Source organism: Ralstonia sp. A12 (assembly GCF_000801955.1).
Taxonomy (GTDB): domain Bacteria; phylum Pseudomonadota; class Gammaproteobacteria; order Burkholderiales; family Burkholderiaceae; genus Ralstonia.
Genome location: NZ_JSZO01000014.1, coordinates 166,507 through 280,911, shown reverse-complemented (window position 1 = coordinate 280,911; position 114,405 = coordinate 166,507). Strand labels below are relative to the sequence as shown.

General features: G+C 64.5%; 108 protein-coding genes and 1 other RNA gene (2 of these 109 cut by a window edge). 43 read left to right on the top strand and 66 right to left on the bottom strand.

The window, feature by feature from the left end; all coding sequences use genetic code 11:
* Positions 1-409, top strand: the 3' portion of a protein-coding gene (gene murU / locus PI87_RS18305; RefSeq protein WP_039599140.1) for an N-acetylmuramate alpha-1-phosphate uridylyltransferase MurU. 290 nt of this gene lie to the left of the window's left edge; 409 of the gene's 699 nt are visible here — the last part of the coding sequence; its start codon lies off the left edge, out of view; it ends in the stop codon at positions 407-409.
* Between the two features lies 1 nt (position 410).
* Here the strand turns inward: murU and PI87_RS18300 are convergent, their stop codons facing one another.
* The gene (locus tag PI87_RS18300) at positions 411-2,480 is read right to left on the bottom strand and encodes a putative bifunctional diguanylate cyclase/phosphodiesterase (RefSeq protein WP_039599139.1); all 2,070 of its coding nucleotides are present in this window, start codon (positions 2,478-2,480) and stop codon (positions 411-413) included.
* A 230-nt stretch (positions 2,481-2,710) separates the two neighbouring features.
* On the opposite strand from PI87_RS18300, the gene PI87_RS18295 reads away from it, so the two are divergent.
* The 11 genes from PI87_RS18295 (at position 2,711) to PI87_RS18245 (ending at position 14,075) form a co-directional block, all read left to right on the top strand.
* A complete protein-coding gene (locus PI87_RS18295; protein WP_039599138.1) occupies positions 2,711-4,087 on the top strand; it encodes an aminopeptidase P N-terminal domain-containing protein in 1,377 nt (458 codons plus the stop codon).
* Positions 4,084-5,310 carry a UbiH/UbiF/VisC/COQ6 family ubiquinone biosynthesis hydroxylase gene (locus PI87_RS18290; RefSeq protein ID WP_039599137.1) on the top strand — a complete coding sequence of 409 codons (1,227 nt, stop codon included), beginning with the start codon at positions 4,084-4,086 and terminating at the stop codon, positions 5,308-5,310. The genes PI87_RS18295 and PI87_RS18290 overlap by 4 nt, the downstream gene beginning before the upstream one ends.
* Before the next feature lie 3 nt (positions 5,311-5,313).
* Positions 5,314-6,552 carry an NAD(P)/FAD-dependent oxidoreductase gene (locus PI87_RS18285; RefSeq protein WP_039599136.1) on the top strand — a complete coding sequence of 413 codons (1,239 nt, stop codon included), beginning with the start codon at positions 5,314-5,316 and terminating at the stop codon, positions 6,550-6,552.
* A gap of 196 nt (positions 6,553-6,748) precedes the next feature.
* Complete coding sequence (gene dusB, locus PI87_RS18280; RefSeq protein ID WP_039599135.1) at positions 6,749-7,816, top strand: tRNA dihydrouridine synthase DusB; 1,068 nt, start codon at positions 6,749-6,751, stop codon at positions 7,814-7,816.
* Entirely contained in the window at positions 7,813-8,046 is a 234-nt protein-coding gene (locus PI87_RS18275) for a Fis family transcriptional regulator (RefSeq protein ID WP_021196530.1), read from the top strand. The genes dusB and PI87_RS18275 overlap by 4 nt, the downstream gene beginning before the upstream one ends.
* A 105-nt stretch (positions 8,047-8,151) precedes the next feature.
* Positions 8,152-9,726: a bifunctional phosphoribosylaminoimidazolecarboxamide formyltransferase/IMP cyclohydrolase gene (gene purH / locus PI87_RS18270; RefSeq protein WP_039599134.1), complete on the top strand. Its 1,575-nt coding sequence runs from the start codon at positions 8,152-8,154 to the stop codon at positions 9,724-9,726.
* An 82-nt stretch (positions 9,727-9,808) separates the two neighbouring features.
* A complete protein-coding gene (ruvC, locus tag PI87_RS18265; protein WP_039599133.1) occupies positions 9,809-10,354 on the top strand; it encodes a crossover junction endodeoxyribonuclease RuvC in 546 nt (181 codons plus the stop codon).
* A gap of 79 nt (positions 10,355-10,433) precedes the next feature.
* Complete coding sequence (locus tag PI87_RS18260; protein WP_039599132.1) at positions 10,434-11,582, top strand: glycerophosphodiester phosphodiesterase; 1,149 nt, start codon at positions 10,434-10,436, stop codon at positions 11,580-11,582.
* Between the two features lie 58 nt (positions 11,583-11,640).
* On the top strand, positions 11,641-12,222 hold the full coding sequence (ruvA, locus tag PI87_RS18255) for a Holliday junction branch migration protein RuvA (RefSeq protein ID WP_039599131.1): 582 nt from the start codon (positions 11,641-11,643) through the stop codon (positions 12,220-12,222).
* Positions 12,223-12,286: 64 nt separating this feature from the next.
* On the top strand, positions 12,287-13,348 hold the full coding sequence (ruvB, locus tag PI87_RS18250) for a Holliday junction branch migration DNA helicase RuvB (RefSeq protein WP_039599130.1): 1,062 nt from the start codon (positions 12,287-12,289) through the stop codon (positions 13,346-13,348).
* Positions 13,349-13,364: 16 nt separating this feature from the next.
* A complete protein-coding gene (locus PI87_RS18245; RefSeq protein ID WP_039599129.1) occupies positions 13,365-14,075 on the top strand; it encodes a queuosine precursor transporter in 711 nt (236 codons plus the stop codon).
* 16 nt (positions 14,076-14,091) lie between these two features.
* Here the strand turns inward: PI87_RS18245 and PI87_RS18240 are convergent, their stop codons facing one another.
* From PI87_RS18240 to tyrS, 3 genes are read right to left on the bottom strand one after another with little or no spacing between them, the layout of a single operon-like run.
* The gene (locus PI87_RS18240) at positions 14,092-14,772 is read right to left on the bottom strand and encodes a histidine phosphatase family protein (protein ID WP_039599128.1); all 681 of its coding nucleotides are present in this window, start codon (positions 14,770-14,772) and stop codon (positions 14,092-14,094) included.
* A 21-nt stretch (positions 14,773-14,793) separates the two neighbouring features.
* Entirely contained in the window at positions 14,794-15,306 is a 513-nt protein-coding gene (dtd, locus tag PI87_RS18235; protein ID WP_039599127.1) for a D-aminoacyl-tRNA deacylase, read from the bottom strand.
* Positions 15,303-16,574 carry a tyrosine--tRNA ligase gene (gene tyrS / locus PI87_RS18230; RefSeq protein WP_039599196.1) on the bottom strand — a complete coding sequence of 424 codons (1,272 nt, stop codon included), beginning with the start codon at positions 16,572-16,574 and terminating at the stop codon, positions 15,303-15,305. The genes dtd and tyrS overlap by 4 nt, the downstream gene beginning before the upstream one ends.
* Positions 16,575-16,749: 175 nt before the next feature.
* On the opposite strand from tyrS, the gene PI87_RS18225 reads away from it, so the two are divergent.
* A complete protein-coding gene (locus PI87_RS18225) occupies positions 16,750-17,916 on the top strand; it encodes an anhydro-N-acetylmuramic acid kinase (protein WP_039599126.1) in 1,167 nt (388 codons plus the stop codon).
* 64 nt (positions 17,917-17,980) lie between these two features.
* Here PI87_RS18225 and erpA read toward each other — a convergent pair whose 3' ends face one another.
* The 5 genes from erpA to rplM all read right to left on the bottom strand — a co-directional run bounded on the left by erpA (position 17,981) and on the right by rplM (position 20,768).
* The gene (erpA, locus tag PI87_RS18220) at positions 17,981-18,355 is read right to left on the bottom strand and encodes an iron-sulfur cluster insertion protein ErpA (RefSeq protein WP_039599125.1); all 375 of its coding nucleotides are present in this window, start codon (positions 18,353-18,355) and stop codon (positions 17,981-17,983) included.
* Between the two features lie 126 nt (positions 18,356-18,481).
* Positions 18,482-18,886 (bottom strand): bactofilin family protein, encoded by a 405-nt coding sequence (locus PI87_RS18215; protein WP_039599124.1) that lies wholly within the window; start codon positions 18,884-18,886, stop codon positions 18,482-18,484.
* 41 nt (positions 18,887-18,927) lie between these two features.
* The gene (locus PI87_RS18210) at positions 18,928-19,704 is read right to left on the bottom strand and encodes a DUF6776 family protein (RefSeq protein WP_039599123.1); all 777 of its coding nucleotides are present in this window, start codon (positions 19,702-19,704) and stop codon (positions 18,928-18,930) included.
* Positions 19,705-19,934: 230 nt separating this feature from the next.
* Complete coding sequence (rpsI, locus tag PI87_RS18205) at positions 19,935-20,327, bottom strand: 30S ribosomal protein S9 (RefSeq protein WP_004633190.1); 393 nt, start codon at positions 20,325-20,327, stop codon at positions 19,935-19,937.
* A gap of 12 nt (positions 20,328-20,339) precedes the next feature.
* Positions 20,340-20,768: a 50S ribosomal protein L13 gene (gene rplM / locus PI87_RS18200; RefSeq protein ID WP_039599122.1), complete on the bottom strand. Its 429-nt coding sequence runs from the start codon at positions 20,766-20,768 to the stop codon at positions 20,340-20,342.
* 712 nt (positions 20,769-21,480) lie between these two features.
* Between rplM and PI87_RS18195 the strand changes: the two genes are divergently transcribed.
* Positions 21,481-21,906, top strand: a complete 426-nt coding sequence (locus PI87_RS18195) for an OsmC family protein (RefSeq protein ID WP_039599121.1) — start codon at positions 21,481-21,483, stop codon at positions 21,904-21,906.
* 26 nt (positions 21,907-21,932) lie between these two features.
* On the opposite strand, the gene rnpB is transcribed toward PI87_RS18195, so the two are convergent.
* The 4 genes from rnpB to PI87_RS18180 form a co-directional block, all read right to left on the bottom strand.
* An RNA gene (gene rnpB, locus PI87_RS28125) (RNase P RNA component class A) lies at positions 21,933-22,275 on the bottom strand.
* Between the two features lie 19 nt (positions 22,276-22,294).
* Positions 22,295-23,089: a DUF3025 domain-containing protein gene (locus tag PI87_RS18190; RefSeq protein ID WP_442965497.1), complete on the bottom strand. Its 795-nt coding sequence runs from the start codon at positions 23,087-23,089 to the stop codon at positions 22,295-22,297.
* A 16-nt stretch (positions 23,090-23,105) separates the two neighbouring features.
* Positions 23,106-24,140 carry a dihydroorotase gene (gene pyrC / locus PI87_RS18185; RefSeq protein WP_021196513.1) on the bottom strand — a complete coding sequence of 345 codons (1,035 nt, stop codon included), beginning with the start codon at positions 24,138-24,140 and terminating at the stop codon, positions 23,106-23,108.
* Positions 24,141-24,203: 63 nt separating this feature from the next.
* Entirely contained in the window at positions 24,204-25,295 is a 1,092-nt protein-coding gene (locus PI87_RS18180) for a tartrate dehydrogenase (protein ID WP_039599119.1), read from the bottom strand.
* A gap of 181 nt (positions 25,296-25,476) precedes the next feature.
* Between PI87_RS18180 and PI87_RS18175 the strand changes: the two genes are divergently transcribed.
* Positions 25,477-26,307 carry a class II glutamine amidotransferase gene (locus PI87_RS18175; RefSeq protein WP_039599195.1) on the top strand — a complete coding sequence of 277 codons (831 nt, stop codon included), beginning with the start codon at positions 25,477-25,479 and terminating at the stop codon, positions 26,305-26,307.
* A gap of 68 nt (positions 26,308-26,375) precedes the next feature.
* Here PI87_RS18175 and PI87_RS18170 read toward each other — a convergent pair whose 3' ends face one another.
* From PI87_RS18170 to PI87_RS18140, 7 genes are all read right to left on the bottom strand, one after another.
* The gene (locus tag PI87_RS18170; RefSeq protein ID WP_039599118.1) at positions 26,376-27,110 is read right to left on the bottom strand and encodes an amino acid ABC transporter ATP-binding protein; all 735 of its coding nucleotides are present in this window, start codon (positions 27,108-27,110) and stop codon (positions 26,376-26,378) included.
* Positions 27,107-27,790, bottom strand: coding sequence for a glutamate/aspartate ABC transporter permease GltK (gltK, locus tag PI87_RS18165; RefSeq protein WP_039599117.1), 684 nt, complete (start codon positions 27,788-27,790; stop codon positions 27,107-27,109). The genes PI87_RS18170 and gltK overlap by 4 nt, the downstream gene beginning before the upstream one ends.
* A gap of 18 nt (positions 27,791-27,808) precedes the next feature.
* Entirely contained in the window at positions 27,809-28,537 is a 729-nt protein-coding gene (locus PI87_RS18160; RefSeq protein WP_039599116.1) for an amino acid ABC transporter permease, read from the bottom strand.
* Positions 28,538-28,636: 99 nt separating this feature from the next.
* Positions 28,637-29,545, bottom strand: coding sequence for a glutamate/aspartate ABC transporter substrate-binding protein (locus PI87_RS18155; RefSeq protein WP_039599115.1), 909 nt, complete (start codon positions 29,543-29,545; stop codon positions 28,637-28,639).
* Between the two features lie 519 nt (positions 29,546-30,064).
* Positions 30,065-31,366 carry a Glu/Leu/Phe/Val family dehydrogenase gene (locus tag PI87_RS18150; protein ID WP_039599114.1) on the bottom strand — a complete coding sequence of 434 codons (1,302 nt, stop codon included), beginning with the start codon at positions 31,364-31,366 and terminating at the stop codon, positions 30,065-30,067.
* 164 nt (positions 31,367-31,530) lie between these two features.
* A complete protein-coding gene (locus PI87_RS18145; RefSeq protein ID WP_039599113.1) occupies positions 31,531-32,475 on the bottom strand; it encodes a LysR substrate-binding domain-containing protein in 945 nt (314 codons plus the stop codon).
* 24 nt (positions 32,476-32,499) lie between these two features.
* Positions 32,500-34,338, bottom strand: coding sequence for an ABCB family ABC transporter ATP-binding protein/permease (locus PI87_RS18140; protein WP_039599112.1), 1,839 nt, complete (start codon positions 34,336-34,338; stop codon positions 32,500-32,502).
* An 81-nt stretch (positions 34,339-34,419) separates the two neighbouring features.
* Here PI87_RS18140 and PI87_RS18135 point away from each other — a divergent pair, with 81 nt between their 5' ends.
* Positions 34,420-34,857, top strand: coding sequence for an acyl-CoA thioesterase (locus tag PI87_RS18135; RefSeq protein ID WP_039599111.1), 438 nt, complete (start codon positions 34,420-34,422; stop codon positions 34,855-34,857).
* A 61-nt stretch (positions 34,858-34,918) separates the two neighbouring features.
* Here PI87_RS18135 and PI87_RS18130 read toward each other — a convergent pair whose 3' ends face one another.
* The 27 genes from PI87_RS18130 to PI87_RS18000 all read right to left on the bottom strand — a co-directional run bounded on the left by PI87_RS18130 (position 34,919) and on the right by PI87_RS18000 (position 68,909).
* Positions 34,919-35,683, bottom strand: a complete 765-nt coding sequence (locus PI87_RS18130) for an enoyl-CoA hydratase (protein WP_039599110.1) — start codon at positions 35,681-35,683, stop codon at positions 34,919-34,921.
* Between the two features lie 27 nt (positions 35,684-35,710).
* Positions 35,711-36,664: a DegV family protein gene (locus tag PI87_RS18125; RefSeq protein WP_039599109.1), complete on the bottom strand. Its 954-nt coding sequence runs from the start codon at positions 36,662-36,664 to the stop codon at positions 35,711-35,713.
* Positions 36,665-36,882: 218 nt separating this feature from the next.
* Positions 36,883-38,082, bottom strand: coding sequence for an acetyl-CoA C-acyltransferase (locus PI87_RS18120; RefSeq protein ID WP_039599108.1), 1,200 nt, complete (start codon positions 38,080-38,082; stop codon positions 36,883-36,885).
* 39 nt (positions 38,083-38,121) lie between these two features.
* On the bottom strand, positions 38,122-40,599 hold the full coding sequence (locus tag PI87_RS18115; RefSeq protein WP_052321587.1) for a 3-hydroxyacyl-CoA dehydrogenase/enoyl-CoA hydratase family protein: 2,478 nt from the start codon (positions 40,597-40,599) through the stop codon (positions 38,122-38,124).
* Positions 40,600-40,789: 190 nt separating this feature from the next.
* Positions 40,790-42,577, bottom strand: a complete 1,788-nt coding sequence (locus tag PI87_RS18110) for an acyl-CoA dehydrogenase C-terminal domain-containing protein (protein WP_039599107.1) — start codon at positions 42,575-42,577, stop codon at positions 40,790-40,792.
* A 52-nt stretch (positions 42,578-42,629) separates the two neighbouring features.
* Entirely contained in the window at positions 42,630-43,220 is a 591-nt protein-coding gene (locus tag PI87_RS18105) for a TetR/AcrR family transcriptional regulator (RefSeq protein WP_039599106.1), read from the bottom strand.
* Positions 43,221-43,624: 404 nt separating this feature from the next.
* Entirely contained in the window at positions 43,625-45,289 is a 1,665-nt protein-coding gene (locus tag PI87_RS18100; RefSeq protein ID WP_039599105.1) for an acyl CoA:acetate/3-ketoacid CoA transferase, read from the bottom strand.
* Positions 45,290-45,340: 51 nt separating this feature from the next.
* Complete coding sequence (gene clsB / locus PI87_RS18095) at positions 45,341-46,609, bottom strand: cardiolipin synthase ClsB (RefSeq protein ID WP_039599104.1); 1,269 nt, start codon at positions 46,607-46,609, stop codon at positions 45,341-45,343.
* Positions 46,606-47,352, bottom strand: coding sequence for an endonuclease/exonuclease/phosphatase family protein (locus PI87_RS18090; RefSeq protein WP_039599103.1), 747 nt, complete (start codon positions 47,350-47,352; stop codon positions 46,606-46,608). The genes clsB and PI87_RS18090 overlap by 4 nt, the downstream gene beginning before the upstream one ends.
* A gap of 1 nt (position 47,353) precedes the next feature.
* Positions 47,354-47,839: a dihydroneopterin triphosphate diphosphatase gene (nudB, locus tag PI87_RS18085; protein ID WP_039599102.1), complete on the bottom strand. Its 486-nt coding sequence runs from the start codon at positions 47,837-47,839 to the stop codon at positions 47,354-47,356.
* A gap of 123 nt (positions 47,840-47,962) precedes the next feature.
* Positions 47,963-48,838 (bottom strand): hypothetical protein, encoded by an 876-nt coding sequence (locus PI87_RS18080; protein WP_039599101.1) that lies wholly within the window; start codon positions 48,836-48,838, stop codon positions 47,963-47,965.
* Positions 48,839-48,986: 148 nt separating this feature from the next.
* Positions 48,987-50,813 (bottom strand): aspartate--tRNA ligase, encoded by a 1,827-nt coding sequence (gene aspS, locus PI87_RS18075; RefSeq protein ID WP_052321595.1) that lies wholly within the window; start codon positions 50,811-50,813, stop codon positions 48,987-48,989.
* Between the two features lie 99 nt (positions 50,814-50,912).
* Positions 50,913-51,662 carry a DUF502 domain-containing protein gene (locus tag PI87_RS18070; RefSeq protein WP_039599099.1) on the bottom strand — a complete coding sequence of 250 codons (750 nt, stop codon included), beginning with the start codon at positions 51,660-51,662 and terminating at the stop codon, positions 50,913-50,915.
* 31 nt (positions 51,663-51,693) lie between these two features.
* Entirely contained in the window at positions 51,694-52,035 is a 342-nt protein-coding gene (locus PI87_RS18065; protein ID WP_039599193.1) for an FmdB family zinc ribbon protein, read from the bottom strand.
* A 280-nt stretch (positions 52,036-52,315) separates the two neighbouring features.
* Positions 52,316-53,755: a sodium:solute symporter family protein gene (locus tag PI87_RS18060; protein ID WP_039599098.1), complete on the bottom strand. Its 1,440-nt coding sequence runs from the start codon at positions 53,753-53,755 to the stop codon at positions 52,316-52,318.
* A gap of 231 nt (positions 53,756-53,986) precedes the next feature.
* Positions 53,987-54,613, bottom strand: coding sequence for an SAM-dependent methyltransferase (locus PI87_RS18055; RefSeq protein WP_039599097.1), 627 nt, complete (start codon positions 54,611-54,613; stop codon positions 53,987-53,989).
* A 31-nt stretch (positions 54,614-54,644) separates the two neighbouring features.
* Positions 54,645-56,222: a ubiquinone biosynthesis regulatory protein kinase UbiB gene (gene ubiB / locus PI87_RS18050; RefSeq protein WP_039599096.1), complete on the bottom strand. Its 1,578-nt coding sequence runs from the start codon at positions 56,220-56,222 to the stop codon at positions 54,645-54,647.
* Positions 56,219-56,887, bottom strand: a complete 669-nt coding sequence (locus PI87_RS18045) for a ubiquinone biosynthesis accessory factor UbiJ (protein ID WP_039599095.1) — start codon at positions 56,885-56,887, stop codon at positions 56,219-56,221. Before PI87_RS18045 ends, ubiB begins: the two co-directional genes overlap by 4 nt.
* A gap of 125 nt (positions 56,888-57,012) precedes the next feature.
* Positions 57,013-58,053 carry a Tim44 domain-containing protein gene (locus PI87_RS18040; protein ID WP_198139578.1) on the bottom strand — a complete coding sequence of 347 codons (1,041 nt, stop codon included), beginning with the start codon at positions 58,051-58,053 and terminating at the stop codon, positions 57,013-57,015.
* A 129-nt stretch (positions 58,054-58,182) separates the two neighbouring features.
* Positions 58,183-58,914 (bottom strand): bifunctional demethylmenaquinone methyltransferase/2-methoxy-6-polyprenyl-1,4-benzoquinol methylase UbiE, encoded by a 732-nt coding sequence (gene ubiE / locus PI87_RS18035; RefSeq protein ID WP_039599093.1) that lies wholly within the window; start codon positions 58,912-58,914, stop codon positions 58,183-58,185.
* Between the two features lie 61 nt (positions 58,915-58,975).
* Entirely contained in the window at positions 58,976-59,392 is a 417-nt protein-coding gene (locus PI87_RS18030) for a gamma-butyrobetaine hydroxylase-like domain-containing protein (RefSeq protein ID WP_039599092.1), read from the bottom strand.
* A 24-nt stretch (positions 59,393-59,416) separates the two neighbouring features.
* Positions 59,417-61,261 (bottom strand): ABC transporter ATP-binding protein/permease, encoded by a 1,845-nt coding sequence (locus PI87_RS18025; RefSeq protein WP_039599091.1) that lies wholly within the window; start codon positions 61,259-61,261, stop codon positions 59,417-59,419.
* A 107-nt stretch (positions 61,262-61,368) separates the two neighbouring features.
* Complete coding sequence (locus tag PI87_RS18020) at positions 61,369-61,821, bottom strand: HIT family protein (RefSeq protein WP_039599090.1); 453 nt, start codon at positions 61,819-61,821, stop codon at positions 61,369-61,371.
* Positions 61,818-65,843, bottom strand: a complete 4,026-nt coding sequence (locus PI87_RS18015; RefSeq protein WP_039599089.1) for a DUF3683 domain-containing protein — start codon at positions 65,841-65,843, stop codon at positions 61,818-61,820. Before PI87_RS18015 ends, PI87_RS18020 begins: the two co-directional genes overlap by 4 nt.
* A gap of 200 nt (positions 65,844-66,043) precedes the next feature.
* Positions 66,044-66,625, bottom strand: coding sequence for a YqaA family protein (locus PI87_RS18010; protein ID WP_039599088.1), 582 nt, complete (start codon positions 66,623-66,625; stop codon positions 66,044-66,046).
* A gap of 57 nt (positions 66,626-66,682) precedes the next feature.
* Entirely contained in the window at positions 66,683-67,930 is a 1,248-nt protein-coding gene (locus tag PI87_RS18005; protein ID WP_039599087.1) for a nucleoside recognition domain-containing protein, read from the bottom strand.
* A 43-nt stretch (positions 67,931-67,973) separates the two neighbouring features.
* Positions 67,974-68,909 carry an ion channel gene (locus PI87_RS18000; RefSeq protein ID WP_039599086.1) on the bottom strand — a complete coding sequence of 312 codons (936 nt, stop codon included), beginning with the start codon at positions 68,907-68,909 and terminating at the stop codon, positions 67,974-67,976.
* Positions 68,910-69,037: 128 nt separating this feature from the next.
* Here PI87_RS18000 and ilvA point away from each other — a divergent pair, with 128 nt between their 5' ends.
* The 3 genes from ilvA (at position 69,038) to PI87_RS17985 (ending at position 72,972) form a co-directional block, all read left to right on the top strand.
* Positions 69,038-70,558, top strand: coding sequence for a threonine ammonia-lyase, biosynthetic (gene ilvA, locus PI87_RS17995; protein WP_039599085.1), 1,521 nt, complete (start codon positions 69,038-69,040; stop codon positions 70,556-70,558).
* A 20-nt stretch (positions 70,559-70,578) separates the two neighbouring features.
* Positions 70,579-71,415, top strand: a complete 837-nt coding sequence (queF, locus tag PI87_RS17990) for an NADPH-dependent 7-cyano-7-deazaguanine reductase QueF (protein ID WP_039599084.1) — start codon at positions 70,579-70,581, stop codon at positions 71,413-71,415.
* A 234-nt stretch (positions 71,416-71,649) separates the two neighbouring features.
* Entirely contained in the window at positions 71,650-72,972 is a 1,323-nt protein-coding gene (locus tag PI87_RS17985; RefSeq protein WP_039599083.1) for an acetate kinase, read from the top strand.
* Positions 72,973-72,994: 22 nt separating this feature from the next.
* Here PI87_RS17985 and PI87_RS17980 read toward each other — a convergent pair whose 3' ends face one another.
* The 5 genes from PI87_RS17980 to PI87_RS17960 form a co-directional block, all read right to left on the bottom strand.
* Positions 72,995-73,555, bottom strand: a complete 561-nt coding sequence (locus tag PI87_RS17980; RefSeq protein ID WP_039599082.1) for a hypothetical protein — start codon at positions 73,553-73,555, stop codon at positions 72,995-72,997.
* Between the two features lie 22 nt (positions 73,556-73,577).
* Positions 73,578-74,273 (bottom strand): C39 family peptidase, encoded by a 696-nt coding sequence (locus PI87_RS17975; protein WP_442965499.1) that lies wholly within the window; start codon positions 74,271-74,273, stop codon positions 73,578-73,580.
* 13 nt (positions 74,274-74,286) lie between these two features.
* Positions 74,287-74,730: a hypothetical protein gene (locus PI87_RS17970; RefSeq protein WP_039599080.1), complete on the bottom strand. Its 444-nt coding sequence runs from the start codon at positions 74,728-74,730 to the stop codon at positions 74,287-74,289.
* Between the two features lie 134 nt (positions 74,731-74,864).
* Positions 74,865-76,178: a hypothetical protein gene (locus PI87_RS17965; RefSeq protein ID WP_039599079.1), complete on the bottom strand. Its 1,314-nt coding sequence runs from the start codon at positions 76,176-76,178 to the stop codon at positions 74,865-74,867.
* A 702-nt stretch (positions 76,179-76,880) separates the two neighbouring features.
* Complete coding sequence (locus tag PI87_RS17960) at positions 76,881-78,596, bottom strand: AMP-binding protein (protein WP_039599078.1); 1,716 nt, start codon at positions 78,594-78,596, stop codon at positions 76,881-76,883.
* Positions 78,597-78,838: 242 nt separating this feature from the next.
* Between PI87_RS17960 and PI87_RS17955 the strand changes: the two genes are divergently transcribed.
* On the top strand, positions 78,839-79,357 hold the full coding sequence (locus tag PI87_RS17955) for a gluconokinase (protein ID WP_039599077.1): 519 nt from the start codon (positions 78,839-78,841) through the stop codon (positions 79,355-79,357).
* A gap of 12 nt (positions 79,358-79,369) precedes the next feature.
* Here PI87_RS17955 and PI87_RS17950 read toward each other — a convergent pair whose 3' ends face one another.
* The 3 genes from PI87_RS17950 to PI87_RS17940 form a co-directional block, all read right to left on the bottom strand.
* Positions 79,370-80,173 (bottom strand): hypothetical protein, encoded by an 804-nt coding sequence (locus PI87_RS17950; protein ID WP_039599076.1) that lies wholly within the window; start codon positions 80,171-80,173, stop codon positions 79,370-79,372.
* Between the two features lie 55 nt (positions 80,174-80,228).
* The gene (locus tag PI87_RS17945; protein ID WP_039599075.1) at positions 80,229-81,194 is read right to left on the bottom strand and encodes an alpha/beta hydrolase; all 966 of its coding nucleotides are present in this window, start codon (positions 81,192-81,194) and stop codon (positions 80,229-80,231) included.
* Between the two features lie 90 nt (positions 81,195-81,284).
* Positions 81,285-81,977, bottom strand: a complete 693-nt coding sequence (locus PI87_RS17940; RefSeq protein WP_039599074.1) for a TetR/AcrR family transcriptional regulator — start codon at positions 81,975-81,977, stop codon at positions 81,285-81,287.
* Positions 81,978-82,010: 33 nt separating this feature from the next.
* Between PI87_RS17940 and PI87_RS17935 the strand changes: the two genes are divergently transcribed.
* The 4 genes from PI87_RS17935 to PI87_RS17920 all read left to right on the top strand — a co-directional run bounded on the left by PI87_RS17935 (position 82,011) and on the right by PI87_RS17920 (position 85,139).
* Complete coding sequence (locus tag PI87_RS17935; protein ID WP_039599073.1) at positions 82,011-83,120, top strand: DUF2855 family protein; 1,110 nt, start codon at positions 82,011-82,013, stop codon at positions 83,118-83,120.
* Positions 83,121-83,420: 300 nt separating this feature from the next.
* Positions 83,421-83,855 (top strand): YeeE/YedE family protein, encoded by a 435-nt coding sequence (locus PI87_RS17930; RefSeq protein ID WP_039599072.1) that lies wholly within the window; start codon positions 83,421-83,423, stop codon positions 83,853-83,855.
* 1 nt (position 83,856) lies between these two features.
* Entirely contained in the window at positions 83,857-84,270 is a 414-nt protein-coding gene (locus PI87_RS17925) for a DUF6691 family protein (RefSeq protein ID WP_039599071.1), read from the top strand.
* A gap of 59 nt (positions 84,271-84,329) precedes the next feature.
* Positions 84,330-85,139 carry a c-type cytochrome gene (locus tag PI87_RS17920; protein WP_039599070.1) on the top strand — a complete coding sequence of 270 codons (810 nt, stop codon included), beginning with the start codon at positions 84,330-84,332 and terminating at the stop codon, positions 85,137-85,139.
* Between the two features lie 109 nt (positions 85,140-85,248).
* On the opposite strand, the gene PI87_RS17915 is transcribed toward PI87_RS17920, so the two are convergent.
* Positions 85,249-86,082, bottom strand: coding sequence for a hypothetical protein (locus tag PI87_RS17915; RefSeq protein WP_039599069.1), 834 nt, complete (start codon positions 86,080-86,082; stop codon positions 85,249-85,251).
* A gap of 138 nt (positions 86,083-86,220) precedes the next feature.
* Positions 86,221-86,802, bottom strand: coding sequence for a tetratricopeptide repeat protein (locus PI87_RS17910; protein WP_039599068.1), 582 nt, complete (start codon positions 86,800-86,802; stop codon positions 86,221-86,223).
* A gap of 294 nt (positions 86,803-87,096) precedes the next feature.
* Here PI87_RS17910 and PI87_RS17905 point away from each other — a divergent pair, with 294 nt between their 5' ends.
* Positions 87,097-87,678: a TetR/AcrR family transcriptional regulator gene (locus tag PI87_RS17905; RefSeq protein ID WP_039599067.1), complete on the top strand. Its 582-nt coding sequence runs from the start codon at positions 87,097-87,099 to the stop codon at positions 87,676-87,678.
* 13 nt (positions 87,679-87,691) lie between these two features.
* On the opposite strand, the gene PI87_RS17900 is transcribed toward PI87_RS17905, so the two are convergent.
* A complete protein-coding gene (locus tag PI87_RS17900; RefSeq protein ID WP_039599192.1) occupies positions 87,692-88,462 on the bottom strand; it encodes a glycosyltransferase family 2 protein in 771 nt (256 codons plus the stop codon).
* Between the two features lie 43 nt (positions 88,463-88,505).
* Positions 88,506-88,766, bottom strand: coding sequence for a phosphopantetheine-binding protein (locus PI87_RS17895; protein WP_039599066.1), 261 nt, complete (start codon positions 88,764-88,766; stop codon positions 88,506-88,508).
* Between the two features lie 528 nt (positions 88,767-89,294).
* On the opposite strand from PI87_RS17895, the gene PI87_RS17890 reads away from it, so the two are divergent.
* The 10 genes from PI87_RS17890 (at position 89,295) to PI87_RS17845 (ending at position 99,572) form a co-directional block, all read left to right on the top strand.
* Positions 89,295-89,927 (top strand): membrane protein, encoded by a 633-nt coding sequence (locus PI87_RS17890; protein WP_039599065.1) that lies wholly within the window; start codon positions 89,295-89,297, stop codon positions 89,925-89,927.
* 33 nt (positions 89,928-89,960) lie between these two features.
* Positions 89,961-91,664 carry an AMP-binding protein gene (locus PI87_RS17885; protein ID WP_039599064.1) on the top strand — a complete coding sequence of 568 codons (1,704 nt, stop codon included), beginning with the start codon at positions 89,961-89,963 and terminating at the stop codon, positions 91,662-91,664.
* Positions 91,661-92,632 (top strand): LpxL/LpxP family acyltransferase, encoded by a 972-nt coding sequence (locus tag PI87_RS17880; protein WP_039599063.1) that lies wholly within the window; start codon positions 91,661-91,663, stop codon positions 92,630-92,632. The genes PI87_RS17885 and PI87_RS17880 overlap by 4 nt, the downstream gene beginning before the upstream one ends.
* Before the next feature lie 32 nt (positions 92,633-92,664).
* Positions 92,665-93,222 (top strand): LolA-related protein, encoded by a 558-nt coding sequence (locus PI87_RS17875; RefSeq protein WP_232314027.1) that lies wholly within the window; start codon positions 92,665-92,667, stop codon positions 93,220-93,222.
* Between the two features lie 11 nt (positions 93,223-93,233).
* The gene (locus PI87_RS17870; RefSeq protein ID WP_232314022.1) at positions 93,234-95,651 is read left to right on the top strand and encodes an MMPL family transporter; all 2,418 of its coding nucleotides are present in this window, start codon (positions 93,234-93,236) and stop codon (positions 95,649-95,651) included.
* Entirely contained in the window at positions 95,648-96,511 is an 864-nt protein-coding gene (locus tag PI87_RS17865; RefSeq protein WP_039599060.1) for a polysaccharide deacetylase family protein, read from the top strand. Before PI87_RS17870 ends, PI87_RS17865 begins: the two co-directional genes overlap by 4 nt.
* 81 nt (positions 96,512-96,592) lie before the next feature.
* Entirely contained in the window at positions 96,593-97,813 is a 1,221-nt protein-coding gene (locus tag PI87_RS17860) for a beta-ketoacyl-[acyl-carrier-protein] synthase family protein (protein WP_039599059.1), read from the top strand.
* Between the two features lie 174 nt (positions 97,814-97,987).
* Complete coding sequence (locus PI87_RS17855) at positions 97,988-98,818, top strand: beta-ketoacyl synthase chain length factor (protein ID WP_039599058.1); 831 nt, start codon at positions 97,988-97,990, stop codon at positions 98,816-98,818.
* Complete coding sequence (locus PI87_RS17850) at positions 98,815-99,288, top strand: hotdog family protein (RefSeq protein ID WP_039599057.1); 474 nt, start codon at positions 98,815-98,817, stop codon at positions 99,286-99,288. The genes PI87_RS17855 and PI87_RS17850 overlap by 4 nt, the downstream gene beginning before the upstream one ends.
* A gap of 23 nt (positions 99,289-99,311) precedes the next feature.
* Positions 99,312-99,572, top strand: a complete 261-nt coding sequence (locus PI87_RS17845; RefSeq protein WP_039599056.1) for a hypothetical protein — start codon at positions 99,312-99,314, stop codon at positions 99,570-99,572.
* Between the two features lie 121 nt (positions 99,573-99,693).
* On the opposite strand, the gene PI87_RS29460 is transcribed toward PI87_RS17845, so the two are convergent.
* The 3 genes from PI87_RS29460 to PI87_RS17835 all read right to left on the bottom strand — a co-directional run bounded on the left by PI87_RS29460 (position 99,694) and on the right by PI87_RS17835 (position 101,806).
* Positions 99,694-99,849 (bottom strand): hypothetical protein, encoded by a 156-nt coding sequence (locus PI87_RS29460; RefSeq protein ID WP_198139577.1) that lies wholly within the window; start codon positions 99,847-99,849, stop codon positions 99,694-99,696.
* Between the two features lie 189 nt (positions 99,850-100,038).
* The gene (gene ssb / locus PI87_RS17840) at positions 100,039-100,596 is read right to left on the bottom strand and encodes a single-stranded DNA-binding protein (protein ID WP_039599055.1); all 558 of its coding nucleotides are present in this window, start codon (positions 100,594-100,596) and stop codon (positions 100,039-100,041) included.
* Between the two features lie 46 nt (positions 100,597-100,642).
* Positions 100,643-101,806, bottom strand: a complete 1,164-nt coding sequence (locus PI87_RS17835) for an MFS transporter (RefSeq protein ID WP_039599054.1) — start codon at positions 101,804-101,806, stop codon at positions 100,643-100,645.
* Between the two features lie 224 nt (positions 101,807-102,030).
* Here PI87_RS17835 and uvrA point away from each other — a divergent pair, with 224 nt between their 5' ends.
* Together uvrA and PI87_RS17825 are read left to right on the top strand one after the other, a co-directional pair.
* Positions 102,031-104,895 (top strand): excinuclease ABC subunit UvrA, encoded by a 2,865-nt coding sequence (uvrA, locus tag PI87_RS17830; RefSeq protein WP_039599053.1) that lies wholly within the window; start codon positions 102,031-102,033, stop codon positions 104,893-104,895.
* Between the two features lie 87 nt (positions 104,896-104,982).
* The gene (locus tag PI87_RS17825) at positions 104,983-105,468 is read left to right on the top strand and encodes an adenosine-specific kinase (RefSeq protein WP_039599052.1); all 486 of its coding nucleotides are present in this window, start codon (positions 104,983-104,985) and stop codon (positions 105,466-105,468) included.
* 3 nt (positions 105,469-105,471) lie between these two features.
* Here the strand turns inward: PI87_RS17825 and PI87_RS17820 are convergent, their stop codons facing one another.
* From PI87_RS17820 to PI87_RS17810, 3 genes are all read right to left on the bottom strand, one after another.
* Positions 105,472-107,136, bottom strand: coding sequence for a Na/Pi cotransporter family protein (locus PI87_RS17820; RefSeq protein ID WP_039599051.1), 1,665 nt, complete (start codon positions 107,134-107,136; stop codon positions 105,472-105,474).
* A gap of 17 nt (positions 107,137-107,153) precedes the next feature.
* On the bottom strand, positions 107,154-107,774 hold the full coding sequence (locus PI87_RS17815) for a LysE family translocator (RefSeq protein WP_039599050.1): 621 nt from the start codon (positions 107,772-107,774) through the stop codon (positions 107,154-107,156).
* 126 nt (positions 107,775-107,900) lie between these two features.
* Entirely contained in the window at positions 107,901-108,509 is a 609-nt protein-coding gene (locus PI87_RS17810; protein WP_052321586.1) for an adenine phosphoribosyltransferase, read from the bottom strand.
* A 108-nt stretch (positions 108,510-108,617) separates the two neighbouring features.
* On the opposite strand from PI87_RS17810, the gene PI87_RS17805 reads away from it, so the two are divergent.
* Both PI87_RS17805 and PI87_RS17800 read left to right on the top strand, forming a co-directional pair.
* Positions 108,618-109,196 carry a DJ-1/PfpI family protein gene (locus tag PI87_RS17805; RefSeq protein WP_039599049.1) on the top strand — a complete coding sequence of 193 codons (579 nt, stop codon included), beginning with the start codon at positions 108,618-108,620 and terminating at the stop codon, positions 109,194-109,196.
* A gap of 42 nt (positions 109,197-109,238) precedes the next feature.
* Entirely contained in the window at positions 109,239-109,643 is a 405-nt protein-coding gene (locus PI87_RS17800) for a ribbon-helix-helix domain-containing protein (RefSeq protein ID WP_039599048.1), read from the top strand.
* Between the two features lie 11 nt (positions 109,644-109,654).
* Here the strand turns inward: PI87_RS17800 and PI87_RS17795 are convergent, their stop codons facing one another.
* Positions 109,655-111,634, bottom strand: coding sequence for a monovalent cation:proton antiporter family protein (locus PI87_RS17795; protein WP_039599047.1), 1,980 nt, complete (start codon positions 111,632-111,634; stop codon positions 109,655-109,657).
* 345 nt (positions 111,635-111,979) lie between these two features.
* On the opposite strand from PI87_RS17795, the gene PI87_RS17790 reads away from it, so the two are divergent.
* The 4 genes from PI87_RS17790 to lptA form a co-directional block, all read left to right on the top strand.
* The gene (locus PI87_RS17790; RefSeq protein WP_039599046.1) at positions 111,980-112,963 is read left to right on the top strand and encodes a KpsF/GutQ family sugar-phosphate isomerase; all 984 of its coding nucleotides are present in this window, start codon (positions 111,980-111,982) and stop codon (positions 112,961-112,963) included.
* 10 nt (positions 112,964-112,973) lie between these two features.
* Complete coding sequence (locus PI87_RS17785; RefSeq protein WP_039599045.1) at positions 112,974-113,561, top strand: KdsC family phosphatase; 588 nt, start codon at positions 112,974-112,976, stop codon at positions 113,559-113,561.
* Between the two features lie 4 nt (positions 113,562-113,565).
* Positions 113,566-114,198, top strand: a complete 633-nt coding sequence (lptC, locus tag PI87_RS17780) for an LPS export ABC transporter periplasmic protein LptC (protein ID WP_039599044.1) — start codon at positions 113,566-113,568, stop codon at positions 114,196-114,198.
* Between the two features lie 63 nt (positions 114,199-114,261).
* A protein-coding gene (lptA, locus tag PI87_RS17775; protein WP_039599043.1) for a lipopolysaccharide transport periplasmic protein LptA crosses the window boundary here: on the top strand, positions 114,262-114,405 show its beginning. It continues 438 nt past the right edge of the window; 144 of the gene's 582 nt are visible here — the first part of the coding sequence; its start codon is at positions 114,262-114,264; the stop codon falls past the right edge of the window.

Genomic DNA, 114,405 nt, shown 5'->3' with positions numbered 1-114,405 from the left:
CGGCCACAGCGTGTTCATCGCCATCAGCGGTGATGTGTTCTGCGATTACGACTACGCCACGCTGCGTGACCGCGCGCCCGCCATGGCTGCGCAATCCGCGCCGGGCATGCACCTCGTGATGGTGCCCAACCCACCCTATCACGCTCGCGGCGACTTTGCCCTGACCGACGACGGCGCCCTCCATGCCGACGGCGCGCAACGTCTCACGTTCGGCAACATCGGCCTGTACGACACGCGCCTGTTTGCCGGCATCGCGCCCGGCACGCGCCTGGCGATGACGCCGCTGTATCACCAGGCCATCGCCGAGCGCCGCGCTACCGGCGAGCGGTTCGATGGCCGCTGGGAAAACGTCGGTACCCCGGCCCAGCTGGCCGCATTGGATGCCGAGCTGGGGTCGCAGCCGGCCTGAGTCAGGGCAACGGCGACGTCGTTGTGGCGCTCAACAGTTCAGCCGTCATCGGACGGCCCAGCAGGTAGCCCTGCAGTGAATCGCACCCGAGCCGGGTGAGGAACGCCTGCTGCTCGGCCGTCTCCACGCCCTCGGCAACGATGCGCAGGTTCAGCGTCTGGCCCAGCGCCACGATGGCCGAGACGATGGCCGCATCCTCGGTGTCATGCGCCAGGTCGCGCACGAAGCCGCGGTCGATCTTCAGCTCGCTGGCTGGCAGGCGCTTGAGATACAGCAGACTGGAATAGCCGGTACCGAAATCGTCGATGGAGATGCGCACGCCCATGGCGTCGAGCTGCTGCAGGATGTGCAGGCTGGCATCGGCATCGCGCATGGCGGTCGACTCGGTAATCTCCAGCATCAGGCAATGTGCGTCGAGCGCATGGCGCGCCAGCGCGTCACGCACCGTGTCGATGAGCGCCGCGTGGGCAAACTGCAGCGCGGACAGATTCACGGCGACGCTCCACGTGGTGTGCCCCTCGCTGTGCCACTGCGCCATCTGGCGGCAGGCTTCGTTCAGCACCCACGCACCCAGCGGCACAATCAGGCCGGTCTTCTCGGCCAGCGGGATGAACTCGTCCGCCGAGACCAGCCCGCGCACCGGATGCTGCCAGCGCACGAGCGCCTCTACGCCGAGGATCGGGCCATTGGGCGCGTGAAACTTCGGCTGATAGTGCAGCACGAGTTCATTCCGATCGATCGCCAGGCGCAGGTCCTGCACAAGCTGCAATTGCTTGTGCACGTTGGCGTTCATCGACGGCTCGAAGAAGCAGTAGGCGTTCCGGCCCAGGCCCTTGGCGTGGTACATGGCCGCATCGGCATTGGTGAGCAGGTCGTGCTGGTTGCCGCCGTCGCCGGGGTACATGGAGATGCCGATGCTGGTCGACACACGCAGTTCGTGCCCACCCGCCATGAACGGCTCGCGCACCACCTCCAGCAGCGCATCGGCCAGCGTACCGGCGTCTTGCGGATCGTCCACGTAGGCGAGCACGACAAATTCGTCGCCGCCTACGCGGGCCACCGTGTCTTGCTGCCGCACGCGCGCGACGATGCGTTGCGCCACGTCAATCAACAGCAGGTCGCCCACATGGTGGCCGTAGACGTCGTTGATCGCCTTGAAGCCATCCAGGTCCATGAACATCAGCGCGAAGTGGCGCTTCTCGCGGTCGGCCGTGCGGATCGCCTGGTTCAGGCGGTCTTCCAACAGCAGGCGATTGGACAGCTTGGTCAGGTTGTCGTGCAGCGCCAGGTAAGCCAGCTCCTGGTTGGCTTCCGCCAGCGAGTGCGCCAGCACAGCGGTGCGCGCCTCCATGCGCAGGTCGAGCACGGAGATGATGAGCGCAATCGCCAGCACCGCCAGCGTGACGATGATGATGACCAGCGCCAGCCATTCCGCACTCGCGCCGGTATGCGCCGCGCCGCACACACTGCCGAACGGGAATGCAGCAGCAGCCATGCCCGTGTAATGCATGCCGACAATCGCCACGCCCATCACCACGGCCGATCCGGCCCGCAGCGCACGCACGCGCTGCGACTGTTGCCGCAGCCGGAAGGCAATCCACAGCGCCACGCCCGAAGCCAGCACCGCCACCCCCACCGACAGCGCGAAGATCGCGGGGTCGTACTGAATGCCCGGCGTCATGCGCAGCGCGGCCATGCCGGCGTAGTGCATGCCGGCCACGCCCGAGCCCATCAGCAGCGCGCCACCCACCAGCCGCAGCCATGGCAGTTCGCGCCGGCTCACCAGCCACAGTGCAAATGCCGATGAAGCAATGGCAATGGCGAGCGAGCCAAGTGTGATGGATACGTCATAGCCAAGCGGAATCGGCAGGCTGAAGGCCAGCATGCCGACAAAGTGCATCGACCAGATGCCCAGCCCCATGGCGGATGCGCCGCCGATCAGCCACCAGAACGCGGCGCGGCCCTGCGCAGTGACGACCCGGCCCGCCATATCCAGCGCCGTATACGACGCCAGGATGGCCACAAAGAGGGAAAGAAGGACAAGAAGGGGGTTGTAGCTGCTGGCAAGCATCGGTTCTCCAGGACAGGCCGATCCAATGCGGCGTGCCACACGCGGGCGTGCGTCGCAAACGAGGGATTCGTGACAATCCGGATTTATCGACCAAGTCCGCCCGAGACTTTAGGAGAGACGACACCCACGCCACAAGTCTCCTTTTGGGTGTGACCCCCACCCCGCGCAAAGTGCCGCGAATGGGGCGGCGTTACAATCGGCGCATCTATCTGCCGCCCGGAATCCACGCCATGTCCGCCACTGAACTCGCCTTCCTCCAGACCTATCGCCAGCGCCGCGAGCGCGTCGCGCAGTGGCTGCGCGCGGCAGGTGGCGGTGTGGCCATCGTGCCGACCGCGCCGGAAGCCATGCGCAACCGCGACAGCGATTACCCCTACCGGCACGACAGCTATTTCTATTACCTGACGGGCTTTACCGAACCCGAAGCGGTGCTCGCGATCGTAGTGCCAGCCGGCGGCGAACCCGCACGCAGCGTACTGTTCTGCCGCCCCAAGCATGAAGAGCGCGAAATCTGGGACGGCTTCCGCTTCGGCCCCGAAGCCGCAAAGGAAGCCTTCGGCCTGGAGGAAGCACATTCCGTGGAAGACATCGACGCGACCTTGCCGGGGTTGCTCGCCAACGCGGCGGCCGTGGCCTATCCGCTGGCCGAGAGCGGCACGTTCGACCGCCGCATGCGCCGCTGGCTCGACGCCGTGCGCATGCAGGGCCGCGCGGGCGTGTCGTCGCCGCATCAGGCGCTCGACGTGCGCGCCATCCTCGACGAGCTGCGCCTGTTCAAGGACGCGGGCGAACTCGACATCATGCGCCGCGCCGGGCGCATCTCCGCCGGGGCGCACGTGCGCGCCATGCAGGCCTCGCGTGCCGGTCTGCGCGAATACCACCTCGAAGCCGAACTGCTGTACGAATTCCGCCGCCACGGGGCGCAGAGCGTCGCCTACAACTCCATCGTCGCCACCGGCCCGAACGCGTGCGTACTGCACTACCGCGCCGGCAACGCCGAACTGCGCGACGGCGACCTCTGCCTGATCGACGCCGGCTGCGAGTTGGACGGCTACGCGTCGGACATCACGCGCACCTTCCCAGTCAACGGCCGCTTCACCGGGCCGCAGCGCGAGCTGTACGAACTCGTGGTGGCCGCGCAGGAAGCGGCCATTGCCGAGACCCGCCCCGGCGTGCCTTACAACGTGCCGCACGACGCCGCCACGCGCGTGCTGGCCCAGGGCATGCTCGACACCGGCCTGCTCGATGCCAACCAGGTCGGCACGCTCGACGACGTGCTCGCCGGCGGCCAGTACCGCCAGTTCTACATGCACCGCACCGGGCACTGGCTCGGCATGGATGTGCACGACGTAGGCGAATACCGCACGCCCGGCGCCGCGCCTGCGCAGGGCGAACGCCCGTGGCGCCCGCTCGAAGCCGGCATGGTGCTGACCGTCGAGCCGGGCATCTACGTGCGCCCCGCGGCAGGCGTGCCCGAGCAGTACTGGCACATCGGCATCCGCATCGAAGACGACGCCATCGTCACGCCCAACGGCTGCGAAATCATCACGCGCGATGTGCCGGTGGCCGCTGACGAAATCGAAGCGGTGATGCGAGGCCAGCAATGACGGACACGATCGCCACAGCCCCGGACTTCGACGTCGCCATCGTCGGCGCAGGGCCCGTGGGGTTGGCGCTGGCCAACTGGCTGCTGCGCGATACCGACTGGCACATCGCCTTGTTCGATGCGCGCGATGCGGAAGCCGCCGCACGCGACCCGCGCGCGCTGGCGCTGTCGCACGGCTCACGCGTGCTGCTGCAGGAAATTGGCGGCTGGCCGGCGCGCGCCACGCCCATCACGCACATCCACGTCTCGCAGCGCGGCCACTTTGGCCAAGCGCATATCCGCCGCGAAGACTACGACGTCCCTGCGCTCGGCCATGTCGTGCAATACGGCGACCTGAGCGCCGCGCTCAATACCGCGCTCGCCGCACAGATGCAGCGCTACCCGAATCGCCTGACGCGTTACGACCACACGCCGGTCGAGCGCGTCGAGCAACTGCCGCGCGCCGATGGCACCGTCGCCCCGGCACGCGTGCGGGCATTACGCGAAGGTCGGCATCCGCTCGCCATCGAAACCGAAATCGTCGTGCAAGCCGAAGGCGGTTTGTTCGACGATGCACGCAAGCAGGCCGGTGGCCTCTCGCATGCACGCCGCCGTGACTACGGCCAGACCGCCATCGTCGCGCACGTACGTTGCTCGGCGCCACTGGAAGGCTGGGCGTGGGAGCGCTTCACCAATGAAGGCCCGCTCGCGCTGCTGCCGCAAGACGACGCGCAAGGCCCCGGCTACGCGCTCGTCTGGTGCTGCTCACCCGATGAGGCACGCCGCCGCGCAGGCTTGCCGGAAGACACCTTCCTCACGGAACTGAGCACCGCCTTTGGCGACCGCATGGGCCACTTCACGCAGGTCGGCCCGCGCCACACCTTCGCGCTCGGGCTGCATGCGCAGCGCATCCCGGTGGATCGCCGTGTCGCTGCCATCGGCAACGCCGCGCAGACCATTCACCCCGTCGCCGGCCAAGGCTTCAACCTGGGCCTGCGCGATGCGTTCGAGATGGCACGTGCGCTGCGCGATGCGGCAACGCCCGCCGCACTGGCACGCTTCGCCCGCGAACGCGCATTCGACCGCGCTGTCACCATCGGCCTGACCGATCTGCTGCCGCGCGCGTTTGCCATCCCGGGCCGGCCGTTCGGCCACCTGCGCGGCGCGGCGCTCACGCTGCTGGAATGCCTGCCGCCGCTCAAGCACGGGCTGGCACGGCAGATGATGTTCGGGCAGCGGGGCTAGCGCGTGCAGATCACCGTGGTGGGTGCCGGCATTGTCGGCACCGCGTGCGCACTGCAACTGCAACGCGATGGACACCAGGTCACCCTGCTGGATCAGGCTGGCGTTGGCGAAGGCTGCTCGTTTGGCAACGCCGGCTGCCTGAGCGTGGCCTCCGTGGTGCCGATGGCACTGCCCGGCATGCTGATGCAGGTACCGAAATGGCTGGCCGATCCGATGGGCCCGCTGACGGTGCGCTGGCCCTATCTGCCGCGAGCGCTGCCCTGGCTGTTGCGATGGGTGCGCGCCGGCAACGAGGCGCAAGCCCGCGCCACCGCACAGCCGCTGGCGAATCTCTTTGGCGCGACCTTCCCCGGTTATCGCAGCCTGCTCGATGCCGCGCAATATGACGGGCTGATCCGCCAGACGGGCCACCTGTATGTGTGGCGCACGCTGGCGCGCTCGTCGGGCGATCTGCTGGCGCAGTCGATTCGCGACGCGACGGGCGTGCGCTCCCAATCGCTAAGCGCAGGCGAAACGCGCGAACTCGAGCCCACGCTCGCCCCCGACATCCAATCAGGTCTACTGCTGCCCGACAACGGCTTCACGTGCAATCCGGAACGGCTGGTAAAAACGCTGGCGGCCAACTTCGTGGCCGTAGGCGGCACGGTCCTGCGGCGCAAGGTGCTCGACTTCGCATTCGACGCGCAAGGCCCGACGCGGCTCTATACAGACTGCGGCACGCTGCCCGCCTCCACCCTCGTCCTCTGTGCGGGTGCATGGTCGATGCGGCTGGGCGCCACACTCACAGGCATCCGCATCCCGCTCGATACTGAACGCGGCTATCACACCATGCTGCGCGCGCCCACCGTGCAGCCCTCGCGGCCGATCATGGATTGCGAACGCAAGTTCATCGCCACGCCCATGGAAGGCGGCCTGCGCATTGCCGGCACGGTGGAAATCGGCGGGCTGGACGCCCCGCCCGATTACCGGCGCGCTAACGTCCTGCAGAGACAGGGCCAGCAGCTCTTCCCCGGCCTCACGTTTGCCGACGACAGCGCCTGGATGGGCCACCGGCCATCCCTGCCGGACAGCCTGCCCGTGATCGATCGCTCGGAGCGCTATCGCAACGTCTTCTTTGCCTTCGGCCACGGCCACCTCGGCATGACCGGCGCCCCCGGCACGGCCCGACTGATCGCCGATCTGGTGGCCGGACGCGCGCCGTTCATCGACGCCGGCCCCTACAGTCTGCAACGGTTCCAATAACGACTGCCTCGACAGCGACGCCCTCGCCGACCGCACTGCGGCATAGTTTGTGCACAACATTTAGGCAATTCGGCCGTTTGGCGGTAAAATCCCGTCCTCGCATTTTTTACCCCCGTCGCTCCGCCCAATGTGTCAACCGACCCGGGCGGAAGGGGTTGTTTTTCGTTTCTCCATCGCTAGCCACGCATCACGCACCGTGCAGATCGGACCGCATACCCTCCGCAACAACCTGTTCGTCGCCCCCATGGCGGGCGTGACGGACCGCCCGTTCCGCCAGCTCTGCAAGCGGCTGGGCGCGGGCTATGCGGTGTCCGAGATGGTCGCGTCCAATGCGCAGCTCTGGAAAAGCGAGAAAACCATGCGGCGTGCCAATCACGAAGGCGAAGTCGAGCCGATCTCTGTGCAGATTGCCGGCGCCGAGCCGATGATGATGGCCGAGGCCGCGCGCTACAACGTCGATCGCGGCGCGCAGATCATCGACATCAACATGGGCTGCCCGGCCAAAAAGGTGTGCAACGTGGCGGCGGGCTCTGCCCTGCTGCAGAATGAGCCGCTGGTCCAACGCATCGTCGAGGCGGTGGTCGGTGCCGTGGGCGACCGCGTGCCGGTCACGCTCAAGATCCGCACCGGTTGGGACCGCGAGCACCGCAACGCGCTCAAGGTCGCGCACATCGCGCAGGACGCTGGCATCAGCATGCTGACCGTGCACGGCCGTACACGTGCCGACCTGTACCACGGCGATGCCGAGTACGACACCATCGCCGCGGTCAAGGCGTCGGTACGCATTCCAGTGGTGGCCAATGGCGACATCACCACACCGGCCAAGGCCAAGCATGTGCTGGCCGTGACTGGCGCAGACGCCATCATGATCGGTCGCGCGGCGCAGGGGCGCCCGTGGCTGTTCCGCGAAATCGATCATTTCCTGCAAACCGGCACGCTGCTGCCGGCGCCGGAGGTGGAAGAGATCCGCGGCATCATGAACACGCACCTGGAAGAGCACTACGCGTTCTACGGCGAATACACGGGCGTGCGCACCGCACGCAAGCACATCGCCTGGTACACGCGCGGGTTGGCGGGGGCCAACCTGTTCCGCCACCGCATGAACACGATCGAAGACACCGCAGCCCAGTTGGCGGCGGTCAACGCATTCTTCGACGAACAGCGCGCGCTGTCTGATCGACTGGTCTATGAAGACCAAGCCACCGACAGCGAGCGCCCCACGACGGGCAACAACAACGACAACAAGGAACTGCTTGCCGCATGAGCCGCAACCCGATCGAACGCTGCATCCGCGACAGCCTGGATACGTACTACCGCGACCTGGATGGCGAGAACCCGTCCAACGTCTACGACATGGTGCTGCAGGCCATTGAACGGCCGCTGTTGGAAACCGTCATGGAATGGGCCTCCAACAACCAGTCGCAGGCCGCCGATTACCTCGGCATCAACCGCAATACGTTACGCAAAAAGTTGCAACAGCACGGGCTGCTCTGACGTAACTGAGATAGCGTTCCGGCTTCGAACCGATTTCCTTTCCGACGGCGCCAGGGGTACAAACCCAGTGCCACATCCGCTCACCGGCCTACCGGTATTTTCACCATGATCCAGCAAGCCCTGCTTTCCGTTTCCGACAAGACCGGCATCGTCGACTTTGCCCGTGCCCTGCACGCGCGCGGCGTCAAGCTCCTCTCCACCGGCGGCACCGCCAAGCTGCTCGCTGAGTCCGGCCTGCCCGTGACGGAAGTGGCGGACTACACGGGCTTTCCGGAAATGCTCGACGGCCGCGTCAAGACGCTGCACCCGAAGGTGCACGGCGGCATCCTGGCCCGCCGCGACCTGCCCGAGCACATGGCCGCGCTGGCTGAGCACAGCATCCCGACCATCGACCTGCTGGTGGTGAACCTGTACCCGTTCCAGCAGACCGTGGCCAAGGACGAATGCTCGCTGGCCGACGCCATCGAGAACATCGACATTGGCGGCCCGACCATGCTGCGTTCGGCGGCCAAGAACCACCGCGACGTGACGGTCATCGTTGACCCGGCGGACTACGCCACCGTGCTGGCCGAAATGCAGGCCAACAACAACACCGTCGGCTATGAAACGAACTTCATGCTGGCCAAGAAAGTGTTCGCACACACTGCGCAGTACGACGGCGCCATCACCAACTACCTGACGAGCCTGGGCGCCGACAAGTCGCACAGCACGCGCAGCGCTTACCCGCAAACGCTGAACCTCGCCTTCGACAAGGTGCAGGAAATGCGCTACGGCGAGAACCCGCACCAGTCCGCCGCCTTCTACCGCGAGCTCAAAGCCACAGACGGCGCACTGGCTGCCTACAAGCAACTGCAGGGCAAGGAACTGTCGTACAACAACATCGCCGACGCCGATGCTGCGTGGGAATGCGTGAAGTCGTTCGACCCGGCCAAGGGTGCTGCATGCGTGATCATCAAGCACGCCAACCCGTGCGGCGTGGCCATCGGCGGCACCGCGCAGGAAGCGTACGAAAAGGCCTTCAAGACCGATTCGACCTCGGCCTTCGGCGGCATCATCGCCTTCAACGTGCCGCTGGATGAAGCGGCCGCACACATCGTCGCCAAGCAGTTCGTGGAAGTGCTGATCGCCCCGGGCTTCACGGAAGGCGCGCGCGCCGTGTTCGCGGCCAAGCAGAACGTCCGCGTGCTGGAAATTCCGCTGGGCAAGGGCGTGAACGCGTATGACTTCAAGCGCGTTGGCGGCGGTCTGCTGGTGCAGAGCCCGGATGCCAAGAACGTGCAGCCGAGCGAGCTGCGCGTGGTCACCAAGCGCCACCCGACCCCGAAGGAAATGGATGACCTGATGTTCGCCTGGCGCGTCGCCAAGTTCGTCAAGTCGAACGCCATCGTGTTCTGCGGCGGCGGCATGACGCTGGGCGTGGGTGCCGGCCAGATGAGCCGCGTGGACTCGGCCCGCATCGCCAGCATCAAGGCGCAGAACGCCGGCCTGACGCTCGCCGGTTCGGCCGTGGCGTCGGATGCGTTCTTCCCGTTCCGCGATGGCCTGGACGTGGTGGTCGACGCCGGCGCCTCGTGCGTGATCCAGCCGGGCGGCTCGGTTCGTGACGATGAGGTGATCGCCGCCGCCGACGAGCGCAACGTGGCGATGATCTTCACGGGCACGCGTCACTTCCGCCACTAAGCAACACGGCGGCTCTCCCGATCAGCGGGGCAAGGCGTAAACTGGCGCCTTGCCCCGTTTTTCTTTTCTCAGCTCATCTTTCATGCGCATTCTTGGTATTGACCCCGGCCTCCGCACCACGGGTTTCGGCGTGCTCGAACGGCACGGCCACAAGCTCGTCTATGTGGCCTCGGGCACGATCAAGAGCAACGGCAATGCCGACCTGCCCAGCCGCCTGAAGACGCTGTACGACGGCGTTGCCGAACTGGTTAGCACGTACCGACCCGACTGCGCCTCCATCGAAAAAGTGTTCGTCAACGTCAACCCGCAATCGACCTTGCTGCTGGGCCAGGCGCGCGGCGCGGTGATCTGCGGGCTGATGAGCGGCCACCTGCCGGTGTTCGAATACACCGCGCTGCAATTGAAGCAGGCCGTGGTCGGCTACGGCCGCGCCAACAAAGATCAGGTGCAGGAGATGGTCGTGCGCCTGCTCAACCTCGAAGGCAAACCCGGCTCGGATGCCTCCGACGCGCTGGGCGTGGCGATCTGTCATGCACACGGCGGTGAGACGCTCGCCGCCATGGCCGGGCTGGCACCGCAGCTTGCGCAAAAGGGCCTGCGCGTACGGCGCGGGCGCCTGGTCGGCTGACAGGATTCTCAAAGCCTGCGGGTAGCCCCCTCACGACACCGCGACTACCATGCGGGGAGTCCGTTTCCGGGAGCCCCCGATGTCGCACCGTCTTGCCCAGTTGAGCCCGCTTGTCCTGACTGCAATCGTTGCGCTGTCCGCCTGCAGGACGGAATACAACCACGGCGGCAACAATGGCGGCGGCGGTGGCGGCACCACGCCCATCACCACCATCCAGGTGATCGGCCACCGGGGCGCCTCGGCACTGCGACCCGAACACACGCTGGCGTCCTATCAGAAGGCCATCGACGACGGCGCCGACGTGATCGAGCCGGACCTCGTCTCCACCAAGGACGGCGTGCTGGTGGCGCGGCACGAGAACGAGATTTCCGGCACCACCAACGTGGCCGACATGTCCGCCTTCGCCGGTCGCAAGACCACCAAGACGATCGACGGCCAGAGCGTCACCGGCTGGTTCACAGAGGACTTCACCCTCGTTGAACTCAAGACGCTGCGTGCACGCGAGCGCATCCCGAACATCCGCCCCAACAACGTCGTCTACAACGACCAGTTCCAGATCCCCACGCTCGACGAGATCGTTGCGCTGGCGCGGGACCAATCCGCCAGGCTCGGCCGCAACATCGCCATCTATCCGGAAACCAAGCACCCGACGTACTTCCAGTCGATCGGCCTGCCGCTGGAAGACAGGCTGATCGACGGCCTGCGCCGCGACGCCTTCACGGCCAGCCGGACCACGGTGTACATCCAGTCGTTCGAAGTGGCGAACCTCAAGGCCATCCGCAACAGGATCGGCGGCAGTCAGCCCAACTGGCGGCTCGTGCAACTGATGGGGACGTCCGGCAGGCAACCGTACGACTTCGTGGTCGCCAAAGACAGCCGCACCTACGGCGACATGATGACCAGCCGCGGCATGCGTGACATCGCCGCGTATGCCAACGGCGTCGGCCCGGACAAGAGCAGCATCATGGGGCTCGATGCCAACGGCAAGCTCACCGACCCGACCGACCTCATCCGCAACGCGCACAGCGCCGGGCTGGTCGTCCACCCATACACCTTCCGCCCCGAGAACACGTTCCTGCCGCCGTCACTGCGCAGCGGGGCGGACAACACGCGCAACGTGAGCGGCTCGATCACGGAGATCCAGGCCTTCCTGCGTGCAGGCGTGGACGGCTTCTTTACCGACGACCCCGCCATCGGGCGGCAGGCTGTGTCGACCTTCAAGCGCTGAGGCATTGGCGCAGCCCGGCATCGGCTACACTGCGTCCCGTTTTGGAGGAACTCAACTCATGATCGGACGCATCGCCGGGACGCTGATCGAAAAGAACCCGCCGCACCTGCTGGTCGATTGCCACGGCGTCGGCTACGAGATCGACGTGCCGATGAGCACGTTCTACAACCTGCCCGCCACCGGCCATCCCGTTATCCTGCTCACACAGCAGATCGTGCGCGAGGATGCGCACCTGCTCTACGGTTTCGGCACCGCCGCCGAGCGCGAGACCTTCCGCCAGCTCATCAAGATTTCTGGCATTGGCGCGCGGATTGCGCTGGCGGTACTGTCGGGCATGTCAGTGGCCGAACTGGCGCAGGCCGTCACGCTGCAGGAAGCCGGGCGGCTCACGCGCATCCCTGGCATCGGCAAGAAAACCGCCGAACGCCTGCTGCTCGAACTCAAGGGCAAGCTCGGCGCGGACCTGGGCGCAGTGCCCGGTGGCCCCGCCGTGTCCGACGACGCCGCGGACGTGCTCAACGCCCTGCTGGCGCTGGGGTATTCCGACAAGGAAGCCGCGCTCGCCATCAAGCAGGTGCCGGCCGGCACGGGTGTCTCCGAAGGCATCAAGCTGGCGCTCAAGGCGCTCTCCAAAGGCTGACGCCAGCACGGCGTGCAGACGGTAAAATGGCCTGTTCGCGGCCATCCCGTGCCGTCTGCCCGTCATGATCGAAACCGACAAGCTCGCCGCCAAGGCTGCCTCTGCTGAACGCCTGATTTCAGCCTCCCCCGCCTCCCCCAACGAGGAGGCCTTCGAGCGCGCGCTGCGCCCCAAGCTGCTCGACGAATACGTCGGCCAGGAAAAGGTGCGCGGCCAGCTCGACATCTTCATGACGGCGGCCAAGAAGCGCAGCGAAGCGCTGGACCACGTGCTGCTGTTCGGCCCGCCGGGCCTGGGCAAGACAACGCTGGCGCACATCATCGCGCGCGAGATGGGCGTCAACCTGCGCCAGACCTCCGGCCCCGTGCTGGAGCGTCCGGGCGACCTGGCCGCGCTGCTCACCAACCTCGAAGCCAACGACGTCCTCTTCATCGACGAGATTCACCGGCTCTCGCCCGTGGTGGAGGAAATCCTGTACCCGGCGCTGGAGGACTACCAGATCGACATCATGATCGGCGAGGGCCCGGCGGCGCGCTCGGTCAAGCTCGATCTGCAGCCGTTCACGCTGGTGGGTGCGACCACGCGCGCCGGCATGCTGACCAACCCGCTGCGTGACCGCTTCGGCATCGTGGCGCGGCTGGAGTTCTATACGCCGAGTGAGTTGGCGAAGATCGTCACGCGCTCGGCTGGCCTGCTCAACGCCAAGATCGCCGAAGACGGCGCGCTGGAAATCGCCAAGCGCTCGCGCGGCACGCCGCGTATCGCCAACCGCCTGCTGCGCCGCGTGCGCGACTACGCCGAGGTGAAAGCCGATGGCGTCATCACCCGCAAGGTGGCCGATGCCGCGCTGGCGATGCTGGATGTGGATGCGGTCGGCTTCGACCTGATGGACCGCAAGCTGCTCGAAGCGATCCTGCACAAGTTCAACGGCGGGCCGGTCGGCATCGACAACCTGGCCGCCGCCATCGGCGAAGAGCGCGACACGATTGAAGACGTGCTCGAGCCCTACCTGATCCAGCAGGGCTACCTGCAGCGCACCCCGCGCGGGCGCATCGCCACAGCCTCGGCGTACCAGCATTTCGGGCTGGGCGCACCCAAGGGCGATCTCTGGGACGCCAACAATTAACGCCTCACCCGCCGCCATGACTACGCAAAGTCCTCAGCGCAACTTCCGCTACTACGACTTCGTCATGGCTGCCTTCGTGACGGTGTTGCTGTGCTCGAACCTCATCGGCGCGGCCAAGGCGGCGCAAATGACGCTGCCGATCATCGGGCCGGTCACGTTTGGCGCGGGCGTGCTGTTCTTCCCGATCTCGTACATCTTCGGCGACATCCTCACCGAGGTATACGGCTATGGCCGCGACCGGCGCGTGGTGTGGGCCGGCTTTGCCGCGCTGATCTTCGCGTCGTTCATGGCGCTGGTGGTACTGGCGCTGCCGGTGGCGCCGTTCATGGCCGATTACCAGAAGAGCCTGAACGACGTGTTCGGCAACACACCGCGCATCGTCGCCGGGTCGCTCATCGCGTTCTGGTGCGGCAGCTTCGCCAACAGCTACACGCTGGCGAAGATGAAAATCTGGACGGAAGGGAAATGGCTGTGGACGCGCATCGTCGGGTCCACGGTGGTGGGCGAGGCGGTGGATTCGTCGCTGTTCTACGTGATCGCCTTCTACGGCATCTGGCCGCACGAACAGGTGCTGCGTGTGGCCATCGCCCAATACATCCTCAAGACCGGCTGGGAGATCGTGGCCACGCCGCTCACCTACCGCGTCGTCGCCTTCCTCAAGCGCGCCGAGAACGAGGATTACTACGACCGCGACACGAACTTCACGCCGTTCCGGCTGAAGGTGTAGCGCGTGCCTTAGCGCGTTAAGGAACGCGCCGATCTACCTCGTCGAGCACCAGCAAATCCAGGTGCGCGACATCGCCCCACTGCAGCACGGTCAGTTGATGCCCATCGGATGAGAGCCGGTTGATGCTTGCGTTGCGCAGCTCGTGTTGGCGCGGCGCGGTGAGCGCCATGGCGTTGGCGTGGCGGTACAGGCAATCGAGCACGCCGCCGTGGCTGACCAGCGCGATGCGCTCGCCTGGGTGGCGGCGGATCAGGCGCAGGGCGGTTTCCACCGCACGCTCGTGGAATTCGGTGAGCGTCTCGCCGCCGGGCGGGGCGAACTCGGGTACGCGGTTCTGCCACGCATCGAATTCGGCCGGATGCTGCTCGGCGACCTCGGCATAGGTCAGGCCCTCGAACTGGCCATAGTGGCGCTCGCGCAGGCCGGCGTCATCGCGCACGGTCACGCCGACTTCGTCCGCCAGCGCCTGCGCCGTCTGCTTGGCACGCGACAAGTCGCTCGCATACACCGCATCGAAGCGTTCACGGGCGAGCGCCTTGCCCAGTTGCGTGGCCTGCTCCAGCCCCTGCGTATTCAGCGGCACGTCGAGCTGGCCTTGCAGGCGGCGTTCACGGTTCCAGTCGGTCTCGCCGTGGCGGACAAGCACGATGTGGGTGATTTGCGGCATCGGCATGGGGATGGCGGCGGCGCGTGGCATCACTGGGCTCTCAAAAACGGGTCAGACAGATTTGGCAGTGTCTCTAGCAACTTCCTGCGCAGTGGCACGCGCAACTTGCGGCGCGACCTGCAGCCAGAACGTGACCGGGCCATCGTTGACGAGCGACACCTTCATGTCAGCGCCGAACTCGCCGGTGGCGACGATGGGGTGCTGCGCACGGGCCCGCGCCACGAAGTGCTCATACAAGCGACGGCCGTCTTCCGGCGCCGCAGCCGGCGTGAAGCTCGGCCGCGTGCCGGATTTGGTATCCGCCGCCAGCGTGAACTGCGACACGACAAGCAAACCGCCTGCCAGCCCGTTGCCGTCGATGTTGCGCACGGGCAGATTCATCTTGCCCTGCGCATCGGAGAACACGCGGTAGTTCAGCAGCTTCTCCAGCAGGCGATCGGCCTCGGCGGGGGTGTCGCCACGTTCAGCGCACACGAGCGCGAGCAGGCCTGGGCCGATCTCGCCGACCACGCGGCCGTCGACACGGACCGCCGCTCCGGACACACGCTGGATCAGTCCAATCACTTCAGCACCACACGGGCGAAGCGACGCTTGCCGACCTGCATCACGAACGTGCCGGCGTCGACCTTCAGGGCCTTGTCGCTGATGACGGTGCCGTCGATCTTCACGCCGCCCTGCTCGATGTTGCGGTTGGCGTCTGACGTGGACGGGCACAGACCCGCCTGCTTGAGCAGTTGCGCGATGCCCAGCGGCGCGCCCGACAGCTCGATCTGCGGAATGTCGTCCGGCACACCGCCACGTGCGCGGTGGTTGAAGTCTTCCAGCGCGCGCTCGGCATCGGCCTGACTGTGGAAGCGCGCGATGATTTCCTGCGCCAGCATCACCTTGCAATCGCGCGGGTTGCGGCCCAGCGCAATCTCCTGCTTCATCAGGTCGATCTCGGCCAGCGGGCGGAACGACAGCAGCGTGTAGTACGTCCACATCAGGTCGTCGGAGATGCTCATCAGCTTGCCGAACATCTCGTTGGGCGCCTCGGAAATACCGACGTAGTTGCCCTTGGACTTCGACATCTTCTCCACGCCGTCCAGCCCGACCAGCAGCGGCATCGTCAAAATGCACTGCGGCTCCTGGCCGTATTCCTTCTGCAGTTCGCGGCCGACCAGCAAGTTGAACTTCTGGTCCGTACCACCGAGTTCCAGATCGGACTTGAGCGCGACCGAGTCGTAGCCCTGCATCAGCGGGTAGAGGAATTCGTGCACCGAGATCGGCACGCCGGCCTTGTAGCGCTTGGTGAAATCGTCACGCTCCATCATGCGGGCGACGGTGTACTTGGCGGCGAGCTGAATCATGCCGCGCGCGCCCAACGGATCGCTCCACTCGCTGTTGTAACGGATCTCGGTCTTGCTCGGGTCCAGCACCATGCTGGCCTGACGGTAGTAGGTCTGCGCGTTGGCCTCGATCTGCTCGCGCGTGAGCGGCGGGCGCGTAGCGTTGCGGCCAGACGGGTCGCCAATCGTCGACGTGAAATCGCCGATCAGGAAGATCACCTGATGCCCCAGATCCTGCAACTGGCGCATCTTGTTGAGCACCACGGTGTGGCCGATATGGATGTCGGGCGCGGTCGGGTCCAGGCCCAGCTTGATGCGCAGCGGCACGCCGGTGGCGGCGCTCTTGGCCAGCTTCTGCTCCCAGTCGGCAGCCACCAGCAGCTCGTCGACGCCGCGCAGCGAGACTTCCATCGCGTGCGCCACCTCCGGCGTGACCGGATACTTGGGTTTGCCCGGCGTGGCGTTGTCGGATGCGGGTGCGTTGGAAGCGTCAGATGCGGTCATGGCAAAAAGAAAGGTCACCGCGCCGCACATGGAAAACGGCGCGAACGGATCAACAATCGGGAAAACAGTGCGTGCACGATGGCCGACATCGATGAAAACCTATCGGCCGCGCAATCCTGGGATTTTACCGTGATGTGCCCGTCCGGCCCGCCATTGCGCTGGTAAGCTGTCGCGCATGAGCCATCTCAACGACACCTCTGCCCGCAGCGACCGCGGCGGTGACCACTATATCGGCCTGATGTCCGGCACCAGTCTGGACGGCGTCGATGGCGTGTTGGCGGACTTTTCCGGCGAGCACCCGGCCGTGCTGGCCGACGCGTACGTGCCCTTCCCGCCCGAGCTGCGCCAGCGCTTTCTGGACCTGCAGCACGCCGGCCACGACGAGATCCACCGCGAAGCGCTGGCCGCCAACGCGCTGGCTTCCGTCTATGCGGAATGCGTTGCCAAACTGCTCACCGCCACCGGCCTGACCCCGCGTGACGTGCGGGCCATCGGCGCGCATGGGCAGACGATCCGTCATCAGCCCGGCGCGCACGATGGTCTCGGCTATACGCGCCAGACGCAGCACGCCGCCGTGCTGGCGGAGCGCACCGGCATCGACGTCATCGCCGATTTCCGCAGCCGCGATATCGCTGCCGGCGGCCAGGGTGCACCGCTCGTGCCTGCGCTGCATCGCGCGTTGTTCGGCCTGCCCGATGCATGGCGCGTGGTCTGCAACATCGGCGGCATCGCCAACCTGACCGTGCTGCCACCACAAGCGGCCGATGCGCGCGACGCCGTGCTCGGCTTCGATTGCGGCCCCGGCAATGCGCTGATGGACTACTGGGTCCACAAGCATCAGGGCACCCGCTACGACGCCGACGGCGCCTGGGCTCGCACCGGGCACGTCGACGCAGCGCTGCTCGCGCGACTGAAGGCCGAGCCGTTCTTCGCTACGCAGCCGCCCAAGAGCACCGGCCGCGATCTATTCAATCCAGCGTGGCTGCAACAAACCCTCGGCGATACGCTGAACACGGCGCGCCCCGAAGACGTACAAGCTACGCTGCTCGCGCTCACCGCTGACACCATCACCAATGCTGTGTGCGCGCATGCGCCGCAGGCGACGTCGCTGCTGGTTTGCGGCGGTGGTGCGCACAACGGTGCGCTGATGGCGCGCATCGCGCAGCAGCTGCCCGGCGTACCGATCGCCCCGACGGACGACTTCGGCGTGCCAGCACATCAGGTGGAAGCACTGGCCTTTGCGTGGCTGGCGCGCCAATGCGTGCATCGCGCGCACGGCAATCTGCATACCGCGACCGGTGCATCAGGCGGCCGCATCCTCGGCGCGATCTATCCGGCGTAATCGCCCAATCCGCAGGCGATAAAAAAGCGCACCGAAGTGCGCTTTTTCTTTGGCGAAGCGAGCGTCAGACCGAGAACGACGAGCCGCAACCACACGTGGTCGAAGCATTCGGGTTCTTGATGACGAATTGCGCACCGTTGATGTCTTCCTTGTAATCGATCTCGGCGCCCACCAGATACTGGTAGCTCATCGAGTCGATCAACAGTGACACGCCATTCTTGGTCATGGTCGTGTCGTCTTCATTGGTGTCTTCGTCAAAGGTGAAGCCGTACTGGAAGCCCGAGCATCCGCCGCCCTGCACAAATACGCGCAGCTTCAACGCCGGGTTGCCTTCTTCTTCAATCAGTTGCTTGACCTTGTCCGCAGCGCTGTCGGTAAAGACCAGCGGAGCCGGAACCTCGTTCACATCGGGCGTGGCTGCCTGCGCGACTGCGTTCATGAAAATCTCCTGTGGGAACGTCTAAAACTTGCCTGTATTTTAAGCGCAAGCTGCAAATCGTGCCGAAGCCCCGGGTTTCAAGAGGATATTGTGCGGTGCGCCAGCAACGGCTGGCCCACCATGTGATCAGTCCTGATTGGACGCGAGCTTGAGGTTGGGCAAGAGCTTCACTTCACCGGGCGCCGAGTGCGCCAGCGTACCCATGACGACCGCACCCTGATGCATTTCGAGTGCTGCGTATTGCACGTTGCCTTCGATGCGCGCCTTGGGCTGCAGCTCCAGCAGCTCCGCCACATGCACCGGGCCGACCACCGTGCCGTTCAGGATCAGGTGGCCGACGTGCACCTCGCCCTCGATGCGCGCGGTATCGGTGATGACCAGCATGCTGGGCTTTTCCGGATCACCATAGACGTTGCCCTTGATCTGGCCATCAATCCGCAGGCCGCCCGAAAAGCGCAGATCCCCCTCCAGCTTGGTGTGGGCGCCCAGCAGCGTTTCGATCGCCAGCCCCTTCTTCTTGCCAAACAGCATCGTCGACTCCTCTTTGTACGGATCCGACAGGCCCCCGCCCGTCAGATGGAAAAACTCTGGCTCGCCTTGATCTTGCCGTTCTGCAACACCTTCACCATCACCGATTTCACCGTGGTGCCGGGTGGGACATCCACCCAACCTTCCAGGCGCTGGTAGTGCGTGAGCTTGACGCGTGTGGCCGCCGCTGTAGCCGCCGGCGCCGAAGCGCCCGCGCCACCGGCCGCGGCACCGGGGAAATCGATCGTAGCAGGTTTGCCTGCCTGCACCACATTCAGCGTGAGCGCCAGTTGCCCCTCGAACTCCGAGACCGGCGCGAAGGCCTTGCCGCCGCCCTGCATCAGCAGAACGCGGAAGTGCATGCGCGTCGGCTGCGCTTCGTCCGGCGCAATCCGGAAGCTGCGCACATAGATGCCAGCGGCACTCGTCTGCGCGGGCAACAGGCTGTCGAAGAAGGCCAGGTCCTCCTTCAACTGCGCGTTCTCGGCTTCCAGCGCCTTGAGCTGCTCGGCCATCTGCGTTTGCGCGCCTTCCGCCATGCCGACACGCGATTCTGCAGTGCCGGCGGCAGCGACAAGCTTGTCGCGCTCAGCCTGGACCGTGGCGAGCTTCGTGGTCAGTTCGCGATTCATGGTGCGCAAGTCACTGTCGTGCGGGCCCGTCAGGCGGCGGCCTTCTTCAAAGGCCCACAGCGCCGCGGCAGCGGCCAGGCCGATCACCACGGCAATCAGCAACACCGTGACCGGCCACGGCAGGCGCGAGCGCACCGTAACATTCGGGGCAAGCACGGAAGCGCGACGCAACAAGCGACGCGCCTTCATGCGGCCACCCCTAGACTCGCGCTGCGAATCAGAATCGGCTTAGAGCAAATTGCGGATTGCATCATACGGATCAAACGCAAACGAAACGTGAATTGTAGTCTCGGCGACATGTCGGAGCTGTTGCAAAGGGTAAGCGAGGCGTCCGACAGATCACACCGTTTGATTAGCGCGCTCAAAACAAAAAACCACACCCGAGGGTGTGGTTCTTTGCTGAAGCAGTGAGAAGCAGATTAACGCTTCGAGAACTGCTTGGCGCGGCGGGCCTTGCGCAGACCGACCTTCTTACGCTCGACTTCACGTGCATCGCGCGTCACCAGACCTGCCTTCGACAGGGCGGGCTTCAGCGTTGCATCGTAATCGATCAGGGCGCGGGTGATGCCGTGACGCACGGCACCGGCTTGGCCGGTTTCACCGCCGCCGACCACGTTGACCTTGATGTCAAACGTAGCTGCGTGGTTGGTCAGTTCCAGCGGCTGACGCACGATCATCAGCGAGGTTTCACGAGCGAAATACTCGTTGATGGCCTTGCCGTTGACGATGATGTCGCCCTTGCCAGACTTGATGAAGACACGTGCCACAGCGCTCTTGCGGCGGCCGGTACCATAGTTCCAGTTTCCGATCATGGATTTGGCCCCTTAGATTTCCAGCGCTTTCGGCTGCTGAGCTTCGTGCGGATGCGAGCCTTCGGCGTAAACCTTCAGCTTCTTGATCATCGCGTAGCCCAGCGGACCCTTCGGCAGCATGCCCTTCACAGCCTTTTCCAGAGCACGGCCCGGGAAACGCTGCTGCATCTTGCCAAACGTGGTTTCGTAGATGCCGCCCGGGTAACCCGAGTGGCGATAGTATTTCTTGTCGGTCGTCTTGGCGCCCGTCACGCGCAGCTTGGCTGCGTTGATGACGATGATGAAATCGCCCGTGTCGACGTGCGGAGTGAATTCAGGCTTGTGCTTGCCGCGCAGTCGGTGTGCCACTTCGCTGGCGACACGCCCGAGGACCTTGTCCGTCGCGTCAATCACGTACCAATCGCGCTTCACCTCATGGGCTTTTGCGGAAAAGGTCTTCATGATTTTTCCAAATATTGAGTCAGTGCCCGAGTGGACCCGTATCGTGCTCAAAGCTTGCGCTCAAACCGCTCACGAACGGATCGTCTTGCGGACGCCTGCGCAACCTCATGCAAGGTCATCGCCGGCCCGCCTTCCCGCTTGTTGGTGCGGGCTCTCCAAAGTTTCTTTCCCGCGGGCAATCCGGAAAAGATTTCGATTGTACCCCGCCAATCACCCTTGACACAAGGAAAAAGGCAAGCCGCCGCTCACGGCGGACGAAAAAAAACCCAAGCCGTTGAGCTTGGGTTTGAATCCACCAAAGGAGGAGGGTGGAGGAGACACCTGCTGATCGTTGACTTGGTGGGTTGCACCGCATCAGCCGATCCAATAGGGGCAATTATACCCATTTCTGGGGCACGCGCAAGATAATTTGCACTACGAAATCGAATTTCGTAATGCGAAATGCACCATGATGCGCATACATCTAACGCCAGTCATTTAAAATCAATGGCTTAGCGAATTTTAGTCACGGTGCATCTGTTGCCTACTAGAAACTTTCTTCCAATTTGAGCCCAACTCAGGTGCATGAGCAACGGGTTGCACCTTTTCATTCAGGTGCCACTGTCAAGGGGAGATCACCCTAGGGTGCCGACGCGGGTTGATCACGATGGCTACAATGTGGCTTTTCGGCGGCACTCGCCGCAATGGCACAAGACAGGCACAAGGATTCGACATGGATTGCACAGTGAGCTGGACCGGCCCGGACGGCATGGCCTTTTTGGCGGAAACCGGCAGCGGCCACCTCGTCACGATGGACGGCGCACCGGACGGCGGTGGCCGCAACTTGGCACCGCGCCCAATGGAAATGGTGCTGTTGGGCACCGGCGGCTGCACTGCCTATGACGTCGTGCTGATCCTCAAGCGCGGTCGCGTGGATGTGCAGGGCTGCAGCGTCAAGCTGCACGCCGACCGTGCCGAGACCGACCCGAAGGTCTTCACGCGCATCCACTTCACCTTCACGGTGACGGGGCGCAATCTCAAGCGGGAGACGGTGGAACGTGCGGTCCAGCTCTCGCACGAGAAGTATTGCTCGGCGTCGATCATGCTGGCCAAGACGGCCGAGATCACGCACTCGCTGGAACTGGTTGAACTGGCCTGATTGATGATCAATCCAGCCGAAGGAAGAAGCGAAGCGAACCGATAAGCCGGATTCTGTGCGCCGCGTGGCCGAAACCAAGCGGCGTGACAACCATTCCTCTAGACCGGCTGTTGCCAGCCGGCTCAAGCTCCCTACCCGCAGACTCAGCGAGCCGCTTCATCGCCTGCTTACTTGGGATTGCTCCGGGTGGAGGTTACCGCGTTTCACCCTTCGCCCTGGCCGAAGCCTGGGCGAAGACTCGTCTCTGTGGCCCTATTCCGCACGTCACCGTGGATGGTCATTAGCCATCACCCTGCTCTATGGAGTCCGGACTTTCCTCCCCCTCCGCTCGCACAAGGCGGCGGAAGCAGCGGTTGTCTGGTCCGCTTCGCGAGGCGCGAGTCTAGCACTATTCAGCGCTGATGCTTTTAGCTGTTGTCCGACGGCCTGGGCGGAATACCGTCGTATCTGAATAGAAAGCGGCGTCTTCATTGGCACTGCACCAGCCGGGGATGCCCATGACGGGCAGCGGCCGAAAATCGCGTGGCGTGAGTTCGGCATCAAGCAGCATGTCAGCCAGTGCGGCATCGAGCGATGCACGGTCCGCCTCCAGCGTGGCAACGCGTACGGGCCAGGCATGCGCCGTGATCGACTTGTAAGGCGTGACCAGCTTTTCCAGCAAGGCATGGCCGAACGGCAGTACAGTGCACGACCGCCCCCACTGCCTTCTTTCCTGAACAAACAAGCGCTGCCAGCCGAAGCCGGTCAGACTGCGTTCGGGTGCCTCATCGGTATGCAGGAAGATGAGCGCATTCTCGTCGAAGAGCGTGGCGGCATCGCGCACCGTGCCACGAACCGCACGGATGCCGTCTCCCGCAATGGCCCGCGCCTGACGCGCGTTGAGCGCCACCTTGGTGCGCGGCCAGTGCAGCCAGATCAGCGCATTGAAAAAGTCGTGCAGGTTGTCCCGCGTCGGCACTTCGCCTGTCGCAGCGATATGGGCTTCGTAAGCAGCGCCGATGGGCAGCGCATCTTGCGGGATAAAGCGCAGCGCTTGCCCGCCAGACGTGCGAATGGCCGAGGCAGCCGGATGCGCGTTCAGCGTATCGCGCAGGTCAGCGCCCTGCCCGACTCCACCGACAATCGCTGCGCCGATTTGCGCAAGCGGTGCGAACGCCGGATGACTCCAGTCGATCGCACTCAAGCCCTCGAACGGCAACTCAGACCGACTTCCAGCGCAGCATTTCGCCGCCACGCAGGGGCACCAGCGTTTGCTCGCCGAACGGGACTTCCGCCGGGAGCTGCCATTGCGAGCGCGTGAGCGTGAGCGTGCCGGCGTTGCGCGGCAGACCGTAGAAGTCCGGGCCGTGCAGGCTGGCGAAGCCTTCGAGCTTGTCGAGGGCGTTGGCGTCTTCAAACGCCTCGGCGTACAGCTCCATGGCGTGCAGTGCGGTGTAGCAACCGGCGCAGCCGCAGGCGTGCTCCTTAACGCCTTTGGCGTGCGGCGCGCTGTCGGTGCCGAGGAAGAAGCGCGGATGACCCGAAGTGGCCGCGGCGACCAGTGCCAAGCGGTGCGTCTCGCGCTTGAGCACGGGCAGGCAGTAGTAATGCGGGCGGATACCGCCCACAAACAGCGCATTGCGGTTGTACAACAGGTGATGCGCGGTGATGGTCGCGCCAACCGGGCCTTCGGCATCACGCACGTATTCGGCGGCCTGCTTGGTAGTGATGTGCTCGAACACGACCTTCAGCTCAGGGAAGTCGCGGCGCAGCGGCAGCATCACGGTGTCGATGAAGACGGCTTCGCGGTCGAAGATGTCGACGGTCGGGTCGGTCACTTCGCCGTGCACGAGCAGCGGCATGCCGACTTCCTGCATCGCTTCGAGCGTCTTGGCGCAGCGGCGCAGATCGGTCACGCCGGCATCGCTGTTGGTGGTGGCGCCGGCCGGATACAGCTTTACGCCGTGGATGAAGCCGCTGGCCTTCGCCTCGCGGATCACCTCGGGCGAGGTGTTGTCGGTCAGGTACAGCGTCATCAGCGGCTCGAACTGCGTGCCCGCCGGCAGCGCGGCAAGGATGCGGTCGCGGTAGGCGCGCGCCTGCGCGGTGGTCGTCACCGGCGGCTTGAGGTTGGGCATGATGATCGCCCGGCCGAACTGGCGCGCGGTGTCGCCCACCACGTCGGCGAGCGCGTCGCCATCGCGCAGGTGCAGGTGCCAGTCATCGGGGCGGACGATAGTGAGAGTGTCGGTCATGGTGCGTAGGAAAGCGGTGAGCGAAAAACGAAAATCAGAGAACGAGGAAGACGGCGTCCGGCGTCATGCCAGCGCCTCGGCAATGGCACGGCCCAGGTCAACGGTACTTGCCGTGCCGCCAATGTCGCGCGTGAGCGGCGCATGGCCGGGGCCTGCGGCCAGCACATGCTCGATGGCCGCCAGCACAGCTGCGCCCGCTTCGGGTTGACCGAGGTGTTCGAGCATCATGGCGGCACACCAGATCTGGCCGATGGGGTTGGCCACGCCCTTGCCCGCGATGTCCGGCGCCGAACCATGCACCGGTTCGAACAGGCTCGGATACGTGCGGTCCGGGTTGATGTTGCCCGACGGTGCAATGGCAATCGTGCCCGTGCAGGCCGGGCCCAGGTCAGAAAGGATGTCGCCGAACAGGTTGCTGGCGACCACCACGTCGAACATCTCTGGCTTCTGCACAAAGTGCGCGGTCAGGATATCGATGTGGAACTTGTCGACGTTGACGTCTGGGTAGACCTTGGCCATCGCCTCCACGCGCTCATCCCAGTACGGCATGGTGATGGAGATGCCGTTGGACTTGGTGGCCGACGTCAGATGCTTGGCCGGACGGCGCTGCGCCAGGTCGAAGGCGAACTTGAGGATGCGGTCGACACCGGTGCGGCTCATGACCGTTTCCTGGATCACGATCTCGCGCTCGGTACCGCCGTACATGCGGCCGCCGACGCTGGAGTACTCGCCCTCGGTGTTCTCACGCACCACATAGAAATCAATCGCGCCGGGTGCGCGCGGCTGCCCGTTGCGGTCAACCAGCGGGCTGCGGATGCCGGGCATCAGGCGCACCGGGCGCAGGTTCACGTACTGGTCGAAGCCGCGCCGGAACTGCAGCAACGAGCCCCACAGCGAGATGTGATCGGGCACCGTATCCGGCCAGCCGACCGCGCCGAAAAAGATGGCGTCATAGCCGCGCAGGGTGTCGAACCAGTCGTCGGGCAGCATCTTCCCGTGGCGGGCGTAGTAATCGCAACTGGCAAAGTCAAAGTGATCGGTCTGCAGCGTGAAGCCGAATTTGCACGCCGCCACATCCAGCACCCGCAGGCCCTCGGGGACGACTTCCTTGCCGATCCCGTCTCCGGGGATCACAGCGATGCGATATGCGTTCATGGAAATGGGTCCGATAGTGCGACGGTCGGGATGCTACGTTTGGTGGCAAATCTGGCGGGGTGCGGCGTCAGCGCAACGGCCGGTCGCCAAGGGCATAGCCGTGAAGACCAAGGCGCTTGGCACCCCCGGCGGCCAGCAGGATAATGGCTATTTTATTGCATCCGACTTTTTCTTCCCCACCATGTGCCAGCTGCTAGGCATGAACTGCGCCGAACCGACCGATGTGACGTTCTCGTTCACCGGGTTCGCCGCGCGCGGTGGCGTAACTGACCACCATGCCGACGGTTTCGGCGTCGCCTTCTTTGAAGACAAGGCCTGCCGCCTCTTCATCGACAACCAGTCCGCCGGCACCTCGCCGGTGGCAGAGTTGGTCAAGCGCTACCCGATCAAGTCCAAGAACGTCATTTCGCACATCCGCAAGGCGACGCAGGGCACGGTGCGGCTGGAAAACTGCCACCCGTTCATGCGAGAGCTGTGGGGTCGGCACTGGATCTTCGCGCACAACGGCGACTTGAAGAACTTCTCGCCGTTCCTCTCGGGCGTCTACCAGCCGGTGGGCGACACCGACAGCGAACTCGCCTTCTGCTTCATCATGCAGGCGCTGCGCAAGCGCTTTCCGGGTTCGCAGCCGCCGCTCAACGAGCTGTTCTACGCGCTGTCCGACATCACAAAGGAAATCACCCGCTACGGCGTGTTCAACTTCCTGCTGTGCAACGGGCAAGCGCAGTTCGCGCATTGCTCGACACGGCTGTACTACATCGTGCGGCAGTGGCCGTTCTCGACGGCGCACCTGATCGACGCCGACATGACGATCGATTTCGCCAAATACACCACGCCTGCCGACCGTGTGGCCGTGATCGCCACCGCGCCGCTCACCGACAACGAGGTCTGGACCCAATTCGTGCCCGGCGAGTTGCTGATGTTCGAATCGGGCCAGGCCACCATGGCGACCAAGGTGCCGATTCCGGCAGACGTACAGGCCGCCAACGCAGCAAATACGGCCTGCACCTGACCCCAGCATCGCCCAACAAAAAAGCCGCTCCCGAGAGAGCGGCTTTTTTGTTGCCTTGAACCCTGTGCTTAGTGCGACAAGATCTTCGACAGGAACTGCTTGGCGCGGTCCGAACGGTTCTCGATGTTGCCAAAGAACTCTTCCTTCTCGCAGTCCTCAACGATGTGGCCTTGGTCCATGAAGATCACGCGGTTGGCGACCTTGCGGGCGAAACCCATTTCGTGGGTCACGCACATCATGGTCATACCTTCCTTGGCCAGTTCCACCATCACGTCGAGCACTTCGTTGACCATTTCCGGGTCCAGCGCGGAGGTCGGCTCGTCGAACAGCATGCAGATCGGGTCCATCGACAGCGCACGGGCGATGGCCACGCGCTGCTGCTGACCGCCCGACAGTTGGCCGGGGTACTTGGCAGCATGTGCCTTCAGGCCCACGCGATCCAGGTACTTCAGGCCCTTGGCCATGGCCTCGTCCTTCGAACGGCCCAGCACCTTCTGCTGTGCGATCGTCAGGTTCTCGGTAATCGACAGGTGCGGGAACAACTCAAAGTTCTGGAACACCATGCCCACGCGCGAACGCAGCTTCGGCAGGTTGGTGCCCTTGGCGCCCACCGAGGTGCCGTCGACGAGGATGTCGCCCTTCTGGAACGGCTCCAGCGCGTTGACGGTCTTGATGAGCGTGGACTTGCCCGAACCCGACGGGCCGCACACCACCACCACCTCGCTCTTCTTCACGCTGGTGGTGCAGTCGGTCAGCACTTGGAACTGACCGTACCACTTGGAAACGTTCTTGATCTCGATCATTGGGTCACCTTCTTCTGAAGTCGCTTCACCAGCACGGAGGCGCCGAAGCAGATCACGAAATAGCACAGGCCGGCAAACAGCAGCAGCTCGACGATACGGCCGTCGCGCTCGCCAATGTTGTATGCCTGCGTAAAGAAGTCCGACAGCGCGCTCACATACACCAGCGACGTATCCTGGAACAGGACGATGGCTTGGGTGAGCAGCAGCGGAATCATGTTGCGGAAGGCTTGCGGCAGGATCACCAGGCGCATGGCCTGGCCGTACGTCATGCCCATCGCATAGGCCGCGAACATCTGCCCGCGCGACACGCTCTGAATACCGGCGCGGATGATCTCCGAGTAGTACGCCGCTTCGAACAGCGCGAAGGCGACCAGCGCGGACGTCATACGCATGTCGGTGGCAGGCGACAGATCGAAGATCTTCTGCAGCACCTGCGGCACGATCAGGAAGAACCACAACAGCACCATCACCAGCGGGATGGAACGGAAGAGGTTCACGTACGCCTGGCCGAACCACTGCAGCGGCTTGATGCCAGACAGGCGCATCATCGCCAGCAGCGTGCCCCAGACGATGCCGACCAGGATGGCCGTGCCCGTGATCTCGAGCGAGAGGACCATGCCCTCGCCGAGCACACGCATGTTGTCGGCGGTAATGGACGAGAAATCGAATTGATAAGCCATGAAGAGTCCTCGCGCCGATTACTTGCCACCGATGAAGCCAGGCAGCCGGGAACGTGCTTCCACCCAGCGCATCAGGCCCATTACGGTCAGGTTGATCAGCATGTACATCAGCGTCACGGCGATGAACGATTCGTAGGGCTGCGCGGTGTAGTCCACCAGTTGGCGACCTTGCGCGGCAAGCTCCAGCAGACCGATGGTCGACGCCACAGCCGAGTTCTTGAAGATGTTCAGAAACTCCGACGTGAGCGGCGGCACGATGATGCGGAACGACATCGGCAGCATCACGTAACGGTACGTCTGCGCGAGCGTGAAGCCCATCGCCAGACCTGCGTTGCGTTGGCCACGCGGCAGCGAGTTGATACCCGAGCGCACCTGTTCGCAAACACGCGCTGCGGTAAAGGTACCGAGGCACAGCGTCGCGCACAGGAACATCGCCGTGGCGGGGTTCATCTGCTTGATGTAGTCGCCGCCCGGCACCAGTTCCGGCATGACGAAGTACCAGATGAACAGTTGCACGATCAGCGGAATATTGCGGAACAGCTCGACGTAAGCCGCAGCAATGCCCGCGAGCCACTTGTTCGGCACGGTGCGCAGCACGCCCAGCACGGAGCCAAGGGCGAGCGCGATGATCCAGGCGGTGAGACCGAGTACGACAGTGGTCTTCAGACCGGACAGCAACCAGTCGAGATAGGTCTGATTCTGGGCGGCTTCCGTGAAGAAGACGCCCCAGTTCCAGTGGTAATTCATGATGGTTCCCTCAAAGAGAAACGGAAGGGTGAAGACCTGTTAGCCGGCCTTTGCCTTCCGTTTCGATAATGCTTGAGTCAGGCCCGTTGAGGGAGCCGATCAGTCAAGAGCCTTGTCGTTCGGGTTCTTGATCAGCGCCTTCATGTCGTCCGACAGCGGGAAGTCCAGGTTCAGGCCCTTCGGCGGAACCGGGCTTTCGAACCACTTCTTGTACGCAGCAGTGATCGAGCCGTCCTTCATCATGCCGACGATGGTCTTGTCAGCCAAGGTCTTGAACGGAGCGTCGTCCTTGCGAACCATACAGCCATACGATTCACGCGATTGCGGCTTGGCCACGACCACCCAGTCGTTCGGGTTGCGGGCCTTGGCGCGCTCGCCGTACAGCAGGGCGTCGTCCATCATGAACGCAACAGCACGGCCCGACTCCAGCGTCAGGAACGATTGACCGTGGTCCTTCGTGCTGATGATGTTCATGCCCATCTGCTTGTCGTCGTTCATCTTGCGCAGCAGACGTTCCGAGGTCGTGCCGGCGGTGGTCACGACGTTCTTGCCCTTGAGGTCGGTCCAGTCCTTGATGCCCGAATCCTTCTTCACCATGATGCGGGTGCCGATGATGAAGATGGTGTCGGTGAACGAAGCCTGCTTCTGACGCTCGAGGTTGTTCGTGGTGGAGCCGCACTCCAGATCGATGGTGCCGTTCTGCAGAAGCGTGATGCGGTTCTGCGAAGTCACCGGAATTTCGTTGATCTTCAGGTCCTTCAGGCCGAGTTGCTTCTTCACGTCCTCAGCGATCTTGGTGGCAACGTCGTACGAGTAGCCAATCGTGCGGACGCCGCCGACGTTGTAGCTGAACGGAATCGACGAATCGCGCACGCCCAGCGTGATGGTGCCGGTGTCCTTGATCTTCTTGAGCGTACCAGTCAGCTCTTGTGCGTGGGCTGCGCTGCCGAACGCAGCAACGGCGACACCAACGGCTGCAAGCGCAGTTGCCAGCTTGGCGAGGTTCATGAAAGTCTCCTTTTGACCATGAAAGAGAAAGACGGGACTGTACCAAAAAACGTTTGGCGACAGTATTGGTGTTGCCACTAAATGGTTGAATCGAACGGAGTTTTTCCTCCGGCGCGGACCCTGCCGCAACCACGTTTTCCGAGCAACCGGACACCTTACGTTGTGCTTTTCCGGAAAACCGGAAACGCCGCGCAGCGCCCAACACGGAAACGCTCTGCACAATCGGCACGCAGGCACGATCGCTTGAGCGGATGACCGCCAGTTGCTAAGGAAAACCAGGGGAAATAAAGCCCGCCCGATGTGCGCTCTCTGTCGCTTACACGAACCCGACTTGAGGATGGGAAGGGCGACGATGTCATCGCCCTTCTCATGGTGCGGTGCTTCGGAACGTTATGGTTCGCCCTATGAGCACCGGCTTTCTTCAACCGTCGCGCATGGCTGCCTGATCGGCAGCGACGCGATAGACCGGAGCAGCACCCTGTTGGAGCACTGCGCCGGTATTGATCAGCGCGTCGCCGATCAGGGGTACAGACCGCGCTCTTGGCGGGCCTGCAGAATCCGCGTACAGGCGATGATGAACGCCGCCGTACGCAGGGTGACCTTGTTGTCCTGCGCCACTTGCCAGACGCCACGGAAAGCGTCTTGCATGATCCGTACCAGGCGCTGGTTGATCTCGTCTTCGGTCCAGAAGAAGCTCGAGAAATCCTGCACCCACTCGAAATAGCTAACCGTCACGCCGCCGGCGTTGGCGATCACGTCCGGGCAGACCAGCGTGCCCTTGTCGCGCAGGATGTCGTCGGCCTCGGGCGTCGTGGGGCCGTTTGCACCTTCCACGACAATCTTTGCCTTGATATGGGGCGCGTTCTTGGCGGTGATCTGGCCTTCCAGCGCGGCCGGGATCAGGAATTCGCAATCCAGCGCCCAGAAATCGTCTTGCGAGACGGTCTCTGCGGCAAAGCCGGCCACGCTGCCGTTGTGGTCAACGTGCGTGATGAGCGCGTCAACGTCCAGGCCGTTGCCGTTGAACACGATGCCCTTGTGGTCCTGCACGGCGATGACCTTCGCGCCGGCATCATGGAACAGCTTGGCGGCCACACTACCCACGTTGCCGAAGCCCTGCACCACCACGCGCGAACCCTTGACGTCGATACCCAGGTTGCGTGCGGCTTCGCTGCCGACCACGAACACGCCGCGGCCGGTGGCTTCGCGACGGCCCAGGCTGCCGCCCAGTGCGATCGGCTTGCCGGTCACCACGCCGGTGGCGGTGGAGCCTTCGTTCATGGAGTACGTGTCCATCATCCACGCCATGATCTGCGCGTTGGTGTTCACGTCCGGTGCCGGGATGTCCTTGTTCGGGCCGATGATGATGCCGATCTCGCTGGTGTAGCGGCGGGTCAGGCGCTCCAGCTCACCGGAAGACAGCTTGCGCGGGTCGACACGAATGCCCCCCTTGGCGCCGCCGTACGGCACGTTCACGGCCGCGTTCTTCACCGACATCCACGCCGACAGCGCCATCACTTCCGACAGCGTCACGTCCTGGTGGAAACGCACGCCGCCCTTGCCCGGGCCGCGCGACGTGTTGTGCTGCACGCGGTAGCCCTCGAAGTGGGCGATGCTGCCGTCATCCATCTGGATGGGCACATCGACGATCAGGGCGCGCTTGGGGCGCTTGAGGGTTTCAACCCAGCGTGCCAGCGAGCCGAGGTAGGGGGTGACCCGGTCGACTTGCTGCAGATAGATGCCCCACGGGCCGAGGTTGTCGGCTGGCAGATAGGACGGGATGGCGTGCTGAAGTGTCGTCGGAGAAGCGACATTGGACATGGCTGTCTTCCTGTTTTGGACCTCGGTAAGGCCCCTGGTTTGGGAACTGCAGTCCCACAAAATGCCCGCCAGCTTAGGGACCGCCCAGAACGAAATCCAATGCCGTTTTTACATCGGGTTATGCGTTTAGCGCATAACCCCCATGAGGTAAGAAAAGACCTCCATCACGCTGACAACGCGCCCCAAAGCTGGTCGATCAGCTCCCGTTTGCGCTTGGATTGCGGGTGCCGACGGTCGGGCGCACCGTTCTGCGGGTGCTCGCGATACAGCCGAATCTCCATTTCGATCGACAGCGTGCCGCCGCCCTTGCCTTCTGCGCGGACCAGCCGCCCAGCGGCCACTTCGTCGCGCACTGCGCTCTCGGGCAGGAAGGCGACACCGTGGCCCGCCAGCGCCATCACCTTGAGCGCCTCGGCCATATCGGTCTCGTAGCACTTATCGAGCAACGGGGCGACCGGCGAGTTCTCCAGCAGCACATCAACCATGCGGCCCAGAAAAGCGTTGGGCGTATAGCTCAGATACGCGATCGGCTTGCGTGCGGCAGGCACCAGCCGGTAGATCGGGCGGCCATTCGCATCCGGCTTCGAGAACGGCGACAACCGCTCGGTGCCGAGCACCAGCATGTCGTAGCGCGTCGGGTCGAGCTGGATCATCTGGCGCGCGTGGTGGTAGACCATGACGAGGTCGCAGCCGCCTTCCACCAGCGTCATCACCGCATCGTGCACGTTGAGTGCGCGCAAGCGGCATTGCAGCTTGCCGACCTTCTCCTCCACCTGCGCCAGCCACCCCGGAAAGAACGTGAGCGACAGCGTATGCGGCACAGCAAAGTCGATGGTCGATGCGCTGGCCGGGCGCTGGCCGCGCATCAGCGCGCGCGTCTCGCTCACCTGCGCGAGCATCGCCAGAGCCTGCTCGTAGAAGACCTCGCCGGCGGGCGTGAGGCGAGTGGGATAGCTCGACCGATCGATCAGCTCATTGCCCAGCCATGCCTCAAGCGACTGAATGCGCCGCGAAAACGCCGGCTGCGTGACGTGCCGCAATTCCGCCGAGCGCGAAAAGCTGCGCGTCTCGGCCAGGCTGATGAAGTCTTCCAGCCATTTGAGTTCCATCGCGTTCCCTCTTCCCCAACCTGCTTATGCGTTCTCTGCGTCTTCTGCTTCTTCTGCCACACGCTCCGGCTCGCGTGCCTGCATGCGCCACATCTGCGCGTAACGGCCATCGGCACGCAGCAACGATTCGTGTGTGCCACGCTCGATGATGTGGCCGTGCTCCATTACCAGAATCTGGTGCGCCCGCACGATGGTGGACAACCGGTGCGCAATGACCAGCGTTGTGTGGTTCTGCGCCAGGCCCATCAGCTCTTCCTGAATGGCGTGCTCGGTACGAGAGTCCAGTGCGGACGTGGCTTCGTCAAAGAGGAGGATCGGCGGACGCTTGAGCAACGTACGTGCGATCGCCACGCGCTGCTTCTCACCGCCGGAGAGCTTCAACCCACGCTCGCCCACTTGCGTATCGTAGCCATCGGGCAGCGACTCGACAAAGCTGTGGATCTGCGCGGCGCGCGCGGCTTCGATCACCTCTTCACGCGTCGCTTCAGGGCGACCGTAGGCGATGTTGTAGTAGATGCTGTCGTTGAAGAGCACCGTGTCTTGCGGAACGATGCCGATGGCCGCACGCACGCTCGATTGAGTGACATCGCGCAGGTCCTGTCCGTCGATCTGGATGGCGCCAGACTTCACGTCATAGAAGCGGAACAGCAAACGCGCGAGTGTCGATTTGCCCGAACCACTTTGTCCGACGACCGCCGTGGTCGTACCGGCGGGAATCGTGAAGTCAACATCGAACAGGATCTGGCGCTTGGCCTCGTAGCTGAAGTCCACATGCGCGAAACGGACCTCACCGGCGTGCACGGCCAGCGGCTGCGCGTCCGGCTTGTCGGCCACCTCGCGGTTGGTCTGCAGCAGGTGGAACATGCGGTCCATGTCGGTCACGGCCTGCTTCAGCTCGCGGTAGATCACGCCCAGGAAATTGAGCGGAATGTAGATCTGTAGCATCAGCGTGTTGACCAGCACAAGGTCGCCCAGCGTCATGTGCCCGGCCGCCACACCCTGCGTGGCGCGATACAGGATCAGGATGAGCGCCGTGGCCACGATCACCTGCTGGCCGAAGTTCAGCACCGACAGCGAATTCTGCGAGCGGATGGCGGCGGAGCGGTACTTCTGCAGGTTTTCGTCGTAGCGGCGCGCTTCGTATTCTTCGTTGCCGAAGTACTTGACCGTCTCGAAGTTCAGCAGCGAGTCGATCGCCTTCTGGTTGGCACGCGAATCCAACTCGTTCATCTTGCGGCGGAAGTGCGTGCGCCAGTTCGTCACCGTCACCGTAAAGACGATGTAGCTGACGAGCGCGCAGAACGTGATGAGCGCGAACCACACGTCGTACTTCACGAAGAAGTATGTGATGACGAGGCCGACCTCCACCAGTGTCGGCAGGATGCTGTACAGCGAATACGAGATGAGCGACTGGATGCCGCGCGTGCCACGCTCGATGTCGCGGCTCATGCCGCCGGTCTGGCGCTCCAGGTGAAAACGCAGCGACAGCGCATGCAGATGCCGGAACACCTGCAGCGCAAGCGTGCGCACGGAACTCTCTGTCACCTTGGCGAAGAGGATTTCACGCAGTTCGGAGAACAGCGACGTCGACAACCGCAGCAACCCATAGCCGATGATGATGCCCACCGGCACGACCAGCAGCGCGCGCGGATCTGACGGCGACACGTTCATCGAATCGATCAGCCGCTTCATGACCATCGGCACGCCCAGGTTGGCCACCTTGGCAGCGATCAGAAACGACAGCGCAAACCCGACGCGCCACTTGTATGCCCACAGATACGGCAGCAGGCTCTTGATGGTGCGCCAGTCGCCACGGTTGGCCCCAGGCGGAGGCGGTTCGGAAGAGGCGGGGTAGCGGCGCATGTGCGGTGCAATAAAATAGCGGATTGTGTATTCTCCCACCGATCACCTGTGTGCGCCCCGCACCCCGGTCCCTCCGCTTCAATGCTGCCCTGCATCATCATGTCCGACACCCAAGCCTCCACTGAGATCGTCAAGCTGCCCGCCGGCAAGCAACCCGCCGTGCGCGTCATGCCGATGCCGTCCGACGCCAACGTGCACGGTGACGTGTTTGGCGGCTGGATCATGTCGCAGGTCGACATTGCCGGGTCGATTCCGGCGGTGGTGCGCGCCAACGGGCGCGTGGCCACGATTGCGGTCAACTCGTTCATCTTCAAGCAGCCGGTGTACGTGGGCGATCTCGTGAGCTTCTATGCCGAGGTGGCCAAGACCGGACGCACCTCCATCACCGTGGATGTCGAGGTCTATGCGCAGCGCATGCACGCCAATGGCCGCCACGCCACCGTCAAGGTGACGGAAGCGACGCTCACCTACGTCGCCACCGACGAGAGCCGTAAGCCACGCGAACTGCCGCCGCTCTGAACTAGCAGCGCCCAACAAAAAACCCGGCCTAGGCCGGGTTTTTTTTGCGAGAAAGGATCGTTCAGTTGAACTTGGAAAAGTCCGGGCGGCGCTTCTCGAAGAACGCGGTGAAGGCTTCGCGGGCTTCCGGCGCGCGCAGCATCTCACCAAATTGCTTGCCTTCCACCGACATGCGCTCGGCGATCTGCGGCGTGGCGCCTTCCTTCATCAGGCGCTTGGTGGCGCGCAGCGATGCGGGCGGCAGCAACGTCAGCTTGCGCGCCTGCGTGCGCACGAAGGCATCCAGCTCGCCTGCCGGCAACACGCGGTTCACCAAGCCCAGCTCGCGGGCCTCGTTTGCATCGAACGGCTCGCCGAAGAGCAGCTTGTCAGCCGCGCGGTGGTAGCCAGCCAACTGCGGCAACAGCAGGCTCGATGCGGCTTCCGGGCACAGGCCCAATTGCGCGAACGGCATCGACAGCTTGGCCGTCTCGGATGCATACACGAGGTCGCAATGCAGCAGCATGGTCGTACCCACGCCAACGGCCGCGCCGCTCACCGATGCGATCAATGGCTTGGTCGCCGCGCTGATCGCCCTGAGGAACTGGTGCACCGGGGCGCTCTCGTCCTTGGGCGGGTTCTTCATGAAGTCTTCGAGATCGTTGCCGGCCGTGAACACGCTCTCATGACCCGCCAGCACAATCACGCGGATGGCGGGATCGGTCTCAGCGGCCACAAGTGCATCCGCCAGCGTCTGGTACATCGCGGCGGTGATGGCGTTCTTGCGGTCCAGACGGTCAAAGGTCAGCGTAAGGATGCCGTCTGCGGTCTCGGTACGAATCGACATGAAGTCTCCAGGGTGAAACCTGTGCCGCTAGATAGGCACGGGTGAATCAGATAGATAACCGACGGAGAACGCGTTGGCCCCAACGTTCAACGCCACGGTCAGGCTCATCGGCGCAAGCAGCACTTCCACGCCGTGATCCTGTGCGGTCCGCATCAACGCTTGCACCGGCTCCATGCGGCGCACGGTGTCGAGCGAACCGGAATAGGTGATCGCCACCACGGGCGTGGCCAGACGCTCCTCGGTGATCATGGTTTCGACATGCGCGAGCAAGCGGCGGATACCCTCATCAGAGCCGCGCACCTTGGCGATGGCTTCGGTCTCGCCACGGTGCATATGGATGAGCGGGCGCACATTGAACGCCGTGCCCATCATGTAGCGGCCCCAGGTGATGCTCTTCTCGCCCTTCTGCTTGGCGCGCGTGTACATGTACAGCAGTTCGTCGGGCACGAGGTAGACGTGCGAGGCATCGCGCAGGCGATTCTCGATCACGTTGACCACGTCGCGCACCTCGGCGCCTTCGCGCAGCATGCGGGCAGCCTCGTGCACCATCAGCGCCTGGCCGGGGCCGATGGCGCCGGTGTCCACCACCGTCAACTCGAACAGACCCGAGCGGCCGGCATCCTTGCGCGGCTTGAAACTCTTGGCCGTGGTGCCCACCACCGCACCGGTGGCATGGCTGTAGAAATGGCTGCGCGAGCTGGCAATCGTCAGCAGCAAGGCACGGTCGTGCTGCGTGACCACGTGCTTGAGCAGGTAGTCCTCGATCTCGCGTTCGAGCAGTGGGATCGACTCGGCATAGTGGTCTTGCTTGTCGACGAGATACTTTCGGTAGAGCTGCGGAAGCGCCTCTTCGTCGCGCCGGTCTTCCACAAACAGTTCGCCCGCACGAATGCGGAACGGCACCACGCCCAAACCCAGCTGATCGATCATCGAGCGTGGCATGTCGCATGCCGCGTCCGTCAACACGATTGTGTCACCCATCGCGCCCTCCTCTTGGTGCACCGCCGGTGACCCGGTGGTGTGTCTCCTCTTGCGCGGAATCGTGGCTCCGCTTCTATGGCGATGCCGGCTGGGCGCCGGCCGCGTTCTTCTTCGGCGCGCATTGTCGTGTACTACTGCGCGCGCCTGCGCAATCATGCGGTGTGAGACAGGCGAAAAGCAAGCGAGGGGAAGGCCCTAAGCCTCCCCCTCGCGTGGGGTCACATGCGTTCGAAAATGCCTGCGGCGCCCATGCCGGTGCCAACGCACATCGTCACCATGCCGTACTTCAGGTTGCGACGGCGCAGGCCGTGCACGACGGTGGCCGCGCGGACGGCACCCGTGGCGCCCAGCGGGTGGCCCAGCGCGATCGCACCGCCCAGCGGGTTGATCTTGCTGGTGTCCAGGCCCAGGTCCTGAATCACGGCCAGCGACTGTGCAGCAAACGCTTCGTTCAACTCGATCCAGTCGATCTGATCTTGCGTCAGGCCACCGGCCTTCAACGCCGCAGGAATCGCTTCCTTCGGGCCAATCCCCATGATTTCCGGCGGTACACCGCGCACCGCAAACGACACGAAGCGCGCCAGCGGCACCAGGTTGAACTGCTTGAGGATCTTTTCCGACACCAGGATCAACGCACCCGAGCCGTCCGACGTCTGCGAGCTGTTGCCTGCCGTCACACTGCCCTTGTTGGCGAACACGGCGCGCAGCTTGCCCAGCCCTTCGAGCGACGTATCGGCACGCGGGCCTTCGTCCAGCGACAGCGTGCGCGTTTTCAGGTCGATCGCACCCGTACCCAGGTTCGGGAACTTCTCGATGATCTCGATCGGGGTGATCTCGTCCTTGAACTCACCGGCTTGTTGCGCAGCCAGTGCCTTCTGATGCGACGCCAGCGAGAAGGCGTCCTGCGCCTCGCGCGAGATCTTCCACTGCTGGGCGACCTTCTCGGCGGTCAGGCCCATGCCGTAGGCGATGCCAATGTTCTCGTCACGCGTAAAGATGTCCGGCGACATCGACGGCGAGTTGCCCATCATCGGCACCATGCTCATCGATTCGACACCGGCGGCAATCATCACGTCGGATTCACCCACACGGATGCGGTCAGCGGCCATGGCCACGGCGGTCAGGCCCGAGGCGCAGAAGCGGTTGACGGTCACGCCGCCCACGGTGTTCGGCAGGCCGGCCAGGAGCGCGCCGATACGCGCCACGTTCAGGCCCTGCTGCGCTTCCGGAATCGCGCAGCCGACGATGGCGTCTTCGATCAGCGCCGGGTCCAGGTTCGGCACCTGGGCGACGGCGCTCTTGAGGATGGTCGCCAGCAGATCGTCCGGGCGCAGGTTCTTGAGCGTGCCCTTGGGCGCCTTGCCGATCGGGGAACGGGTCGCGGCGACGATGTAGGCGTCTTGCAGTTGCTTGGTCATGATGAAATTCCTGTTCTCGTTTCCGTCATGCAGCGGCGATTAGTTACGCACCGGCTTGCCGGTCTGCAGCATGCCCATGATGCGTTCCTGGGTCTTGGCGCTACCGAGCAGATCCACGAAGGCCTTGCGCTCCAGCGCCAGCAGCCATTCTTCGTCCACCAGCGCGCCGGCTTCCACATCACCGCCGCACACGGCTTCAGCGATGCGCGCAGCGATCGTGAAGTCGTGCTGCGAGATGAAGCCACCATCACGCATGTTCACCAGCGACGCCTTGATCGTGGCGATACCCGAGCGGCCCGCCACCGGAATGGCCACCGGACGCAGCGGCGCGCGATAGCCCGAGTCGGACAGCGCACGCACTTCGTTGCGCGCCACGTGCAGCAGTTCGTGCACGTTGAAGACGATGGTGTCGGTCGGCTGCAGGTAGCCGATCTTCTGCGCATCCAGCGCGGAAGACGATACCTTGGCCATGGCTGCTGCCTGGAAGCGGTTGGTCAGGAATTGCAGGATGTTGGTGCTGCCTGCAGCCTGTGCGGCCTTGGCGGCTGCCAGTGCGGCTTCCTTCAAGCCACCGCCGGCCGGCACCAGGCCCACGCCCACTTCCACCAGACCCATGTACGTTTCCAGCGCAGCCACACGCTTGGCCGAGTGCAGCATCAGCTCGCAGCCGCCGCCCAGCGCAATGCCCGACGCAGCCGACACGACCGGCACACCGGCGTACTTCACACGCATCATGCCGTCCTGGAACTTCTTCACGAACGGCTCAATGCCCTTGGCGCCGCCCATCATGAAGGCCGGCATGGCCTCTTCCAGGTTTGCACCGGCGGAGAACGGACCACCCGGCGCGCCCAGCTTGAGCGACGTCGGCTGCCACACCACCAGACCCTTGTAGCCGGCTTCGGCCAGGTCGACAGCGCGCGTAAGGCCATCGATGACGCTCGGGCCGATCGTGTTCATCTTGCTCTTGAACGAGACGACCAGCACGTCGTCCTGACCCGCAGCGTCGTCCACCCAGATGCGCACGGCATCGGTCTCTTCGATGGTCTTGCCATACGTGAGCGGGTTAACCGTGGTCGCGCCCTTGATCGGCGCGCGGAACACCTGACGGCCATACACCGGCAGCGTGCTACGCGACAGGAACGTGCCTTGATTAGCCGACCACGAACCTTGCGCCGAATGCACACCGCCGTTGTCTGCCACCGGGCCCGAGAACACCCACTGCGGCAGCGCTGCGTTCGACAGCGCCTTGCCGGCTTCGATGTCTTCCTTCACCCACTCGGCCACCTGCTTCCAGCCGGCTTCTTGCCAGTCTTCGAACGGGCCGCTGTTCCAGCCAAAGCCCCAGCGGATCGCCAGATCGACTTCCGCAGCGGTGTCGGCAATCTGCTCCAGGTACACGGCGATGTAGTGGAACACGTCGCGGAACACCGCCCACAGGAACTGCGCCTGCGGGTTGGTCGATTCACGCAGCAGCTTCAGACGCTCGGCCGGCTCCTTCTTCAGGATGCGCACGACGATGTCATCAGCCTTCTTGCCGCTCGGGCCGTACTGGCCGCTTTGCGGGTCCAGCACCTTGATTTCCTTGCCTTCCTTCTTGTAGAAGCCAGCGCCGGTCTTCTGACCCAGGGCACCTGCTTCCACCAGCTTGGCCAGCACGGGCGGCGTGGCATAAACCGGGGCGAACGGATCGTCCGTCAGGTTGTCCTGCATCGTCTTGATGACGTGCGCCATCGTATCCAGGCCAACGACGTCTGCCGTGCGGAACGTGGCCGACTTGGCGCGACCCAGCTTCGAGCCCGTCAGGTCATCCACCACGTCGAACGGAATGCCGTACTTGTCCGATTCCGCAAACACCGCCAGGATCGAGAAGATACCCACGCGGTTGGCGATGAAGTTGGGCGTGTCCTTCGCCCGCACCACGCCCTTGCCGAGCGCGGAGGTGAGGAACGTTTCCAGCTTGTCGAGGATGTCGCCGCGCGTGTGCGCGGTCGGGATCAGCTCGACCAGGTGCATGTAGCGCGGCGGGTTGAAGAAGTGCACGCCGCAGAAGCGCGACTTCAACTCGGCGTCAAAGCCATCCGACAGTTCGGTGATCGACAGGCCCGACGTGTTCGACGCGAAGATCGCGTGCGGAGCGATGTGCGGCGCGACCTTCTTGTACAGGTCGTGCTTCCAGTCCATGCGCTCGGCAATCGCTTCGATCACGAGGTCGCATTCGCGCAGCTTTTCGATGTCGTCTTCGTAGTTGGCGGCCTGGATCAGGTTAGCGTCATCCTTGATGCCCAGCGGCGCCGGCGACAGCTTCTTCAGGTTTTCGATGGCCTTGAGCGCGATGCCGCTCTTCGGGCCTTCCTTGGCCGGAAGATCGAACAGCGTAACGGGAACCTTGGCGTTGATCAGGTGCGCGGCAATCTGCGCGCCCATCACGCCAGCGCCCAGCACTGCAACGCGCCGGACGAGGAAATTGGAACGCGCGCCAGCTTGCGGCTGGGCGACGGGGAGTTCGGTGCGGGTCATAGTGTCCTCGCGGAATGAAGAGGAGTTGTCACTCCCGCACAAGCGGGAGCAACAGAGAGAGGCGTTGAAACCTGTTCACGATCCGTAGCGAGCGGTTCGAGGTTGGCGGGAGAAGCGCAGCCGTACATGAGTACGGCGAGCATCGCAGCGCCAAGATCGAGCCGCGCAGTAGGATCGTGGGCAGGTTTCCTTAGAACAGGTCGGCTTCGAGTGCCATCAGCGTCGCGCCGCCTGCACGTGCCATGCGGATCTGCGAAGCCGTTTCAGGCAGCAGCTTGGCGAAGTAGAAACGCGCCGTCGCCAGCTTGACTTTGTAGAAGGTGTCGCCGCTGTCTTGCTTTTCCAGGGCGATCTTTGCCATGCGGGCCCAGAAGTACGAGAACACCAGGTGGCCGACAACACGCAGGTACGGCACAGCAGCAGCGCCCACTTCGTCCGGGTTGGCCATGGCCTTCATGCCGATTTCCATGGTCAGCTTCTGGACCTTGTCACCGATGTCGGCCAGCGGGTTGACAAACTCCTGCATGGCCTCGTTGGTGCCTTCGGCCTCAACAAAGTCCTGCACCAGCTTGCCGAACTTCTTCATCTTGGCGCCCATGTCGCCCAGGATCTTGCGGCCCAGCAGGTCCAGCGACTGCACGGTGTTCGTGCCTTCGTAGATCATGTTGATGCGGGCGTCGCGCACGTACTGCTCCATGCCCCACTCGGCGATGTAGCCGTGGCCGCCGAAGACTTGCATGCCTTCGTTGGTGGAGATGAACGCGTTGTCGCTCAGGAAGGCCTTAGCGATCGGGGTCAGCAGCGCGACCAGATCGCCCGCATCCTTGCGCACGGATTCATCCGAGTGCGACAGTTCGTTGTCGATCTGCAGGGCGATCCAGTAGCTGAATGCGCGGCCGCCTTCAGCAAAGGCACGCTGCGTCAGCAGCATGCGGCGCACGTCCGGGTGGACGATGATCGGGTCGGCCGGCTTGTCCGGTGCCTTCGGGCCAGACAGGCTGCGCATCTGCAGGCGTTCCTTGGCGTAGGCGGCCGAGTTCTGGTACGCGACTTCGGTCAGGCCCAGGCTCTGCATGCCGACGCCCAGGCGGGCGGCGTTCATCATCACGAACATGGCGTTCAGGCCCTTGTTCGGTTCGCCGACCATCCAGCCGCGGGCGCCGTCCAGGTTGATCACGCAGGTGGCGTTGCCGTGAATGCCCATCTTGTGCTCGATGGCACCGCACGCCACGGTATTGCGCTCGCCCGGGTTGCCGCTGGCATCGGGGATGAACTTCGGCACCACGAACAGCGAGATGCCCTTGGTGCCGCCCGGTGCGTCCGGCAGACGCGCCAGCACCAGGTGGAGAATGTTTTCCGACAGGTCATGCTCGCCTGCCGAAATGAAGATCTTCGTGCCGGTGATGGCGTACGAACCATCGGCCAGCGGCTCAGCCTTGGAGCGCAGCATGCCGAGGTCGGTGCCGCAATGCGGCTCGGTCAGACACATCGTGCCGGTCCACACACCCGAGACCAGCTTGGGCAGGTAGCGTTGCTTCAACTCATCGGTGCCGTGCGCGTGCAGGGCTTCGTACGCGCCATGCGACAGGCCCGGGTACATCGTCCACGCCTGGTTGGCCGAGTTCAGCATCTCGTACACGGCGTTGTTGATCAGGATGGGCAGGCCTTGGCCGCCGTATTCCGGATCGCAGCCCAGTGCGGGCCAGCCACCTTCGACATACTGTTGGTACGCTTCCTTGAAGCCCTTGGGTGCGGTCACCACGCCGTCGCCGTGGTACGTGCAGCCCTCGCGATCGCCGGACTGGTTGATCGGGAAGATGACTTCCGAGCAGAACTTGCCGGCTTCCTCGATCACCTGGTTGATGGTGTCGGCATCGATCTCCGCGTGCTGCGGCATCTGCTTCAGGTGGTCCTCCACGCCGAGAAGTTCGTGGAGAACAAACTGCATGTCACGCAGCGGTGCGGTGTATTGACCCATCTTGCAACTCCTTGGTGTGTACTGCGCGACCCGCTAGGTGTGCAATGCCGCGTCAGGTTCGGTAAGACTGAATGAGTTTGTTAAGCGCCACCATGGCCAGCTCGGCGCTGTTCGGCAACCGCAGGAAACGCGCATCGTGGTGCAGGCCCAGTTCCAGGCCGTACATCTCGAAGAGCATCAACTGCGGGTCCACTTCTGCACGCAGGTGGCCTTCTTCCTTTGCCTGCTCGATCGCGCGGGCCAATGCTGCCCGCCAGATCGTCACGCTCTTGACGAGTTCGTCGCGCACCGGGCTTTCGGCACGATCGTCGTACTCCACCGCACCGCTGATGTAGATGCAGCCCGTGGTCACTTCCTGAATGCGACGTTCCATCCAGCGTCGCACCATGCTCCACAGGCGCGGCAGACCGCGCGGTTCCGTCAAGCTCGGGTAGAAGACTTCCTGCTCGAACCGTTTGTGATACTCGCGAACCACTTCCACCTGCAGATCCTCACGCGAGCCGAAGTGCGCGAACACCCCGCTCTTGCTCATCTGCATGCGCTCCGCGAGCACACCGATCGTCAACCCTTCCAGTCCGTCGCGCGAGGCCAGTTCCAGCGCGGCATCGAGAATCGCTGCACGCGTCAGCTCGCCCTTGCGCATCGGCGTGGCTGCAGCGTGATTCGATTCGAGACGAGCGGTCGGGTGACGCATGATGATTTCTCTCCGTTCTTTTCTAGGGCATGACACGCTTAAAAATCAGCGCTTTGCAAGGCGCCTTTCGCGTGCCGGGCAGGACTGTAAACCAGCCTGCGGAAACACTCTAGCCCAAAATCGAACGGTCGTTCAATTATTTACAGGGGCCTGTATAGCGGCAAGTGTTTTATTAGAAAGCGGCATCTAAATGGAGACGCGGCAGAAGCGTCTTCCGCGGCGCAGCGAGAATCCCGAAAACCCTTTTGGTAAAAGACTTTGCGGGGTGTGCGCCGCATCCATAGAACTCGTGCGGCGCAGCATGTTCGGCCGATTTTCTAGTGCTACCCGTCAGTAAATAAAACGGTGCGAAATCACGCCGGCGCGGTGCCTGCGCACATGGGACCGCGGCGGAAGATGCGGGCGTCCATTTCACGCAGATCCGGTGCCACGGCAACCTCTGCGGCGCACTGGTCAAGCACATCGCGCTGCAGGTCGATGCCGGGGGCGATTTCGGTAAGCGTGAGACGGCGGCCGCCGCAACCATCGTCGCGCATCTCGAAGACGGCGCGCTCGGTCACGTAGCGCACGGGAATGCCCGAGCGCGCCGCGTAGTCGCCATTGAACGTGAGGTGCGAGACGGCCGGCACGATCTTCTTGAGCCGGCCTTCGCGCACGATGCGCAGCTTCCCGTCCTCGGCTTCGACCTGCAGGCCGCCGGCGGTGAGCGTGCCCATGAATACGATCGAGCGTGCGCTCTGCGTGATGTTGATGAAACCACCTACGCCCGCGACGATGGTGTCGTTGCCCTCGCCGAACAGGCTCACGTTGACGTTACCCTGGCCGTCCAGCTCCGCGAGGCCGAGGATGGCGAGATCAATGCCGCCACCTTCGTAGAAATCGAATTGCGCGGGCTGGTCGACCACCGCTTCGGGATACGCAGATGCGCCGAAGCTCAAACCGTCTGCCGGTGTGCCGCCGATTGGACCGGCCTCCACGGTGAGCGTAAAGCCACGTGCACCCTCCTGCTCGGCCAGCGCACCCACGGCGGCCGGCATGCCCACGCCCAGGTTCACCACGCGCGGTTGCTGCGCCATCAGCTCCAGCACGGCCCGGCGCTGCACCAGCGTGCGTGCATCGAGCGCTCCGTACAGGTTGGCCTCCAGCACCTCGCTCGCCTCAAGCGCGTCTGCCTTCAACTGAATCGCTTCGCCTTGCCAGGGGCGGATATAGGTCGGGTTGAATGCCTCGCCGAAGGTCATCTGATGTTCGGCTTCATCTTCCGCAACGACCACATAGTCGACCAGGATGCCGGGTACATGAATCGCCTGCAGGTTGTCATGCCGATCGACCAGCCGCCGCACCTGGGCGATGACGATGCCGCCCGATGCCCGCGCAGCCTGCGCCATGGCCAGCAGTTCATGGTGGAAGGCTTCTTCATGCGTGCTGATGTTGCCGCGCGGGTCGGCGGCCGTGCCGCGCAGGAAAACGCAGTGCAACGGGAAGCTTGGGTAGAACAAATAGTCTTCACCGCGAAAGCGCTCGAACTCGACCCACGATGCAGTGCCCGCCGCACGCGCTGCCTTGGCGCGCGCGTTGATGGCACCGCCGTGGTAGCGCGCATCCAGTTCGGTGCGCGGATCAACGAAGGTGTTCAGGCCAATTTTGGTGAGCACGCCCGGCTTGCCGCCCGCGATGGCGCGGTACAGATGTGTGAGCACGCCTTGCGGCAGGTTGAACGCGTCGCACTGCTCGGCCAGTGCCAGGTCTGCCAGACGCGTTGCCGAGCGCCAGTGGCCGCCCACCACGCAGCGCGTCATGCCGGGATTACCGAAGTGGTTGACGCCACGCGTAGCGCGATCGCCCTGCCCCGCCGAGTAGACCAGCGTGAGATCACGCGGCTCGCCGGTGGCCAGGAAACGGCGCTCCAGCGCATGCGTGACGGCCTCCGCGTGACCTGCGCCGACAAACCCGGCACACGCCACGGTCCACCCCGGCTGCACCAACTGTGCGGCCTCGTCTGCTGTGATGACGTGCATGTCTCCTCCGTCTTTGTTTTGTGTTCTATGTGCTGCAGTGCAACCGTGCCGCTAATACTGCGCAGCTTGTCCGCTGATGACCACGCCCAGCCGAACCACTCGATATGCACACCAGTCGGCCAGGCGCCACCACCAGCGGCGCGCGGCATGGGTGTCTGCGAGCACCGGACGCGCGTGGTGGGCGATCGCCTCTTCCAGCGCTGTGCGCAGTTCGCTGGCAACTTCGGCATCCCACGCGACAACGTTGGCCTCGCGCGCCAGCAACAAACTGAACGGGTCGATGTTGCTGGAACCGACCGTGGCCCAACGCTCATCCACCACCGCCACTTTCGCGTGCAGAAAGCTGGCCGTGTATTCGTGGATCTCCACGCCGTCGCGCAACAGCATGTGATACAGCGAGCGTGTTGCGAAATGCTGCAGCGGATACTCAACGCGGCCTTGCAGCAGCATGCGCACGCGCACACCACGCTGCCGGCATGCCGCCAGCGCACGCATGAAGCGCACGCCCGGCAGGAAATACGCATTGGCGATGATCACCTCGTGCCGCGCTGTGCCGAGCGCACGCAGATACTCGCGCTCGATCGCACGCCGGTTGCGCACGTTGTCGCGCAGTACCAGCGAGGCGAGCACGCTGCCCGGCGCCCGCTCACTCTCGGCGCCTGACTCGCCGCGATGGCGCGGCCGGGGCGTATCGGTCATCACCGGAAACTCCGCTGCCACGCCGGTCACACCCACCTCGCGTACACCAGAACGCAGCCCCATCTGCCACCAGAGCCGCTCGACGGTCAGCACGATCTGCGCAACCAGCGGCCCGCGCACACGCATGGCAAAGTCATAGCGCGCGCCGAGCGTGGCATCGTGCAGCGGCGTGTGGTTCTCGTCATCGATGATGTTGATGCCGCCGACGAACGCGACCTCGTCGTCGACGATGGCGATCTTGCGGTGTAACCGGCGCAGGTAACGGCGCTGCAGGGCGAAGCCGCGCACAGGGCGATACACGCGCCAGTGCACACCCACCGCATCGAGCCGCGCAGCAATATCGGCAGGCAGTGAACCCGTGCCAAAGCCATCGACCGTCAGGTGGACTTCCACACCACGCTGCGCTGCGCGTGCCAGCGCCTCGGTCACGCTACGTGCGGTGGCGTCATCGGTGTAGATGTAGGTCTCAAGCGCGACGCGGTGTAGTGCACCGTCGATGGCGCTGATCAGCGCGGGGAAGAACTCCGCGCCGCCGCACAGCAAGTCGACGTCGTTGCCTGGCAGGGGCTTGCCCCGCCGCCACTCAGAACGCAGCGGACCCGCATCGCGCACGACCCTCATGGGCGCGCCAGTTCCGCCAGCAGAGGCACATGGTCGGAGCGCTGTGCCCACTCACGGCCGGTCAGCGCGTGTGCGCGTTCAATGTCGAACCCGCGCACGTAGATGCGATCCAGCCGCAGCCATGGCATGTGGCTAGGGAAAGTGCGCACGGGCCGCGCATCGGCCGCCTTGTCGGCCACTTCCGTGGCACCCAGCGATTGGCAGATGATGCGGTCGAGGCGGTTGTTCCAGTCGTTGAAATCACCGGCCACCACGAGCGGCGCGTCTTTCGGCACCACCGCGCGCACGCGGTCGATCAGTGCTTCCGCCTGCCGTTGCCGGCTGCGCGCGAACAGGCCGAAGTGTGCGCACAAGAGATGCACCTCGCCGAAGCCGAGATCCGTCACCGCATGCAGCAGGCCGCGCTGCTCAAAGCGGTGATCGGAAATGTCCAGGTTCTCCGACAGCAGGATCGGGAAGCGCGAGAGGATGGCGTTACCGTGGTGCCCATGGTCGTACACGGCGTTGCGGCCATAGACGCTGTGCGGGTACACGTCGGTCGCCAGATAGCGCAGTTGCGTGTAGTTCGGGTCGAACACCTCAGCGGCGACGAGGCGGTCATTGCGGTCCTGCACTTCCTGCAGGAAGACGATGTCTGCGTCCATGGTGTGCAGACCCTGCCGCACATCATGCACACGCACGCGCCGCGCAATCCCCGTCACGCCTTTGTGGATGTTGTACGTGGCGACGCGCAGACGCAGCATGTCAGGCCTTGTCCTTCGCGAGCGCGGCCTGGCGGGCAGTGTATGCAGCCAGGCGCTCGGGCAGTTGCAGGATGGCCTCACCGTTGCTGCGCGAGAAGCAGCGCGCGGCGGCCTCTTCGTAAGGCAGCCATTCGGCCTGGAGATGCTCACGCGGCGACAAACGCACCGGCACCTTGCCGCTCACCAGCAGGCCGAACCAATGCTCAGTGTTGCGTGTGACACCCGGTGCGTAGCGATGCCGCCAGCGCGGGTAGATCTCGTATTCGATCTGGTGGCCCCAGTCGATCAGGTGATGCCGGCCCGTGTCGATGCCGGTTTCCTCCTGCACCTCGCGGCGGGCAGTCTCGGCCAGCGGCTCGTCGAGCGCGTCGCAACTGCCGGTAACGGACTGCCAGAAGCCCGGGTGATCCGCCCGCTCCATCACCAGCACATGCAGATCAGGTGTATGGATGACGACCAGAACGGAAACGGGAATCTTGTGCGGCATGACGATGTTGGCGGCGGATTACAGCGGGCGACAGAACGCGTCGCAGTCCGATAGCTTACCGCAGCCGGATGGCCCTGATTGTGATGATCGCCATCGCGCGGCAATGCCGCGATGCCCTGGCAATCAAGCCGCGCGCAACGGGCCCTGACCCGTGCGTGTGCGTGCGAGCCACAGCACGGTCTCATCCGCTGCAGTCTCGTGGCCGAGTTCGCGGCGTGCGACGGCCAGCAGTGGATCGAGCATTGCGGCGTAGTCTGCGGCGGCAAAGTCTGATCGCGCCCACAGCGCTTCAGCGCGTTCAGTGCGTTGCTGGCGTAGCGCATTCACTTGTGCCGTCAGCTCACGCTCGCGCGTGCCCAGCGCGTTGAATTTCTGGATCAGGAAACGCTGCACCTCGGTCTGCTCGGATTGCGCATTCGCCTGCTCAAAGCGCACCACAATGGCCGAGGTTTCGCGCTCGATGCGCTGCAGCTCATCGCGACCTTCGCACTCAGCGGCTTCGAGCGCCTGCAAGACGCGCCGTTCGGCCAGCAGCGCGCGGGCGTGTTCGGCAAAGCAACGCTCGGCGGCCAAGTGCTTTTCGGCCAGCGAACGCGGCGTGTCGTACAGCAGCGGATGGACCGGCGCCTCAGGTGCCGCAGGCGGCAACGCCGTATCGGGCACGCGCAAGTTGGCGATGCCACGCAGCCAGTGCATGCGGTCTGCCGCCAGCGTCCCCAGCTCGCGCAGCGCGGCCTCCAAACGCGTGGAGGGAGTGGCGGTGGCGGCAGTCTCAGGGGGCGGCGAATGTGCGCTTTGCGCGGCGGCGGCAATTTCAGGCACGCAAGCCGCTACGGTTGTCGCCACGGCCTCGGTCATGGCAATGGCGGCGCGTCGGGTGGCGCGGCGGATTTCGATCCACGCCAAGGTCATGATGATCAGCGCGGCAATCAGCCAGGTCAGCAAAAATTCGGCGTGCGCCACCACCCAGGTGCGCACGAAATCGACGGGGTCGTTCAAGGTGGTCCTCCTTCGCTGTCACCCAGCGTGACAACTCCAAGGGACCTTGTGCAGCAAGTTGCGTTCCCGCACGAAACAAACGCCCAAAAACAAACCGCGCCACCCTTTCGGGTAGGCGCGGCTTGTGTTTGCCGTGTGAAGCGTGACGTCAGGCCGTCGTTGCAGCGTTCGGTGCAGCCACCTTTGCCTCGGCAGCGCGCAGACGAATGTGCAATTCGCGCAATTGTTTCTCGTCGACCGGGCTCGGCGCCTGCGTGAGCAGATCCTGTGCACGCTGCGTCTTCGGGAAGGCGATCACGTCGCGGATCGAGTCAGCGCCGGCCATCATCGTGACAACGCGGTCCAGGCCGAAGGCGATGCCGCCGTGCGGGGGCGCACCGTATTGCAGCGCATCCAGCAGGAAGCCGAACTTGGCACGGGCCTCTTCGTCGTTGATCTTCAGGGCGCGGAACACCTTGCTCTGCACTTCTTCGCGGTAGATCCGCACCGAGCCGCCGCCGATTTCCCAGCCGTTCAGCACCATGTCGTAGGCCTTGGCGATGCACTTGCCCGGATCGGTTTCCAGGTATTCCAGGTGCTCGTCCTTCGGGCTCGTGAACGGGTGGTGCATGGCCACCCAGCGTGCGTCTTCCTCGTCGTACTCGAACATCGGGAAGTCCACCACCCACAGCGGCTTCCAGACGTCTTCAAACAGACCGCTGCTCTTGGCGAAGTCGGAGTGACCGATCTTCAGGCGCAGCGCACCCATCGCATCGTTCACGACCTTGGCGCGGTCAGCGCCGAAGAACAGGATGTCGCCGTCCTGCGCTGCGCTGCGCTTGAGGATCTCGGCGATGGCCGCGTCGTGCAGGTTCTTCACGATCGGCGATTGCAGGCCGTCGCGGCCCTTGGCCACTTCGTTGACCTTGATCCAAGCCAGGCCCTTGGCGCCGTAGATTTCGACGAACTTGCCGTAGGCGTCGATATCGCCGCGCGACAGGGCAGCACCGCCCGGCACGCGCAGCGCCACCACACGGCCGCCTTCAGCGTTGGCTGCAGCCGAGAACACCTTGAAGTCGACGTCCTTCATGGCGTCGGTCAGCTCGGTGAATTCCAGCTTCACGCGCAGGTCCGGCTTGTCCGAACCGAAGCGGGCCATCGCCTCGCGGAACTCCATCACCGGGAACTTGGCATCCAGCTCGACCGACATGGTGTTCTTGAACACCGTGCGGATCATTTCTTCAAACAGGTCGCGGATTTCCTGCTCGGTCAGGAACGACGTTTCGCAGTCGATCTGGGTGAATTCGGGCTGGCGGTCAGCACGCAGGTCTTCGTCGCGGAAGCACTTGGTGATCTGGTAGTAGCGGTCGAAGCCCGACACCATCAGCATTTGCTTGAAGAGCTGCGGCGATTGCGGCAGCGCGAAGAACTGGCCGGCGTTCACACGCGAGGGCACCAGGTAATCGCGCGCACCTTCCGGCGTGCTCTTGGTCAGCATCGGCGTTTCGATGTCGATGAAGCCCTTGTCGTCCAGGTACTTGCGCACTTCCATCGCCACCTTGTAGCGCAGGCGCAGGTTGTATTGCATCTGCGGGCGGCGCAGGTCCAGCACGCGGTGCGTCAGGCGGGTGGTTTCCGACAGGTTGTCGTCATCCAGCTGGAACGGCGGCGTGACGGAGGCATTGAGCACCGTCAGCTCTTGGCACAGCACTTCAATCTTGCCGCTGGCGAGGTTGGCGTTGGTGGTGCCTTCCGGACGGGCGCGCACGAGGCCCTTCACCTGCAGGCAGAACTCGTTACGCACGCCTTCTGCCACCTTGAACATCTCCGGGCGGTCCGGGTCGCACACGACCTGCACCAGGCCTTCACGGTCACGCAGGTCGATGAAGATCACGCCACCGTGGTCGCGACGGCGATGGGCCCAACCCGACAGGGTGACGCTCTGGCCGAGCAGTTGTTCGGTGACCTGACCGCAGTATTGAGTACGCATTTGCATGTTGTGGTTTTCCGCGAAGCGCGCCGCCAACAGGGCGTCGCGCGAGAAAGTTGATCGTGGGGGCCGGAGGGGTGACTCGCGCTGCCGGCCGAATAAGACTTAAGGAGCTGATACGGCGCCGCCAGCATCAGGCAGCGCGGTCGGATTCGAAGGGTCGCGCGGCAGGTCTTGCAACCCTCCTGCCGGCAACCGGTCCTCCGTATGTGGCGAGGCATCAGGCGGGTCCATGCGGCGCGGCAGCGTTTCAGGCGCCACCACCCCCATCGACACGATGTACTTGAGCGCCGCATCCACCGTCATGTCCAGCTCGATGGTGTCGGCCTTGGGCATCATCAGGAAGAAGCCCGAGGTCGGGTTCGGCGTAGTCGGCACGTACACGCTCACGTACTCGCCCTGCAGGTGGTTCTCAACGTCACCGCCGGGGCGGCCGGTCAGGAAGGCGATCGTCCACGAGCCCTCGCGCGGGTACTGCACCAGCAGCGCCTTGCGGAACGCATTGCCACTGGACGACAGCAGCGTGTCCGACACCTGCTTCACGCTCGAATAAATCGGGCCGACCACGGGAATGCGGCCCAGCACCGCTTCCCACCACGTCACCAGTTTCTGACCGATGAAGTTGTGTGCAAACACGCCCACGATCAGGATGAACAGCAGCGTCAGGATCGCGCCCAGGCCGGGGATCTTCACGCCGAGCAGGCGATCGGGCTGCCAGGCCGACGGCAGCAGCGCCAGGCTCTGGTCCATCGTGCCGATGATGAGCGACAGCACCCACAGCGTGATCGCAAGCGGGACGAGCACCAGAAGACCGGTCAGGAACCACGTCTTGAGTGCGCTGGTTTTCTGTTTCATGGGGCGGTGGGCCGAGGCGTAAGCGATGCGATCAGTGGCACGCGCACGACGAGCCACAACCACCGGAAGCCGCCGGAGCGGCGCTGGCGGTGGACGCGCTGTCGGACGCAGCGGCCGAGGTTGCTGGCGCAGCAGCAGGGGCAGCGGCATCCGTCTTGGCTGCCGTGCTGGCCGCCGACGTGCCGCCCGAGCCACCGCGGAAATCCGTCACGTACCAGCCCGAACCCTTGAGCTGGAAGCCGGCAGCGGTGAGCTGCTTCTTGAACGCCGGCGCGCCGCACTCCGGGCAATCCGTCAGCGGCGCGTCGCTCATCTTCTGCAGCACATCCTTGGCGTGGCCGCAGGCGTCGCATCGATAAGCATAGATCGGCATGGTGTCCTCACCCTGGAACAAACGAAATTCGAGAAAACGGTTGAAATGCCCGCGCCAACCGCCATTCCGGCGCAGAAAGGCGCACAGGCTCGCGAAAGATCGGGGCAACTGCGCCGGTTGCAAGTCCATTTGACGAGCACGGGCGCGCAAAGCCTTGAATTATAAACCCTTTCAGTGGGATTCCTGACCGCGGTTGCGCGAGGTTGCAGCATGGGCGATGGCGGCGCGCCACAATGTGGCACACCGCGCATTTCATTGGCCCTTGGCCGGCGGCGCTGGATCAGGCTTGCGTGGCGGCCTTGGTGGTCGGCGCGCGATTCTCGATCCACTGCGGCCCGAGCGAGCCCACGATCATCGCGCCCAGGCTGGCCAGCAGGCCGACCAATTGTGGCGGAAGCGCCGCATCCGGCAAGAACACTTCGCACCAGACCCACGCGGCCAGACCCAGGATGATGGCCAGCAGGCCGCCCTGCTTGGTCGCGCGCTTCCAGAACAGGCCGAAGGCCAGCGGCACGAAGGCCGCCACCAGCGTCACCTTGTAGGCGCTCTCGACCATGTGGAAGATCGACAGGTGCGAGTTCAGCGCAAACAGCGTCACCAGCACCGTGAAGACCAGCACCACCGCCTGCATCACGCGCAGGAAGCGCTTGTCGTCCATGTTCGGCAGCAGCGGGCGCAGCACGTTTTCAGCAAAGGTGACGGACGGCGCCAGCAGTGTCGCGCTCGCGCAGCTCTTGATGGCGGAGAGCAGCGCGCCGAAGAACATCACCTGCGCAAAGACCGGCGCATGCTGCAGCACCAGGTTGGGCAGGATGAGCTGCGAATCGGTCTTCATGTATTGCTCGACCATGGCCGGGTCGATCAGCGTGGCGGAATACGCCAGGAACATCGGCACGAACGCGAACATGAAGTACAGCACGCCGCCCAGAATCGAAGCCGTGCCAGCGATGCGCTCGGTACGTGACGAGGTCACGCGCTGGAACACGTCCTGCTGCGGAATCGAGCCGAGCATCATGGTGATCCAGGCGGTCACAAAGCCGATGATCTCGATCGGGTTGAATGCCGGCCAGAACGAGAACTTGCCCGAAGCCGCCGCGTGCGCCACCACCGTGCCCACACCGCCGGCTTGGCCCGAGACTTCCCAGCCGATGTACAGCATGCCGATCACGATGATGATCATCTGGATGAAGTCGGTCACGGCCACCGACCACATGCCGCCGAAGAGCGTGTAGACCAGCACGCTGGCCGCGCCGATCATCATGCCCATGTCCTGCGAGACCCCGCCGTCCGACACGGTGTAGAACACCAGGCCCAGCGCTTTGATCTGCGCCGCCACCCAGCCCAGGTACGACACGACGATGCACAGGGTGGTCAGCGTTTCAGCCAGACGGCCAAAGCGGTTGCGATAGAAGTCACCAATGGTGAGCAGGTTCATCCGGTACAGCGGCTTGGCGAAGAACAAGCCCACCAGGATCAGGCACAGGGACGAACCGAACGGATCGGCCACCACACCGTGCAGGCCGTCCTTGAGAAATTCTGCAGGAATGCCGAGCACGGCCTCGGAGCCGAACCAGGTGGCAAACACCGTGGCGGTCACAACATAAAACGGCAAGCTGCGGCCGGCCACCGCAAAATCGGCCGCATCGCGCACACGCAGCGCAGCCCAGAGGCCGATCCCGACCGAAATCACCCAGTAAATAATGACAAACCAGATCAGCATGGCAGCGCGGAAGAATTGCAGGAAATCCCGTTGGCGGCCAAGCCGGGCGCCGGGCGAAGTGGCGGGATTATAGCGATGGGACACCCCGGCGGGGCATCGGTGCGACCACGAATGCCGCCGCGTTTGCCATATTTTTGTGCAGTGGCCCGCAACGGGCGTCCGCAGGCTTTTCGTTGATCGCCGCCAATGTTGCTTCGCACCAACAGTGGCCGCGGCCGGGTACTGGATCCGTCAGCCCCTGCGGCGCCAGACCTGCCAACGCTCGCGGCCGGCAAACACCGGGATCGAATCCGCCTCGTCGATGGGCGTGTCGCTGATGCGCTCAAAAGCCGGTGACAGCAGTGCGTCCAGTTCGGCCTGCGTCGTCTCGAACGGCGGCCCCTTGGGCGATGTCTCCCTGCCCTCCACCACGGCAAAGAAGCCCGCCAGCAAGCCACCCGGCGGCAGCAGCTTCGCAACCTGCGCAGCGTAATCCGGCCACAACCGGCGTGGCATTGCACAGAGGAACGCGCGCTCGTAAATCCACTGCACCGGCCAGTGCGGCGCAAAGCGGAAGAAATCCGCCAACTCCACCACGTTGGCATAGGGGCCCAGCACGACCTTGGCCGACGTGACTGCGCTCGGCGCAAAGTCGATCGCCGTCACAGGCCAGCCGCGCTCAGCCAGCCAACCGGCCTCATAGGCATTGCCGCAGCCCGGGATCAATGTGGAAAGTGGCGCAGGCTGCGCTTCCAGGAATTGCCGGAAGGCGGCCGGCACGCCGTGCGCATCCCAAGGTGTGTGGTCGCGGCTGAAGCGCTCATCCCAGAAAGCGGGATCAGCGGCATCACGGGATTGGAAGACGGGCGGTTCGGTCATGGCAGGGATGAGCAGAGCGGCAATCAGGACGTCAATGACGGGCCAGCCACGCCAGCACGTGCGTAGCGATGATGCCGACCGAGAACCCGCCAATGAACAGCAACGCAGCCGAAAGCAGCCGGTTGGTACGCCGTTGCTCGGCGAGCAGCGCGGTCAATGCGTCGGTCTGGGCATTGCCGTTGCTGTTGGCATGGCGGTCCAGAATCTGGTGCACGAGACGCGGAACGTTCGGCAGCATGTTCGCCCATTGCGGCGCTTCCACCTTCAGGCGTTCGACAAGGCCGCGCCAGCCGATCTGCTCGTGCATCCAGCGCTCGAGGAAGGGCTTGGCGGTCTTCCACAGGTCCAGGTCCGGATCGAGCTGGCGGCCCAGGCCTTCCACGTTCAACAGCGTCTTCTGCAGCAGCACGAGTTGCGGCTGCACTTCTACGTTGAAGCGGCGCGAGGTCTGGAACAGACGCATCAGCACGAGCCCCAGCGAGATCTCGCCCAGCGGCCGGTCGAAATAGGGTTCGCAGCACGCGCGGATGGCACCTTCGAGCTCTTCCACGCGCGTCTCTTCCGGCGCCCAGCCGGATTCGATATGGAGCACCGCCACGCGGTGGTAATCGCGCTGGAAGAACGCCAGGAAGTTCTGCGCGAGGTAGTTCTTGTCGAACTCCGACAGCGCCCCGACGATGCCGAAATCCAGTGCGATGTAGCGACCCAGCGTCTCCGGTGCCACGCTCACGAGGATGTTGCCGGGGTGCATGTCGGCGTGGAAGAAGCCATCGCGGAAGACCTGCGTGAAGAAGATCTCCACGCCGTCGCGCGCCAGCTTGCCCATATCGACACCGGCCGCCCGTAGCTCCTCCGTGTGCGAGATGCGCATGCCGTGCATGCGCTCCATCACGAACACGTCGGAGGTACACCAGTCCCAGAAGACCTCGGGCACCAGCAGCAGGTCGGATTTGGCGAAATTGCGGCGCAGCTGGCTGGCGTTGGCCGCCTCGCGCATCAGGTCGAGTTCGTCGTGCAGATACTTGTCGAACTCGGCGACCACCTCGCGCGGCTTCAGGCGCTTGGCGTCGGCCCAGAGTTTTTCCATCCACGTGGCCAGATCACGCATCAGCGCCAAGTCGCTGTCGATGACGGGCAGCATGCCTGGACGCAGCACCTTCACGGCGACCTCGCGGCCGTCGTCCGGACCGCCGCGCAGCGTGGCGAAGTGCACCTGCGCAATCGACGCGCTCGCCACCGGATGGTGGTCAAAGCGATGGAACAGCGCCGACAGCGGCTTGCCCAGCGACTTCTCGACGATCGCAGCGGCCACCTTCGGATCGAACGGCGGCACACGATCCTGCAGTTTGGCCAATTCATCAGCCACATCGGGCGGCAGCAGATCGCGCCGCGTTGATAGCACCTGCCCGAACTTCACGAAGATGGGCCCGAGCTGTTCAAGGGCGAGGCGCAGACGCTCACCACGCGGGCGCTTGGGCTTGCGACCCAGCGTCAGCAGCCACACCAGCGCGCGGATACGGCGGCTCTTGAAGCCCGACAGCACGAGCTGATCCAACCCGTAGTACAGGATGACGAAAACAATCTTGCCCAGCCGGAAGAAGCGCGTCATGCCGATTCACCCGGGCCGGTGGTCAAAGATGCGATGGAGGTTGCCGGGCGTTGGAGCTTCTCAAGTCGCTCCAGGCGTTTGGCGAGCCGCGCTTCCGCATCGCGCAGCGCGGCCACGTCGGCGGCGAATTGTGCGAGGCGTGCGTGGCGCACCAGCGTGGGTTGTTCATCGGTCAGGTACGACGCCACCGCCTCGGCCAGCGAGCGGCTGACGCGCGTCGCTTCGGTGCGGGCAGCCTGGGCACCACTCACCATGCGCTGCGCGATCACATCGCCAAACACGCGCGAAAGGTCTTCCGCCGCATCCCAGCGCAGGTTGCGCAGCAGCGTCGAGAGCACGTTGGCAAATTCAGCCTCGCCCTCGATGCGCACGTGCTTGAGCACGGCGGCCTGTCCACCCGTCGCGTAGTCGCTGGCCGCAGCAGCAAGCGGCACCACCACGGTCACGGCCGGCTCCACGCCCGCCTCCGGCGCCGTCACGAGACCCGCTGCATCCACCTGCAGCGTCACCGAGACTGGGGCCAGATCAAAGCGCGCAGCGCGACCCGCGAACGGCCGTAGCGTTTCCTGCGCCCAGGGTTCCTGGCGCAGCAGATGATTGAGCGCGAGCAGCAACGGCTGCATCAGCACGAGGGGAAATGAAGACGAGGTAGCTGTCGAAGACATGCGGCAACGGTGCGCAATAACGGGCTAGCCGGTGGGCAACAAAAAGGGCCCGAACCGGACGGTCGGGCCCTATTTTACGGGGAATGTTGAAACGGCCGTTTTGCGCCGTTTCAACACTTACCGCGTTACTGCAATTGCTGGATACCGGCTAGCACCCAGCCGCCGCTGCCTTGCGTCGGCTTGGACAGGTTCCACACCTCGGCAAACGGCTGGGCCGGCGCGCTGGCTTCTTCGCGAATCATGCCCGAGAAGCGCACGCTCGCGAGGTACTCACCGGCTTGCGTCTCGATGCCGAGCATCTCCGCTTCGACCGACACCACGTCGGTCTTGTTGGGCGTGGCGCCGCGATCGGCCAGGTCCATCTTGATCTCGGCAAACATCTCCGGCGTCGTGAATTCGCGGATGTCGTTCAGGTTGCCTGCATCCCACGCGGCCTGCAGGCGGATGAAGTAGACCTTGGCGTTACGCAGGAAGGCTTGCGTGTCGAAATCGGCAGGCACGCCCCACGGCTGCTGCGGTGCGGCGACTGCGGGCTGCGCGTTGACGGCGGCCGGTTCGGCCGGGCCACCCAGGCTCCACGATTGCGCAGCCGTCGGCGCGCCTGCGCCCAAACCCGACGTGTTGGTACCTCCGGTGTTGAACGATGAAGCGGCAGCCTGCGGAGCCGGTGCCGCGGGTTGCGGCACATACGGCTCACGATCACCACCCAGCGACGGGCCACCCGTGGCGTAGGCCGGACCTTGCGGACGCGTGCCACGCACCTTGCGGATGATCCACATCACCACGAAGGCGACGAGGGCGATCAGGATCAGGTTCGACAGCAGCGAGGCGAGGCCCGCGCCCAGACCGAATTTCGACAACAGATAACCGATACCCAGGCCTGCGGCCAGACCGCCGAGCATGCCACCCCAGTTACGCCCAGGCTTTGCTGCCGGAGCGGCCGGAGCCGGTGCTGCCGGCGACGGCTGCGCGGCCGGTGCCGCTTGTCTTGTCGGCGCGGTCGGCGATGTTGGTGCGCTCTGTTGCGATTGCGTGACCGACGACGACTGCTTGCCGACGCTGCGGCTGCCGCCCATACGCTTGGCGTTGGCGTCCACCGCCGCGCCCAGTGCGATCGTCGCGACCAGCGCGCCGACCATCAATTTTCCACCCCAATGCAAACTCATCGCTGTCTTCTCTCCAATGGCAGTGACGCCATTAGATGAGGACGTCAACGCCAAAATTCAATGTGAAGGATCGTGGCATATCGTCGCAGTGCGCTGCATCGCCCATCTGGTGGACCAATAAAAAACCGGTCAGAGGCGACGACCAACGTGCAGGGCCACGACACCCGCCGTCAGGTTGAAGTATTCGACCGAGTCCAACCCGGCCTGTTCCATCATCTGCTTGAGCGTTTCCTGATCGGGGTGCATGCGGATGGACTCGGCCAGGTAGCGATAGCTCTCTGGATCGCCGGCCACCTTGCTGCCCAACCACGGCAGCACCTTGAACGAATACACGTCGTAGGCCTTCTCCAGCGGCTGCCACACCTTGGAGAACTCCAGCACCATCACCTTGCCGCCCGGTTTGACGACGCGGCGCATCTCGGCGAGTGCTCGATCCTTGTGCGTCATGTTGCGCAAGCCGAATGCCACTGTCACTACGTCGAAGTAAGCATCTGGAAAGGGAATGTGCTCGGCATCGCACAGGCAGTTGGGCGTGAGCACACCGGCGTCGAGCAGGCGGTCGCGGCCGACGCGCAGCATCGATTCGTTGATGTCGGTCAGCCACACCTCGCCCGTGGGGCCCGCCTGACGCGCGAATGCCTTGGCCAGATCACCCGTGCCGCCGGCAATGTCGAGCACCTTGTAGCCGGGGCGCACCGCTGCCTGGGCGATGGTGAACATCTTCCACACGCGATGCAGTCCACCGGACATCAGGTCGTTCATCACGTCGTACTTGCTGGCGACGGAATGGAACACACCGGCGACCTTGCCGGCCTTCTCGCGCTCGTCGACCTTCTCGAATCCGAAGTGGGTTTGGCTCATGACAGAAAGAAATACGGTGCGGCGCGTGTGCGCCGCGGACAGTGAAATAAGAACTCGGCAATCAGTGGCCGTGGCCGCAGGCGTGGCCGGCATTGGCGGCCATCGGCGCATCGCGGTCGACACCGGCAGCGGCCAGGCGGTCGAGGTAGGCCTGCCACAGCGTGTCGTGTTCGGCGCCGAGGCGGTACAGGTAGGCCCAGTCGAAGATGCCGGAATCATGGCCGTCGGAGAACAGCGGGCGGATCGCGTAGTTGCCCACCGGCTCCACGCCGACGATGCCTACTTCGCGCTTACCGGTCTGCAGCACTTCCTGCCCCGGCCCATGCCCCTGCACTTCAGCCGACGGCGACAGCACGCGCAGGTATTCGAACGGCAGGCTGAACTGCTTGCCGTCGGCAAAGGCGATCTCCAGCACGCGCGATTGCGTGTGCACGGTAATGCCGGTCGGGTGTGGGGTGTCGGCGGAAAGTCCGGCCATGAAAAACGTCTCTGTGATTGTGTTTCAGGAAGCCGCCAGCGCCATGTGCGCGGGCTCTTCCACCACCCGATAGCTTACCGCAGTCAACGGATCACCCTCGGGGATGTAGCGTAGGCGGCGATGGTGGAATCGTGCCACGGTGCTGCGGTGCGCCACGCTGACGATGGTCACGTCGGGCATCGATTCGAGCACCAGGCTGTACATGAAGGCCTCGGTGTCTTCATCGAGTGCGCTGGTTGCCTCGTCAAGGAAGAGGTAGTCCGGGCGCTGCAGCAAAGCGCGTGCGAAGGCCAGACGCTGCTGTTCGCCGGGCGACAGGCGCAGACTCCAGTTGCTGACCTCATCGAGCAGATCGACCAGCGCCGGCAAGCGGCATGCGATCAGCACCTGTGAGAGGCGCTCGGCGGTGTACTCGGTGGCGAGCTTGGGATACGACAGCGCATCCGCCAGCGTGCCCGACGGCAGGTAGCTGCGCTGCGGGAGGAACAGCACGCTGGCGTCTTCCGGAATCTTGATCTGGCCATTGCCGTATGGCCAGATGCCGGCCACGGCGCGCACCAGCGTGCTCTTGCCGCAACCCGACGGACCATTGACGAGCACGCGCTCACCGCGCGCCAGCGTCATGTCGAAGGGCTCGACCAGCATGTCTTCGGGCTTGTGGTTGGGCAGGTTCAGCGCCAGACCACGTGCCTCGATGGCGGGCACGGCGGCGGTCTCGACTTCGATGTCCTGGATGCCGGCGCGGTGTTCTTCCTCGCGTTCGGCGGCGCACATGGCGCGCTGGAATTCGATCAGGCGGTTGGTAGATGCCTTCCAGCTCACCAGCGTGTTGTAATTGTCGACGAACCACGACATTGCGCCCTGCACCTGCCCGAAGGCCGTGGCCACCTGCATCATGCCGCCCAGCGTGAGCGTGCCGCCAAAGTAGCGCGGCGCCGAGACCAGGAACGGAAAGATGATGGCGAACTGCCCGTAGCCGGAACTGGCGAAGTTCAGGCGCCGGGTGTAGTCCATCAACTGGTTCCAGTTGGCGCGGATGCGCTCGAAGCGGCCGCGCAGAATGGCTTTTTCACTGGGCTCGCCGCGGTAGAGGGCGATGCTCTCGCTGTTTTCCCGCACGCGCACGAGCAGGAAACGGAAATAGGCTTCGTAGCGTTCTTGTTGGAACGACAGCCCGATCAGCGGCCGGCCAACGAAGTGGATGATGACCGAACCCAGCACCGAGTACAGCAGTGCAAACCACACCATGTAGCCGGGGATGACGAAATCGTGCCCGCTCAGCGTGAACGCGAGCGGCCCCGACACCGCCCACAGGATGCCGAAGAACGACACCAGCGTAACCGCTGAATTGAAGAAGCCAAACCCAAGGTTGACCGTGGCATCGGTGAAGTTGCGCAGGTCGTCGGAGATCCGCTGGTCGGGGTTATCTGCGGTGTGTGTCTGTTCGAGCCGGTAGAAGGCCTGCTTGCCCAGCCAGTCGTCGAGGAAGGTGCCGGTGATCCACGTCCGCCAGCGGATGCGCAGCATCATCGTGTAGTACTGCCGCAGCACCGAGGCGATGATGATGCCGGCAGCAATCCACGAGAAACGCCCCAGTTGATGCCAGAACTCGGGCTGGTTCTTCTGTTCGAGCGCGTTGTAGAAAAACTTGTACCACTCGGTGTACAGCACGGTCATGTAGACCGTGAACAGGCTCAGCGCGATGACCAGTGCCAGCAGCCCCCAGGCTTTGTAACGGTCTTCTGAGAACCAGTAGGGCTTGATGAGCTGCCACGTCTCGGACAGGTTCAGCCGGCCGTGGTGAACGTTCAGCTCGGCGATCGAATCCTTGTGGGAGTCGGGTGTGGCGGCGGTGCGCGGAGTCGTCATGGCGATAGCTGTAGCACGGCAAAAAGCGGGCAGAAAGACAGTCTGACGGGCTGCGCGCCACGGGGGTTCCGCGCAGGACGTGGGGATACGTTACCAGCGGTAAACGCTCAGACGTCGGCGAGCGCCGATTGCAGCGCATAGGATAGCGCCGGCAGCTTGGCCGTCACCTCAGCCATGCGCGCGGCATCCGGCTCGCGCTGGGCCGGTCCCCAGACGGCCTCGGGGAAATGCGTGTCCCAGCGGTAGCGCGGAATGACGTGCCAGTGCAGGTGTGGGACGAAGTTGCCGAAGCTGGCGAGGTTGATCTTGTCCGGTGCCAGCTCGGCGCGCAGCACACGCTCCACGCGCGTGACGACTTCCATCAGCCAGTGGCGGTCGGCATCGGACAAATCGGTCTGCTCGGCCACGTGATCGTTCCAGATGACGCGGCAGAAGCCCGGAAAGCGCGCGTGCTCGACCAACACCACGCGCGCCCTGGCATTGCGCCAGACGGGCTCACCGCCGTCGGTCTCACACAGCGCGCAGCCCGCTACCCGAGTATCGCGCTCGCCGGTCGTCACACCAGCACTCGCTCGATGCCGCCGGCGTTGGCGTGAGCGACATAGTCCTCCAGCCAGCTCTCGCCGAGTACATGTCGCGCCATCTCGACCACGATGTAGTCAGCCTGCACCGAGACATCTTCGGTGTAGCGCGACAGACCCTGCAGGCAGGCCGGGCAGCTCGTGAGGATCTTCACGTCGCCGTCGAACGCCTGGCCGCTCTGGCCATCGGCGCGCAGCTTGTCGGCACCCTTCTTCATCTCCTCTTCCTTGCGGAAGCGGACCTGCGTGGAGATATCCGGGCGCGAGACTGCCAGCGTGCCCGACTCGCCGCAGCAGCGATCGTTCTTCTCGATCGCACGGGTCTGGCCATCGGCGCCCAGGTTGCCGCCCATGAGCTGGTTGACCAGCTTGGTCGGGTCCATGGTCTTGATCGGGGTGTGGCAGGGGTCGTGGTACATGTAGCGCGTACCCTGCACGCCGTCGATCTTCACACCCTTCTCAAGCAGGAACTCGTGAATGTCGATGATGCGGCAGCCCGGGAAGATCTTGTCGAATTCATAGCCGGCAAGCTGGTCGTAGCACGTGCCGCAACTCACCACCACCGTCTTGATATCGAGGTAGTTGAGCGTGTTGGCCACGCGGTGGAACAGCACGCGGTTGTCGGTGACGATCTTCTCGGCCTTGTCGTATTGACCACTGCCGCGCTGCGGATAACCACAGCACAGGTAACCCGGCGGCAGCACAGTCTGCACACCCGCGTGCCACAGCATCGCCTGCGTGGCCAGACCCACCTGCGAGAACAGCCGCTCCGAGCCGCAACCCGGGAAGTAGAACACCGCTTCGCTATCCGGCGTGGTGTTCTGCGGGTTGCGGATGATCGGGACGATCTCGTTGTCCTCGATATCGAGCAGCGCGCGCGCCGTCTTCTTGGGCAGGTTGCCCGGCATCTTCTTGTTGATGAAGTGGATCACCTGCTCGCGCACCGGTGGCTTGCCTACCGTAGCGGGCGGATGCGCGGTCTGCTTCTTGGCGAACTTCTTCAGGATGTCGTGACCCAGGCGCTGTGCCTTGAACCCCCAGTCGATCATCACCTTGCGCGTGAGATTGATGGTCTCGGGGTTGGTCGCATTCAGGAAGAGCATCGAAGCGGCCGTACCGGGGTTGAACTTCTTTTGCCCCATCTTGCGCAGCAGATTGCGCATGTTCATCGACACATCGCCAAAGTCGATCTTCACCGGGCACGGCGTCACGCACTTGTGGCAGACCGTGCAGTGGTCGCCCACGTCGGCAAACTCTTCCCAATGCTTGACCGACACGCCGCGGCGCGTCTGCTCTTCGTACAGGAAGGCCTCGATCAGCAGCGAGGTGGCGAGGATCTTGTTGCGCGGGCTGTACAGCAGGTTGGCGCGCGGCACGTGCGTGGCGCACACCGGCTTGCACTTGCCGCAGCGCAGGCAGTCCTTGATCGACTCCGAAATGGCGCCGATGTCGCTCTGCTGCATGATGATCGACTCGTGCCCCATCAGGCCGAACGACGGCGTGTAGGCATTGCGCAAGTCAGCAGCCAACCCTTGCGGGTCATTGATGTCGCGCAGCAGCTTGCCCTTGTTGAAGCGGCCGTTCGGGTCGACGCGGCGCTTGTAGGCCGCGAAGTCGGCGATCTCGTCGTCGGTCAGGAATTCCAGCTTGGTGATGCCGATGCCGTGCTCGCCCGAGATCACGCCGTCGAGCGAACGCGCTAGCGTCATGATGCGGGCCACCGCCTTGTGGGCGTCCTGCAGCATGTCGTAGTCGTCGGAGTTGACCGGCAGGTTGGTGTGCACGTTGCCGTCGCCGGCGTGCATGTGCAGGGCCACGAACACGCGGCCGCGCAGCACCTTCTTGTGGATCGCCTGGGCCTCGTCGAGAATCGGCTTGAACTCGCCGCCGTTGAAGATCTTGCGCAGCTCGGCGCGAATCTCCGCCTTCCACGACACGCGGATCGTGCGGTCCTGCAGCACGTGGAACAGGTTGGCGTCCGGCTGATTGACCAGGCGCTCGTCGATGGTCTGCGCAAGGTAACCCAGACCCAGGCCAATCAGGCTGGCGCGCGCGGTGGCGACCGGTGTGTCGAGATGGTCCAGCAGGTACTGCCAGCGGGCGCGCGTGCTTCGCACCAACTGCTGTGCCTGCTGCACGCGGTCTTCCAGCAATTCAGCGCTGGGGATCTCGTTGGCGTCGTCGGTGCGGCCCAGCGGCAGATCGTTGCGCGCAAAGAAGTCTTGCAGCGCATCGGCCAGCTTGAGCTTGTTCTTGATCGACAGCTCGATGTTGATGCGCTCGATGCCGTCGGTGTACTCGCCCATGCGGTTGAGCGGGATCACCACGTCTTCGTTGATCTTGAAGGCGTTGGTGTGCTTGGCAATGGCGGCGGTGCGCGAGCGGTCGAGCCAGAACTTCTTGCGCGCCTCGGGACTCACGGCCACGAAGCCTTCGCCGCTCTTACCGTTAGCGAGGCGGATCACTTCCGAAGTGGCGCGCGCCACAGCGTCATCGTCATCACCGACGATGTCACCGATCAGCACCATCTTCGGGAAGGCGTTGCGCTTGCTCTTGGTGGCATAGCCGACCGCGCGCAGGTAGCGCTCGTCCAGGTGCTCCAGGCCGGCCAGGATGGCGCCGCCGGGCTTCTTGGTCTCGCCGTCGAGGTAGTCCTTGATTTCGACGATGCTCGGGATCGCATCGCGCGCCTGGCCGAAGAACTCCAGGCACACGGTGCGCGTGGCCTTGGGCATGCGATGCAGGATCCAGCGCGCGCTGGTGATGATGCCGTCGCAGCCTTCCTTCTGCACACCAGGCAGGCCGGCCAGGAACTTGTCGGTAACATCCTTGCCGAGGCCTTCCTTGCGGAACTTGCGGCCTTCGATGGTGAGCGTTTCGGTGCGCAGCAGTTTGCTGCCGACCGGCGCATTGCCGTCGAACCACTTCAGCTCGAACGTCACCATCGGCGCGTCGTGAATCTTGCCGAGGTTGTGGTTCAGGCGCTGGACTTCCAGCCAGTTGCCGTCCGGATCGACCATGCGCCACCAGGCGAGGTTGTCCAGCGCGGTGCCCCACAACACGGCCTTCTTGCCGCCCGCGTTCATGGCGACGTTGCCGCCGATGCACGAGGCGTCGATCGAGGTCGGGTCCACGGCGAACACGAGACCGGCCTTTTCAGCGGCTTCCGCCACGCGGCGCGTGACCACGCCAGCGCCCGAGTAGATGGTCGCAACCGGATGGTCGACGCCCGGCAGGTCGGTCTGTTCGACCGCATCCAGGCGTTCCAGCTTTTCCGTGTTGATGACGGCCGAGAACGGCGTGAGCGGCACAGCGCCGCCGGTGTAGCCGGTGCCACCTCCGCGCGGGATGATGGTCAGCCCCAGCTCGAAGCAGCCCTTGACGATGCCGGCGATCTCTTCTTCCGTATCGGGCGTGAGCACCACGAACGGGTATTCGACGCGCCAGTCGGTGGCGTCCGTCACGTGCGAGACGCGCGACAGACCGTCGAACTTGATGTTGTCCTTGGCGGTGACGCGGCCGAGCACCTTCTGGGCGCGGCGGCGCAGGTCATACACCTGCGCGAATTCTTCCTGGAACGCCTTGACGGCACGGCGGGCATGCACAACCAACTGCTCGACCTTGCTGGCGCGCTCGTCGCCCACGGGGTCGTGGTGCGAATCATGGTCGGCCACACGGCGCTTCTCGATCTCCGCCAGGCGGTGATTGAGCGCATCGATCAGCATCTGCCGGCGCTTGGGCGTCTCAAGCAGGTCGTCCTGCAGGTAGGGGTTGCGGCGCACCACCCAGATGTCGCCCAGCACTTCGTACAGCATGCGCGCCGATCGGCCGGTGCGGCGCTCGGCACGCAATTCGCTCAGGATCTGCCACGCAGATTCGCCCAGCAGGCGGATGACGATTTCCCGATCCGAGAACGAGGTGTAGTTGTAGGGAATCTCGCGCAGCCGGGGCGCAGCGTCCTGCGCCGCGAGTTTGGCGTCGATCAGAAGTGGGGCATTCATGGCGTGCCGCTGGGGAGGGAAGGCGCGGCAAAGAGGGATCGAGCCGCGCGGTCTTTAAAGGGCGATTGTACTGCAAGGTTTAACGTTGATGCGTTGCAGCAACGGTATCCCTGCACCGAGCATGGCCGCAAAAACCGCCGCGTTTTCAATGGCTTGCGAAAACATAACGCGCTGAACGTGACGAAAGAATCACGCAAACGTCACATCAGAAGATTCTTGATCCAGCCCAGAATGCCGTGCCAGAAGTCGTCGGGCAGCGTCATCAGTGCCCCCGTCATGACCAGATAACGCAGGAATTTGCCGATGGCCATGTACATCACGCTCGGCCAGAACTTCAGGCGCAGCCAGCCGGCCAGCGTGCACAGCGGGTCCCCAATGCCGGGCAGCCACGACACTAACAGCGACACGGGCCCCAAGCGGCGCATCCAGCGGAAGTACTTCTTGTCGAGCGGCGGCTCGCGGTGGCGCTTGGGGTGTGGCACGTGCTGCGCATGCTCGGCATCGTGCTGGCGGCGGCGGCGCGCCAGGTGGTAGCGCACCAGCGCCAGCTTGGCCGCATAGCCCATCCACCAGTCAACCACGCCGCCCAGCGTGTTGCCGACGGTGGCCACGATGATGGCCGGCCAGAACATCTCCGGATTGAGCTTGATATAAGCGAACACCGCCGGCTCAGAGCCCAGCGGCAAGAGCGTCGCCGAGATGAAACTGACGAGAAAGATGGCGGGCAGCCCGACCTTGGGCAAGGCGAGCGTGGCAAAAAGCGTGTCGATCCACTGTTCCATGCGGTCGATTGTAGTGGGCGTGCGGCCGCGGCGTCGCTCGGGGGCCGCCCTACCCGGTCAGCCGAAGAACAGGTAGGCGACGAGCACGGCGCCAATCAGCCCGATCAGATCGGCCCACAGCCCGCAGGCGAGCGCGTAGCGCGTGTCCTTGATGCCGACGCTGCCGAAGTAGACGGCCAGCACATAGAAGGTGGTCTCGGTCGAGCCCTGGATGATGGCGGCCAGCTTGCCCTGGAAGGAGTCGACGCCGTAGGTGGTCATCACATCGACCATCAGGCCACGCGCGCCCGCGCCGGAGAGCGTCTTCATCAGCCCCACGGGCAGGGCCGGCACGAAGCGCGTGTCGATCCCGAGGTGCGAGAACAATGCAGCGAGCCCCTGCATCAGGAAGTCCATGCAGCCTGCCGCGCGAAACACGGCAATACCGACCAGCACCGCCACTAGGTACGGCACGATGCCGATCGCCACCTGAAAACCATCCTTGGCGCCGTCGACAAAGGTTTCGTAAACGTTGATGCGGCGGATTGCTCCGCACGCCAGGAAGGCCACCACGATGGCGAGGATGGAGCCCGCGCCGATCAGGCCAATCCACGCAGCCATCTGCTGCGGTGGAAACTGGCGCAGCCACGCAAACAGCAGCCCCATCACCGCGATGAAGCCGCCGAAGTACGCCAGCAGCGCCGGCTTGAACAGGTTGATGCGCTGGTAGAACGCCACCGCCCCGATGCCCGCGCAGAAGCCAATGAACGTGGACAGCAGCGTCGGCAGGAAGATGTCTGCCGCGTTGAAACCGACCAGCCCCTGCTTGACCGCCATGGCCTGCCGGATGGCGATGACGGACGTGGGCACCAGCGTCACGCCCGCGGTGTTGAGCACCACGAACATCAGCTGCGCATTGCTGGCGCGCTGCGGCTGCGGGTTGATCTCCTGCAGTTCGCGCATGGCCTGCAGGCCGAGCGGCGTGGCGGCGTTGTCCAGGCCCAGCATATTGGCCGACACGTTCATCATCATCGCGCCGTTGGCCGGGTGACCAGGGGGCACCGAGGGAAACAGATGCCGCATCAGCGGGTTCACCAACCGTGCAAACAGGTCGACCACCCCAGCGCGTTCGCCCACGCGCATGATGCCCAGCCACAGCGCCATCATGCCGGTCAGGCCCAGCGCAATCTCGAAGCCTGTGCGTGCGGCATCGAACATGGCGGTGAGCATGCGGGAGAAGACCTCCATGTCGCCCTGCACCACCTGCACACAGGCCGTGACGAAGGCAACGAGGAAGAAAGCCAGCCAGACAAGGTTCAGGGCCACGAGCGTTGCGCGTTGACGCGGTGAGATGAATCGGACAAGCCGCTCATTGTGCCTGCGCCGGCCCCTCGGCTGACATATCAGCCGGCACGATCTTGTGGAAGTTGTCGTACTCGACGTGCGTGACGCCGTTTTCGTCGTCGCGCATCAGGTCGACGTAGCGGTAGCCCCAGCGGATCTCGTCGTGGCGCCACGCGTTGCGGGCCTGCAAGGTCTGCGCGGCGGTCTCATCGGAGCCCTGGATGGTGAGCAGCAGCAGCGCATCCCCCGCGGCAAGCGACTCGGCGGTGGCGTTGTACAGCGGGCTCGTCTCGTCGATCACGTGCATCATGACCCAGCCGAGCAGGAAGATCGGGTGCTCGCTGCGCTCCAGGTGCAGATCGCGGATGCGGTAGATCGAATAGCCCTCGGGGGAGCGCTCGTCCTGGAGCAGACGCAGCTTGGCGGTCGCCTCGGCGATGACGTTCTGGCGCGCATTGGCCGCCCGCACCATCAGCGTCATCTTGCCGTTGAGCATGCGCACCACGGCATTCTGGGCAAACATGATCTTGGCGCGCGGGCGCGAGAAGCGCGCAAACACCAGCCCCGTGGCCATGGCGATGCCCGACATGCCGATGAAGATCTCCAGCGTGGCAATGATGTGGGCGTACGTCGTCTGCGGATGCATGTCGCCGTAGCCGACGGTGGCGAGCGTCTCCACGCTGAAGAAGAACGCCCCCGCAAAACCCGAGGGCGACTGATTGGCGATGGACGCATCGCCCAGCGAATACAGCCCGGCAAACACCGCGTTGAGGGTAAGGAAGAGCCCCGCCAGGATGGCAAAGAAGGTCGGCCAGTTGACCTCCAGCGCGTGGTGGTAGATGTCGCGCCAGCCCAGCGACGGCATGCCGTGGGCAATGACCTGCTGCGTACCGGACCAGACCCTGCGGCCCCGGCGCCCACCCACGCGCGGCAATCGAAAAAAGAACGCCTTGGTGCCCATGGTGCCCTGCCCTCCCCCGTGATGGATCGCGGGGGAGTGTACCGACCGCCCCGCCTGTCCTGCAAGGCGGACAAGGCCCCGCGTGATAGGCTTACGGGCTCTCCCCCACGTCCAACCCGGTCCGCACCATGGCCATCGATTACCTCAAGAAGATCCTGACCGCGAAGGTCTATGACGTCGCGCTGGAAACCGAGCTCAAGTTCGCGCCCAACCTGTCGGCGCGCACCGGCAACCGCGTCTTCCTCAAGCGTGAAGACGACCAGCCGGTGTTCTCGTTCAAGCTGCGCGGCGCGTATAACAAGATGGCCTCGCTCACGCCGGCCGAGCGCAAGCGTGGGGTGATTACGGCATCGGCCGGCAACCACGCGCAGGGCGTGGCGTTCAGCGCGGCCCGCATGGAATGCAAGGCCGTTATCTGCATGCCGGTGACGACGCCACAGCTCAAGATTGACGGCGTACGCTCGCGCGGCGGCGAGTGGGTGGAGGTCGTGCTGCACGGCGAAAGCTACTCCGACGCCTACAACCACGCCGCCAAGCTGCAGGAAAAGCACGGCTACACCTTCGTGCACCCGTTCGACGATCCGGAAGTGATTGCCGGCCAAGGCACCATCGCCATGGAAATCCTGCGCCAGCATCCGCAGCCGATCCACGCGATCTTCTGCGCCATCGGCGGCGGCGGGCTGATCTCGGGCATTGCGGCGTACGTGAAGGCCGTGCGCCCGGACATCAAGGTGATCGGCGTGCAGAGCGTGGATTCCGACGCGATGGCGCGTTCGGTAGCTGCTGGCAAGCGTGTCGAACTGAAAGACGTGGGCCTGTTTGCCGACGGGACGGCGGTCAAGCTGGTGGGCAAGGAGACCTTCCGCATCACGCGCGAGCTGGTCGACGAGATCATCACCGTGGATACGGATGCGATTTGCGCGGCGCTCAAGGACGTGTTCCAGGACACACGCAGCCTGCTGGAGCCTTCGGGCGCGCTGGCGCTGGCCGGCCTGAAGCAATACGCCGAGCGCACCAAGCTGAAGAACGAAGCGCTGGTGGCCGTGGCCAGCGGCGCCAACATGAACTTCGACCGCCTGCGCTTCGTGGCCGAACGTGCCGAGGTGGGCGAGGCGCGCGAAGCCGTGTTTGCCGTGACGATTCCGGAAGAGCGCGGCAGCTTCAAGCGCTTCTGCGAGCTGGTCGGCTGGTCGCGCAACGTGACCGAGTTCAACTACCGCATTGCCAGCAAGGACGCCGCGCATATCTTCGTGGGCGTGCAGATTGCATCGCGCGCCGAGGGCGACAAGATTGCCGACAACTTCCGCAAGCACGGTTTCCCGACGCTGGACCTGTCCAACGACGAACTTGCCAAGCAGCACATCCGCTACATGGTGGGCGGGCGCTCGCCGCTGGCGGAGAATGAACTGCTGTACCGCTTCGAGTTTCCGGAGCGGCCCGGCGCGCTGATGAAGTTCCTCTCGAGCATGAGCCCGAACTGGAACATCAGCCTGTTCCACTACCGGAATCAGGGTGCCGATTCGAGCAACATCCTCGTCGGCATCCAGGTGCCGAAGAACGAGAAGCGCGAGTTCAAGGCGTTCCTCACCACGCTGGGCTACAAGTCCTGGGACGAAAGCGAGAACCCGGTCTACAGCCTGTTCCTGTAATCGCCCGCGGAGCCTTTGTCATGAGCAACCAACCTGAACACTCGCCGCTGGGCAAGACGTCTGCGTATATCACGCAGTACGACCCGAGCCTGCTGTTTCCCATTCCGCGCCAGGGCAAACGCGACGAGATCGGTCTGCCGGCTGGCAGCGCCCTGCCCTTCTTCGGCGTGGACCTGTGGAACCTGTATGAACTGTCGTGGCTGAACCTGCGCGGCAAGCCGCAGGTGGCCATCGGCACCGTGATCGTGCCGGCGGATTCACCCAACATCATTGAGTCGAAGTCGTTCAAGCTGTACCTGAACTCGTTCAACCAGACCAAGGTGGCGTCGTATGAGGCGCTGCAGCAGTTGATCCATCACGATCTGTCGGAAGCGTGCGGTGCGCCGGTACAGGTGCGCATCGTGCCGCACGAAGAGTTTGCCCGGCAGAAGATGGGCGAGCTTGACGGCCTGCTGCTCGATCGCTTGGACATCGAAACCGACATCTATCAGCCCACGCCCGAACTGCTGCAGGTGAACGAGGAAGAAAGCCCGGTGGAAGAATCACTGGTCTCGCATCTGCTCAAGTCCAATTGCCTGGTGACGGGCCAGCCGGATTGGGGCAGTGTGCAGATCCGCTACGTGGGTGCGCCAATCAATCAGGAAGGGCTGCTGAAATACCTGATCTCGTTCCGCGAGCACAACGAGTTTCACGAGCAGTGCGTCGAGCGCATCTTTACCGACATCCTGCGCCAGTGCCGCCCGGTCAAGCTGGCGGTGTACGCGCGCTACACCCGGCGCGGCGGGCTGGACATCAACCCGTTCCGCACGAACTACAACACGCCGTGGCCGGACAACATGCGCAATGCACGTCAATGAGGCACGTCAGTCAGCGCTCACACATTGCACACCAAGGCGCCTTCGGGCGCCTTTTTTCTTGGCCTGTGCGATCAGCCAAACGGGCACGCAGATCTCCTCCATTTAGGGGACACGAAGGCCCTATCGTTTCGCGCCCGCTCGCCTATAGTGGAACCGCTGTACGCCACCCGGGGGAAATCGTGAAGGGCCCATCCGCTTTTCGTGGACAGGACGCTCTCGACGGGGGACATTGCCATGAAGAACGCACCATGGGGGCCGCTTCGTGCGGTTACGTGCGCATGCCTGCTGTTGTGCAGCGGGCCGGTCCTTGCGCAGACCAACGAGCCGGTAGACGACAAACCACCCAGCCTGGAAGCGCTTCAGCGGGAGCTTGTCGATGCGCAGGCGCGCCTGCAGGAATTGAAGCGCTCCATCAAGCAGCAGGAAGCCCACCTGAACCACATGCGGCGCGCGCTCGGCATGAGCGAGCTCGATACCGTGCGCGGTACCGGTGCGCCGGGCGCAGGTGGCGACACATCCTCTGGTGACGCTGCCGCGCAGATGGCGCAGAACGGCCAACCGGGCAACACGCCCGTGGGCAAACCGCCAGAACCCTCCGACCAGCCACCACGTGTTGCGCAAATCTTCGATGAGCCCAGCGCGCTCACGCCGCCGGGCAAGTTCGTGGTGGAGCCGTCACTGCAGATGGCGTATTCGTCGTCTGATCGCGTGGCGCTGGTGGGCTACACCATCATCCCCGCGCTACTGATCGGGCTGATTGACGTGCGAGAGGTGAAGACCACCACGCTCACCAGCACGCTGGCCGTGCGCTACGGCTTGGCAAAGCGCTGGGAGCTGGAACTGCGCATGCCTTATGTCTACAGCACGAACGACACGGTCAGCCGCGAGATCTTCACGGGCACGGCAACTGACAACGCCTTCAGCTCGCGCGGCCACGGCATCGGCGACGTGGAAATGACGGCGCGCTACCAGATCAGCGCGGGCGGCGTCGACAAGCCGTTCACCATCGGCTGGCTGCGCTTCAAGACACGCACCGGCAAAGACCCATTCGAGGTCACCACCGACTGCGTGACACGCTGCGTGAGCAACACCACGGGCACTGGCCTGCCGCTGCAGCAGCCGACCGGCTCGGGCTTCTACGCACTGCAACCGGGCCTGACCTGGCTGTTTCCGACCGACCCGGCGGTGTTCTTCGGCAGCGTCAGCTACCTGCACAACTTCGAGCGCAAGGACGTGAGCCTGAACCTGGTGGACGGCTCGCAGCAGTTCCTGGGCAACGTGAAGGCCGGCGACATCATCGGCCTGAACTTCGGCATGGGGCTGGCGTTGAACGAGAAGGCATCGTTCTCGATCGGCTATGACCAGAGCATCATCGGGCCGACCCAGCAGAACGGCCAGCGCGTGCCGGGTTCGGTACGCACCATCCTGGGCACGCTGCTGGTGGGCTATTCGTACCGCATCTCGCCCAAGATGACGCTGAACCTGTCGGTAGGCGCAGGCCTGACACGCGACACGCCGGACCTGACAGTCACGCTGCGGTTGCCAATCCAGTTCTAAGTTCCAGCGCGCTGGCGCTGCATCAGTGCAGCCCAGTCACGACGTTGGAGAGCGCGCCCTGCAACGCATTGGTGAGGCTGAGCTGACGGAACTGCGGCAGGCTGTTGACCGCCGCATTGATGGTCGTGATCGCCTGCAAAGTCTGGCCACTCAGGCTGTTCTGGATGATCGTGGCGGCCGTTGCCGCGCCCGTCGCAATATCCGGAGGCGCCACATTGTTCGGCCCGTTCTGTACCACGTTGACCGTGTTGACCACGTTGGCAAGCTGCTGCGCCTGCGCGGCCGTCATGCGCGCCACATCGGGAATATTGACCGACACGCTCGCCACCAGATCGCCGTTGATATACACCGCGCGATCGATCCCAAACGCAATGCGCAGCCCCGCCGCAGAAGGCACATCAAACCCGCCGCGCATGTCGTCGAGCTGATCTTCCGACACGGCCTTCCATGCGTGAACCGGATTGTTCGTGCGCGGGCCGTCTACGGTTTCAGATTCGCCATCCATGCCGGCCGCCAACGCATGACCCGACCCTGCCAGCACAAGCATGCCGGCAGCGCACAGCACCCCACCAAACCGTCTCATGGTGCCCTCCTGCGTGCCTCTGTCAGAAGTCGGATGGACCATGCTTGGGGAGCACGATGTTCCCCAGGCCAGTGCGATCCACCCCTTCCTGCAGCGGCGCGCGCGGTGCAACACGCCAGTCCGACGCCGCGTTGAAGGTTGCGCCTTGCTCGCGGTTGTGGATGACGAACAGCAAATGGTTGTCCCACATGCGCTCAAAACTATCGCGTGGGATCGCGCGTGTGCCCATGGCCGGATCGCCCACCAGCACACGCCCTTCCTGCACGCCCTTGACCACCACGAAGTGGTGATAGCCGTTCTCGCTCAGCAGCACGATGGCCGGCAAGTGGGCGCCATTCAATGCATCCAGCGGCTGCTCGAAACCATCAGCCTCAAAGCCTTGCGACTCCAGATAGCGTTTGATGTCGAGCAGCGAAAAGCCTTCTCGCCGGATCTTCTCCTGGTTGCCATGCAGATACATGGCCTGGAACACCGTCTGCTCGCTCACCGGATAGCCGTACTGGTAGGTGAGCAGCGTCGCCACGGCAGCCGAGCCGCAACTGAAGTCGAAGCGCTGATGGATGGTGCGCAGAAAACGCGCCTCCTTCATGCTCGTCACCGGCATGTTGTAGGTCGCGCCGCCCGTGCCGAGCATGTCGATCGAACCCGCAAGCGCAGGCCCGCAGGCGCCAACGATCAGCGCCGCGCTCCACATCCATCGCATCGCCCCACCTCTCATCGCCGTCATTGCATCACTGCCTGAACTGCACGTTGACGATCGTGGAGTTCTGGATCAACACGTTCGCTCCGCTGTTCTGGATGACCGTGGGAATCCCGGCAGCATTGGCGAACGAGCCGTCGCGCACGACGTTCGAGCCCGTCAGTACGTTGACGGCACTGTCGTTGCTGACGGTGCCCGAGAGGCGCGCGTCGTTGACGGTCTGGTACAGGTCCTGCGTCCCGCCGCGATAGCCTTCGAGCTTGTCTGCATCGACCGCATGACCGAACCCGGGCACCGATGTGGGCGCGGCGACCGGGGGACGCACCGCTTCCACGTTGACTGCCTGGAGACTGTCTGCGACCGGCGCATCTTCCGCCGCGATCGCTGTCGCTGGCATGACGGCTGGCCATGCCACAAGGCCGCATGTCAGGAGCCATGCCGCCCATCCTGTTGCTGTTGTTCTGTCGGATCGCATCGAATGTCTCCATACGTTCCAACTTCGGTTCCAACGGTTCCGACTGGGCCGGACCCAATGTTGCGTGGCCCGGCCCAGTCAGCCGCCGCCCTCAGAGAGGCGGCGGCACTTCCCCGCTCATGCCTGATACCGGATCAGTGGCCGACATTCAGGTTGGCTTGCACATTGACGCTCTGTTGGATGAGCGACGCGAAACCGCTGTTCTGGTTCGCGATCATCACCCCGGCAGCCGATTGGCCAACGCTGGTCATGGCGTTGGACATGTTGAACGTGCCGGCATCCACCGCCACCGTTCCACCTGCCCCACCCGCACCGCCAACTGCGCCGTTGCCGACGCCACCGTTGCCGGTGCCGCCTGCGCCGCCTGCTGCGCCCATCGCACCCGTTGCGCCCACTGCCCCGTTGCCGGCCATGGACGTGGCTGAGCCGTTGGTTGCGCTGCCGTTGGCTGCACCACCGCCTGCACCGCCGTTGCCGGCTACGTTGGTGGCTGCACCGCCTGCGGCGCCTGCGCCGCCTGTGCTGGTGCCAGTTGCTCCGCTGGTACCTGTGCCTGCGCCGCCAGAAGCCGTTGACGTGCCAGCCGTACCTGCGCCGCCAGCCGCGCCGTTACCTCCTGCTGCCGCACCCGCGCCGCCCGTTGCCGCGCCACCACCGTGATGACGGTTGGCATCGCCGCCGCTTGCCCCCGCACCACCGCCACTGCCACCGCTGCCGCCGCCGGCTGCACTGTTGCTGCCCGCTGCGCCACCCAGGCCTGCGCCCAGGCTGGCCGAGAGCGTGCCGGAGCCGCCGCCTGCGCCGCCATTGCCGGCATTGCCGCTGGCATCGCCGCCGCTGGCGCCGTTGCCAGCCGTTGCGCCACCGTTGGTCGCACTGCCGTTGGTGACATTGCCCGAGCTGCCGCCCGCACCGCCACCGCCGCCCGCGCCACCTGCGCCACCGGTGCCGCCATTGCCGCCCATGCCGACGCCACCGTAGCCATTGCCGCCACGACCGCCGCCGCCACCGTTGGCCGTGCCGCCGTTATTGGTGGCGACGTTGCCGATGCCCGATACGCTGAGGTTGGTCACCGTGCCTTCCAGCTTGGAGATGGCGATCGCTTTGCTGGAGTTGAAGGCATCACTGAAGGTTGCGGTTGCAACGCTGCCATTGTTGGCAGCCGCGGTGCCATAGCCATAGGCAGTGGAAGCGCCGCTGTTGTCGCGGTCGTTGCCTTGGCTTTGGTTGTTGTGTTGGTTTGAATTGTCGGTGCTGCGTGTGCTCGTGCGCGAGCTTGTATTGGTGTTGGTGTCCGTCGTTGTTGTGGTTGCGGTGTTGGTGATGGTGGCCGTGTTGGTTTGGGTCTTGTCACCCGCCCCAGATGCCGAGTTCCCGATGTCAGCCAGTGCAACGCCTGAGACCCCCAATCCCATGGCGATCGCGGTGGCCAATAAGGTCTTCTTCATAACGCACTCCATAAAGGTGAGAGGGGCGGTTGGAAGCGCGGCCGATGGGGCCGTCGCGCTCTGCCTGTGGGAAAAAACATCACCCACCCCGGGGCGCACTGTTTGCATATTCGGTGCCACCTTCAGGCGCGATCGCACAACGCATCACCAAGCAATTGAAAACGCTGTGGAATCAACGGCTGGCGCGCGCGGCGCGCGGTCGACCGCGTGGAATCGTGCCAAGGCATACTCTTTTTAGAGTAGTCGTTCGCGCGCTTTGGTTGCACGGCTGAAACAGCAATGCGGCGACTGCGGCGTCAGCGGTGTTCTGCGATCGCGCCAAGACCCACACCCGGCCAGCCGATCGCGCGAGCACCGGTGTTCGAGTGCACCTTCGTCGTGGTGGTTTCAACGCTGAACCATCGGCGCATCAGGGCTCACATTGCGTGAGCCGGCGTTCATGGCGAGCGTGCATCCCGTCACGCACGTTGCAACGGAACTGACACGAAGTTGTGGCGCGGCGCAGCGACCGGCCGAACGTGCGCAACGCTTTCCTGCGAGTGCACCCTATCGGCAAGACGCATGCGGGATCGGTGTTTTGGTTTTCGTGCTGTGCCTCAGCCGGGCACGCGAAAAAAATTGCGCACGGCAAGCATCGTCATGGCAACGACATGCCGTGCGCAACTGGTTCGCATTTCAGCGGAGAAACCGCGCAGGGCTTGCTCAGGCCGTTTGCGCGACGGTCAGCTTGAGTTCTTCGATCATGCGATCGCGCATCACGAACTTCTGCACCTTGCCTGTGACCGTCATCGGCATCTCGGTGACGAAGCGGATATAGCGCGGAACCTTGTAGTGCGCGATCTGGCCTTTGCAGAATTCGCGGATCTCCTCCTCCGTGGCTTGCTGGCCCGGCTTGAGCACAATCCACGCGCACACCTCTTCTCCGTACTTCTGGTCGGGCACGCCAAACACGTTGACGGCCTGCACCTTGGGGTGGCGGAAGAGAAATTCTTCGATCTCGCGCGGGTATACGTTCTCGCCGCCGCGGATGAGCATGTCCTTCACGCGGCCAACGATGTTGCAGTAGCCATCGGCATCGAACGTTGCCAGGTCGCCCGTGCGCATCCAGCCGTCGTGGATGGACTCGGCGGTCTTGGCCTCATCGTCCCAGTAGCCGAGCATGACCGAGTAGCCCTTGGTCCACAGCTCGCCCTTCTCGCCCACCGGCACGGTGTCGCCCACGCCATCCACCAGCTTGACCTGCAAGTGCGGTTGAATGCGGCCGACAGTGGTCACGCGCTTGTCGAGCGGGTCGGTTACCGCACTCTGGAACGACACGGGGCTCGTCTCGGTCATGCCATAGGCGATGGTGACTTCGCGCAGGTTCAGCTCCGACACCACGCGCTTCATCACCTCGATCGGGCACGGCGAACCGGCCATGATGCCGCCGCGCAGCGTCGACACATCGAAGGTCTTGAAGTCGGGATGATCGAGCTGCGCGATGAACATGGTCGGCACGCCATGCAGTTGCGTGCAGCGTTCTTCCGCCACGGTCTGCAGCGCGGCAAGCGGGTCGAAGGCCTCACCCGGGAACACCATGCACGCGCCGGTGGCCGTGCACGTGAGCACCGACATGACCATCCCGAAGCAGTGATAGAGCGGCACCGGAATGCACAGCCGGTCGCCGGCCTGCAGGTTCATCGCCATGGCAACGAAGCGCGCGTTGTTGACCACGTTCACGTGCGTGAGCGTGGCGCCCTTGGGCGCGCCGGTGGTGCCACTGGTGAACTGGATGTTGATGGCGTCGTCGGGCGACAGCGTGGCGGTAATGGCGTCCAGCGCATCAACGGGTACGTCCTTGCCGCGCGCAATCACGTCGGCAAAGTTGATCATGCCCGGCGTGGCGGCCTCGCCCGTCCGGATGACCCAGCGCAGTGCGGGCAGTTTGGCGGCATTCAATGCGCCGGGCTGCGCAGTCGCCAGCTCAGGCGCCAGCGTCTGCAGCATTTCCAGGTAGCGCGAGGTCTTGAACGCCTCGGCGGCGACGATGGCCTTGCAGCCAACCTTGTTGAGTGCGTATTCCAGTTCCGAGAGCCGGTACGCCGGATTGATGTTGACGAGAATGAGCCCCAGGCGCGCCGTCGCAAACTGCGTGAGCACCCATTCGTAACGGTTGGGCGACCAGATGCCGATGCGGTCGCCCCGCTCCAGCCCCAGCGCATGCAGGCCGGCGGCCAGCGCATCGACCTGCTCGGCAAAGGCGCGCCATGTCCAGCGCACCCCCTGCTCGCGAAACACCACCGCCTCCGCGTCGGGGTAGCGACGCACCGTCGCTTCCAGCAACGCGGGCACTGTTACGTGCGCCAGCGGCACCTCCGTATCCCCCACCACGTACGACATGCCGTTGCGTGGGCACGGATCGAATACTTCACCAGCCATGGACGTCTCCTCCAATCAACGTGGGTCCTTTTGAGACCTTGTTTTGAATGATTTTCTGCTACTTGTTGCTCTGCAATTTGACGCAGCTTGACGCATTTGGCAATCCGTTCCCTGACGAACAATGACGCGGAACAATTGCTGCGCCGCAGCAGGAAAAATCGGCGGCGGGCAGCGTCAACGCGCTAACATGCCGGCCTGACGTTTTGCGGTTTCTTACGCTTTTTCGTGCGCAGGGATTGACGATGATCGTAGTAGTGATGGGTGTTTCGGGTTGCGGCAAATCGACGGTGGGCCAGAAGATTGCCGAGCGTCTGGGCTGTGCGTTCCGTGATGGCGATGAGTTCCACAGCGACGCCAACCGCGCCAAGATGCACGCCGGCATCCCGCTCAACGACGACGACCGCAAGCCCTGGCTCGAATCCATCCGCGCGTACATGGACGAGACGACACGCGGCGGCGGCTCGCTGGTGGTCGCCTGCTCCGCGCTCAAGCAGCGCTACCGCGACGTGCTGCGCGGTACGGCTGCCAACGGCGGCACCACCGAGTTCGTCTACCTGAAGGGTGACTTCGATCTGCTGCAGGGCCGTCTGTCCGCACGCAAGGACCACTTCTTCAACCCAAACCTGCTACGCAGCCAGTTCGATGCGCTGGAAGAGCCGACCGACGCCATCGTCGTCGACATCGCCCTGCCGCCCGAGAGCATCGTCGACCAGGCAGTCACGCAACTGCAGACACGCGCCGCGCATCGCCCGGCGGCCTGATCCTCAGCGGCGCTAACTGCGCCAGAGCTGCTGCAGCACGGCTTGCACTTCGCCGTTGCAGATGCGGCTCATGCGGTCCTGCTCTTGCGGCGTATCGATCTGCTCGTGCGCCTGCAAACCCAGTTGAATCAGCGACTGCGCGCGCGGTAGCCAGTGGCGCGACAACTGCGTCTCCAACTCGGCGGCAATGCGGTCCGGGTCCCCAAAGTAGAGTCGCCCGCCATATTCGCGCTGGATCTCCTTGCGAATCACCTCGGCCGCACGCGGCAGCACGGCGCGATTGACGGCCACATGCCGCAGTTCGTGTTCACGGATGGCGTTGTAGGCGCAGCTGCCGGGTGCAAACTCACGCGCCACCGTCACGCGAAAATCACTCAGGATTAGCTCTACATCGACCGACGGCCGCAGGCACGTGGTGGGCGGTTGCGTAGGCAACGCCATGTAGTGCGTGGTGACGTCAAACTGCGCGCCGAGGGTGGCGTAGGTCTTGCCCAGAACGCGGGCCGCTCGATCGTAAGGGGGCGCCTCGGCGGTCAACTGGCCGACGGAGCGGTCATTGGAAAATGTGAGCGGCGTTTCGTTGGCGTGCACCGTCACGCTCATCGGCCCGAGCTTCTCGTCGCAGATCTTGAGCCAGTAGCTTTTGGGGGTCGATGTGCTCACGGGCACGGCGATCGGCCCGCCGTCGGTTGCTGCGGCAACCGATTCAATGGGCGCAAAGCGGACATCGGCCAACCGCGCACGGTAATGCCGACTCCAAACACCAGCGCCGACAACGCATGCCAGCGCCAACCCCAAAACTACCACCCGACGCATGCTGGGCTCCCCGTCTGCGCTTGGCTGACCGGGGCGTACGCAGCAGTCGGTCAGCTTATGCCAGCGTCAACTCCACTGGTTCTGTGCGGGCGGCGACCAGTCCTCTGATCTGCTCACCCGATCGTTTGAGCGCAACGCGCGCTTCTGGAAGAAAAGGATAGAAGATCGGCCACACGTGCGGAAGCCGACGGCCCATTTCTACCGAAACGGATACCCCGGCGGCACGCGCGCGCTCGGCCATTCGGAGGGTGTCGTCGCGCAGCACTTCACTGGTGCTGACGTAGCAGTGCAGCGGCGGCAAACCGGCAAAGTCGGCATACAGTGGCGACACCAGCGGATGGTCCACCGGCGTGCCCGAATCCCCCAGGTAGATCGTGGCGCCATAGGCCATCCATGCGCCGCGGAACATCACGTCGGATTCGTCGTTGTCGATCAGGCTCTGGCCGGTGGCGGCCAGGTCCGTCCACGGCGAATAGAGAATCGCGCCGGCCGGCAGCGGGTCGGCCGCGTCGCGCAACGCCACCAGCAGCGCCAGCGCCAGCCCGCCACCCGCAGAATCGCCCGCCACCACGATCTGCGATGGCGATACACCTTGCGCCAGCAGCGTGCGATAGCTGGCGAGAGCGTCTTCAATGGCCGCAGGAAACGGATGCTCCGGCGCGAGGCGGTAGTCCGGCACGTGCACACGCGAGCGTGCATGCGTGGCCAGGCCAATGGTGATGGGGCGGTGCGTGCGGGGGCTGCAGAAGAAGTAGCCGCCGCCATGCAGGTAGAGCACCACCGGCGGTGGGTCATCCAGCATGTCGAGGTCGGCGGGCTCGATCCACTCGCCGGTCAGGCCACCGCCGTTGGCTGTGTCGGCGGGCACGATGCGCCAGTCCGATGGCAGCTCCACCGGCGACGGCATGACCCGTTTCTCGGCGCCGATCCGCGTGGCGACCGGGTCGAAGGGTTCCCGTTCGGTCGGCTTCTTGATCTGGTTGCGCACCATCCACGAGACGACCCAGTTCTGCCAACTCATCGCGCGGCCCTCAACAGCAAAATCCCAGCCTAGCGAGGATGCACTGCCCAGACAATCGGTTCGCACCCTTGTTTGAACACGGTGTGGGCGTCAGGCAACGTCTTGTGTTGCCGCCAGGGCAGCGAGGCAGAGCCGCTCCATCGCGCCTACCCACGCGTCGGGCGCGGGCGGCGCATCGGGCAGCAGCATGCGGTAGCGCCGCGCACCCCAGATGGCCTGCAATAGCGTCTGCAGCACGGCATCGTCGGGCCGGGTCGGCAAGTCGGTACAGGCATCCAGTGCGTGGCGCCACGCTGTGCTCAGTTCATCGAAGAAGCGCCGATGGTGCTTGGGCTCGGCGATGCGGTCTTCGCGCATCAGCATGGCGTGGTCAAAGTACGGCGGATCGAGCGCCGGGTCGCCGCAGGTCAGGCGCACGAGATGGCGGACGCGGTCGCGCCAGGGCAGATCGGCGCAGTCGGTCACTTCGCTCTGGATGCGCCCGAGCAGCATCTCGATGGTGTGGCGCACGTAGCCGGAGAGCAACGCCTCCTTGTTCGGGAAGTACTCGTACAGTGTGCCGACCGAGCAGCCGGCCTCCAGCGCCACCGCACGCGTGGTGGCAGCCTGTGCGCCGTCGCGCTGCCAAATCCGAACAAACGCGTCGTAGATGGCCTGTACGGTGAACTTGGCACGGCGCTGTGACGGCCGCTTGAGCGGCTTGGCGCGGCGCGCTGGCGTGGCGTCTGCCTCAGCGGCGTTTCCGAACCCGGCAGCTTGCGGCCGGCGATAGAGTGAAGCCATCAGCCCATCGATCCCAAGAATGGAGGAGACACCATGAACGCCCCCAAGAACGCCCCATACGAGCGGCTCTTCACGCGCAAGCATGCCTTAAACGAAAGCCGGCTGGAAAGCGCCGATGCCGCCCCCGTGGCCGCGCCCGGCGAGGTCGTACTGCGCCTGGACCGCTTTGCGCTCACCACCAACAACATCACTTACGCGGCCTTTGGCGATGCCATGCAGTACTGGTCGTTCTTCCCCACCGGACAGGACGGCTGGGGCCACATGCCGGTGTGGGGCTTTGCCGATGTGGTCAGCTCCACGGTAGAAGGCATCGACGTGGGCGAGCGCTTCTACGGCTACTTCCCGATCGCCACGCACCTGCGCATGCAGCCCGAACGCGTGACACCGCGCGGCTTCTATGACGGCGCGGCACACCGCCAGTCGCTAGTCTCCGCCTACAACCAGTACACGCGCGTGATGCAGGATGCGGCCTACGACGCGGCGCTGGAGAACTACCAGATCCTGTACCGGCCGCTGTTCATCACATCGTTCATGCTGGCGGATTTTCTCTCGGACAACGCCTTCTTCGGCGCACGGCGGCTGGTGTTTTCCAGCGCCTCCAGCAAGACGGCGTATGGCACGGCGTTCTGCCTGCGTGACACGCCGGGGCTCACGCTCACCGCGCTCACCTCCGCCGGCAACCGCGCCTTCGTTGATGGCCTCGGGTGCTACGACGACAGCGTCACCTACGACGCGCTCAATACCCTCGCTACCGATGTCCCCACGCTCTACGTCGACTTCTCCGGCGACGCTGCGCTGCGCCGCCGTGTACATGCGCACTTTGGCGACGCACTGGTGTACGACTGCTTTGCGGGCTCCGCGCAGAACACAGATTTCATCCAGACCGAAAACCTGCCCGGCCCCGCGCCGCAGCTCTACTTCGCGCCGGTGCAGATCCGCAAGCGCAATAACGACTGGGGTCCGGCCGTCGTCACAGAGAAGTTCAATGCCGCGCAACGACGCTTCATCGACCACGTACGCGAACCCGCGCACGGCTGGCTCACGTTGATCGAAGAGCACGGCATGCCAGCCGCGCAACAGCGCATTGCCGCGCTGCATGCCGGGCGCACGCACCCGCGTGAAGGCTATGTGATTCGTCTTTGACGGAGCAGAAGCTGCCGTCCATCTCGGCATCGGTCACGGTATGGCGCGGGAATCCCCGACAGAACCCCTCGCCGCGACGTTGAAGCGGGCGCGCACAAGCGTGCCGCCCGCCGGGTTGGACCACACGGCAATCCGTGCGGCCACGCGTTCATGATCGGGCTTGGCCCCCAACCGCGGCACGCCGCGCGACCTGAATGGCGCGCGTGACGCTTTCGTCTCCCTGGGGGACGATCCAACAAACAATCTACAAATTTATATATTATTTGAGCCTTAATTGATTTCGCCCCCACCTCGATTCCCATGTCGATTGACTTTGCGCATTTCACGCCAGGCGCAGCCATGATTGGCGGCCTGATCATCGGGCTGGCCGCAGCTGTGCTCGTGCTGGGCAACGGCCGCATTGCCGGCATCAGCGGCATCGTCGGCGGGCTGCTGCAGCGCCCGCGCGGTGACATGGATTGGCGTATCGCCTTTCTCGTCGGGCTGATCGGGGCACCCGTTATTGCGGCGCTGCTCGGCCAGCCGGTGGTGCCGGACATCACCGCCGGCTGGGGCGAGGTCATCGCCGCCGGCTTCCTGGTGGGCATCGGTACGCGCTATGCAGGTGGCTGCACAAGCGGCCACGGCGTCTGCGGGTTATCGCGCGGCTCGGTGCGCTCGCTGGTGGCGACGCTCACCTTCATGGCGGCGGGCATCGTCACCGTGTTCGTGATGCGACACGTGGTGGGAGGCTGACATGCCGATCGTGATGGCATTGATCGCGGGCCTGCTGTTTGGTGCGGGGCTCATCGTGTCGGGCATGGCCAATCCGGCCAAGGTGCTCGGCTTTCTGGATCTGTTCGGCCGTTGGGACCCATCGCTGGCATTCGTGATGGGCGGGGCGATTGCCGTTGGCGTGATCGCCTTCTTCATCGCGCGGCGGCGCGGGCGCTCGTTGTTCGGCGCGTTGATTCAGTGGCCGTCTGCCACGGGCGTCACCACACGGCTGGTGCTCGGCAGCGCGGTCTTCGGTATCGGCTGGGGCCTGGCTGGGTTCTGCCCGGGGCCGGCATTGGTGGCGCTGGGTGCGGGTGTGCCCAAGGCCATTGGTTTTGTCGCAGCCATGCTGGCGGGCATGGCCGTCTTCAGCGTGATCGAGCGCAAGCGCTAGCCGCGCAAACCTCGACCTCGACCTCTACAAGAACACACAACTCACCCACAGGGGGCAACATGACGCTTCGCAAACTCGGCGCTGCATTGGCGCTGGCCGTTAGCACATCCGCATTCGCACAAGCCACGCCGGGCACGCTGCCCGTGCCCGACGAAGCCACCATCCCTGCGGGCCCCGTGGGCGACGCCATCAAGCGCGGCAAGCTGATCCTGACCGACACCAAGCGCCAGTTGCCGCACAACGTCGGCAACGGCCTGAACTGCACGAGCTGCCACCTGAACGGCGGCACGACGCCGTACGCCGCGCCGTGGGTGGGGCTGACCGCAGCGTTTCCCGAATACCGCTCGCGCAGCGGTGCCGTCATCTCGTTGCAGCAGCGCGTGAATGATTGCTTCCAGCGCTCGATGAACGGCAAGCCGATCGCCTTTGACGGCGAAGACATGAACGCCATCCTCGCGTACATGAAATGGCTCTCGAGCGGCGTGCCGGTAGGCACCAACGTGACTGGACGCGGCTTCGAGAAGATCGACACCGCGCTCGTGCCGAATCGCGAAAACGGCAAGGCCATCTACGCGCAGCGCTGCGCCGCCTGCCATGGCGCTGAAGGCCAGGGCATGCCGAACCCGCAAGGCGGCTACTTCATGCCGCCGCTGTGGGGCAAGGATTCATTCAACATCGGTGCGGGCATGGCGCGCCTGTACACCGCTGCGCCTTTCGTGAAGCACAACATGCCGCTGGGCCAGGGCGGCACGCTGACCGCGCAGGAAGCCGTGGACGTGGCCGGGTTCTTTACCCAGCAGCCACGTCCCGACTATGCCGAGCGCGCCAAGGATTGGCCCAAGGGCGATCGGCCGAAAGACGCACGCTGACACAACCGCGCCCAGCCAAGAAAAAAGCCTGCGACGTCACCGCCGCAGGCTTTTTCTTTGACACATCAGGGCGCTACACGCCTCTTCTGTGTGAATCCCCGCTCAACACTCAGTTGACCTTGAGCGTACCGCCACGGCCCAGACCGCCCTTCACGTCTTGCGCCTTGTAGCTGCGCAGCGCAACGACCATCTTGTTCCAGGCGTCGATGAAGGCGACCACCGTGGCCTTGCCTTCTGGCGTGCTGGAGAAGCCAGCCAGACCGCCGCCCACGCCGCCGCCGAAGCCAGCCAGCACGGCGCCGTAGTTGGTAGCCGTCGAGCTGCCTTCTGCTGCCGCGATCTGCACGGCCGAGCGCACGTCAAACAGCGTCAGCGTCACGACCGAAGCCTTCGACTTCACGCTGCCGGCCAGCGCGGCGATGGCGCTGTTGCCCAGCAGGCCGCCCACGGCACCCGCCACGCCACCGATCGGCGAGTCGTTGATGATGATCTGCGGCTCCATGTAGTAGTCAGCAGCCACGCGCTGGCCCTTCTGCTGCTTGGAGCCGGCACGGTATTCGCCGGAGTTGCGCTGCAGATCGGTGATGCGCGACAGGCGTGCATCGGTCTTCTGGTTGCCGATCGACGTGATGATGAAGCAGTTGGACTGCTGCACGGCCAAGCGCAGCAGCGGATCGATCGTGGTGATCTTGGTGGCGCTGCCAAACTGGCCGTACCAGTCAGCGTTGCGGCCATCATCCATGGCGATCGTGCCCAGCGGCGAAGCGCAGCGCTCGAGCGTCGGATCTGCACCTGCGCTGGAGCCGCCGGCTGCAGCACCGCTCACGCCGGCGTTCTGGCCGCCCGGGGTCACGACGCCGCCGCCTGCGCATGCTGCGAGCGAAGCGGTGAGGATCGCCACACCTGCGAACTTGGCAGTGCGGCTGAAAAGATTGGTTTTCATATTGTTTTGTGGCTCGAATTGAGTCGATTTCCGGCTTACGCGTCCTTCGACTCGATAAGCCCCCCTTGGCAAGGCGCACGACGAGTTTCCCCCTCCCCAAAGCACCTTAAAAACGCGATAACGCTTTTGCTTGTCCGGTCAGTACCAGTACCAGGTTGTCTGACGCCAGACACCCAAATACGGATAACCCGAGTACCAGTAGTTGTAATAGGTGGTGCGCCACTGCGCGCGCCACTTGTAGTCGTCCTGCTCCGACTGTTTCGCCTTGCGCGCTTCATTGAGCAGCTTCTTGGATTCCTTATCGCCGCGGCTTACCGCAATCGAGAGCCATTTTTCGGCTTCAGCCGGGTCGGAGCCCATTTCTTCAAGGCCGAACAGGTAGAACGCGCCCAGCGCCTTCTGCGCCGCCAGGTTGCCGTGTTCGGCAGCCTCTCGCATCCACACCAGCGCCTGGTAGCTGTCCTGACGCACGCCGTCGCCGCGGAAGTAGCGCAGGCCCAGGTCGTAGGCGGCCTTGGGTTCACGCTTGGCGACTTCCTTGAGGGCCGCGATGCGCGGCTCTTCGTCCGGGATATTCGCCTGGTCAAAAGCCACTTGAGCCTTCGGCCGATCGGCGCACCCACGATCGTCGCAAATCCGCACCACATCGCTGGGCGGTTGCGGCTGGGCACACGCGGCCAACCACACGACTGCCCCCAGCATCAGCAAACGATTACGCATTCGTCTGACCTCTTATTTCTTATTGTTGCTGTCGATTGAGAGAGACCCCGTCAGCCCCGGATGGGTATGCCCCAACCGGTCGCGCAAAGCCTTCTTTTCCCCGCCCCACATACGAATTGCGGGCACATGATATAGATCGGTCTACTTTAGCGTCAACCATGTGAACTTGTGTTACCAAAGCGTAAAGCTGACATGGCAACAACAGTCCGGGCACGGTCTGGCCGCCAGCCAAATCCACAGGATGCGGCAAGGGGCCGATGCTAAGATGCAACCCAGCAATCAAGAGAGGTAGCAATGCGCGCAAGCAAGCGCCAACAAGTGGTGGACAAGGCCAGCGAGCTGTTTTCCCGGCACGGCTTCTACCCGGTCGGCGTTGATTGGATCATCAACGAGTCCGGTGTCGCGCGCATGACGCTTTATCGGCACTTTTCCGGCAAGGAAGACCTGATCAAGGAAGTGCTGGAGCAGCGCTACACCTTCATCATGAACAGCATGGCCGAGCAGCTTTCGACCATGCCTGACGTCAATGCCCGCCTGAAGGGCATCTTCGACTGGTATGAAGCGTGGTTCCGCAGCCCGGAGTTTGCCGGCTGCCTGTTCGAGCGCGCGCTGGCCGAATTTGGCGCGACCTGCCCCAAGGTGACCGACGTGGCAGTGCGCTACCGCGACGATCTGCTCAACATGATCGAGACGCTGCTCATAGAAGAAGTGCCCGCCGACGCGGCACGGCAGCTCGCGGGGGTCTACGTGATGCTGCTCTCCGGCGCCACGGCTGATGCGCGCGCTGTTGGCGACCCCACCGCCGCCACCCGGGCGTGGCTTGCGGCGCAGATTCTGCTCAATCAAGCCAAGGCCACTGCTCGCGCCGTCGCGTAAGCCGACGTCGCGTCTACCAGCCCCGCTGCAAGCGCCGGGCGATCTGCCAAGGCAAACGCAGCAACCCGCCTGCCGTCAAGCGCAGGTGCATGCCCACCAGCAGGATGTTGTCGCGCAGATACTGGAAATGCGACACGCCGCCTTCGCTCACCCGGAAATACCGCACCGGCGCATCCACCCGGATCGGGCGCACGCCGGCCCAGCACAGACGCACGGCCGCTTCGGGGTCAAAGTCGAAGCCGCGCATCCACGTGTGCCTGCGCATGATGGCGACCAGCGGCGCGATCGGGTACACGCGGAATCCGAACAACGTATCGCCGATACCCGCCCACAGCGTTTCGAGGTCTGCGCACACGTTCGACAGGCGCCGGCCCTGCACGCGCAATTGCGGCGCGCTTGTATCGAACACCGGTTGCCCGAGGATCATCGCATCGGGTGCCGCCTGCGAGGCGGCCATAAAGGCGGGGATCAGGTCAGCGGGGTGCTGGCCGTCGGAATCCATGGTCAGCACGTAAGAGAAGCCGCGTGCGGCAGCGGCCTCGAGCCCAGCCTGGATGGCCACGCCCTTGCCCTGGTTGTGCGGCAGCACGATCACGTGCAGCCCAGGGTCCTGAGCGGCCATGGCCTGCAGGCGCTCGGCGCTGCCATCGGTGCTGCCGTCGACCACCACCCAGACGGGGTTCCATTGCGCGCGGGCGCTGCGCACGGTCTCATCAAGCTTGACGCCCGGGTTGTAGCTAGGGATCAGGACGAGGTGCGTGGAAGATGCGCCGGTCATCGGCATGGCGTCATGCGTGCGCGGCAACGTGTCGGGCACCAACGTGTGCCTATCGTGTGCGGTGGGCGGCCACGTAGGCCGCCAGCGAACCCAGCGAAGCGAAGATCTTGGCGTTGTCCGGATTGCCCGAACGCAGTTCGAAGCCGTACTTCTTGGAGATCAGCAGCGCGACTTCAAGAATGTCGATGGAGTCGAGCGCAAACCCTTCGCCATACAGCGCCGTATCGGCGGTCAGGGTGTCGAGTTGGATGTCTTCGAGATTCAGCTCGCCGATCATCAGGGCGGCGAGTTCTTTTTCCAGATCGTTCATCGGTCTTGCTCACACGGGCAGCGTAAGGTCTGCTGACAGAGACCCTGTAGCGAGGGAATGCGGCCAGGAATGTGGCCTGAAGCGACGATGTCCTCCTCGCCCGAAACCCTGCCGTGCCCTGCCCCCGCCCGTGCGGTATGGGGGTCGTTTAAGCTACGCGGATTCTAGTCGAAGGGTCCCCCCTCGTATAGCGCGAAACCGTGACAAAAACCCCGCGCGCGATACCCGCATTTGTGACGCAAACGATTCAACTTTGGGGTAACACCGCGCCGTATCGCCAATCGGCACCCAGACGCTTTCATCACACGTTCGACAGCTTGTACATCCGGTTACAAACGCAGCATCGACCAGTCGGGCGAGGCACGTGCGGGCCACTAGAATGTGGCGGCCAGAATTGTCCGGCGAGGCCCGGACTGCACCAACCGGCCCGCTGGCGCCTGCGTATGATGAAAATGCCCGGCACTTCCAGCAACCGGACAGACCTACCCAACACCTGATGCAGCACCGCTTCTTCCACGCCCTTCTGACATGGATCGACTGACCGGCATCTTGCGCGGCGCGGCAGGCGTGGCTGCGGTCGTGGCCTACCAGGTGGGCGCGCATTACGCGGTGGCGACACCGGGCATGCATGGCTTCGGGCTGGCGATGGCGCTCGTGCCGCCGTTGGCCATTGCGCTGGTGGCCGCAGCCCGCTCTGCGCAGCGTGTTTGGGTGCTGCCGCTGTGGTTGCTGGTCTGCGGTGCACTGTGGAGTGTTCGCGAACCGCTGGCACGCCATTTCGAATGGGGCCTGTACCTCGAGCATGCGAGCTTCAATCTGATGATGGCTTACGTATTCGGCCGCACGCTGGTCGCTGGGCGCGAACCGCTGTGCACGCGCTTTGCCGCCATCGTGCACGGCACGCTCACGCCACGCATCACTCGGTATTCGCAGCAGGTGACAGTGGCATGGATGGTGTTCTTCCTGGCAACGGCGGCGGTCTCCACGCTGCTGTTTGCCATGGCATCGATCGTCACGTGGGCCACGTTTGCCAACTACATATCGCTGCCGCTGGTGGGCGTGATGTTTGCCGCGGAATACGTCTGCCGGCGCATCGTGCTGCGCGACGAGCCGCGCTCCAGCCTGTTCGACGCCGTGCGTGCTTACCGGCAACCCCGCTAAACCCACGCCCACTGCATCACCCGAGATTGCTTCATGCCGACTTACCCGCTGGTCTCCCACACCTCGCTGGACCACACGCTCGCCTGGCGCGACGGCACCCCGGTTTCCGTGCGTGCGTTCCTTGTCGACGTGAAGCGGCTGGCTGCGATGCTTCCGCCGGGCGGCCACGTCTTCAACGCCTGCGCAGACCGCTACCGCTTCGCCGTCGGTCTGTGCGCGACGCTGGTGGCCGGCAAGATCAGCCTGCTGCCGCCCATGCAAACGCCGCAGATGGTGCGGCAGTTGGCGGCGTTCGCACCCGATGTGTTCTGCCTGCACGATGCAAGCGCGTGCCCTGTCGACCTGCCTGGCTTCCACTACGCCGATGATGCAACACCGTGCGATGCGCCTGTCGATGTGCCGCAGATTGATGCGTCGCAGGTCATGGCCTATCTGTTCACGTCTGGCTCGACCGGCGCGCCGGTGCCGCATCGCAAGACGTGGGGCGGGCTGGTGCGGTGCATGCGCGCGGGCGCTGCGCGGCTCGGGCTGAATGACGGGCGCGCCTTCACGCTGGTCGGCACCGTGCCCGCGCAGCACATGTATGGCTTTGAAGTGACGGTGCTGCTCGCGCTGCAGGCTGGCCTGGCGTTGAGCAACCGGCAGCCGTTCTATCCGGCGGACATCCGCGAAGCGCTGGAGGCCGTGCCGGAACCGCGCGTGCTAGTGACCTCACCGGTGCACCTGCGGGCGCTGCTGGCGTCGGAGCCCACGCTGCCGGGCGCAGCGCTGGTGCTGTCGGCCACCGCGTCGCTATCAACCGCGCTGGCACGCGAGGCAGAAGCACGCCTAGCCGCCCCGCTCGTCGAAATCTACGGCAGCACCGAGACCGGCCAGATCGCCACGCGGCGCACGGCACAGGACACCGCGTGGCATGCGTATCCCGATATTCGGCTGGAGTCGCGTTCGGGTACCACCGATGACGACGGCCCAACGGTGTGGGTCTCCGGCGGACATGTGGAAACCCCGGTGCCGATGGGCGATACGCTGGAGTTGCTGGACGACACACACTTCCTGCTGCACGGGCGCAAGGCGGATCTCATCAACATTGCCGGCAAGCGGTCTTCGCTCGCGTATCTGAACCATCAGCTCAATGCGATTGCGGGCGTGGTGGACGGCGTGTTCTTCATGCCGGACGATGCACCGGCCACGCCGCATGCGTATGGCGGCATGCCGGTCACGCGGCTGGTGGCGCTGGTTGTTGCACCAGGGCTGAGTGCAGCAACGTTGCTGCGCGCGCTGCACGAGCGCATCGATGCTGCATTCCTGCCGCGCCCGCTGCTGTTTGTCGATGCGCTGCCGCGCAACGGCACCGGCAAGCTGGCGCGGGATACGCTGGCCACGCTGGTTGCGCAACAACTGCAACTCCACCATCGAAAGCCCGCGATGCGTTTCACCATCCCCGTCGATCACCCTGCCCTGCCCGGCCACTTTCCGGGGCGCCCGATCGTGCCGGGTGTGGTGCTGCTCGATCATGCGATCCACACGATCGGGGTGGCGCTGGGCCGCTCGTTCGATGCCTGCCAGCTCGGCTCGGCCAAGTTTCTGAGCCCTGCAGCGCCGGGCGAAGCGCTTGATCTCACGTTCGACACCACGGCCAGTGGCGCAATCCGCTTCACGATCCGCGCGGGCGAGCGTGAGGTGGCCAGCGGTGTGCTCAGCACGCAGGCGCGCACGCCAGAGGCCGTGCCGGCATGAAGCGCCCTGAATGGGCCGAGCGCCCGGAGCGGAGCAACCTGGCAGCACTGCGCGTGATGACCTGGGTCTCGTTGCACCTGGGCCGGCCATTCAGTCGGCTCGTGCTGCAACTGGGCACGCTGTACTTCGTGCTGTGCTCACCCGCGGCCTGCCGTGCATCGCGCGACTACCTGCGGCGCACGCTCGGCAGGCCTGCAGGTAGGGTCAGCATGCTTGAGGTCTATCGGCACATGCTCACCTTCGGCACCACAATCCACGACCGCATCTACCTGATGCATGCGCGGTTCGACCTGTTCGACATTCAGTTGCAGGGGCAGGAGCATGTGCATGAGGTGCTCGCGCAGGGGCGTGGTGCCTTCCTGCTGGGCGCGCACCTGGGCAGCTTCGAGGTGGTGCGCGCACTCGGCCGCACGGTGCCGGATCTGCGTGTATCGGTTGCCATGTACGAAGACAACGCACGCAACATCAACGCCGCCGTTGCCGCCATCAACCCAGCCGCGGCGCCGGAGATCATTCCGCTGGGGCGCGTCGATGCGATGCTGCAGGTGCGCGAGGCACTCGACGACAATCGCCTGGTCGGCATGCTGGCCGATCGTACGTTGCTGCGCGATGCGGGTGCTTCCGTGCAGCGCGTGGACTTTCTCGGCGCCCCTGCTGCGTTTCCGCTGGGGCCGCTGCACATGGCCGCCATGCTCAAGCGACCGGTGCTGTTCATGTCCGGCCTGCACCTGGGCGGCAACCGCTACGCCGTGCAGTTCGACAAGCTGGCCGACTTCACGAACCTGCAACGCGAGGACCGTGCCGCCGCCGTCCAGGCCGCGCTGGCACGCTATGTGGAACACGTCGAACACTGCTGCCGCACCGCGCCCTACAACTGGTTCAACTTCTTCGACTTCTGGCAGGATGCCAGCGCGACCGAGCAGCACCCCGCCGGACGCCCAGAAGGCCAGGAAACCCAGACGCCATGACCTCTCGCTCACTGCTTCGCGCCTGCGTTGCCATGCTCACCGCCAGCATGCTCGCCGGCACCGTCCATGCCGCTGACACCTCCGGCTGGACGCTCGACCGTCTGATGTCCACCCTTGCGCGCAACAAGTCCGGGCGCGCCACCTTTACCGAAACGAAGACGCTGTCGATTACCGCGCAGCCCGTGGAGTCATCCGGTGAACTCGTCTTCGTCGCGCCCGACCACCTGGAGAAGCACACGCTGGCACCCAAGCCCGAGCACCTCGTGATCGACGGCAACACGCTGACCGTCGAGCGCAACCAGCGCAAGTTCTCGATGCCGCTTGCGCAGTATCCGGAGCTCGCCGCATTCATCGAGAGCATCCGCGCAACGCTGGCCGGCAATCGCTACGCGCTCGAAGCGGTGTACAAGGTCGCCATCAGCGGCCGGGGCGATGACTGGACGCTGACGCTCACCCCCATCGACGCGCGCATGCAGAAGGTGGTCAACACCATCACGCTCGATGGCACGCGCGATGTGCTGCGCAGCGTCGCCATCCGCCAGGCAGACGGCGACCACTCGCTGATGCGCCTGCGACCGATCAATCACTGAAGCCGATGCCGATGCGCGAGCCCGCCAACGACGCACGTGCACTGCGGCAGCCCGCCGTGCTGGTGTGGCTGTTCGGCCTGCTGCTGTGTGCAGTCGTGATCGGGCGCACAAGCTTCACGGCAGATCTCTCCGCCTTTCTGCCGCGCTCGCCCAGCGCAGAGCAACGCGTGCTGGTCGACCAGCTGCGTGAGGGGTTGGTGTCACGGCTGATCCTCATCGGCATCGAAGGCGGCGATGCGCCTACGCGTGCAACATTGTCTCGGCAGCTTGCTGCCACGCTGCGTGCCGACGCGCAGTTCAACGCCATCAACAACGGCGAACCCGTGAGCGAGGCGCGCGACCGAGCGTTCGTGTTCACACATCGCTATCTGCTCAGCCCGGCCGTCACACCGCAGCGCTTCTCCGCCGAAGGGCTGCACGCGGCACTGGGCGAGAGCCTGGACCTGCTGGCGTCATCGGCCGGATTGGTCGCCAAGAATATGCTGCCCCGCGACCCCACCGGCGAGGTGGCCGCACTGGTCAGCCAGCTCGACAGCACAGCACTGCCGTCCATGTCGAACGGCGTCTGGGCCTCACACGACGGCAAGCGCGCCGTGCTGGTCGCACAGACTGCCGCTGCCGGCTCCGACACCGATGCACAAGCCCGCGCCATCGACACCGTGCGCCGCGCGTTCGATGCGGCCGCGCGCACCGTGCCGAATGCCGCATCGACCACGCTGCTGATGACCGGCCCCGGCGTGTTCTCGGTCGACACGCGCGACACCATCAAGCACGACGTGGAGCGCCTTTCTGCGTTGAGCCTCGTGCTGATCGTTGCGCTGCTGCTGACGGTGTATCGCTCGCCGCGCACGCTGGTGCTCGGGCTGTTGCCGGTGCTCTCGGGTGTGGCGGCCGGGGTGGCGGCGGTCAGCGTCGGGTTCGGCACGGTGCATGGGTTGACGCTCGGGTTCGGCACCACGCTCATCGGCGAGGCTGTCGACTATTCGATCTACCTGTTCGTGCAGTCGGCCCACACACGCACTGCACGTGCCGATGATTCGCTGCGCGCGTGGATTGCCGCGTACTGGCCGACGATCCGGCTGGGTGTGCTGACCTCGGTGTGCGGTTTTGCGTCGATGCTGTTCTCGGGCTTTCCGGGGCTTGTGCAGCTTGGAGCGTATTCGATTGTCGGGCTGGTGACGGCGGCGCTGGTCACACGTTATGTGTTGCCGCATCTGCGTGGTGCGCACGTGGAGATTCGCGACGTTGCCAAGCTCGGTGCGTGGCTGGCGCGCGCGGCACACGCCGCGCCACGCGTGCGCGGGTTGCTGGTGCTTGTTCTGGTGGGCGCATGTGCCGCACTTGTGCTGCATCGCGATGGCCTATGGAGCCGCGAACTGGCCGCGCTCAGCCCGGTGCCTGCGAAGAGCCAGGCACTCGATGCCAGCCTGCGCGCCGATGTGGGCGCGCCAGACGTGCGCTATCTGGTGGTGATTCCGGGTGCGACCGAACAGGCGGCCCTGCAGGGCGCGGAGAAGGTGGCCGCGCAACTGCAACCGTTGGTGGATGCGGGCGTGCTGGCTGGGTTCGAGAACCCCGCACGCTATCTGCCCAGCGATGCCACGCAGCGTGCGCGCCTGGCCAGCCTGCTGCCTGCCGATGTGCTGACCGCGCGCATGCGCGCCGCCGTCGAAGACCAGCCCATCCGCGTGAAGCCCGATCTCTTCGCCCCGTTCATCGCCGATGTGGCTGCTGCACGCACGCAACCGCTGCTGCGTCGCGCAGACCTGCAAGGCACGTCGATGGCCCTGGCCGTGGATGCACTGTTGACGGAGCGTGACAGTCAATGGAGCGCCATGTTGCCGTTGCGCGCACCCGCTCACACGGCAAACCAACCCGGCCTGGATGCTGCTGCCATCCGTACCGCCGTCGAGCGCGCCAACCTGCCCGGCGCACTCTTCGTGGATCTAAAAGCCGAAGCCGACCGCCTGTACGTCGACTACGTGCGCGAAGACATCCACCTGTCGCTGGCAGGCTTCGCAGCGATTGCGTTGTTGCTGTTGATCACGCTGCGCTCTGCACAACGCACGTTGCGCGCGTTGGCGCCGCTGGTGGCAGCGGTACTGGTCGTCACCGCCGGTTTTGCGCTGACAGGCGTGCAACTGACCATCCTGCATTTGGTGGGCATGCTGCTGATCGTGGCGGTGGGTTCGAACTATGCGCTGTTCTTCAACCAGCGCGCGGGCACGTCGAGCATCACACCGCAGACACTGGTGTCACTGCTGGTGGCGAACCTGGCGACGGTGGCCGGCTTCGGCCTGCTGGCCTTCTCGCGTGTGCCGATGCTGGAAACGTTCGGGCTGACGGTCGGCCCAGGCGCCATGTTGGCGCTGGTGTTTGCCGCCATCCTCGCGCCGCCGGCTGATTCCGACAGACACATCGCCGCATGAACGCTCCACCCACCAACACCCCCAACATGGCACGACGCTGGAAACCAACGCCGCTCATCACCGGCTCGCTGGCACTGCACGCCGGTGCGGCTATGGCGGTAGTGGCCCAGCCGTCGTCGTGGCCGTGGGCGAGCGGTGCGGTGGTTGCCTCGCACCTGGCGATGATGGCCGCAGGACTGTGGCCGCGCAGCGCACTGCTCGGTCCCAACTGGACACGCCTGCCTGCAACGGCCGGCCAGCAGATCGCGCTCACCATCGACGATGGCCCTGACCCTGAGGTCACGCCGCGCGTGCTCGATCTGCTGGACACATACGGCGCCCGCGCCACGTTCTTCTGCATTGGCGATCTGGCGCGCCGGCACCCGCACTGCGTCGAGGCCATCGTCGCGCGCGGACACGCGGTGGAAAACCACAGCCAGCGCCACCGGCACAACTTCTCGGTGCAGGGCCCCGGCGCGCTGCGGCGCGAAATCGCGGCGGCGCAGAACACGCTGACGGAAATCACCGGCACGCGCCCCCTGTTCTTCCGTGCACCCGCCGGATTGCGCAACCCGTTCCTCGAACCCGTGTTGTGCCAGCTCGGCCTGCAACTGGCGAGCTGGACCCGACGCGGCTTTGACACACGCTCGCACGATGCGGCGGCGGTGGCGCGGCGCTTGCTGCACAACCTGGCAGCGCGGGACATCCTGCTCGTGCACGACGGTCACGCGGCGCGCGATGCTCGCGGCGAGCCTGTGCTGCTGGCCGCACTGCCAATCGTGCTGCAGGCAGCGGCGCAAGCCCAGTTGCAGTGCATCACCCTGTGCGCGGCGTTGGCATTGGAAGCTTCGCCGCCGGGCGGACCGCAAGTGACCGTTTGATAAAATTTGTGTACGTAGCCGGCCCGGATTCGCCAGACGTCGGCCAAGCCTCACCCCATCAACTGCCCCGACCCCACCCCCGTGAAGCCCCTACTGCTCACGCATTTCACCGCCACGAGTTGCATCGGACGTGGCCTCGACGCCACGCTCGACGCGCTGCGCGGGCAGCGTGGCGGCCTGGTGCCCTGCGACTTCCCACGGGCAGACCTCGACACCTGGATCGGCGCAGTGGACGGCGCAGACGCAGAACGCCTGCGCCCGAACCTGTCCGATTTCGATTGCCGCAACAACCGCCTGGCACAGATCGGCCTCACGCAAGACGGCTTTGCCGAGCAGGTTGAAGCCGCCAAAGCACGCTACGGCGCCAAACGCGTCGGCGTGTTCATCGGCACCAGCACCTCCGGCATCCTGCAGGCGGAACACGCCTACCAGCACCGTGACGCCCAAACCGGCGCGCTGCCGGCTGACTTCCACTACGCGCACACGCACAACATCTACTCGCCTGCCGCGTTCGTACGGGCGTATTTCGGGCTGGGTGGGCCGTCGATGACGATCTCGTCGGCCTGCTCGTCGGGCGCCAAGGTGTTTGCCTCGGCGCGGCGCATGCTGGCGGCCGGCCTGATCGATGCGGCGGTGGTAGGCGGTGTGGATTCGCTGTGCCTGACTGCGCTGTATGGCTTCAACTCGCTGGAGCTGCTGTCGCAGCAGCCGTGCCGGCCGTGCGATGTCGCGCGGGATGGCATCTCGATCGGCGAGGCCGCCGCCTTTGTACTGCTCGAACGCGCGCCCGATGCGGATCAAGCCTTGGACGCGCTCGACGAAAACGCGATCCTGCTGCTCGGCATCGGCGAATCGAGCGACGCCCATCACATGTCGACGCCGCACCCCGAAGGCCTGGGCGCACGCGCGGCGATGGCGCAAGCGCTGACCGCCAGCGGCCTCGACGCAAAAGACATCGACTACATCAACCTGCACGGCACCGGCACGCTGAGCAACGACGCCGCCGAGGGCCACGCCATCCACGCCCTGTTCGACGGCACGCCGTGCAGTTCGACCAAAGGCGCGACCGGCCACACGCTGGGCGCGGCAGGTGCGCTGGAAGCCGTGATCACCGCACTGGCGCTGCGCCACCAGATCCTGCCGGCCGGCATCAACACCACGCAGCCGGACCCCGCATTGGCCCTCAACTACGTGACGAACAGCCGTGCAGCCGACATGCGCACCGCGCTCAGCAACGCATTTGGTTTTGGCGGCACAAACTGCAGCCTCATCTTCGGTCGTGCCGACCGTGCCAGCCACTAGGGTCTGTTCGCATATGCAACGTACGCACGCAAGGGTTGGCCCGAGCGGGGGCCATCTGCTTTGTCGGAACGCCTTGCAAAGGGAGCAACCCTTTGCGGCGACGTCCTTCACGCATCTGGCCCCCGCTCGGGCCAACGTGCGCACGTTGCATATGCGAACAGACCCTATCGCACCATGACCCGACTGAGCGCCTTCATTGAAAGCATCGGCCTGCTCGGGCCCGGCCTGCCGGGTTGGCCGCAGGCGGCGGACGTTCTTGCCGGGCGCGTGGCGTACTCGGCCGAACGCACCGTCCTGCCCTCACCGACAAGCCTGCCGTCCGTCGAGCGGCGCCGCACAGGGCCGGTCGTCAAGCTGGCACTCGCGGTTGGCCACGAAGCTGTGACCGCCAGCGGACGCGATGCCGCCACGCTCGCCACCGTGTTCAGTTCATCCGGCGGCGACGGCCAGAACTGCCACGTGATCTGCGAAACGCTGGCGAGCGATGATCGCAAGCTGTCGCCCACGCGCTTCCACAATTCCGTGCACAACGCACCGGCGGGCTACTGGAGCATCGCCACGCATGCCACCGCGCCATCCAACGTGCTGTGCGCGCACGACGGCAGCTTTGCTGCGGGTCTGCTGGAGAGCCTCTGCCAGGTCACGGTTGATGCGGCAGCCAACCTGCTGATTGTGTATGACGCCGACTACCCCGAGCCGCTGCGCGCGGTGCGGCCGGTGCCTGATGCGTTTGCCGTGGCACTGGTGCTCGCGCCCGAACCGAGCGCACATACGTTGGCACGCATCGATGTCGCCCTGACCGATGCCCACGCCACGACACTGGCACACGCCAAACTCGAAGCACTGCGCAGCGGCAATCCCGCCGCGCGCGCACTGCCGCTGCTCGAAGTGCTGGCGACGCGGCATGCGCAAAGCGTGGTGCTCGACTATCTGCCCGACACGCGCCTGCAGGTGGATGTCGTCCTGCGAGGCGCCGATGGCGTCTTCAGCAAGCGCGCGCCATGACACAGGGCGCACCACTGTCGCCGCCGCTCGACCGAAGCTGGATTGCCGCGCGCATTCCACACAGCGGTGCGATGTGCCTGCTCGACACCGTGCTCGCCTGGGACGACGCGCGCATCCATTGCACCGCCATCAGCCACCGCGATCCGGCCAACCCGCTGCGCGCGCACGATCGGCTGGCAGCAGTGTGTGGCGTCGAATACGCCGCACAGGCGATGGCCGTACACGGTGCCCTGCTTGATGTGGCACATGAGACCGCTCAGCAGCGTCCGCGCGCAGGCTTTCTCGCCAGTGTGCGCAGCGTTGAAGCGCACGTCGATCGGCTCGACACGTTTGACGCGCCGCTCGACATCGAAGCCGAGCGCATCAGCGGAGACGGTAACAACGTGTTGTATCGCTTTACCGTGCGCTGCGCCGAGCGCATCCTGTTGACCGGTCGCGCCGCCGTCGTGCTCGACGCGTCCGCCGTATGAATGTGTTTGAGAGGAATCCCCCTGTGAAAGGTCGTCTGCTCCCGCTCGCCGCGCTATTGCTGGCACTGCTCAGCCCCATCGCCCATGCCGACCTGTCTGAGACGAAAGAGAACATCAAGCAGGGCACCAAGGAAGCAGCCAGAAAGACCGGGCATGCGGCAAAAGAAGCCGGCCATGCCACAGCCAATGCCGCGCGTGCGGTTGGGCATGGTGTGAAGAACGCGGCGCATGCCACCAAATGCGGTGTGAAGCACGTCTTCAAGAAGCCCTGCGATAGCGATTGAAGCCATCGCGTTGGTGGATACGAAACACACCCGGCTGTCCGTCACGGACGCCGGGTTTTTTGTTGCTCAGCCGATGCGTTACTGCACAGTGCGGCCTGCGGTGGCGCATTGTGCTCCTGGGCTAGGGATGACCGCCACCGCCCTCCGGATACCCACGGCCGCCACACGGCTCAGCATGCGCCGAGGATGCCGATAGCGCGGCATAAGTTCCAACGGCGCCGCCAACCACGGTCAGCATGGCAACAGCAAGCAGGAGACGCTTCATCACGCGTTTCATGGCTTCTCTCCAGACCGGTGGGCATCGCCTCCTACAGTCTAGTTCGCCTGTTGCGCTCGAGCGCCCGCCAGCATGTTCCAGTTGGCGACGGAGGCGGACCCAAAGAAAAAGGCCCTGCAAATTCCCGCCTGACCCATTGATCAAGCAGAAACCTCAGGACCTTTCTTTACAGAGCTACGCCGAATCCCGTCAGAACGGGATGTCGTCATCCATATCCTCAAAACCATTCGACGGCGCTTGTTGACGACGTGCGCCAGCGCCCTGGCCACCACCTTGGCCGCCGCCTTCGCCGCCGCGCGAGTAACCACCGCCTTGGCCTTGGCTACGACCGCCGCCGTAACCACCGCCACCGCCGCCTTGACCGCCACGCGAGTAGCCACCGCCACCCTCGCCACCGCCCTCGCCGCCCATGCCTTGGCGGCCGCCGAGCATCTGCATTTGGTCTGCAACGATTTCGGTGCTGTATTGTTTCTGGCCGTCCTTTTCCCATTGACGGGTCTTGAGTCGGCCTTCGATGTAGACCGACGAACCCTTCTTCAGGTATTCGCCGGCGATTTCGGCCAGACGGCCAAAGAAGGCGATGCGGTGCCACTCGGTGGCTTCCTTCATTTCGCCGCTGGCTTTGTCCTTGTAGCGGTCGGTGGTCGCCACACGGATGTTGGTGACGGCGTCGCCGCTGGGCATGTAACGCGTTTCTGGATCGGCGCCGAGATTGCCGACGATGATGACTTTGTTGACGGACGCCATGATGAGTTTCCGAAGAGTAATTAAGTGATGCCGCCGTAGGCCCGGGTTAGTGTCGGCGCAGCGCCGGCATCTGCATGGGGCTCGCAATTATAAGCCACGCAAAAGCCAGCGCCGCGCAGCTTAGGAAAACTGCATGCTGCCCCGCGTGCAGCAGAATCCAGCCACCGCCCGCACCGCCCGCAAACAGCCCCAGCGCCTGCGTCGTGTTGTATACGCCCATGGCCGCGCCCTTGCGCACGCCCGGCGCGTACTTCGACACCAGCGAAGGCTGCGATGCCTCCAGCACGTTGAAGCCCAGGAAGTACACCAGCAGCGCAATCGACAGCGCGGTCAGTGTCGGATGCACTTCGCCCAGCGCCAGTTGCGCGACCATGACCAACGCCACGGCAGACAACAGCACGATCTTCATCTTGCCGCGCTTTTCCGCAGCAATGATGGCCGGCACCATCAGCACGAACGACACGCCCATCACCGGCAGGTAGACCTTCCAGTGCGAGTCGATCGGCAGGCCGGCGGCCTCCAGCATGTGCGGCAGCACGACAAACAGCGCCGTTTGCGTAGCATGCAGGGCAAACACGCCAAAGTTCAGGCGCAGCAATTCAGGGTTATGCAACACCTCGCGGAACGGCGCTTTCACGTGCTCGGGCGGACGCGGCGCATTCGGCACCACCCACAGCACCACGCCGATGGCGACGATTGCCAGCACGCCAATCGCCGTGAACATGCCCGGCATGCCCACCCAGCGGAAGATGATAGGTGCACTCACGATGGCCACGGCAAACGACAAGCCGATGCTGCCGCCGATCATGGCCATGGCCTTGGTGCGATGTTCTTCGCGCGTCAGGTCGGCCACGAAGGCGATGACCGCCGAGGAAATCGCCCCCGCGCCTTGGATGGCCCGCCCCACGGCGATGCCCGCCACGCTGTGCGAAAACGCGGCCACCAGGCTGCCGACCGCAAAGATCACCAGCCCCGTCACGATGACGGGCTTGCGTCCGAAGCGGTCTGATAACCAGCCGTAGGGGATATAGAGCACCGCCTGCGTCAGGCCATACACGCCAATGGCGAAGGCGACGAGTTGGGTGTTGTTGCCGTCGGGCAGCGTTTTTGCGAACACTGCAAAGACCGGCATGATCATGAACAAACCGAGCATGCGCAGCGCAAATATGCCGGCCAGCGAGGCGGCCGCTCGCAGCTCAAGGCCGGTCATGCGGCCGGAAGCGGAAGTCATGGATGGGGAGTCGGAAACTGGGTGCAGAAACCGCCGCAAAAAAGCGGCGGCAAGGACACTTGAACGATCTTTCGGACTGCCCCATCTGGGGCCGGGTACCCGCAAAACCGAAGTTCGGTATATTAGCAGGCTTACCCTTTTCCACCCCCTCCGCTCATTGCCGCACCCAACCTGGGCGGGCGGTCCTCAGCGCCAAGCTGCACATGGACGAAATCAAGATTCGTGGGGCCCGTACCCACAACCTGAAGAACATCAACCTCGACCTGCCGCGCAACCAGCTGGTCGTGATCACCGGGCTGTCGGGGTCGGGCAAGTCGTCGCTCGCGTTCGATACGCTGTATGCGGAGGGGCAGCGGCGCTATGTGGAGTCACTGTCGGCATATGCCCGGCAGTTCCTGCAGCTCATGGAGAAGCCCGACGTTGACCTGATCGAAGGCCTGTCGCCGGCCATCTCCATCGAACAGAAGGCAACGAGCCACAACCCGCGCTCGACGGTGGGTACCGTCACCGAGATCCACGACTACCTGCGTCTGCTGTATGCGCGCGCCGGCACACCTTACTGCCCCGATCACGGCCAGCCGCTGGAAGCACAGAGCGTGTCGCAGATGGTCGATGCCGTGCTGGCGCTGCCCGCCGACACCAAGCTGATGATCCTGGCGCCCGTAGTGGCCAACCGCAAGGGCGAGCACGTCGACCTGTTTGAAGCGATGCAGGCACAGGGTTTCGTGCGCTTCCGCATCCGCTCGGGTGGCGGTACCGCGCACGAGGCCGAAGCCAAGGTCTATGAAGTCGACAACCTGCCCAAGCTCAAGAAAAACGACAAGCACTCGATTGAGGTGGTGGTCGACCGCGTGAAGGTCAACCCGGAACTCAAGCAGCGCCTGGCCGAATCGTTCGAAACCGCGCTGCGCCTGGCCGACGGCCGCGCCATCGCGCTGGAAATGGACACCGGCAAGGAGCACGGTTTCAGCTCCAAGTTCGCCTGCCCGATCTGCTCGTATTCGCTGCAGGAGCTGGAGCCGCGGCTGTTCTCGTTCAACAACCCGATGGGCGCCTGCCCGCACTGCGACGGCCTGGGCCAGATCACGTTCTTCGATCCGAAGCGCGTGGTGGCCTTCCCGAACCTGTCGCTGGCTTCAGGCGCCATCAAGGGGTGGGACCGCCGCAACCAGTTCTACTTCCAGATGCTGCAGAGCCTGGCGGTGTTCTATGACGTCGACATCGACGTGCCGTTTGAAGAACTGTCGCCAGAGATGCAGCAGATCGTGCTGCATGGCTCGGACAAGCAGCAGATTCCGTTCACGTACATCAACGAGCGCGGCCGCACCACGGTGCGCGAGCATGCATTCGAGGGGATCATCCCCAACCTGGAGCGGCGCTACAAAGAGACCGATTCCATCGCCGTGCGCGAAGAACTGACCAAGTACCAGAACAACCAGCCCTGCCCCGAGTGCGAAGGCACGCGCCTGCGCCGCGAAGCCCGCAACGTCAAGCTGGGCGAGGCCGACCAGGCACGCGCCATCTACGAGATCAACGGCTGGCCGCTGCGCGACGCGTTGACGTATTTCCTGACGCTGAACATGCACGGCGCCAAGCGCGAGATCGCCGACAAGATCGTCAAGGAAATCTCCGCGCGGCTGAACTTCCTGAACAACGTCGGGCTGGATTACCTGTCGCTGGAACGCAGCGCCGACACGCTCTCGGGCGGTGAGGCGCAGCGCATTCGACTCGCTTCGCAGATCGGCTCGGGCCTGACCGGCGTGATGTACGTGCTGGATGAGCCGTCGATCGGCCTGCACCAGCGCGACAACGATCGCCTGATCGGCACACTTAAGCACCTGCGCGATCTCGGTAACTCGGTGCTAGTGGTCGAGCACGATGAAGACATGATCCGCGCGTCGGATTACGTGGTCGACATCGGCCCCGGTGCCGGTGTGCATGGTGGCCAGATCATTGCCGAGGGCACGCCCAAGCAGGTCGAGCAATCGCCCGCGTCGCTCACGGGCGAATACCTCTCGGGCAAGCGCCGCATCGAGGTGCCCAAGCAGCGCACGGCACCCGATGAGGAACGCTGGCTGCGCATCATCAACGCCAGCGGCAACAACCTCAGGGGCGTGTCGGCGGACATCCCGGTCGGGCTGCTGACGTGCATCACGGGGGTGTCGGGCTCAGGCAAGTCGACGCTGATCAACGACACGCTGTATCACGCGGTGGCGCGCCATCTATATGGCTCCACGCCGGAGCCGGCGGCGCATGACCGCATCGACGGGCTGGAGCATTTCGACAAGGTCATCAACGTCGACCAATCGCCGATTGGCCGCACGCCACGTTCGAACCCGGCCACCTACACGGGGCTGTTTACGCCGATCCGCGAGCTGTTTGCGGGTGTACCGTCGGCCAAGGAGCGCGGGTATGACCCGGGCCGCTTCTCGTTCAACGTCAAGGGTGGCCGCTGCGAGGCCTGCCAGGGCGACGGCGTGCTCAAGGTCGAGATGCACTTCCTGCCCGACGTGTACGTGCCGTGCGACGTGTGCCACGGCAAGCGCTACAACCGTGAGACGCTGGAAGTGCTCTACAAGGGCAAGAACATCACCGAAGTGCTGGAGATGACGGTGGAGCAGGCGCACGAGTTCTTCGCGCCGGTGCCGGTGGTGCGCCGCAAGCTGCAGACGCTGCTGGACGTGGGCCTGGGCTACATCCGCCTGGGGCAATCGGCGACGACACTGTCGGGCGGCGAGGCGCAGCGCGTGAAGCTGTCACTGGAGCTATCGAAGCGCGATACCGGCCGCACGCTCTACATCCTGGACGAGCCGACCACCGGCCTGCACTTCCACGACATCGAACTGCTGCTCAAGGTCATCTACAAGCTGCGCGACCACGGCAACACGATCGTCATCATCGAGCACAACCTCGACGTGATCAAAACGGCGGACTGGCTGCTCGATCTGGGGCCGGAAGGCGGTGCGGGCGGCGGGCAAATCATCGCCAAGGGCACGCCGGAGGATTTGGCGAAGAACAAGGCGAGTTTTACCGGTAAGTACCTCGCACCGCTGCTCAAGCGCAAGTAAGCCGATGTGGGTGTCGTGGGGCGCGGCTTGCAATCAAACAGCCGCGCCCTACGATGAAGAGCGTTCCCACCCCTCAGGAGCGCCGCCATGGACCTCACCGTGGTGCCCATCGTCAAGCCGGAGACGACCAACTTCATCTTCGGCCAGTCGCACTTCATCAAGACTGTGGAAGACCTCCACGAAGCGCTCGTGGGTGCGGTACCGGGCATCCGCTTCGGCATCGCGTTCTGCGAGGCGTCGGGCAAGCGGCTCGTGCGCTGGTCGGGCAATGACGACGTGGCCCTCGCGCTCGCGCGGGACAACGCGTTGGCCATCGGCGCGGGCCATACCTTTCTAATCTTTCTGGGCGACGGGTTCTTCCCCGTCAATGTGCTGGCTGCCGTGCGCGCGGTGCCGGAGGTGTGCCGCATCTACTGCGCCACGGCCAATCCGACGCAAGTGATCGTCGCGCAGACGGAGCAAGGGCGTGGCGTGCTCGGTGTGGTGGATGGCGCCTCGCCGCTGGGCATCGAGACCGATGCCGACATCGCGTGGCGCAAGGACCTGCTGCGGCAGATCGGCTACAAGCTGTAGTGCTCAGGCCTCCGACGCAACCGCGCCGTCGCGCTCTTGCATGCGGCTGCGGTTGAGCAGCCCGGCCTCGTCCAGCACCGGATACGCCGCCGCGCAGAACAGCGAGTTCAGCCGCTTGAAATCGCTGATGATGTCCAGATGCAGCGAGCTGGTCTCGATGCTCTCGGAAGTCTGCGCGGAGATGCGCGTGAGATGGCTGCGCGCATAGCGCTTTTCCAGATCGCGGAAGGTCGCCTTCTCCAGCATCAGCCGTTGCGCACTGGGCAGGTCGCCGGTCAGGAACACCGACATCGAAAGCTTGAGGTTGGCGACCAGCCGCGTATGCATGTCTTCCAGCTCTTGCATGCCGGCCTCGGAGAAGGTCAGCTTGTGCGCGATCTTCTTCTCGCGCACATCCTGCAGCAGGCGATCGATGATGTCCCCAGCATGCTCCAGGTTGATGGTGACCGAGATGATGTCGGCCCAACGTTTGCCCTCGCGATCGTCCAGCGCCTCGTGGCTGAGTTGCGTGAGGTAGAACTTGACGGCCGTGTAGAGCGCGTCGACCTCGTCGTCAACGGCGCGTGTGGTCTGCAGCAGGCGCACGTCATCGGTCTTGAGCACGCGCAGCGTGTTCTCCAGCATGTGCTCGACGCGGTCGCCGATGCGCAGCACTTCACGCGAGGCGTTGCCCAGCGCCAGCGTGGGCGTGGCCAGTGCCGACGGGTCGAGATAGCGCGGCGCGACCAGTTCATCCAGATGCCGGCCGCCCGGCAGGATGCGCGTGCACAGGCGGGCCATCTGCTCGGTGAAGCCAATCAACAGCGCCGCCAGCGCCACGTTGAACAACACGTGGAACGCGACCACCACGTGCTGCAACGCTACCCCAACATGCGGCGCCAGCACGGCCAGCTTGCCGAGGAACGGCACCACCAGCACAGCACCCAGCACGCGTGAGAGCAGGTTGCCCAGCGTCGCCCGGCGCGCTGACTGACTGGATGCCGGCGTGGTCGCCAATGCGGCGATGGCACTGCCGATGTTGGCCCCCAGCACGATTGCAAAGGCCACCTTGACCGACACCGCCGCGGAGGTCGCCAGCGTGGCGCAGAACAGCACCACGGCCAGGCTCGAATAGCACAGCAGCGTCAGCACCGCGCCGATCAGGATGTTCAGGCCGGTGTCCGCCGAGATGGAACTGAGCAGCACGCGCAGCGCGTTCGCCTCGACCATCGGACTGGCCGCTACTGCAATCAGCTCCAGTGCCAGCGTGATCAGCCCCAGGCCGATCAGCACTCGCCCGAAATGCCCGACCGGGCTGCCCTTGCGCGACAGATGCAGGATCACACCAAAGAAGATCAGCAGCGGCGAGAGCCATGACAGATTCAGCGCGAACACCTGCGCCATCAGCGCCGTGCCCACGTTGGCGCCCAGCAGGATCGCCAGCGCCGACGACACGCCCATCAGCCCCTGCGCAACAAACGCGCCGACGATGGTGGCCGTTGCGTTACTGCTCTGCACCAGGCATGTCACGCCAATGCCGGCCAGCAGTGCAGAGAACCGGTTCGACACGCTGCGCGACAGCAGCCGGCGCAGGTCCGCGCCGTACAGACGCAGCATGCCGACCTTGACGGTCTGTGTGCCCCACACCAGCAAGGCCACACCCGAGAGCAGTTTGAGCAGCGTGTACATCGCGGTTTGCGTTGCGCCTACTTGGTCAGCGCCACGCGCAGGCCCAGCCCGATGAAAATGCAACCGCTCACGCGATCGAGCCACAGCGATGCGCGCGGCGTGCGGCGCATCCAGCCGCCCAGTGCGGCCGCGCACCAGCCATACAGACTGAACACGACGATGGTCTGCGCCATGAACACGCCGCCCAGCAGCAGCATCTGCAGCGCCGCATGCCCGGCCTGCGCATCGACAAACTGCGGCAGGAACACTACGAAGAAGAGCGTCACCTTCGGGTTGAGCAGATTGGCGAACACGCTCTGGCGAAATACCTGCCACAGGTCCGGCACCGCCTGCGGGCCACCGTTGTTCAAGCCGACACCGCCCTTGCTGCGCAGCGCCTGCACGCCCAGCCAGATCAGGTAAGCCGCGCCCAGCCAGCGGATCGCCTGAAACGCCACCGGCGAGGATTGCAACACCGCCGCCAGCCCCAGCGCCGCCAGCGTCGTATGGAACAGGCAGCCCGAGGCAAACCCGGCCGCCGCCGCCAACCCGGCTTTGCGGCCCTGGCTCGCACCACGCGCGATCACCTGCAGGTTGTCCGGCCCCGGCATCACCGTGATGGCGATGGAGGTCAGCAGGAACAGCAACACATGGGGCATCGGCGCCTCCTGGCAGCAGAAGAAAAAGCGGAAGGGACCATGCTACCGCGCACGGTCACAAAGTGTCATATTTTTGTCACATGAGCGTATGCGGCGAATGCAGCGCCCCAGTGCCATCCCTGCGCGTCAATGGCCGCCGAAATTGCACACGGTGAACAACGGCAATCCACCCTCGATCAGCAATTGCGAGCCCCCCAGTTCCGGCAGGTCGACAATCGCCGCGCCCTCCACCACCGTCGCACCCAGCCGTTCCAGCAGGCGCTTGCCGGCCATCATGGTGCCGCCGGTGGCGATCAGGTCGTCGATGAGCAGGACGCGGTCGCCGGGCTTGCAGGCGTCAGAATGAATTTCCACCGTCGCGCTGCCGTATTCGAGTTGGTACTCCTCCGCCACCGTGGTGAACGGCAGCTTGCCCTTCTTGCGAATCGGCACGAAGCCCAGATTCAGCTCATACGCCACGATCGAGCCCAGGATGAAGCCGCGCGCATCAATGCCCGCCACCAGGTTCAGCCCCTGCCCCATGTAGCGATGGATGAACACGTCCACCAGCACGCGCAGGCTCTTCGGGTCCTGCAGCAGCGGCGTGATATCGCGGAACATCACCCCCGGCTGCGGCCAGTCCGGCACGGTGCGGATGCGGTCGCGCAGGTAGCGTGTCACGTCGCCCAGCTCGGTGGACGCAGGCACGGACGACGGCGTCAGCAAGGCCGCTTGATGGTGAGGAACGTTGGTCATGACAGGAATGGGAAAAGACGATTTGCGCGGACTGTGGTAACCGGCTACCACCCACGGCAGGCAGTGCGTCACCACAATGGGCAGACCGCAACCATACAGGAGACAACCGTGGCGAAGAAGATTCTGATGCTGGTGGGCGACTATGTCGAAGACTACGAAGTGATGGTGCCCTTCCAGGCCCTGCAGATGGTCGGCCACACGGTGCATGCGGTCTGCCCCGACAAGCGCGCCGGCGACTCTGTTGCCACCGCCGTGCACGATTTTGAAGGCGCGCAGACGTACTCCGAAAAACCCGGCCATCGCTTTGCCCTCAACGCCGCCTTTGCCGAGATCGACCCCGCGGCCTATGACGCACTCGTCGTGCCTGGCGGCCGCGCGCCCGAGTACCTGCGCTTGAACGCCCGCGTGCTTGAGATCGTGCGCCACTTCGCCCGTGCCGATAAACCCGTCGCGGCCATCTGCCACGGGGCGCAGTTGCTGTCGGCGGCAGGGGTGCTGGAAGGCAAGGCGTGTTCGGCGTACCCGGCATGTGGCCCAGAAGTCACGGCGGCAGGCGGTACCTTCCAGGACATTCCCGTCGACCAGGCCTACACCGACGGCAAGCTGGTGACCGCCCCCGCCTGGCCGGCGCATCCCGCGTGGCTCGCGCAGTTTCTTGAAGTCCTGGGCACGCGGGTTCTACACTGATCGGGCTGCCCGCACGCCGGGCGCTCCTCCCGGAGACCCGATATGTGCGAAATCTTCATCCGCGCCAATCCCCACTCGTACGACACGCTGGCCCGCTCGCTGCGCCTGCAGGGCGTGGCGACCAGCGTGCGCCTGGAATGCCTGTTCTGGGAGGTGCTGGAAGAAATCGGCCAGCGCGATGGCCTGACGGTCAGTCAACTGATCGGCAAGCTGTATGACGAGTTGCTGGAACATCGGGGCGAGGTTGCCAACTTTGCCTCGTTCCTGCGCGTCTGCTGCCTGCGCTATCTGATGCTGCAGCAGGGCGGGCGCATTCCGGCCGATACGCGCGTATCGATTCGCTCGCTGGACGCAGCCGCCGTGCTGGCGGGCTTGCCGCCGAGCTTGGCCGACAGCCCACCGCCGCGCCGCTCACGCGGGCCGTTGCTCGAAGCGCTGACCAAATAGCGACCGCGAAATCAACGCGGCGAGAGCCGCTCCTCTGCCATCTGCAGCCCTTCGGGCGTGCCGCGCAGCACGACGATATCGCCCAACTCCAGCACCGTATCCGGGTCCGGATCGAGCGCACGAATACCCTGGCGCCGGATCGCCGTCACCGAGGTCTTGAAGGTTTCCAGCCCCATCGTGCCGAGCTTGTGTCCGATGGCGGGTGAGCCCTTGGCCAGCGGCACCGAGTGCAGACGCACGGCATCGCGCTCCAGCATGTCCTCTTCATCGTCCTGGCCGTGGAAGTAGCCGCGCAGCAGGCCGTAGCGTGCATCGCGCATCTCCTGCGCCCGCCGCACCACACGGCGCAACGGCACGCCAAGCAGCACCAGCGCGTGCGAGGCCAGCATCAGGCTACCTTCGATGATCTCGGGTACGACCTCGGTGGCGCCCGCCTGCTGCAGGCGGTCCAAGTCGGCATCGTCAATCGTGCGCACAATCACGGGCAGGGTCGGCTCCAGCGCCTGCACGTGGTGCAGCACCTTCAGCGCGGAGGCCGTATCCGCATACGTAATGGCAACCGCCGCCGCGCGGTGGATACCGGCTGCCACCAGCGATTCACGCCGCGCCGCATCGCCGTAGACCACGTGCTCGCCCGCTGCCGCTGCATCGCGCACGCGATCCGGGTCCAGGTCGAGCGCCATGTAGCCGATGCCTTCCTGCTCCAGCATGTGCGCCAGGTTCTGCCCGCTGCGCCCGTAGCCGCAGATGATGACGTGGCGCTCGGTGGCGATGCTCTGCGCAGCGATCTTGGTCATCGCCAGCGATTGCAGCAGCCAATCCGTGCGCGAGAACCGCATGGCGATCACATCGCTGTACTGAATCAGGAATGGCGCGATCAGCATCGACAGCAGCATCGCCGCCAGAATCGCCTGGCTGAGCAGCGGGTCGATCAGGTGCATGCCGTCGATCTGGTTGAGCAGCACAAAGCCGAATTCACCGGCCTGCGCCAGGCCCAGCGCCGTCCGGATCGCCGCGCCGCCGCCTGAGCCGAAGCCGCGCGCAAGAAACGCAATCAGCACGAACTTGAACAGCACCGGCCCGGCCACCAGCGCCAGCACCAGCGCCCAGTGCTCAACAACCACGCGCGGGTCCAGCAGCATGCCAACGGTCACGAAGAACAAGCCCAGCAGCACGTCGCGGAACGGCTTGATGTCTTCTTCCACCTGCAACTTGTATGGTGTTTCCGACACCAGCATGCCGGCCAGGAACGCGCCCAGCGCCATCGACAGCCCCAGCCGCTCGGTCAGCGCCGCCATGCCCAGCGTCACCAGCAGCAGGTTCAGCATGAACAGCTCCTGCGAGCGGCGCGCCGCCACCAGGTGGAACCAGCGCGACAGCAGCTTCTGCCCCAGGAACAGGATCAACACCAGCGCGACGGTGATCTTCACAGCGGCAATGGAGAGCGCCAGCACCAGGTCAGATGGATTCTTGCCCAGGGACGGCACCACAATCAGCAGCAGCACCACCGCCAGATCCTGGAACAGCAGCACGCTGATGATGTTGCGGCCGTGCTCGGTCTCAAGCTGCAGGCGCTCGGCCAGCATCTTCGAGACGATGGCCGTGGACGACATTGCCAACGCACCGCCCAGGGCCAGCCCGGCTTGCCACGACAGCGGATACCAGTGCGACAGCAGCATGGTGATCGGTACCGTCAGCAGCATGGTCAGCGCCACCTGCGACGCGCCCAGGCCGAACACCTGCCGCCGCATCGAACGCAGCTTGGAGAGATTGAACTCCAGCCCGATCGAGAACATCAGGAACACCACGCCAAACTCGGCGAGGTAGCGCGTCTGCGCAGAATCGGACTCCAGCCCCGTCGCCTTCGGCCCGATCAGCACGCCCACCACCAGATAGGCCAGCATCGGCGGCAATTGCAGCATGCGGAACAACACCACGCCGATCACGGCGGCGGCCAACAACACGAGAGTGAGTTCCAGCGGCGAATGCATGCAGCGCAAGGGGCCCAGCACTAGGCCAAGCGAAAGAGGTTGGACAGGGCGGACAGTACCCGCGCATCAGGACGGTGCACGTGGCAAACATGCCGCAGACAGCACGCAGCGCGTTGCAAGACCGATGCCAGGGTATAAACGAAGAACGCGATACGCGGGACGCCGCAGAGCAAAAAATGACGGCGTGGCGACGGGAAGGAAAGTGGTTTGAAAGAGAATTGCCGCGGCGCAGCAAAACGAAGCGCCCGTACGCTCCGCGACTCCCCGCAAGCCAAGCCCCGATACGTGCCAAAGCGCGCGGCAAGCGGCCGGGACCAGTGTCAATCGTTGTTATACTTCGCCGCCATGATAGCGAATTTCAATCCGGATCGAGCGCTTGCGCTGGCGCAGCAAACCTTCGACATCGAAGCGCAAGCCGTGCTCGGCCTCAAATCCCAGGTGTCCGCCGACTTTGCGCGCGCGGTCGAGATGGTGCTCGGTTGCACGGGACGCGTGGTCGTCTCGGGCATGGGCAAATCGGGTCACATTGCGCGCAAGATCGCGGCCACGCTGGCCTCGACCGGCACGCCGGCCTTTTTCGTGCACCCGGCCGAAGCCAGCCATGGCGATCTGGGCATGGTCACGCGTGACGACGTCTTCATCGGCTTTTCCAATTCCGGCGAGGTGTCGGAGCTGAACGCCATCCTGCCGCTCGTCAAGCGGCTGGGCGCCAAGCTGATCGCCGTGACGGGCAACCCGGAGTCCTCCCTCGGCAAGCATGCGGATGTCGTGCTGAATTCACACGTCGACGTCGAAGCCTGCCCCCTGAACCTGGCCCCCACCGCCAGCACCACCGCCCAGATCGCACTGGGCGATGCGCTGGCCGTGGCCGTGCTCGATGCACGTGGCTTTGGCGCCGAAGATTTCGCCCGCTCGCACCCGGGCGGGTCGCTCGGCCGCAAGCTGCTCACGCACGTACGTGACGTCATGCGCGCAGGGGACGCCGTGCCGCGCGTGCTGGAAGACACGCCGCTGTCGCAGGCGCTGATGGAAATCACCCGCAAGGGCATGGCAATGACCGCCGTGGTCGACGCCGATGGCCGTGCCGTGGGCGTCTTCACCGATGGCGACCTGCGCCGCCTGCTAGAAACGCCGCGCGACTGGCGCACCGTGCCAATGCATGAAGTCATGCATCGCAACCCGCGCTCGATCGGCCCGGATCAGCTCGCGGTCGAGGCCGTCGAGGTCATGGAAACGCACCGCATCAACCAACTGCTGGTGGTCGATGCCGCCGGCATGCTGGCGGGCGCGCTGCACATCCACGACCTGACGCGCGCCAAGGTCATCTGACATTCCGCTGATGTCCGCCCCGGCAGAATCTCCCGTCCACAGCAACATCGACGCACGCTTTCCGCAGGCAATGGAACGCGCCGCCCGCGTGCGCCTGATGGTGTTCGACGTGGATGGCGTGCTGACCGACGGCCGCCTGCTGGTTGGCCCCGAGGGCGAGATCAGCAAAGCCTTTGACACGCTCGACGGCCACGGCATCAAGCTGCTGGCCCAGGCCGGCATCACGTCGGCCATCATCACCGGCCGGCAATCCGAAATCGTCGCCTGGCGCGCCGGGGAACTTGGCATCGAACATCTGTACCAAGGCATCACCGACAAGCGCGAGGCGTTTGCCCGCCTGTTGGCCGCTACCGAACTACAACCGGCCGATGCCGGCTACATGGGCGACGACTGGCCCGACCTGCCGGTGATGACGCTGGTGGGCTTTGCCGCCTGCCCCGCCCAGGCCCACGCTGAACTGCGCAACCGTGCCCACTATGTCGCCCAGGCGACGGGCGGCCGCGGCGCCGTGCGCGAAGTGGCCGACCTGATCCTCAAGGCCCAGGGCGCCTACGACAACCTGCTCGCACAACTGCTGCAGGCTCCGCAAACTTTCTGACCCCATGGCCAGCGAACGCTCCCAACGCCTCGTCTCCACCGTGCTGCAAATCATGCTGCGCGGGCTGCCGATCCTGCTGATGGCGATCGTCTGCGGTGTGACGTTCCTGCTGGTGCAGGTCAACACACCGCAAACCGACGAGACCGCCAACCAACCCAAGCGCCACGTGGCCGACTACATGATGGACGGTGTCTCAGCCACCGCGCTGGACGAAAAAGGCGTCACCAAATACCGCTTTACCGGCGTCCACATGAACCACTACGAGGATGACCTGACCTACGACGTCACCTTCCCGGCGCTGCGCGTATACGCGCCTGATCGCCCGCAGGTGACCGCCCGCGCCGACCTCGGAAAGATGAACGGCGAAGGCACCATCATCGATCTGTACAACAATGCCAAGGTTGTCCGCGCGCAAGGCCCTGATCCGCATCAGGACCCGCTGATGACCGCCGATTCGACCTACTTCCAAGTGCTGCTCAACGACGACGTCGTGCGCACCGACAAGCCGGTCGAACTGCACCGCGGGCCGTCGATCATGAACGCCAACAGCCTCACCTTCAACAACGTGACGCGCCAAGTACAATTGCTCGGCAATGTGCGCGGCCGAATCGAAGGGCTGGGAGCGCCGAAGCAGTAAACTTCGCCTCCGACACCTGACCACGCCCATCGATCGCGCTCTTCTCTGTCTGAATTGATCTCCATGACCGACTCTCTCCGTGCCGCCGGCCTTGCCATCGCTGCTGCGCTGCTGCTCCCGGCCCTGCCCGCGCATGCCGAGCGCGCCGACCGCGACAAGCCGCTGGTGCTCGAAGCCGACAACGCCAGCTACGACGATCTGAAGCAG

Coding starts and splice junctions, on each gene's coding strand:
- aspS (WP_052321595.1), bottom strand. CDS start 50,813: ATGCAAATGCGTACTCAATACTGCGGTCAGGTCACCGAACAACTGCTC.
- PI87_RS18070 (WP_039599099.1), bottom strand. CDS start 51,662: ATGAAACAGAAAACCAGCGCACTCAAGACGTGGTTCCTGACCGGTCTT.
- ssb (WP_039599055.1), bottom strand. CDS start 100,596: ATGGCGTCCGTCAACAAAGTCATCATCGTCGGCAATCTCGGCGCCGAT.
- PI87_RS17985 (WP_039599083.1), top strand. CDS start 71,650: ATGAAGAACGCACCATGGGGGCCGCTTCGTGCGGTTACGTGCGCATGC.
- PI87_RS18105 (WP_039599106.1), bottom strand. CDS start 43,220: ATGCGCAAGGGCGAGCTGACGCGTGCAGCGATTCTCGATGCCGCGCTG.
- ruvA (WP_039599131.1), top strand. CDS start 11,641: ATGATCGGACGCATCGCCGGGACGCTGATCGAAAAGAACCCGCCGCAC.
- PI87_RS17970 (WP_039599080.1), bottom strand. CDS start 74,730: ATGCGATCCGACAGAACAACAGCAACAGGATGGGCGGCATGGCTCCTG.
- PI87_RS17895 (WP_039599066.1), bottom strand. CDS start 88,766: ATGAACGATCTGGAAAAAGAACTCGCCGCCCTGATGATCGGCGAGCTG.
- PI87_RS17825 (WP_039599052.1), top strand. CDS start 104,983: ATGGACCTCACCGTGGTGCCCATCGTCAAGCCGGAGACGACCAACTTC.
- PI87_RS18275 (WP_021196530.1), top strand. CDS start 7,813: ATGAGCCGCAACCCGATCGAACGCTGCATCCGCGACAGCCTGGATACG.
- PI87_RS17975 (WP_442965499.1), bottom strand. CDS start 74,273: ATGAGAGGTGGGGCGATGCGATGGATGTGGAGCGCGGCGCTGATCGTT.
- PI87_RS18300 (WP_039599139.1), bottom strand. CDS start 2,480: ATGCTTGCCAGCAGCTACAACCCCCTTCTTGTCCTTCTTTCCCTCTTT.
- PI87_RS17790 (WP_039599046.1), top strand. CDS start 111,980: ATGATAGCGAATTTCAATCCGGATCGAGCGCTTGCGCTGGCGCAGCAA.
- PI87_RS17915 (WP_039599069.1), bottom strand. CDS start 86,082: ATGAAAACCAATCTTTTCAGCCGCACTGCCAAGTTCGCAGGTGTGGCG.
- PI87_RS18135 (WP_039599111.1), top strand. CDS start 34,420: ATGCTGCCCTGCATCATCATGTCCGACACCCAAGCCTCCACTGAGATC.
- PI87_RS17855 (WP_039599058.1), top strand. CDS start 97,988: ATGACCCGACTGAGCGCCTTCATTGAAAGCATCGGCCTGCTCGGGCCC.
- PI87_RS17875 (WP_232314027.1), top strand. CDS start 92,665: ATGCTCACCGCCAGCATGCTCGCCGGCACCGTCCATGCCGCTGACACC.
- rpsI (WP_004633190.1), bottom strand. CDS start 20,327: ATGATCGGAAACTGGAACTATGGTACCGGCCGCCGCAAGAGCGCTGTG.
- PI87_RS18145 (WP_039599113.1), bottom strand. CDS start 32,475: ATGGAACTCAAATGGCTGGAAGACTTCATCAGCCTGGCCGAGACGCGC.
- lptC (WP_039599044.1), top strand. CDS start 113,566: ATGGCCAGCGAACGCTCCCAACGCCTCGTCTCCACCGTGCTGCAAATC.
- PI87_RS17820 (WP_039599051.1), bottom strand. CDS start 107,136: ATGTACACGCTGCTCAAACTGCTCTCGGGTGTGGCCTTGCTGGTGTGG.
- PI87_RS17935 (WP_039599073.1), top strand. CDS start 82,011: ATGAACGCCCCCAAGAACGCCCCATACGAGCGGCTCTTCACGCGCAAG.
- PI87_RS17850 (WP_039599057.1), top strand. CDS start 98,815: ATGACACAGGGCGCACCACTGTCGCCGCCGCTCGACCGAAGCTGGATT.
- PI87_RS17905 (WP_039599067.1), top strand. CDS start 87,097: ATGCGCGCAAGCAAGCGCCAACAAGTGGTGGACAAGGCCAGCGAGCTG.
- ubiE (WP_039599093.1), bottom strand. CDS start 58,914: ATGAGCCAAACCCACTTCGGATTCGAGAAGGTCGACGAGCGCGAGAAG.
- ubiB (WP_039599096.1), bottom strand. CDS start 56,222: ATGACGCGCTTCTTCCGGCTGGGCAAGATTGTTTTCGTCATCCTGTAC.
- PI87_RS18170 (WP_039599118.1), bottom strand. CDS start 27,110: ATGATCGAGATCAAGAACGTTTCCAAGTGGTACGGTCAGTTCCAAGTG.
- PI87_RS18015 (WP_039599089.1), bottom strand. CDS start 65,843: ATGAATGCCCCACTTCTGATCGACGCCAAACTCGCGGCGCAGGACGCT.
- PI87_RS18030 (WP_039599092.1), bottom strand. CDS start 59,392: ATGGCCGGACTTTCCGCCGACACCCCACACCCGACCGGCATTACCGTG.
- PI87_RS17870 (WP_232314022.1), top strand. CDS start 93,234: ATGCGCGAGCCCGCCAACGACGCACGTGCACTGCGGCAGCCCGCCGTG.
- PI87_RS17800 (WP_039599048.1), top strand. CDS start 109,239: ATGTGCGAAATCTTCATCCGCGCCAATCCCCACTCGTACGACACGCTG.
- PI87_RS18000 (WP_039599086.1), bottom strand. CDS start 68,909: ATGGGCACCAAGGCGTTCTTTTTTCGATTGCCGCGCGTGGGTGGGCGC.
- PI87_RS18065 (WP_039599193.1), bottom strand. CDS start 52,035: ATGCCGATCTATGCTTATCGATGCGACGCCTGCGGCCACGCCAAGGAT.
- PI87_RS17955 (WP_039599077.1), top strand. CDS start 78,839: ATGATCGTAGTAGTGATGGGTGTTTCGGGTTGCGGCAAATCGACGGTG.
- PI87_RS18290 (WP_039599137.1), top strand. CDS start 4,084: ATGACGGACACGATCGCCACAGCCCCGGACTTCGACGTCGCCATCGTC.
- PI87_RS17880 (WP_039599063.1), top strand. CDS start 91,661: ATGAAGCGCCCTGAATGGGCCGAGCGCCCGGAGCGGAGCAACCTGGCA.
- purH (WP_039599134.1), top strand. CDS start 8,152: ATGATCCAGCAAGCCCTGCTTTCCGTTTCCGACAAGACCGGCATCGTC.
- PI87_RS17930 (WP_039599072.1), top strand. CDS start 83,421: ATGTCGATTGACTTTGCGCATTTCACGCCAGGCGCAGCCATGATTGGC.
- PI87_RS17980 (WP_039599082.1), bottom strand. CDS start 73,555: ATGAGACGGTTTGGTGGGGTGCTGTGCGCTGCCGGCATGCTTGTGCTG.
- uvrA (WP_039599053.1), top strand. CDS start 102,031: ATGGACGAAATCAAGATTCGTGGGGCCCGTACCCACAACCTGAAGAAC.
- PI87_RS18180 (WP_039599119.1), bottom strand. CDS start 25,295: ATGAACGCATATCGCATCGCTGTGATCCCCGGAGACGGGATCGGCAAG.
- pyrC (WP_021196513.1), bottom strand. CDS start 24,140: ATGACCGACACTCTCACTATCGTCCGCCCCGATGACTGGCACCTGCAC.
- ilvA (WP_039599085.1), top strand. CDS start 69,038: ATGGCCATCGATTACCTCAAGAAGATCCTGACCGCGAAGGTCTATGAC.
- PI87_RS18140 (WP_039599112.1), bottom strand. CDS start 34,338: ATGCGCCGCTACCCCGCCTCTTCCGAACCGCCTCCGCCTGGGGCCAAC.
- PI87_RS18115 (WP_052321587.1), bottom strand. CDS start 40,599: ATGACCCGCACCGAACTCCCCGTCGCCCAGCCGCAAGCTGGCGCGCGT.
- nudB (WP_039599102.1), bottom strand. CDS start 47,839: ATGCCGCACAAGATTCCCGTTTCCGTTCTGGTCGTCATCCATACACCT.
- PI87_RS18025 (WP_039599091.1), bottom strand. CDS start 61,261: ATGACGACTCCGCGCACCGCCGCCACACCCGACTCCCACAAGGATTCG.
- PI87_RS18120 (WP_039599108.1), bottom strand. CDS start 38,082: ATGACCAAGCAACTGCAAGACGCCTACATCGTCGCCGCGACCCGTTCC.
- PI87_RS18160 (WP_039599116.1), bottom strand. CDS start 28,537: ATGAATTACCACTGGAACTGGGGCGTCTTCTTCACGGAAGCCGCCCAG.
- PI87_RS18215 (WP_039599124.1), bottom strand. CDS start 18,886: ATGCTGTTTGGCAAGAAGAAGGGGCTGGCGATCGAAACGCTGCTGGGC.
- gltK (WP_039599117.1), bottom strand. CDS start 27,790: ATGGCTTATCAATTCGATTTCTCGTCCATTACCGCCGACAACATGCGT.
- clsB (WP_039599104.1), bottom strand. CDS start 46,609: ATGAGGGTCGTGCGCGATGCGGGTCCGCTGCGTTCTGAGTGGCGGCGG.
- PI87_RS17900 (WP_039599192.1), bottom strand. CDS start 88,462: ATGCCGATGACCGGCGCATCTTCCACGCACCTCGTCCTGATCCCTAGC.
- PI87_RS18225 (WP_039599126.1), top strand. CDS start 16,750: ATGAGCCATCTCAACGACACCTCTGCCCGCAGCGACCGCGGCGGTGAC.
- PI87_RS17925 (WP_039599071.1), top strand. CDS start 83,857: ATGCCGATCGTGATGGCATTGATCGCGGGCCTGCTGTTTGGTGCGGGG.
- PI87_RS18210 (WP_039599123.1), bottom strand. CDS start 19,704: ATGAAGGCGCGTCGCTTGTTGCGTCGCGCTTCCGTGCTTGCCCCGAAT.
- PI87_RS18240 (WP_039599128.1), bottom strand. CDS start 14,772: ATGCCACGCGCCGCCGCCATCCCCATGCCGATGCCGCAAATCACCCAC.
- PI87_RS17890 (WP_039599065.1), top strand. CDS start 89,295: ATGGATCGACTGACCGGCATCTTGCGCGGCGCGGCAGGCGTGGCTGCG.
- PI87_RS18045 (WP_039599095.1), bottom strand. CDS start 56,887: ATGTCTTCGACAGCTACCTCGTCTTCATTTCCCCTCGTGCTGATGCAG.
- PI87_RS17785 (WP_039599045.1), top strand. CDS start 112,974: ATGTCCGCCCCGGCAGAATCTCCCGTCCACAGCAACATCGACGCACGC.
- PI87_RS18010 (WP_039599088.1), bottom strand. CDS start 66,625: ATGGAACAGTGGATCGACACGCTTTTTGCCACGCTCGCCTTGCCCAAG.
- PI87_RS18110 (WP_039599107.1), bottom strand. CDS start 42,577: ATGGGTCAATACACCGCACCGCTGCGTGACATGCAGTTTGTTCTCCAC.
- PI87_RS17885 (WP_039599064.1), top strand. CDS start 89,961: ATGCCGACTTACCCGCTGGTCTCCCACACCTCGCTGGACCACACGCTC.
- rplM (WP_039599122.1), bottom strand. CDS start 20,768: ATGAAGACCTTTTCCGCAAAAGCCCATGAGGTGAAGCGCGATTGGTAC.
- PI87_RS17835 (WP_039599054.1), bottom strand. CDS start 101,806: ATGACCGGCCTTGAGCTGCGAGCGGCCGCCTCGCTGGCCGGCATATTT.
- PI87_RS18090 (WP_039599103.1), bottom strand. CDS start 47,352: ATGCTGCGTCTGCGCGTCGCCACGTACAACATCCACAAAGGCGTGACG.
- PI87_RS17865 (WP_039599060.1), top strand. CDS start 95,648: ATGAACGCTCCACCCACCAACACCCCCAACATGGCACGACGCTGGAAA.
- erpA (WP_039599125.1), bottom strand. CDS start 18,355: ATGAACGCAGTCGCGCAGGCAGCCACGCCCGATGTGAACGAGGTTCCG.
- tyrS (WP_039599196.1), bottom strand. CDS start 16,574: ATGACCGCATCTGACGCTTCCAACGCACCCGCATCCGACAACGCCACG.
- PI87_RS17910 (WP_039599068.1), bottom strand. CDS start 86,802: ATGCGTAATCGTTTGCTGATGCTGGGGGCAGTCGTGTGGTTGGCCGCG.
- PI87_RS18175 (WP_039599195.1), top strand. CDS start 25,477: ATGTGCCAGCTGCTAGGCATGAACTGCGCCGAACCGACCGATGTGACG.
- PI87_RS17940 (WP_039599074.1), bottom strand. CDS start 81,977: ATGGCTTCACTCTATCGCCGGCCGCAAGCTGCCGGGTTCGGAAACGCC.
- PI87_RS18040 (WP_198139578.1), bottom strand. CDS start 58,053: ATGAGTTTGCATTGGGGTGGAAAATTGATGGTCGGCGCGCTGGTCGCG.
- PI87_RS17795 (WP_039599047.1), bottom strand. CDS start 111,634: ATGCATTCGCCGCTGGAACTCACTCTCGTGTTGTTGGCCGCCGCCGTG.
- ruvB (WP_039599130.1), top strand. CDS start 12,287: ATGATCGAAACCGACAAGCTCGCCGCCAAGGCTGCCTCTGCTGAACGC.
- PI87_RS17810 (WP_052321586.1), bottom strand. CDS start 108,509: ATGACCAACGTTCCTCACCATCAAGCGGCCTTGCTGACGCCGTCGTCC.
- PI87_RS17945 (WP_039599075.1), bottom strand. CDS start 81,194: ATGAGTTGGCAGAACTGGGTCGTCTCGTGGATGGTGCGCAACCAGATC.
- PI87_RS18130 (WP_039599110.1), bottom strand. CDS start 35,683: ATGTCGATTCGTACCGAGACCGCAGACGGCATCCTTACGCTGACCTTT.
- PI87_RS17920 (WP_039599070.1), top strand. CDS start 84,330: ATGACGCTTCGCAAACTCGGCGCTGCATTGGCGCTGGCCGTTAGCACA.
- PI87_RS18195 (WP_039599121.1), top strand. CDS start 21,481: ATGGATTGCACAGTGAGCTGGACCGGCCCGGACGGCATGGCCTTTTTG.
- PI87_RS17965 (WP_039599079.1), bottom strand. CDS start 76,178: ATGAAGAAGACCTTATTGGCCACCGCGATCGCCATGGGATTGGGGGTC.
- PI87_RS29460 (WP_198139577.1), bottom strand. CDS start 99,849: ATGAAACGCGTGATGAAGCGTCTCCTGCTTGCTGTTGCCATGCTGACC.
- PI87_RS18055 (WP_039599097.1), bottom strand. CDS start 54,613: ATGACCGAACCGCCCGTCTTCCAATCCCGTGATGCCGCTGATCCCGCT.
- PI87_RS18245 (WP_039599129.1), top strand. CDS start 13,365: ATGACTACGCAAAGTCCTCAGCGCAACTTCCGCTACTACGACTTCGTC.
- PI87_RS18125 (WP_039599109.1), bottom strand. CDS start 36,664: ATGGGTGACACAATCGTGTTGACGGACGCGGCATGCGACATGCCACGC.
- queF (WP_039599084.1), top strand. CDS start 70,579: ATGAGCAACCAACCTGAACACTCGCCGCTGGGCAAGACGTCTGCGTAT.
- PI87_RS18155 (WP_039599115.1), bottom strand. CDS start 29,545: ATGAACCTCGCCAAGCTGGCAACTGCGCTTGCAGCCGTTGGTGTCGCC.
- PI87_RS18060 (WP_039599098.1), bottom strand. CDS start 53,755: ATGCTGATCTGGTTTGTCATTATTTACTGGGTGATTTCGGTCGGGATC.
- PI87_RS17950 (WP_039599076.1), bottom strand. CDS start 80,173: ATGCGTCGGGTGGTAGTTTTGGGGTTGGCGCTGGCATGCGTTGTCGGC.
- ruvC (WP_039599133.1), top strand. CDS start 9,809: ATGCGCATTCTTGGTATTGACCCCGGCCTCCGCACCACGGGTTTCGGC.
- PI87_RS17960 (WP_039599078.1), bottom strand. CDS start 78,596: ATGGCTGGTGAAGTATTCGATCCGTGCCCACGCAACGGCATGTCGTAC.
- PI87_RS17815 (WP_039599050.1), bottom strand. CDS start 107,774: ATGCCCCATGTGTTGCTGTTCCTGCTGACCTCCATCGCCATCACGGTG.
- PI87_RS18100 (WP_039599105.1), bottom strand. CDS start 45,289: ATGCACGTCATCACAGCAGACGAGGCCGCACAGTTGGTGCAGCCGGGG.
- PI87_RS18260 (WP_039599132.1), top strand. CDS start 10,434: ATGTCGCACCGTCTTGCCCAGTTGAGCCCGCTTGTCCTGACTGCAATC.
- PI87_RS18150 (WP_039599114.1), bottom strand. CDS start 31,366: ATGTCCAATGTCGCTTCTCCGACGACACTTCAGCACGCCATCCCGTCC.
- PI87_RS18295 (WP_039599138.1), top strand. CDS start 2,711: ATGTCCGCCACTGAACTCGCCTTCCTCCAGACCTATCGCCAGCGCCGC.